The following is a 115343-nucleotide window of genomic DNA, read 5'->3' as shown; positions in this document are numbered from 1 at the left end:
CGGAGATGGCCAAACGGCTGCTCGGTATCGATCTCGTCGACGAGAGCCCGCTGACACTGCATCGTGTGGTCAACAGGCAGCAGTACTGGGTGATGACCGAGACCGCGGGCATAGTGGGGCTCGCCGAGGCATTCATCCGCGCCCATGCCGAGCAGACCGTCCCCTATACGTTCGGCCCGGATGGCGAGAGCCGGGCAGTCCGCTTCGGCGCCCGGGTCAGGATGACCGACCAGAATCTGCAGGGCCGATTCCTCACCGAGATCATGGCAGCCTTCGGATTCGAACCCGGAATTCTGGACTTGACACCGGTCGGCAACGGCGCCGAACCCCTGCCACTGTTCGGCGGGGTCGGAGAACTCGGCCGCGATCAAGGCCTGCGCGATTTTTTCGTGCACGGGCTGCGGCGCAATCAACTCGCCCATGAATTGGATGCCTGGGCGGGGATGCTCGATCTGTCCTCCCACCAGCTCACGCCACGAACCATCGATTTGTTCGTGCAGCGGCTCTTCGAGATCAACCAGAACCACGCCGTGCGGGTCACCGAATTCGCCGCGGCAGTGCGGGACCAGCTGCTCACCCTGGACAGCCACGACCCCGACGGTCCGCTGGTCGGTGACGCGGTGCGCGACCAGGTGGCGCAGATCCCGTTCGGTGACGGGCACCCTGATCTGCTGGTGATAGCCGATGGCCCGCGCCACCGCGACAACGTGCTCGCCGATGCGCTGGCGGCCGATCCCGACCTGGTCGCGCGGATTCGCGATGGATCGCTGAGGGTGGACTACCGGCAGGCGGTGATCGACTCCATGGGTCGCACCATTCTGCACCCGGTCGATACCCCGCAGGTGCGCCAGCACATCGAAACCGTGAACGGCCGGGACATACCGATCACCTTGCTGCGTGACGGCGAGAAACCGTGGCGTGCGGTCCACGGCTCGGCGGTGACGACAGGGGAGGGCGTGTCGATGCCGCGCACGCCCGAACGGATGCTGGCCGACATGGTGGTGCTGGCACGCGAACTCGGTCTCGGGCCAGGAGATCTGCACCCCAGCCACATTGCGGAAAGATTCGCCGAACTGAGGCTCGACAATGTCGTGCGAGCCGGACAGATCGAGGCGCTCGCCGACATCCTCCGCGCCGGACAACGCATCGAGGAATACCACGCGGTCAACGACGCGCGTTCCAGAATGGCTTCGACGCTCGGGCTCACCCAGGCGGAAATGACCGGTCGCGCGGTGGGGGCGCTGCTGGCCGATACCTCTCGCAACCGCGCGCTGCGCCGCCAGAACTTCGGCATGCTGGCCGAGTACATGAAGCAATTGCGCGGCATCGAGAAGGCAGACAAGGTCGTGAAAGCCGCGGTGGACAAGGCCCGCGAGCGGCTGGCGGAGGCGCTCGTCCCCGACGAGTACGTCCACCCGGCCCATCGCCACGACGCCCTGCCCGCCGATCAGCGTCCGGCGGCGTCGGACGACAAGCCCACCGCGCGACAGCGGCGCATGGCGGCGCACGCCGAGTTGGCCGAGGTCACCCCACGAGTCGCGGAACTGCTACCGCCGGGGCGGGTGCAGCGTCCGGGCGGGCGAGAAGGTGACCGCGTCTTCGCGGTCGATCCAGAGCAATTGAGCGCGCGCAATCTGTTCCACCTCGTACGGATGCACGAGAAGCAGGGCAATTCTGACGTGGTTCGCGCCGCACTCACCGAATTCGTCGATGCGCTGATGAACATCGACCCGTACTCCGACGTTGCCTCCGACGGCACCGGCGACCCCCGCATCGTGCGCGGGTTGCTGCGGATGGAAAGCCCTGACGAGATCAACGTGATGCGCCACGTCCTCCTCGACGCACTGGGCAGCATCGACGTCGCGAACTTCGTCAGGGTCGTCGCAGAGGCGGGTGGGCACGTGGACCTCACCCCGCCCGCGGACATCGACAACACGGATCGCCCGTCGGCGAGCCGGGATTGGGCGCGGCTGGTCGGCGTAGACCTCGCCGACGCCGACGCGGCCACCTACGCCAAGATCTACGAGGCGTTCCGCGACGGCAACCTCGACAACGACGAAATGCTGTCCCCCGCGGACCGGGACAAAGAGACCACCGCGCTACGCGACGAGATTCGCGCGCGGGCCGACAAGCTCAACGCCCTGGAAAAGCTCGTCCGTGAATACCTCGGCCTCGGCGAGAATGTGCGTGGGACCGATGGCGACGATCCCCTGACCCATCCCGAGCCGGAACCCACGTCGCCGCCGAGTGATCCACCCGAGACTCCGCGCGGTGAACCATCCGCCGACGGTGGTGCGGGTAAGCCACCCACCGATCCGCCACGACCTCCCGCCTCCCCGGACGAGCCGGAAGAGCCAGGGCGCGAACCGGATTCGCGTAGCGAGGCGATTCCGTTCGACGAGGCTGCCCGCCGTGAGGCCACAAAGGTGGATGCGGCCTTCGACCGTGACACCGAGGCCGCCGATGCACGCCTGAACGCGGCCATGGATCGATTGGCACAGATTCAGCGGGAGCTGGCCGATTCGCTCGCGTCACCCGATGAACCGGCTGTGCCATCGAGCGAGGAGCCCGCCGCGCGGCCGGAGCCTGCCCCCCTGCCCACCGCGGACGGCCGAATCCGGGCAGTGCTCGATGAGATCGCGCAGCTGCGGCGGGAACTGGCCGATTCGACTGCCGAGACCGACGCGGCGGCCGAGCAGTTGGCGGCGGATCTGCTGGCCAGGGCAGAAGCATTGCAGCTCGAGCAGCGGCTGGAGGCGAGTCGCCAGGAGATCGCGGCGAAGTTCGACGAACTCGAAGCGCGCGGCGATGACGACGGCCCGGACGAGGACGGTCCAGCGGTCGCCACCCCCGAACCAGGACCATCGACTCCGCCGTCGACACCGGGAGCGCCGCGAACTCCGTCGGCACCGACAACGTCGCCGGGAGCAGACCAGGGCGCAGGCGCCGCTGTCGCGACTTCGCCGTCGACTTCGCCCGCGGCTCAGCCTCGGCCGGGAGCGCTACCCCCGGACGCCGGCGCTCCCGACTCCCCGACCCCGTCGGGGCCGCCGCACGACCCAGCCAGTTCGGCAGCAAGCCGACCCGACGATCCGGCCGGGCGTACCGGTGACCCACTGCGTGATGTCGCCGAATTCTTCCGGGCGCAACGCGATCAGCCTGCCCAGCGCACCGAGGAACCGCTTTCCGACGGGGACGCCGAGCACGCGCACGCACTCGCCGAAGCGCTCGGACTCGGCGCACCTTTCACCTCCTTGCGGCAGCCGCTCGCGGCGTTGGCCGAACTCGCCGAACTCGCCGGGGCCCGCGGCTTCCTCGACAGTGCGGACGGACCGCCCATGCGGTACCCGGCCGACTTCGATCCGCTGACCGACACGCAGCGCTACGGCGACGAGCAGTACTGGTTGAGCGAGGCCGACGACTCGACGCTGCGTGAGGTCCAACAGGATCTACGGCGTGCGGGCCTGCCGGTGGACGAACCGGTCACCCCCACGCAGGCGTTGCCGTCCGCCCCCGAGGGCGCGCCGATCATCGCCTCGAATCCGGATCCCGCCTCGACCGTCCGAACACCTGCTCCCGAATCGATCGTTGACACCCGCGATCGACTGATCCGGCAGTTCGGTCTGACCGACGCCGACCTCGGTCGCCTCGGCGACACCGTCGCGAACCTGCGATACCGAAATCTGTTGCGCGCCGGCATGGTCGAAGCGCTGGCCGCGGCGACAGATCGCGCGTCCGCGATCAACGATCCGGCCTTGCGCGCCCAAGCCGAGACGGCACGGGACAACTGGGCACGACGACTGCGGATCGATCCCGACGCCCTGGCCCGCACCCCGGCTCTCGTGGTGGCCGACGCACGGGCAGCGGTCCGGCGTGAAGCCATCGATGTCCTCGACCTCGCCGACGCGGTCCGTACCGTCGAGACCCACGTCGACGGTGGCGATGATTCCCGCCGCTACAACTTCGACATCGACGGCGACCACGTCCCCGCGCGGCTCGTCGCCGACGGTGATTCGGGCTGGCGCGTCGAAACGGCCGAACGGCTCGCGCCGCCTCCGCCCACACCGCGCACCGAACCTGATCAGGCCGCGGGACGCCGCTCACTGCTGCGCCGCCTCTGGGATGCGGTGAGCTTCGGATTCGACGGCCACACACCCAAGTACCCGTCCGGTTCCAGCCTCGACGGCGCGGGCCAGTCGGTGCTCGGCTACGGCGCGGGACTTCCGCTGACCAGTCAGCGCGATCCCAGCCCAACCCCCGGTGACGAATACGACAGCCTGACCTACAAGTTCAATCCGGCCAGGATCATCAAGGAAACCGTCACGTTGTGGCGCAACCGCGAGTTGCTGCCGCTCGTCAAACACCTCACCGGGCGGATCGCCGACCGGGCCGCGCCGGACAACCGCCCGCCGACGACCCGCGACGGGGCCGAATACCGTTACGCGCTCGACGAAGCCGACCCGGATCTGGTGCGCCGGGAGCTCGGCGTCGAACTCGACGACCTGAAACGGCAGGCGGACGCCGCCGAAGAAGCGCGCGAACTCGCCGCGCGACGACCCGATCCGGAACTGACCGCCGCGCCGCATGTCGACCCCGCGCTGCCGCCGGGCGCCGAAATCGCCCGCAGTACCGCCGAGATCGACAGCTGGATGAGCGAACTCGCCGACGCGGTGCGAACCCGCGACGGTTTCGCCGACATCCTGATCGACGCGGCCGACGAGCTGGAGGTCACCCTCGGCGAGCCGACCCCGGAGAACGTGCGCCGGGCCCTCGACCAGATCCGCTATCAGCAGGCCCGGCGCATCGGTGCGCTGACCGGGCTCGCCGAGGCGTGCCGTCGATTCAACGCCGAGCACGCGCGCATTCCGTTCAGCGACGAGGTCAACTTCTTCGACGCCGACCCGATGAGCCGCTTCCTGAGCGAGGTCGTGCGCGCCAACGGCGGCAGCACCACGATGCTGCAATGGCAGGGCGTGAACAACGGTGGTGAGCCCGGCCGTGACTGGCGCGACCTCTCCTATACCGATCAGCCGGGCGTCGACCGCGGTATCCGCGAGTACTTCGAGAACGCATTGCGCCGCGACCAGATCCGGGACGAGCGGGCCGTGTGGGCGCAGCTGCTGCAGTCCGATCTGGAGGCGCTGGATGCGGCTCGACTGCACGACCTGCTGGCCGAGGAGGTGGCACTGATCCGTGAACACGATCAACTCGCGGCGGAGTTCGCCCGTGATGCCGAAGCCTTCCTGCGCGCGCACGGCGAGGCCGAGGAACTCACCGGTCTGATCGGTGACATGGCCGGTCGGGACTGGGTGTTGTCCCGGGGCGGGGCGATGCTCGACGACGGCACCGGAATCGGCCTCGTCCCCGGCGAATCCGAGGGGTCGATGCGGTTGGTCGTCTTCGATGACGGCCTCGGCCACGACCGGGTGATCGCCGACGCGCTGCGCCGCTACCCCGATCTCGCCGAGGCCGTCAACGACGGTGTGGTCGACGTGCAGTACGTGGGCGCCGAGGTCCGGCCCGGACGCACCCTGCCCGGCGGGCAGTTCGTGCCAGAGCGCATTCTCCTGCTCGACGGCGGCACGCAACAGGTGCGCCACTACAGTGGCGTGCTCGAAGGCCGGGCTGTCGACGTGACCGCGGTGAACGACGGCGGCGGTTGGCATGTGGTGCCGGACGAACCCCCGGCAGCGGTGCCGACAACAGTCGAGGCGCCCAGACGAGTACCAGCCGGCGAAGTCGACGCCGTCATCGGCGAACTCGTCGATCGCCTCGGCATCACCGACGCCGACCGGACATCGGCGGCGACACTCGCCGACAAGCTCGCGACGTTGCGTGCCGAGAACGCTGTGCGCGCCTGCCGGATCGAAGCGATCATCGATTACGCCCGCACCGCATGGGACATCGACACCTTCCATCAGGTCGAGGCCGCACGGCACCTGGTCGCGCACCGGCTGGGCGTGACCGCCGGGGAGATGACACCACGGCGGCTGGCCGAGGAGTTCACCGACCAGCGGGTCCGCAATGTGCGCAGACAGCAGCAGGCCGAAGCGCTCACGAGCTATGCCAAGCAGCTGCGCGGTATCGACTCCGAGGCGGCCAAGGCGATCGACTCGGCGTCCGATCGGCTCGTGCGGCGGCTCGATGCGATGAGCCGTCGGCCGGGCTCGGACGTGCCCGCGGTGACCGACCTGGGTCACCTGGGTGATGTGATCGCGGACCTGGTGCACCGCGGTGACATTCGGGAAGAACTCGTCGACGCCATGACCGACTACGCGGGCGAACTCGCCGACGTCGACCGTTTCGATCCGCGGGCGCATGGTGACAGCGCCGTCGACCCGCGCGTCGCTGACACGGAATTCCCGGTGCACGACAAGGCTGTCCGACATCTGCTCGATCTGCTCGGCGACGATGTCACCCACCTGGTCGACGTGCCGGAGCGCCTCGGCCTGCTCGACAGCCACACCGATATCGCGCCCGGGCCCGATCGCGGTCCGAGCAGCGACTTCGCCCGCACGCTCGGCGTGGACATGACCGAGGCCACCGCGCAGCGCTGGGCCGAGGTCTACGAGATCTACCGGGACGGCAAGGTCGACCAGCACGAGCGATTGACCCCCGACCAGCTCGCCGAGGTGCAGGCGGTGCTGCGCGCCGAAGTCGTTCAGCGCGCCGCCGACATCACCGAACTCACCGACCTGTTGCCCCGCGCGGCAGCGGCCGATGTGGCACGTTTGTCGGTCCATCGCGACGAGGCAGCCGGGGAACTCGCCGACGCCGAAGCAGCTCGAACGCAGGCGCTGCGAGGTCTTCCGATCAACGAGGCCGATCTGCTCGAGCCGAGCGAACGTGCTCGCGCGATCGAAGAGTTGCGGACCAGGACGTTGCCCGTCGACGAGCAATCGGCGTGGCAGGACCGTGTGTCGGAGCTGGAACGCGCGGCGGGACGTGTCGATGATGCGCGCACCGAACTGACTCGTATCGATGCCGAGGTCGACCGGGCGAACGGGTTCGCGGCGCCCGCAGCCCTGGACTCCGGCAGTTTCGCCCGGCCGACGCCTTCTGCGGGATCGCTGCCCGTGCCCGATGCGGCGGGCACACCGCCTGCTCGAGATGAGACCTCAGGTCCGGTACCGCCGGTTCGCCCCGACGGCCCATCGAATCCGGCGGCCCTGCCCAGCGGATCACAGGTCCGCTCCCATATCCCGCACCCGCCCAAGGACTACGAGTTCGACTTCCCGATCCCACCGACCTTCGACCCCGTGCCCCCGATCGACCCGGAAGTGGACCCCACCACCCCCACCGACCCACCGGCCCCGCCACAGCCCCCCGAGCCGTCGACACCCCCGCCGTCGACCCCCAACCCGACGCCGCCTCCGCCGGCGCCCACACCGACGCCCACACCGACGCCCACGCCTCCGCCTTCGCCTTCGCCTTCGCCCACGCCGACTCCTTCGCCGACTCCTTCACCGACGCCGACGCCGACTCCTTCACCGACGCCCACGCCTTCGCCGACACCGACTCCTTCGCCGACGCCGACGCCGACGCCGACGCCTTCGCCGACGCCCACGCCTTCACCGACACCGACGCCTTCGCCGACGCCCACGCCTTCACCGACGCCGACGCCGACGCCCACGCTGCCGCCGACGCCGACACCCACGCCGCCGATACCGCCGACCCCTGTTCCACCGTCGCCGACACTTCCGCCGTCACCGGACGTCCTGGTTTCGCCGGGGTCCTGGGATCCGCCGACTCAGCCGCGACTTCCGCTGCCGCCGACTCCGCCGGAGTTCCCGCAGCCGCCCGTATCGCCGAACCCCTATGCTCAGCACCCGCAGTCGGTCCAATACCAGCAGGCCCAGTACCCGAACGGCCAATACCCGACGACGTACCCGGTGGGGCACCCCAGCCATCCGACGTACCCGATGGGTGACGCGGGCCAGCAGATGTCCCCGGCGAGTCACGTCGGCCAGTACCCGGCGAACCCGACGAACCCGACCGGTCACCACCTGCCGCCCGGCTACTCTCCGCCGTCCGGCAACCGGGACGACTCCGCCACCGTCGGTGTCCCCGCGATGCCCATCCCGCCCGTGCCCCCGCCGCCCCAACCCGGCAGCGCGGCCAACGGGGGGTACACCGGACAGAACTACGGACGGACCACCCGCGAGCCCGGCCTGATCGTGCGCCCCTTCGCCGGATCCGGCGTGCGCACCGAGTTCGACCCGGTCACCGGAGCCCTGCAAGCGTCGTCGACGACCGGTCGGGACAGCGGTGTCTACGGTGAACTGAACGGTGTCAGGGTGGTGTTCTACCGCGCTGCCGACGGTCTCGCGGTACGGGTCGGCGGCCGAACGTACGACGTGGACGCCGATACCAGGGTCGACTGGGGTTCGGTCGCGTGGCGCACGAATCGGTTCGCGCTCGTGATCGGCGATACGGTCGTCTGTGAGCTGGTATATCGGGCGCTGCCGCTCGAGATGGACCTCGGTGCGTTCATCCGTTCGGTTGTGCACGACGATCAGCGCCGGGAGACGATCTTCGCCTGATGGGCGATGGCCGGAAACGATGTGAGGAGGCAGACGATGCGAGAGAGTGATCCGACCGAGGCAGAGCTTCGGCAGAATTTCGAGGAGATGCTGCATTCGGTGCTCACCGGGGGCGGCATCCACTCGGAGACCGGGCTGGACATGAAGACCGAGGACGCGCTGTGGGAGGTGGCACGCGCCTACCCGAATGTGCCGGACGCACTGGTCGACGCGGCCCGTACGGCGTTCGCCGGACAACTCGACGGTTCCACCGCCCGCGAACGCGAACAGGAAATGGCCCGCAGGTTCGCCGAGTTCGAGCGCAGGCGGCCCGGACGATGAGCGTCGCGGCCCGGCTCCGGACTGCTGATGTCATGGTGGTGACCTAGGGTGGGCGAGGTGGACCGTAGGCGTGCCCTGACCGACGATGGAATCACCGTGATCGCCACCCGCCTGCGCGCACTCGACGGCGCGCGCCCGGTGGACACCCTGTCGGAGCTGGCCACCGAATTCGGTTGGCGGGTGATCAGCACCTACGCCGAAGGGGCCCTGCTCGACATCGGCCTCGGCCCGGCCAGCGGCAGACTCTTCGCCCGCGACGGCCTGATCGTCGACATCACCTTGTGGATCACCAAGGGCGTCCCGCGCGACAGCGAGGGCCGATCCTGGACGCGCGACATGTTCGCGCGGACAACAGCGGCACTGAGCGCGATTTTCGGCGATCCGACCGAGCGGAACCCCGGCCAGGTCGCCTCGATCCGCTGGGCGGGACCGGCGAACACACTGGTCCTGCGCGATGTGAACGGCTCCCTGCAGCTGTCGCTGCTGGACAACACCTGGTTGGCCGAACAGGACCAGGCAACTGCCCTCGACGCGCAGGAGCAGCGGTGACCAGCTGGACGACGCTGGCGGACGGTTTGGCGCAGGAGCTGGCCGGATTGCCGGCAGGCGCGATCGTCACGATCGTCGAATCGCGCCCGGATCGCACCGCCAGGTTCGCGCAGTTCGTCCAATCCGAGGATGCCCTTGCCGCGGAGCTGGTCGACGACGACGCCCTCGATGTCCCGTTGCGAGCGGGCGACTCGGGCACGACCGTGATCCGCGCGCTCGGTTGGCATGAACGCGATCGCTACCACGAGAACTGGTGGCTCGAATTGCCGTGGCCCGCGACCTCTGCCGACTACCGCCGTCTCGCCGACATGGTCGTGCGCGGGTTCGGTGAAGGTTTCGGCCTGCCGGGGCCGGATACCTTCGTCTACGACGCGTGGAACGAGCGCACTGGCAACAGCCCGATCGAACTACCACTGCTCGGCCTGCGACAAGAGGGCTGAGCTGATCGATGAGAACCAGATGAGGGGACTTCCGAAGTCATGACAAGCGGAAGCGACCAGCTCCACCAGGAGTCCTCGGCACCGGATCCTCGAGTCGAAGACCTTGACACACAGCAAGATCCGGCACCTGAGGCAGATGTGACCGAAAGCTCGCCGGACACCGAGTCCGATGAGCCCGACGTCGGCTTCACTCTCGTCGGCCAGCTGCCGGAGCCCGAGGATCCCACCGAACGCGCCAGAAAGCTCGTGCATCAGGTCGCCCGGGACCTCGCCTCGCTGGCTCCGCAGGGTTGGCAGCGCCTGGATGCCGCCTTCGCCATGACGGTGCGCTCACAGCACTCGCTCGTCGTCTTCTCCGCCGACCAGCAGGAACCTGTGCAGGTCACGCCGCCGCCGGAGATCATCGAGTTGGTCTGGGAGCATCGGACGCTGTCGGCTCAACTCGGCGACGGACCCTGGTGGCGATTGCTGCTCACCCTCTCGCGCACCGGTGAGATCAACGCCGACTACGACTACGGTGACGAGCCGTTCCCCGCCGAGCAACTGTTCGCTGCCGAGGACTATCGCGCCGATCTCGAGACGTTCCCCCGGGATTCGGTGCCGGTGTGGTTGTCGGCCTATGCCGCGCACGCCGACAAACAGGTCCGTGCTCCGCGCACCGCGGCGGAGCAGGCTCGGGTGGATCGGCGAAACGACGTGCGCGCCCAGGTTTCCGAGGCCGGTCTTCCCGCGCTGCCGCTGATGGCGGCGCGCTGGGCGGTGTTGGCGGCGGCGTTCGTCGCGGTCGGCTCGGAGCTGGGGCCGAGGTCGCTGCCGGCGTTGAACTGGTTCGAAGGAGCAAGGGGCAGCGGCAGTTCGCTCTATCTGCTGCCCGGGGGCCGCGCGGTGTTGTCCGGCGGGGTCTGGGACGCACCGGAACTCGTCGCCGCGTACGCGGCAGGCGGCCCGCCCACCGCGCTGTATTCGGGTGCGCCGTCCTGGGTGGCGGCGCAGGTACTGAATCATCGTGCGGCAGGCGGGATGCTGTCGTTCTGCTACTGGTGGTCGGATGGCCGCTGGTACCAAGGGGATTCGCCTACCGCTGATCGCATCGCCGAGGCGGTGCCGGGCATCTGGAGCTCCGATGTCGTCGCGGAGATCGTGACCAGCCTGCTCGGTGCGCAGGCGACCGAGCATCAGCGCGCGAGCGTGGAGTCGCTGGTCGCCGCGGCCGAAGGCGGTGTCCTCACCCGCGACTCCGTCGTCGAAGTCTTCGCTGATGGTGATGTTTTCGATGTCGACAGCGCCTATTTCTCGCTCACCGTGGCCGGGGTGACCGCACAGGCACCGGAGCCGATGCGGCCCGATGACGCCATCGCCGCGGTTCGTGCCCACCTCGACGACACGGCAGCCGATACCTCCGCGTACCCGCCGGAGGAGTTGCACGCCGAACGGATCAGCGTCGGCTGGATGGTGTTCGTCCCGGTGGCACCCGGCGAGCTGGCGATCGGCCGGGCGATCTACTACGTCGCCGATGATGGTGTGCTGGAACGGTCTTCGTCGGCGGTCGCGCCGTCGGTGTTCGCCGAGGAGTTCGCCGAGAGCTTCTACGCACGGCATCGCTCGGTCATCTGGTCCTGATGCGACGTCGGGCAGGGAACCCTATAATCGTTAGCAAGATTTAAGAAGGATGTCGGCGTGCTGTAAGGCCCGGTCGCGAAGGTTGGCTGGAGCAGCCGTCGAAGTGCCGGCGATGAGGAGGGGCGTGCGCGGATGGGTACCCCGATGGACGACTGGAAAGGGCTCAAACAGCCCGGTTCGCTGAAGCTCGAGGACGACATCGCGACCAAGGCAGCGGGGCTGTGCGCGGACCTGCTCGACATCATCGCGCTCGTCGAAGGCAAAGCGGGCGAGGTCAGTTCGATGCCGGGAGCCGGCGGCGGGGCCCAGCTGTTCGGTAATCTCCCGTCCGGGCAGGCGCTCACCAGGGAATTCTTCAAGGTCGGTACAGAGTTCAAGGACGAGATTCTCCGGGACCACAAACAGGTGGTCAACGATATGGCGCTGTCGTTCCTGATCGCGGGGAACAACTACAAGAACGTGGACACCGACTCCAAGGCCGAGCTGACGAGAATCCGTGAGGCGGAGAAGGTCCCCGACGGAATCGCGCATGCCGAACAAAGTTGGGGCCCTATCTCCCGCACTCAGGACGGGTGGGCGGACGACACCAGAAAACCTCCGCAGAACCGATATGAGAAAGCCGAACAGAACAAAGGCGGCGAGTACGGTGGACTGCCACAGAACGTGAGCGGACTGCCAGAAGATATGCGGCAATCGGTTGTCATCACGGGTGAGGCCGGTACGTCGTTGGACTATCCAGCGCTGTACGAGTTCGGCAACTCGCTGCTCTGGTCGGAATGGATTCTGTACCAATCGTCGGACTGGCATCGCATGTCCACGCAGCTGGGGCGCGGATTCGGCGACTTCGACAACCAGATCAAGGGCCTCGTCGACAGTGAGCAGTGGACCGGCCACGGTGCCGGCGCCGCACGAGACGCGGTGCACCGCTACGCGGGCCGCGGGATGGCGCTCGTGCGCGCCATGACAGTGCTGAGCGACAACCTTCTCGACGCCTACAACTGGGCTTCGACCACCAAGGCGAACATGCCGACCAAACCCGCGTCCGAGGTCAAGGCCGAGGACCGTAAGTCCTGGGAGACCCATTCCCAGGGAGTCTTCAACAACTGGTGGCGGCCGGGCGTCGCGGCATCTGGCAGCCGGATCCCGATTCTTCCCGGTCCCGCCGGGATCCAGAAGGTCAACCCGAACGAAAAGGGTCCCGGCAACGGCCCCGGCGCCACCTCTCCAGGCAGTGGTCCCGGCGCAGGCGGTGGAGGCACCGGTGCCGGAGGTGGCGGCGCTGGCGGCGGTGCGCAGGACAAATCCGCAATGGCAGCCCAGCTCAAGGCCCAGCAGGACGCGGCGCACTCCCAGCAGATGGCCGCGCTTCGGCAGGCCGACGAACAGCGCAAGGCCCAGGAAGCGGCCCAGAAGCAGGCCGAGCAGCGAGCCATCCAGGCCGCGGCCCAGCAGAAACAGCAGCAGGCGCAGGAGAGCGCCACTTCCGCCCTGTCCCAGGCTGCCCAGCAGGCAGCCTCGCAGGCCCAGTCGATCGGTGAGCAGATCGCGAGCGCGGCGGAATCGGCAGCGGCCCAGGCGCAGCAGGCGGCGAGCCTGGCCGGATTGAGTGGAATACCCACTACCGGTGCGGCTTTAGACGAGGCGGCCAAGAAGCTCGGGCTCGCCGGTGCCAAGGGCGGTGGCGCCGGAGGTGGGGGCGGCGGTGTCGGCGGCCCGAAGGTCGATCCGGCCCAGAACATGGAGAAGGCCTCGAAGCTGTTCCCGCGCGCTTCCGCGGCGGCCGAGTTCGCCTCTGCGGCTGGTAGAGCCGGGCTGGCGGGTGCGGGTTCGGGTGCGGGCATGCCGATGGGCGGACCCATGGGCGGTGGCGGTGCCGGTGCGGGCGCCGGTGGTCAGCAGAAGGACCACAAGCGCGCCGACTTCCTGGATTCCGTCGAGCATTTGGAAGAGGCGATCGGTGAAGCGCAGACTGTGGTGAGGCCGGTCGTCGAGAAATGAACCGCACCTGGAACCTGACCGATCTGGAGTTCTTCTCGCTGTGGGAGTGGGCAACCTCCGAGGGGCCGCCGTGGCCGTTCTTCTGCGCGACCAGGGAGCTGGATTTCGACGAGCTCGCGCGGCAGAAGAACGCCGCTCTCGCCGGTCTGCGTCGAGACAACGCGGAGTTCGTCCACGTCGTGCTCGAGGCCCTGCTGCGCCCCGACATCCAGATCATCGTCCACGCCCACGACGGTGTGGACGACATGAAGGTCGATTCGCTGGTCCGGATCATGGCCTGCAGGCGCGGCGACAATGGCTATGTGGTGCGCCAGTTGCCGGACGAAAGTTACTGGCACAGCGGTGGTTACGTGATAACCGAGTGTGACGCGGTGAGCCTGGCGAACGTGCTCATCGAGCAGATCCCGGCCAATGAGGCAGGCCGCCATGCCGACTATGTCCTCGGCGCCGAGGACAAGTCGCACGAACTGGACTACTCGTATGCCGTGTCGGCGGTGCACGATTCCTTCGACGACCCCGCTCCGCTGCGGGCCAAGCAGTTCGAATCCGCGCCGGTGGAACGCATCGGGTCGGTGGAGATCATCCAGGGACAGTCGCGGTTCGGCCCGCGTGGGGTCACCCGGCACAAGCTGACCTGGCGTGATCTGACCGACGACGGGCGGTACGTGATCGCCGAGGAAGTCCCGCGCGTGGCGACCGGTGCCGATGCCAAGCGCTTCACCGAGATGCTCAACCGGCGCATCGCGGCCGTGGTCAGAGCGATCAAAGACGAACGAGTCCAAGGGGTTTGACATGGGTGAGAATCTGAGAGGGATGCCGACGACACCGCCGACGGCGGAATTTCCCGCCGAGTTCACCGCCACGTCATTGACCGGTTCGATTTCGGTCCGTACAACAGAGAACGGTCTGCCGCTCGGTCTCGTGGTCGACGCCGACCAATTGCGTCGTGACCCGGCAGCTCTGGCCGCCGAGATTCTACGACTGTGCAAACAGTCCGCGAACCGAGCCGGGCTGGCTCGGCGAGAACAATTGCGGCAGGCGGGGTTTACTTCGGAGATGCTCGCGCTCACCGGACTGCCCACCGAGGAGCAGGTGGCGGCCAAGGAGATCCTCGACGAGCAGGATTACGACACGGAACCGCAGAGCTGGCTGCGATCGGTCTGAGCGGTAACGGATTCGGGAGGCGACATGGTCGAAACGATGGACGAGCTCATCGCTCGGGTGCAGAGCCAGCTGTACCGGCTCACCGATCTCCAGGACGCGACGAACGGGATCCTGGTCACCGAGACCTCGCCCGACGGTGCGGTGACCGCGCAGGTGGACGGGAACGCGGCACTGGTCGGCCTGAGTTTCACCCCGGCGATCGCGAAGCTCTCGCCGGCCGAGTTCGAGCGGACGCTGGTCGATACGGCCCGCACCGCCGCGCATCGGGCATTCGCGCAACGCGGTGGGCTGATCACCGCATTCAACGAAGGAATGGATTGACATGAGCCACTTCGAAGTTGTTCCGGAAGCTCTGCGCGCGTATGGCGGGGAATCGGCGGCCATGGCGGCCGGTGTCGCCGCGACCGCCGCAGTGGACCAGGCCGTGACGATGGCGGCGGTGGTGCCGGTCTTCGGCCTCATCGGGCAGGAGTTCCTCGCTTCCTTCGCCTTCGCGCAGGCGAATCACCTGCAGTCGGTGGGGGAATTGGCCGCGGTGCACGCCGGTACCGCGTTGACCGCCGTGCAAGGCGCCGCCCACTACGAGGGTGTCGACGGTGCGTCCGGGGCGGACATCGGAACGGTTCGCACACAGTCATGACGACGCCAGGAGCCATTCCGCCGCTCGGCGCGGATCCCTTGGATTCCTCGGTTCTGGAATTGCTGCGCGGCAGTTCGCTGGCCCCCATGCTCGACATGCCGGTCAACGACGTGCTGCACTCGATGGGATTACCGAATCTCCCGGAGGTCCCGGCCTTCATCCAGTTGCCGGAACTGCCGCCGTTGCCGACGATCGATCTCAGCGCGCTGATGAGTCCGCTGACCGAATTGGCGTCGGCGTTCGGCACCGGTCAGCTCGGCACCGGTGCGGCGACAACGAACGGTGACGGCACCACCTCCCAGGCGATGGATCCGACCGAGCTGCTGTCCAATGTCGGCACGGTCATGCAGACGGTGATGCAGGTCGGCTCCTCGGCACTGCAGACGGTGATGTCGTTGTGGCAGGGCATGGCGGCGATGGAGGCCGCGCAGAAGGCGGGCGAGGCGCAGAAGGACGCGGGCGCGCTCGCGGCCCAGAGCACCCAGGAGAAGGCCGTGCTGGCCGGTGGCGCGGCCAGTGTGGCCACCGGTGCCGCGCTGATGGCGGGAGTCCTGGCGAAGTTCTCGACCACGATGGCGATGGCACCGCTGTTGCTCGCCACCCCGATGGGCGCGAGTTTCCTCGTGGCGTCGGCCGTTTCCTCGACGACCGAAGCGTTGGCGGTCACCGCCAAGACCAAGACCGAATTGCTCGGGCACAGCGGCAACATGACCGCCGCGGGCCAGAAGGTGCCGATCACCAACGCACCCGACGGTGTGCAGTCGATGGAACAGTTGTCGCAATTGATCAGCATGATCACCCCGCTGATCTCGACGGCCTCCACCGCCGCTCAGTCGCTCGGCCAACTGGCCGCGGCGAACCCGTCGCTGCTGTCGCCGCAGCCGATCGCCGAGGTCGGTGAATCCGGCGAAGCCAAGAGCGCCGACGGTGTGGGGACCGGCGGCTCGGGTGGCGGCGGTGGCGGAGCCGGGGGTCCGGTGGGAAGTTTCGGTGCGGGCGCCGCGCCGTTGAGCCCATTCCCCGGAACCCGTGCTGCCGGTGGTGCGCTCGGCTCGTTGAGCGGCCTCGCCGGCTCGAGCGGTTCGAGCGCGTCAGCGGCATCGGGCGCCGCGGTCGCGACCGGTGGCACCACCGCGACGGGCACCGGGGGCGGTCCGATGCCGATGGGTGGCATGGCAGGCGCCGCGGGCCTGGCCCGCGACGGCGAATCCGCGACCGACGACGCGGTGCGCGGTCAGCTGGTCACCGGCCACCACGGTGACGAGGTGGTCGGGCAGATCGAGGGTGTGTCGCTGCCGGTGGTCGGCGCGGCCGAAGCGGCTCCGGAGCCCCCGCCGGACAAGGAACTCACGCTATGACGCAGGTTTCGGACAGCACACAGGAGACTCCCATGGACGAGGCAACACCCGAGATGTACGACGGCGTGCAGTTCGACGCCGCGATCGCAGGTCAGGCGTCATCCGGTCTGGACGCGCTCGCCGAACGGCTGGCGGCCGACCTGCACGCGGCCGAGCAGGCGCTCACCATCGCGCCCGCCGGTGCCGACGAAGTGTCGGCCCGTTCCGCGCAGACCGCGAACGAGGTGGCGTCGTCGTATCTGACGAGCGCGCAGGCGAGCGTGGAAGAGATGCGCAAGCTGTCGGCCACGCTGCGTCTGCAGTCGAATCGATTCGGCGCCATGGAGAGCGACAACGCGGCCGGTTTCGGCGGCACGGGTGCGCAATCGGCCTGACTCGTCGGATCCGCGCAACGCGAAAGGTGTTCTACTGCAATGATCGAGCCGCCGCAGCCTGGGTTCACCGGCGTGGTGTGGTCGGCGCGCCCGCCGGAGAAGCTGGCGCGCGACCTCACCTCGGGTGCCGGTTCTGTGCCCATGGCGGAGGCGATCGGCGCGTGGACGCGACTGGCCGCGTCGTTCGGCGCCGCGGTGCTGGAATACGAGAAGGTGCTCGCCGACCTGCGTGGCGCCTGGCAGTCCGGACGCAGTGACGATGTCGTGCAACGGGTGACGGCGTTGCGTGACTGGCTGCTCGAGACCGCCACTGCCGCGGCCTCGAACGCTGCGCGGCTGCAAGCGCAGGTCGCCGCGTACGAGGTGGCGCGGTTGTCGATGCCCAATACCGCCGATATCGCAGCCATACAACAGGTCCAGCGCATGCTCGAGTCGATGACCGGCGCGCTCGGCGCACCGATCCAGGCGGTCGCCGCGGACTCCGATGCCGAGTCCGATGTCGCCAAGGCCGTCGCATCGCGGGTGATGGAGAACTACGAGAAGGCCACCGAACCATTGGCCTCGCCGTGGCAACACCAACCGCCGCCGGTCATCGCGCCCGCACAGGCACTGACGGCCGAGCGAGCGCTCGTCTCGCCGGAATCGGCCGCCGCGGCCGCACGGGGGGCGACGGGCATCGGCGCGATCCCCGGCATGCCGGTCATGCGGGCGATGCCCCGAGTGCTCACCGCCTACAACACCCCCGTGTACGCGCAGTCGGCCACGACCGCGGAGGTCACCCGGCCCACCCCCGTGGTCGCGCCGGGTGCGGGCGGTCACGCGGCGCCGATCGCACCGGGGATGATGGGCCAGAACGCGGGCGCGCAGGACGCCCCACGGTTCCCGCGCGCGAGCCTGCCCGAGGGCAGTGATCAGTTCGGTCTCGAAGGTGAGATCCGTGCGGCACCAGCTGTTTTGGGCGACACCGGCCACGCCGCGCGCGCCACCACCGAGCAGACCGGAGCGCAGTCGGGGGAGAACTCGTGACCACGCTGACCAACGATGCGCTGCTCGCGGTCGCCGACCGGCTCGGCGTGCAGACCCTGCCGCTGGCGTTGGAGGTCGGGCACCGGCAGGATTCCTACGACGCGTGGCGCCGCGCCCAGGAACAGGCGGTCGCGGGCCTGGTCGAGGACGGCCTGCTCGCCGCCGACGGCGAAGTCGACCCCGATCTCGCCGCCGCCATGTTCGTGCTGTCCCAACCGGATCGCGAACTGACCGCGCGCGTCTACACCGAGCAGGACCGGCGACGGGTGTGTGTGACCCGGCGCGGCGACGCGCACGCGGTGGCCGTCCGTTCCGGTGACAGCTTCGATGTCACGACGGTGTGGTGCGACGGTTCCGCCGAGGAACTGGTCCGGCCACTGCTGTCGGCGCTCGGCCGGCACGAGCCTGCCCAGGTGGCCGGATTCAGCGCGCCCGCGGACGAATTGGCGCAGCGACTGAACTCGCCGGGGACCTCGTCGGAGTTCGCGGACTCGCTGTACGCGATGGGCGTGGCCGATCGGGACGCCACCGTCCTCGGCCTGGCCTTCGCGTCCTGTACGGCCTATACCGAGATCGTCGCCTACACCCATCTCGACGGAGCGACGACCCGCGCGCCGGGCGCCGTCGCCGTCTACGACACGGGCCGCGGCCGTATCGTCGCCGCACCCATGGTCTCGCCGGATCGCCGGATCTGGTCGACGGTCACCACGGGTACCGATCATCGGGTGACCCAGGCGGTCGCGACGCTGATCGAGGGACTACCCGGGGGGAGGTGGATGCCTCCGTAGTTCCGTCTCGCAGTATCGGTTGCTGCTCTACCTCAGCGCGAAATCGTCCGTGATCCGCGCGTGCACACAAGTCTGATGAAAGGTTTCACTATGTCTTACACCACTCTCGGCGGCGGCTCGGGCGACACCTTCGGTGTCGACGAGGCGGGCGTCGACAATGTCGTCAGCCGCATGGAGGACTCGATCTCCACGATCAAGACCTCGATCAACCAGATCGATGAGTCCGTGCAGGCCGTTGCCGCGGGCTGGCAGGGTGAGGCGCACGGCCAGTTCAAGACGGCTGCTGCCGACTGGCATCAGGAGGTGATCGATCTCAACGAGAAGCTGGATCGGCTTTCGCAGGCAGTCACTTCCGGCAAGAAGACGATCGTCGGCTCCGATGGCGAAGGCCTGTAGATCCCCGAGACGCCATTCACGACAGCCCATTCACCAAAGACTGAGGAATAGATCATGACGATCCAGTACAACTCCCCGAAGATCACCGAAATGGTGGGCGACCTCAATCGCTACGGCTCGAACATGAAGGAGCAGATCGGCGAGCTCCATGGCGCTGCTGCCGCGTTCCGCGACAGCCTGCAGGGTCAGCAGGCGATCGACAACTTCGACAACGCGCACAAGAAGCTCACGGGCGAGCTCGAAGATACGCTGACGAAGCTGGACAACCTCGGTAAGAAGGTCGAGAACGCGCTCGGTCGCGCGATCGAGGCCGACGGCAAGGTCGGCGACGGCTTCGCCGACTTCTGATCAGCACCGCGTCGCCTACGACGAAACGGTCCGGCCGGAATCGGTGAGATTCCGGCCGGACCGTTGTCGCGTCCGGCCTACCGCGCCGCGAGCGATTCGCCGATGTAGTGCATCTCCTCTGGCGTGGTCACCATGTTCACCGTCGCGCTGGCCGCCGCGGTGCGCACCGTGATCCGGTTGGGCGCGTGCGGATCCTGGATGAGCGTGACATCGGCATCCACCGAACCGGCCGGGTCATGGGGGGCGCGCACGTGCACGATCGTCGCGCCACCGGCATGGGCAGTCGGTTCGATGCCGTCGAACACCAGCACCGTGGTGCTCGGGTACGGCGCCTTGGGCGCGGGCGGCGGTCCGGGCGGGTGATAGCTCGCACCCGCCGAGCGTGGGGCGAGCGAAAGTACCTGGGGTGAGTCGAGATTGACCACCATCGAATGCCAGGCCTCGGGCCGGGCGGTGTGCACGATGGCGTGTGCGCCCAGTGCCGTGGCCCGCAGGATCACCTGCTGGGCGAGGTCGAGGTTGCCGATCACCTCGAGGTGGCGGGTTCCCGCGCCGATCAGGGACACCGCGATGCCCTGCCCGCGTTCGTCCGCGCCGATCAGCTGTCCGCAGCCCGCCGTCGGTACCGCGATGTCGGTGAGCGCTGCCGTGGTGCCCCGATAGCCCTGTCCGCCTGCCCATTTGCCGTCGGATCCGACCGGCAGGGTGTCGAGCAGCATCCGCAGGTGTCCGCCGGGGATGTCGCGCAGGCCGCGCAGCGGTATCTCGGTGGGCTCGATGTCGGTGTCGAAGCGCACCACCGCGTTGAGCACCACGGTGCCCGCGTGATCGCTGCGCTGATCGTGCCGCTCGGCGCCGGGACGCAAGCGCAGCGTGACCGTGGTCGACAAGCTGGGCACCGCCCAGATATCGGCGAGACCGCGCGTCGCGACCAGTTCGGCACCGATCTGGAACTGGGTCAGGCAGCGACCGGTGCCGGACAGCAGTGCGGTCGGTGTTTCCTCGAGCTGGTCGATCTCGAAACCGTGCGTGAGTTGTCTTACCGCACTGTTTATTTCGGTCGAGGTGAGCACCGAGGCCGAGATGTCGCGGGCGGCCAGCCGGTTGGCCACCCGTCTGGTGGCGATGATGGCGGTGCGCAACGCGCCCTCGGCGCCGCCGCCGCGCTTTTCCACCGCCTCGGCATTGGCCAGCGGATCCATCCGCAGTACCAACCAGAGGGTGCGGTGCGCGATCGCGGGCAGCGGGCCGAGGATCCGGTCGTAGAGGTGCGAGGCGATCCCGGTGCCCGCGGTTCGCGCGCCGGTGGACAGTACATCGATGCCCGCGAGGGTGATGTCGAATTGATCGAGGCAGCGGGCGATTTCGGTGAGCGGCAGCAGTTGGTCGGTGCTGAGCGAACCACTGCGCAGCAGGGTCAGGGTGTCCGGCGGCGGGTCGATCCGCAGCATGGTCAGCAGCAGATCGCCGTCCCAGCGCACGCCGCAACTACCGCCCTCGGCGAGGGGCACATCGAAGGCGGGTGCCAGCGCCAACCGTTCGGCGGCGGCCGCCGAACTCCGGTTGCCGGCGAACCCGGCGGCCATCCGGCCCGCCGTGGTCGCGCCCCGAACCGGGACGAGGCCGATCAGACCGATGCCGACACCGGTGCCGACCGCCCCCCAGACCGAATCGGTCAGCACGAGCACGATCCAGGCGACGGCCGCGGCGAGCAGGCCGACCGCGACCACCACTCGCAGCGGAAATATCCGGAACAACCAGAACTCCGGATCGCGCAGAGTGTCATAGGGGGAGGGCCGGTCGCGGCTCTCCCCGGCACCGGTTTCCCGGCCGTTCATCGTGTTGTTCACCATCGTTGTCCCTGCTCGGTGTGCACTCGAAAGTTGGTTCAGGGCAATCCCGAATTTAAGGTACCGTGTCGGCAGAGATGGTGATGGATAGCTCGATGGAGGCCGCGTGCCAGCACAGCTGACTACCCGCGCCCAGGTCAATGGCTACCGATTCCTGTTGCGCCGCCTCGACCACGCACTGGTGCGTCGAGATGTCCGAATGCTGCACGATCCGATGCGTTCGCAGGTGCGCTCACTGTGGGTGGGGGTGGCACTGGGGTTGCTGATCGTGGCGGGTGCCGCGATTCTGGGTCTGCTTCGTCCGCAGGGTGCGATCGGCGATTCGCTGATCGTTTCCGGCAAGGACTCCGGTGCCCTGTATGTCGTGCGCCAGACCGAGGACGGCGGCAAAGTGCTGCATCCGGTCCTGAACCTCGCCTCGGCTCGGTTGATCACCCAGAGCGATGCCGCACCGCACGCGGTGAAGGACAACAAGCTCAACGATCTGCCGCGTGGTCCGATGGTCGGCATTCCCGGTGCGCCGAGTGCCCTGCCCGGTTCCGGACAGGGCGGCAGTTCCACCTGGACACTGTGCGAGACGATCCAGCTCTCGCAAGGCGGCAGCGCGGCCTCGGCCTCGGGCGCCACCACCGCCGCCGTGGCAGGCGCCCCCGCCCTGGGCGACCGCATTCGCGAAGCACACTCCAACGACGCGCTGTTGGTGCGCCGCGAGGACAAGACCTACCTCATCTACGACGGCAAACGTGCCGAAGTGGATCCGGGGAACTCGGTCATCGCGCGCTCCCTCGATCTGCCTGCGCACCGTGCCCGGCCGATCGGCACGGGGCTGCTCGGTGTCACCACCGAGGTGCCACCGCTGGCGGCACCGACCGTGCCCGGTGCCGGTGAGCCGGGCCCCGGTCCCTTGTCCAGGATTCCCGTCGGCGGCATCGTCGCGGTGGCGAGCGCGGACCGTTCGGCGCGGGCCCAGTCCTATGTCGTGCTCGCCGAGGGCGTGCAACCGGTGAGCCCCTTCGCCGCGCAGGTCATCCGCAACGCCGATTCCCATGGCATGAACGATATTCCGATGCTGCCACCGGATGTGCTCGACGATGTCGCGGTGGTGCGCACACTGCCGGTGGATGATTTCCCGGTGGAGACACCGGCGATCCTCGACGCGGAGGACGCGCCGGTCGCCTGTGTCTCCTGGTCGAAGACACCGGGAACCAGTCCCACGCAGCGCACATCGGAGGCGGGCGACGGCCCGAACGAGCGGGCCGCGGTGAAACTGCTGGCGGGTACCCGGTTGCCGATCCCCGATTCGGCCAAGGTGGTGGATCTCTCGGGCGCCGACGGCACCGGCGATCGGGTGGACGGGGTGTACGTGCCTCCCGGCACCGGCGAATTGGTTCAGGTGACCGGGATGGAACCGGGCAGTCCGCGACTGGGCAGCCTGTTCTATGTGGCCGACAACGGCGTCCGGTACGGCGTGCCCGACCTGGCGGTGGCGGCGGCCATCGGATTGGGCCAGAGCCCGCGGCTCGCGCCGTGGGCGGTCATCGGTCAACTCGTTCCCGGTCCGACATTGTCGCCCGCCGAGGCCCTTTCCGCCTACGACTCCCTGCCCACCGGGCACTGAATCCAGCACCGGCCATGGTGCGCCGGTGCTGGATTCGCGGTGGTGAGATCAGGCGGGCCAGTTCACATTCAATGTGCTGAGCAACCCGGACAGCGCGGTCCGCATATCGGGTTCCTCGATCCGCATCAGCACCGACTCGTCGACGGTGGACAGGTCGATCGAGTCATCGTTGGCGAGCCGGAATTCGCGCTCCTCCTCCGCGGCTTCGATGACATTGCGAATGAAGCGGCCGTTACCGGCGAGGTCGACCCCACGTCGCGGTTGACCGCTCTGATCGGTGCTCTCGTGCGCGTACAGGTGCGCGCAGGCCTCGACCAGCAGCGCCGCCGCGTCGTCGGACAGTTCGGAGTCCCGCTTGCTCGCGATCACCAGACCGATCTGCCCGAGTTCCTCGGGGGTGTAGGAAGGGAACTGCAGACGCTTCGAAAATCGTGATGCCAGACCGTCGTTGGCGGTGAGCAGGCGGTCTATCTCACCGTCGTATCCGGCGATGATCACCACCAGTCGATCGCGATCGTTCTCCATCCTGGCCAGCAGGGTGTCCACCGCTTCGCGACCGAAGGCGTCACCGCCGGAGAGCCCGGTCTGGATCAGGGTGTACGCCTCGTCGATGAACAGCACACCGTCCATCGCCGTATCGATCAGTTTCTCGGTCTTGATGGCGGTGCCACCGAGGTTCTGGCTGACGAAGTCGACGCGCTTGGCCTCGACCACCTTGTCGGTCTTCAGCAGTCCGACACCGCAATAGATCTTGGCCACCACCCGGGCGATGGTGGTCTTGCCGGTGCCAGGCGGTCCGGTGAAGGCCAGGTGCTGACCGCGGGCGGCGCTGGCGAGGCCCTTCTCGGCGCGGATCTTGGCCAGCTGTGCCGACGACTGCAACTTGGCCACCTGGGTCTTCACCGAGGTGAGGCCGATCTGGCTGTCGAGCTCGGCGCGCGCCTCGGCCAATACCTTCTTCGCCCGGTCCTCGGACTCGGCCTGCTCGAGTTGCTGTAGCGACGGTGCGGATTCGGGATCCCACTTGTCGGTGCGGGCGTCGATCGATTCGCGGCTGGTGACCGTGATGCGATACGTGCGATCACGCATTGCGGCGGTGTTGGCACCGAAATCCGGTGCCTGCGAATAGACCTTCTCGAACAGCGACTGCGCCTCGTCCTCGCTGCCGGTCTCGCGCAAGCACAGGCCACGACAGAACATCGCGGTGGAACGAGCCATCGGAATCGGCCCGTTCTCGGCGGCCTGCATCCGCCGGATGGCCTCGCCGAACAGGCCGAGCTGGGCGCATGCGGTGCCGACCATCACGTGCGCGCCCGCCGCGAGATACGGATCGTCCCACTCGGCCGAGCCGGCGAGCACGGTCATCACATCGGGCCAGCGCTGGGTGTTGTAGTGCAGCACTCCGCGGATGTACGCGCTGATCCGGTTGTCGGCCTCGCGGTCGGGATCCGACGCGAGTCCCGCTCGATGGGTGGCGAGCTCGTCGAGTGCGCGCTCGGCCTCGTCGTACTCCTTGTCCGCGATCAGGTGCGCGGCCCAGGCCAGTGCGATCTCGGTGTAGCCGGCCAGCGGGTAATCGATGTAGAGGCCGGGCAGGAAGCGGCCCGCCAATGCCCTTGGGGCCAAACCGAGCCGGCGTTGCTCGCGATAGAGGCTGGTCGGCGCGGTCTTGTACAGGTTGAACAAGACTTCCTTGGTCGATTCGCCCGCGGCGGCGCGGCCGAGCCACGCGTCGCACATGGTGGGATCCCACTCGGTGGCGCGTTGGAAGGCGAGTTTCGCGTACTCGACGTCGCGCGCGGATTCCTGTCCCTCGATGGACAGGCCCAGTGACAGGATTCCGGCGTCGAATGCGCGCTGAGCTTGGCGGTTGCCGGTCATTACTGTCGAGTCCCCGAAGTCTTGGTAGCGGAATGTGCAGCGTTGCGCTTGTTACCCAGACTACCGATCTGCGGGGGCCTGGTCTGTCCGTTACATTAGGTTCAGCTGCCGAGAGGTTGCAACGCAAGTGTCTTCTACGTGTGAGAGATCTGCGCTGGTGCGAGAGTTGTTCACTCAGGGGGTGTTCCGCCGAGTGCGGTATTTCGGGATCCAACGGTCGAACGGCACTTCGTGGTCGGGAGGGCGAACCTCGTGATCGAGGCACCGGCGACCAGCTCACGAATCGCCGAACCCGACCTGTGTCGGGTGTCGGTGATCGGCGGGAACACACAGGTGGACGTTGGTCTGCCCGCGACCGTGCCGATCGCTGGATTCATCGGTGACCTGGTCGAGCTGATCAATTCACGCAACCCCGCTCCCATCGAGGGCGAGGAAGATTCGGCCGCCGTGCAGGCCAGGCATTGGACCTTGGCCCGACTCGGCCGCGACGCCATCGCGCCGAGCCGCACGCTCACCGAGGCCGAGGTCTACGACGGTGAACTGCTGGTGCTGCGTTCGGTGTCGGCCAAGGAAGCGCCCGCGCTCTTCGACGACGTCATCGACGCGGTCTCGCGCCTGACCACCGAGGAATTCCACGGCTGGACCGGCAAGGCCGCCCGCTGGATGGGCCTGGTCGCCGCCACGCTCACCGTGCTGACCGTGCTCGTGTTGCTGGCGATCTCGCGTGCGCACGGTGATCCGCTCGCCCCCGCCTTCGCCCTCAGTGGCCTCGGCATGCTGGCCCTCGCGGTCGCGGGCATCTCTTCGCGCAAGTATCAGGACTTCGTGACCGCAGATTGGTTGTCACTGAACGCGCTGCTGTTGTTGTTCGGTGGTGCGGCACTGTTCGTGCCGGGTTCGCTCGGTGGACCGAACCTGCTGCTCGGCGCGGCCGTGACGGTTGTCGTCGCGGTCGTCGGATATCGGGTGACCGCGAGCGGGGCGACACTGTTCACCGCAGCGGCCGCCCTCGGCATCGTCGCCTGTGTGGTCGGCGTGGTCTACCTCATCTGGCATCCCGCGCTGCCCAAGATCTCGGCGGGACTGTTGGTGGCGGGCATCACGATTCTGTCGATGGTGCCGCGCATCGCCGCGCTGCTCGCCCGGCTGCCGGTTCCGCCGGTGCCCACCGCGGGCGCGGCGATCGATCCGGCCGATCACGAACCACGTCCGACGATCGAGGGCATCGGCGCGATCGGTGCCACGGCACTGCCCTCGGCCAGCGGCCTCGGCGAGCGTGCGCGCGCGGCCAACCAGTACCAGTCCGGGCTGATCATCGCGTGCGCGATCACCGCGGCTTTCGGTGCCTTCGGTGCCGCCGATCCACTCGGTTCGCCCCGCTGGCAGGGCATTGTGCTCGCCATCGCGACAGCCATCATCCTGTGCCTGCGCGGTCGCTCCTTCGCCGACCTCACCCAGGCGGCCACCCTGATCGCGGGCGGCTGCGTGGCGTTCGTCGCGCTGGTCGTCGGAATGGCTTCCAGTGACACCGATGCCGATATCGTCGCCATCGGCATCCTGCTCGCCTTCGCCGCGGGGACAGTGGGATTCGGTGTCATCGGCCCCCAGATCGAAGTCACCCCGGTGACCAGGCGTGCCATCGAGATCTTCGAGTACATCCTCATCATCTCCCTGATACCGCTCGTACTGTGGATCATGGGGGTGTACTCCATGGCCAGAAACATATGAGCGGCAGCGACTTCGGCCGACGGGTCATCCGCGTGGTCTGTGCCACGGCCGTGCTGGGTGCCGGAATGGGCCTTGGTGGTCCGGCCGGCGCCATCGGACCACCACAGATCGATCCGGGCGCACTCGGCACGGCGCAGGCGCTCAGCGGGCGCCCGGCCCCGCTGGAACCGACCGAGCCGTCGGCGCTGTGCGCCGAGCCGCTGCTGACCGGGTCGGCGCCCTCGGAACCGCCCATTTCCCAGCAGGTTCTCAACCTCGCCTCGGCGTGGAAGTTCAGCCGGGGCGCGGGCCAGAAGGTTGCGGTGATCGATACCGGCGTTCAACGGCATCCCCGCTTGCCCGACCTGGAAGCGGGCGGTGATTACGTCTCCGGCTCCGACGGCACCGAAGACTGTGACGGGCACGGCACGCTGGTCGCGGGCATCATCGGCGCCAAGCCGAGTCCCGACGACGCGTTCGTCGGCGTGGCGCCCGACGCGCGGATCCTGTCGATTCGACAGCTCAGCCTCACCTTCGAGGCGGTCGACAAGCAGGGCGGTCAGGAACCGGGCGAGATCAGCAACGACGGATACGGCAGTGTGCTCACCCTCGCCGCCGCCGTCGTTCGTGCGGTCGACATGGGCGCCACGGTGATCAATATTTCCGAAGTCGCCTGCAGCCCAGCGGGTTCCGGCAGTGCAGACGCATCCCTCGGCGCGGCGGTGAAGTATGCCTACGAACGCAATGTGGTGGTGGTCGCGGCGGCGGGAAATGTACAGACCGACGGTGCCTGCAAGGAACAGAACAAGGTGCCCGGATGGTCGTCGGTCAGCACGATCGCCAGTCCCGCCTGGTTCGCGCCCTATGTGCTGAGCGTCGGCTCGGTGGACGCCGACGGCAAGGTCTCCGAGCTGTCGCTGCGCGGGCCGTGGGTCAGTGTCGCTGCCATCGGCCGCAACATCGTGTCGCTGGACAGCAAACCGGGTGGCGTCGGGCTGGTCGACGGCGTGCAGACCAACGAGGGCGTGCGTCCCATCGAGGGAACGAGCTTCGCCGCGCCCTATGTGGCGGGTCTGGCGGCGCTGGTGCGTTCGCGTTTCCCCGACCTGACCGCCCAGCAGGTGATGGACCGGATCACCCGGACCGCGCACGCACCGGGTAGCGGTCACGACGACGGCATCGGACACGGTCTGATCGATCCGCTCGCCGCACTCACCGCGCAGCTACCGGATCAACCCATCGCGGTCGGCGCCGATGTCCCGCACCCGGTTGCGGCGCCGGTATTCCCACCGGGGCCCGATCCACGCGCCCGCCGAGTCGCGGTGATCGGGACGACCGTCGTGCTCGGTGGCCTGGCGATCGGGCTCGGGCTCGCCTATCCATTCCGCCGAAAACGGGCACCCGTCGACCTCGATCCGTGATCTGAACCACGCGAGGAAGATTCACCCGCTCGAAGATCGATAGAGGGAACCATGGCTACCGAAGGATTCGTCCGTCGCCCACGGATCGCGCCACCGCGTGCGCCGGGTGGCGAAGTGGCGCTCACCGCGCCGCCCGAGGTGCCACGGGCACTGCCCGCGCCGCTGATGATGAAAATCATGCCGGTGATCATGATCGTCGCCGTGGTCGGCATGATCGCGATGATGGCCACCATGGGCCGCAATCTGCTGGCGAACCCGATGTCGATGATGTTCCCGATGATGATGATCATGTCGATGGCGGGCATGATGACCGGCATGCGCGGCGGTGGCGGCAAACGCGCCGTCGAGCTCAACGAAGAGCGCAAGGACTACTTCCGCTATCTGGACCAGGTCCGAAAAGATGTGCGCCGCACGGGTGGCAAGCAGTGGGAGACCCTGGGCTGGAGTCATCCCGAACCCGCCGATCTGCCGTCGTTGATCGGTGGCCGCCGGATGTGGGAACGCAGGCCGAACGACCCCGACTTCGGGCACGTCCGCGTCGGCGTGGGCAGCCATCGCCTCGCCACCAAGCTGGCTCGCCCGGAGACCGGTCCCCTCGAAGACCTCGAACCCGTCTCGACCGTGGCGTTGCGTCGATTCGTGCGTACCCATTCCGTGGTGCACCAACTGCCGACCGCGGTCTCCTTACGGGCGTTTCCCGCCATCAACATCGCGGGTCCGCAAGAGGATTCGCGAATGCTGGTGCGCTCGATGCTGATGGAGCTGGTCACCTTTCACGGTCCCGACCACCTGGCCGTCGCCATCGTGTGCGCCGACCCCGACGGCCCGTGGGCCTGGGCGAAATGGCTTCCACACCTGCAGCATCCGAACCAGCGCGACGGCATGGGCACGGCCAGAATGCTGTACACCTCGCTCGGCGAGCTGGAGACCGCGCTGGGCGCCGAACTGATGGAACGCGGCCGCTTCATGCGCAATCCGCAGCCGACGCCGGGCAGAGTGCATCTGGTCGTGATCATCGACGACGGCTACGTCAGTGGCAGTGAACGGTTGATCAGCGAATCCGGCCTCGATTCGGTCACCGTCCTCGATCTCACCGCGCCCGAGAACGGCCTGGCCGCCCGGCGCGGTCTGCAACTGGTCGCCGCCGCCGGGGAGGTCTCGGCGCGCAGCGCCGCCGGAGTCGAGAAGTTCGCCACCGCCGACACCGTGAGCGTCGCCGAATCCGAATCCTTCGCCCGCTCGCTGGCCAGATATCGGCTGGCCACCGCGGCGCAGATCGTCAGCCTGGGGGAGGGCAGCGCCGCCGACCCCGGTCTGATGGCGTTGCTGAAGATCCCCGATGCCGCCCAGATCGATCCGTCGCGAGTGTGGCGGCCGCGGACCGCGCGCGAGCGGCTGCGGGTGCCGATCGGTATCACTCCCGACGGCAATCCGGTCGAGATCGATATCAAGGAATCGGCCGAGAACGGGATGGGACCCCACGGTCTCTGCATCGGCGCGACCGGTTCGGGCAAATCGGAATTCCTTCGCACGCTGGTACTTTCGATGGTGACCACGCATTCACCGGATGCTTTGAACCTGGTACTCGTCGACTTCAAGGGCGGCGCCACCTTCCTCGGGCTCGATTCGCTCCCGCACGTCGCGGCGGTCATCACCAACCTCGAGGACGAACTGTCGTTGGTCGATCGGATGAAGGACGCGCTGGCCGGCGAGCTGAACCGTCGTCAGGAACTGCTGCGCTCGGCGGGCAACTACGCCAATGTCAACGACTACGAAAAGGCCCGCGCCGCGGGCGTTCCGCTCGACCCACTGCCCGCGTTGTTCGTGGTGGTCGACGAGTTCTCCGAATTGCTCTCGCAGAAGCCTGATTTCGCCGAGCTGTTCGTGATGATCGGCCGGCTGGGCCGCTCGCTGCACGTGCACCTGCTGTTGGCCTCGCAGCGGTTGGAAGAGAACAAACTGCGCGGCCTGGAATCGCATCTGTCCTATCGGATCGGCTTGCGCACCTTCTCCGCCAACGAATCTCGTGCGGTCCTCGGCATCACCGATGCCTACCACCTGCCGAGCGTGCCCGGTTCCGGCTACCTCAAGAGCGATGCCTCCGAGCCCCTGCGATTCACCGCGAGCTACGTCTCCGGTCAGTACGAGGCACCCAAGGGCGGACCGGTCACCGAGGACGGAACTCCCGTGGTCGGCCAGCGCCTTGCCGTGTTCACCGCTGGTCCGGTGGAGCTGCCGGAACAGCCCGACATCGAACCCGCAGGCGATGCCGCACCCCTTGGCCTGGATCCTCGGCTCGAACTCCCGCCGCCACCGTCGGCCGCAGGCGCCGCGGCAGGTGGTGAAGAGGGAATCCCCGACAGCCTGCTCGACGTGGTGGTGAAGCGACTCACCGGACACGGCCGCCCCGCCCACGAAGTGTGGCTGCCGCCGCTGGAGGAATCGCCCACCGTCGACATGCTGCTGCCCGATCCCGACTGGCGTTCACCGGTGAATCGGCACGGTCAGCTGTGGATGCCCATCGGTGTCATCGACAAGCCCTATGAGCAGCGCCGTGACGTGCTCACCACCAATCTCGCCGGGGCACAGGGCAATATCGCTGTCGTCGGTGGTCCACAATCGGGCAAGTCGACGACGATGCGCACGATCGTGCTGGCCGCCGCCGCGACCCATACTCCCGAACAGGTGCAGTTCTACTGCCTCGACTTCGGCGGCGGCAGTATGGCCGGACTCGCCGGCGTGCCGCACGTCGGCTCGGTGGCCGGTCGACTCGACGGCGATCGCGTGCGCCGCACCATCGCCGAGCTCACCACCCTCCTGCGTCAGCGCGAAGAGCGCTTCGCCGAACTCGGCATCGAATCCATGGCCGAGTTCCGGCGTCGCAAGTTCGGCGGAGCGGGCCACGAAGGCGGTGACCCGCGACTGGCCGCGGATCGCTTCGGCGATGTGTTCCTCGTGATCGACGGTTGGCTGGTGATCCGCGAAGAGTTCGACATGCTCGAAGGGGCGATCAACGCGATCGCCGCCCAGGGGCTGTCCTTCGGCATCCACCTCATCATCGGCGCGTCCCGGTGGGCGGAGATCCGTCCCGTGGTCAAGGACCAGATCGGCACCCGCCTGGAGCTGCGCCTCGGTGACCCTTCGGACTCGGAGATGGGCAGGCGTACCGCTCACCAGGTGCCGGTCGGTAGGCCCGGTCGCGGTATGACACCGGATCAGCTGCACATGCTCATCGCCCTGCCCAGGTTGGACTCCGATTCCGATCCGCAGACCCTGGCCGACGGTGCCCACCGGGCCCGCACCGAGCTGGAAGAGCTGTACCCCGGCCGCCGCGCACCCGAGGTACGTATGCTGCCGCTGAGGTTCCCGCGCGAGCAGGTGCTCGCCGCCGCGCGCGCCGCCGACATCGAGCTCGATCACAACCGGGTGGTCGTCGGCCTCGGTGAGTCCGAATTGCAGCCGCTGGTCTTGGATTTCGCGACCGAGCCGCACTTGATGGCATTCGCCGACGTGGAGTGCGGCAAGACAACGCTGCTGCGCAATATCGTGATGGGCATCGCCGAACAGTCGACCGTCGACGAGGCGCGGATGATCCTCGTCGACTACCGGCGCACGATGCTCGGCGTGCTCGAAGGTGACCAACTCGCCGGCTACTCCACGTCATCGCAGACGTGTGGGCCGATGATCGCCGAGGTCGCGGGCTACCTGTCCAAACGATTGCCCGGCGCCGACATCACCCAGCAGCAACTCCGCGATCGCAGTTGGTGGACGGGTCCGGAGATCTATGTCGTGGTCGACGATTACGACATGGTCGTCACGGGCTCGAGCAACCCCTTCGCCCCGCTGCTGGAATACCTGCCCCAGGCCCGCGACATCGGCATGCACCTCATCATCGCCCGGCGGATCGGCGGCGCCTCCCGTGCCCTCTACGACCCGATCCTCGGCGCCATGAAGAACATGTCGGTGCAGGCGCTGATCATGAGTGGTTCGCGCGACGAGGGCAAGCTCATCGGCGAAGTACGTCCGAGCAAGATGCCGCCGGGGCGTGGCACGTTGGTCTCGCGCAGCCAGGGTACGGAGATGGTGCACATCGCGGATCTGCCTGTGTTGGTTTGAGCGCTGTGTTTGTTGGAGCGCTGGCGCGCTCGAGTTCGCGCCCCTGGAGGTCCCGACGATCAGGCACCGTGGCTTGCTCCTTCGTCGCCTACGCCACGGCGCCTGATCGTCGGGACGGGCGCGAACCGCCGACTGCGTCGGCGATCCCTCCTCGAGGTCGGGATGTGCGGGGCTGCGAGTGTGGGAAGTCTGTGGTGGAGACGGTGACTCAATCCCGTAGTAAGGCCGCGGAGACTGAGCGGTGGGTGGTGCCGGTGCGGCGGGGCGGTAGTCGCGGTGGCCAGCTGCTCGTCGGGCGTTCGAACAGGGCCCTTGACGGGCCGCTGGCGACGGGGCCCGCGATGCGGGCCAGGACGAAGCCCTCGCGGCGGTAGTAGTCGTGCAGGTCGGTGTTGGTGGTCCAGGCGTCGAGGCGGACCCAGGGGCGGTGTTTGCGGGTGGCGAGGTCGGCGGCGTGGGCGAGCATGTGGTGGCCGACCTTTCGGCCGGCGAAGCGCAGGTCGACGATCATGAAGTGGACGATGACGGATTCGGCCAGTTCCCACGGTGACCAGAGGTCGGGGTCGGCGCGGTGGTTGACGGTGATCGTGCCCGCCGGTTCGCCTTCGACCTCGGCGATCCAGGTCTCGCCACGGTCCAGTGCCCGGCCGACGGCGGCGGCGAAGGTCTCGATCGCGCGGCCGCGACCGGCGACGGTCCACTGGTCGGAGCCGCGTGCGGTCAGCCAGGAGGTGCGCTGCACGCGCAGTCGGCAGATCAGCGCCAGGTCACCCAGGGTGGCCGGACGTATGCACACCGTCATGGCAAGGCGACGGCAGGCCCGGTCGCGATGCCGAGGGTTCGGGCGATGACGTCGGTGCCCGTCGCGTCGCCGAGTTGGTAGGCCAGCCGGTTGCGGCCGGCCAGGGACCGATGCCGGGTCGCCCGGGTGACCCGTTCGTGATTGGCGCCGATGCGCAGGTGGTCGAGCAGGACGGTGCCGGTGGCGACGCCGAGGACGGCGGCTTCGGCCGCGGTGGCGGCGCGGGCCAGCACGGTGTCGCGGTGCGCGGTCTCGCCGTAGCCGCGGTCGGCCAGGCGACGGGTGGTGCCCTCGGGGATGTCGTGCGGCGAGTCGATGCCTGCCGCCTCGGCGAGATCGCGTGGGTAGAAACTCACCTCCCACGACCACGGTTCGTTGTCGAGGTGCTGCACCACGGTGCGGGCGAGCACCCAGGAGTCGACCGGCACGCCGAGCCAGTGCGCGACCTGCGCGTCGGCGGGTTCCATCTTGGTGCTGAATTCCTTGGACGGTTCCCGATTCGCCGAGCGCGCGATCTCCTCGAAGATGTCGTGCGAGGACCGGGGGCGATCGCGGCGGATGTGGTCGGTGACCACCGATTCCAGCACTTCCTGGTTTCGCACGATGGTCCCGCGGGAAGTCGCTGTGTAGACCAGGTTTTCGGCGACCAGCACCTGAATCGCGTTGCGCGCGGTGGTGATCGAGACCTGCATCTGCTCGGCCAGCTCGGAATGGCTGGGCAGCCGGTCGGCCGGTTTCCACGTGCCCGCGCGGATCTCCTCGCGGAGGAGGTTCGCGATCCGGAGGTAGGTCGGACCGTCCGCCATCATGCTCCTCGGTAGGTCGTGCAGGTAACGAAGTGTACTCGTCTGGGTTACCTACGGCCGAGTAATGCTTGACAGGAAGCTTGCGAGGTTTATTGTAATGAACGTCCTGATCCGGTGCTGTGCGGCGATGACGGCGAGGCAACGTGGCTGGTTCGGAGAGTTCAACGGTCGTAATGGCTTTCCCCGACACACTGCGGTGTGTCGATCCCGCCGGGCCACCGGCGAGCACGGGTCTGCTGCCGCTCTCCGATCTCCTCGTCCGGGCGTGTCGCGGCCACCGTGTGGTCGGCGGACCTCTGCTGTGGTTCGCGCGCGATCTGGCGGTTCTGCACGAGAAGCGGGTCGTCGGGCGCGGCGGATTCGTCGACACCGATCCCGTGGTCATGCGGGAGACCGATTGCCGCCGAAGTGAACTCGTGCTCGCGATCGACGACTGGGTACTGCGCGGAGTGCCCCAGCACCGGCTCGGCGCCACCCTGCACACCGAGACCATCGGCGCGGTCATCGACCGGCTCGCCGAGTCCTCGGTGCGCGCCCACCACGCCCTGATGACCATGCCCGCCAACGACGAGATGCTGCACTGCGCCTGGCATCACCTCGCCGAACTCGCCGACGCCTACGACGACCTGGTGCGCGACGTGGTCGCCGGGCGCAGGCGGCTCCCCGAGTGGTGAAGGGCGCCGCCGGGCCTCAGCCGAACCGGTGGTGGCGCACGCTGAATTCGTCGGCCACCGTCGCGGCCAGCTCCACGTAGGCGCGCTTGGTCGTCTTGTGCAGGCGGTGCAGGTCGATCTCGGCGCCCTCGGACAGATGCTCGTCATAGGGGATGATGTGCACGGCGCGGCAGCGCGAGAGGAAGTACTCGCGCAGCTGCTGGACGCCGACATTCGGTGAACCCTCGCGCGGCAGATTGATCACCACCACCGCATTGCGGACCAGGTGGTCGTGCCCGTGCAGCGACAGCCAGTCCAGGGTGGCCGCGGCGCTGCGCGCGCCGTCGATCGCCGCCGAGGAGATCAGCACCAGCGAATGCGCCAGGTCGAGCACGCCGCTCATCGCCGAGTGCATCAGGCCGGTGCCGCAGTCGGTGAGGATGATGTTGTAGAACCGCTGCAGGATGCGGGCCACCGCCCGGTATTCCTCGTCGTTGAACGACTCGGACGCGGCCGGATCCCGTTCGCTGGCAAGCACTTCCAGGCGGCTCGAACTCTGCGAGGTGTGCCTGCGCACATCGGAGTAGCGCTCGATCGACGGATCGAGCAGCAGGTCGCGCACGGTGGATCGGGTCTGCAGCGCCACGCGCTGGGACAGGGTGCCGAAGTCGGGGTTGGCGTCGACCGCGATCACCCGGTCGCCACGGATCGAGGCGAAGATGGAGCCCAGACCGGTGGTGGTCGTCGTCTTGCCGACACCGCCCTTGAGCGAGAGCACCGCGATCCGGTAGTCACCGCGCACGGGCTGGCGGATGCGCGCCACCAGTTCCTGCAGGCGCCGCTCCTCCGCGGACATACCCGGGTTGATCGCGCCACCCGAAACATGGTGCACCGCTTTACGCCAGCCACTGCCCGGCGTCTTCTTGGCCCGCTTGACGGGGACATTGTCGAGTGAGGGCGGCTGGTATCCCGCACCCCACTGACCTTGGTTCGCGGGCGGTTGGCCGGGAGCCTGTTGACCGGGCTGCTGGTACTGCTGCGCCGGAGCTCCGGAGTTCTGCGCCCAGGGGCCATCGGGTCGCTGGTTCGGCTGGGCGAAGGTACCGTCGGGCTGCTGGTAGGGCTGGCCCGAAGCGCCGTCGGCCTGGGGGAACTGCTGCGCGGGGCTGCCATCCGGGCGGAATTGCTGCGCTGCAGTGCCGTCCGGCCGCTGGAACGGTTGGCCTACGGCACCGTCGGGCTGCTGATAGGGCTGGCCGACGGGGCTTTCGGTCTGAGAGAACTGCTGTGCCGGGGAGCCATCCGGCCGGAATGGTTGGCCGATGGCGCCATCGGGCTGGCCCGCGGGGCCGTCGGCCGGTGGGAACAGGTGTGTCGGGGTGCCATCCGGGCGGAACTGTTGCGCTGCAGGGTTGTCCGGCTGGAACTGTTGCGGGGCGACGCCGTCCGGCCGCTGGAACGGCTGGCCGTCGTTGCGCTGATAGGGGGCGTTCGGGTCCGCCGATCCACTATCGGGTCGTTGGGTGAGGGCGTCGCCGGTCCGCTGCTGCTGCGCTGCGGCATGCTGCTGCGCCGGGTCGGTCGGCTGCGCGAATTCGCCGGAGCGATAACCGGTTTGCGCGTGCTGCCCGCTACCCGGCCGGGACGGATCGAAGCCGACCGGTCCGTTCGCGGGGCCGGGATCGCTCGCGGGCGCCCGGTGCTGAGCGGCCTGGACGCGCGGATCATCCGACCGGAACACCTCGGTCCGGCCCTCGGCGGGGTCGCCCGGGATCGCGTCGTACCGCGGCGTCGCCGGATACGCGGGCGTCTGAGCGCTGTCACCAGAGGCGTACGGCGATGCGCTGCTCGGCGCCCGCTGCCCCTGCGGAGCAGCCCCGGACCCGTAGGGCGAAGCGTGCTCCGGCGCGAATCCTCCCGCGCCGTGCGGGGATCGAGGATCGGCCGACGGCTGGGGTCGCGTGCCGCGTGCGTCCGCCGATCCCGCGGAGGGGTCGATGCTCTGCGCGTCGGCGGTGTTGTTCTGCCCCGGAACGGAGGGTGCGCCGCTCGCGGACGCACCCGGACGACCAGAACCTTGGCCGCCGTGGCTCGCGGGAGTACCGGGCGCGTTGGCCCCGCTCAGTGCGGAGCTGCCGGTATCCGGTCGGGGCGTCTGAGCTCCGATGGCAGAAGCGGTTGCCTGGTGGCCGGTGCCCAGGGCGGACTGATCCGCGGCACCGGGTTGACCGTGCGCGCTTCCCGCTGGGGTCGACTCCTCGGCGTTGGACCTGGCTGCCCGGCGGCCCGTGCTGTGGGCGGGGTCGCCTGTCGAGGTGGAGTGCTCCCGCGGTGTGGAGGTGCCGGTGGTGGATGCGCCATCGGCGTCCGACAGTGCGGAGGTAGCGGAGGCGTCTGCGGAAGGTGAGTGTTGCTGGGGCGTGGGGGCGGTGCGGGGTGTCCCGGTCTGGGCAGTTGCCGTGGGGGCGGTCCCGCTGTTCGTGTCCGGCGTACCGGATTGCGGTGCCGCAGTGTCCGGGCGGCCGTTGATGGCGGATGTCGTTGTGCCGGGGACTGTCCCACGGGGGGCCGAGTCGGTGGCGGGAGCGCTGACTTCGGAGTCAGCGGGTGCCGCGGCGGTGGGGGCGTTCGGCGCACCGGTGGATTCGGCGGTTGCCGGATCGGTGCCCAGCTGTGCTGACGTTGCGGCCTGTGCGGGCGAGGAGCTCGGGCTCGACGCGTCGGCGGGGGCGTTCGCATCGGGGGTCGGCTGCTCTGGGGCTGAGTGGCGGGGGCCTGGAGTCGACGGGCGGGCGGTCTCGCTCGAGGGAGCGGAGATCGGGGTCGACGGGTGGGCAGTCTCGCTCGGGGGAGCGGAGATCGGCTCGGGGGCAGCGGTTTCGGGGCGCTCCGGTGTGGGGCGCGGAGAAACCTGCTGTGGGGGAGCAGCAGTGGGGTCGGCTGGTGCCGTCAGGCGGGGTGGGGCCTGGCGTTGTGGCTCGGGGGACTGTGCGGGCTCGCTCGGGGTGGGCGGGTCCGGGAGGGGCGGTGGGGGTGGCAGGTCGGGGCGGCGGGTTGGGCCGAGGGGAGTGAAGCCGGTCGAGGGCGGGCCCGGCCTGCGGGTGGGCAGGCCGGTGCCTGCGGATGCCTCGGCCGCCGGTGCGCCGGACTGCGGCGGCACCTGGCCGCCGGCCGCGGGACCGAGCTGTGCGGGCGGCATCGTGCCGGGGCCGACGGGAGCCGGACCACGCTGAGCGGGCGACGGCGTACCGGTCGGAGGCTGACCGGGCGCGCCGATCTGACCGCTCTCCCACGGTGTACCGGGCTGTCCCGGTGTGGGCGCGCCCTGTCGAGGTGCGTGCTCGCCCGCGGTGGGACCGGACGCAGTCGCGCCGCCTTCCCAAGGTGCGTGGCCGCCGATGCTCGACTGCGGGGTCGCATGGGTGTCCCGCAGTGCGTGATCGCCGGTGGTCGGGGCGGGGCCGGTCCGTGCGGGGGTCGCGCCGCTTTCCCATGGGGCCTGGCCGCTGGTGCTCGACTGCGGGGTCGCATGGGTGTCCCGCAGTGCGTGATCGCCGGTGGTCGGGGCAGGACTGGTCCGTGCGGGGGGCGCACCGCTTTCCCAAGGTGTCTGGCCGGGGGCCGGGGCTGGCCCCGTCTGCGGGTTCGCGTGAGTGTTCTGCAGTGGCTGATCGCCGGTGGTCGGCGTGGGATGCGGGTTGACGCCGCTCTGCCACGGGCCGCCCTGTGATGCGGGCGAGCCCTGCGGTGGGGTCGGGCCGCCTTCTCGTGGCAGGTGGTCGTTCGCTGTCGGCGCGGGACCTGGCTGTGGCGGGAGGCTGTTGTCCCAGGGAGCGCGGTCGTTCGCCGACGGGCCGCCCTGCCAAGGTGCGGGGCTGCCGGAGTTGGCGCCGCCTTCCCAAGGTGCGGGGCTGCCGGAGTTGGCGCCGCCTTCCCAAGGTGCGGGGCCGTTCGCCGAGGTGCCGCCGCCCTGCCAAGGTGCGGCGTCGTTCGCCGGAGTGCTGCCGCTCTGCCAAGGTGCGGCGTCGTTCGCCGCGGTGCTGCCGCCTTGCCACGGCGCGGCATCGTTCGCCGGAGTGCCCGTGTTCGGGCCCGACTGCTGCCAACCGGGACCCTGCGGACCAGGGCGAGGGGCGGCTTCGGGTGTACCGGTCGACCAGTCGCCGCCGGACTGCGCGGGGGCGCTCTCGGCCGCGGCCTCGTCGGCCTGCTTGTCCTTGCGCTTGCCCCGGCGCTTGTCCTTACGACCATCGTCACCACCGCCACGGCCCATGAAGCGGCGGCGTTTGGGTGCCTCGTCGATCTCGTCGTCCTGGGGCAGGTTCTCGACCGGAGCCTCGTAACCGACCTGAGTGACTTCGCTCTCCGACAGCCACGGCGGCAACATGGGAAGGCTCTCGTTGCTGCGGCTCACCGGTGCGCTCCGCTCACCAGGGTCCCCCGATCTGCTCGACCCACTTCTGGACGCCGGTGAGTTTACGCGACAACCCCGGGGTCGTGGCGGGTGGTCCGGGCGGGCGAGACGGCCGGTCCGGGTGTACGGTTCGGGGCATTTTTGCCTCTGGACACCCGGCCCGGTAAGCTTGAGCGGCGGTGCACCTATGCGCCGACTGTTCGCATGCATACCGACGAGTCCGTCGGGCCTGCGAGTGAGCAGCTATGAGGTAATCCACTTCAAGGTTGAGCATAACCGGGATCGCGGAGGATATGGCGAAGAAAGACGGGGCCATCGAGGTCGAGGGTCGAGTTGTCGAGCCGCTGCCCAATGCGATGTTCCGGATCGAGCTCGAGAACGGTCACAAGGTTCTCGCGCACATCAGCGGAAAGATGCGGCAGCACTACATTCGCATCCTTCCGGAAGACCGTGTGGTCGTCGAGCTGTCGCCCTACGACCTCTCCCGCGGCCGGATCGTCTACCGCTACAAGTGAGACCTGCCTGACGTCGCGAGCCCGAGGGCACGCGACGTCGCATGGTGTTCCGGGTCCGCCCGGAACGCGCAACAAGACTTCCCCAGTCGTCGGCTGGGGAAAAACTGTGTTCACGAGACCTTCGTGAACCAAGAAAAGATTGGACGGACGTGAAGGTTCAGCCGAGCGTCAAGAAGATCTGCGAGAAGTGCAAGGTGATCCGCCGTCACGGTCGGGTCATGGTGATCTGCGACAACCTGCGCCACAAGCAGCGTCAGGGCTGAGCAAGCCTCACCACCGGGCACCGATCGTCTGATCGGACTGACCGAAAAAGAAGAACTCCCAGCTCCAGCACGCACGTACTTGTGCGCGCCAACCACCGGCACGGAGGCCGGTGCCCCCACCAGAAAGACGGGGGGACGGACAGGGAGCAGACCTCCGCAACCATTAAGGAACCTGCCACATGGCACGTCTGATGGGCGTCGATCTCCCGCGCGAAAAGCGCATGGAGATCGCGCTGACCTACATTTTCGGAATCGGGCGCACCCGCGCCACCCAGATCCTGGCCGAGACGGGCGTGAGCCCCGATCTGCGCTCGAAGGATCTGAGCGACGACGACCTGTCGAAGCTTCGCGATTACATCGAGGCCTCGGACTACAAGGTCGAAGGTGACCTGCGCCGCGAGGTTCAGGCCGATATTCGCCGCAAGATCGAGATCGGCTGCTACCAGGGCATCCGCCACCGTCGTGGCCTGCCCGTTCGTGGTCAGCGCACCAAGACCAACGCGCGTACGCGCAAGGGTCCGAAGAAGACCGTCGCCGGCAAGAAGAAGTAGGGATAGCGTATGCCTCCGAAGAGCCGGGCCGCTGGCCCGAAGAAGACTCAGAAGTCGCGTCGCCGGGATAAGAAGAACATCCCGCACGGCCACGCGCACATCAAGAGCACGTTCAACAACACCATCGTCTCGATCACCGACCCCGAGGGCAATGTCATCTCGTGGGCGTCGTCGGGCCACGTCGGCTTCAAGGGTTCGCGTAAGAGCACCCCGTTCGCCGCGCAGCTCGCCGCCGAGAACGCTGCCCGCAAGGCGCAGGAGAACGGTGTCAAGAAGGTCGACGTGTTCGTGAAGGGCCCGGGTTCGGGCCGCGAGACCGCGATCCGTTCGCTGCAGGCCGCAGGCCTGGAAGTGGGCTCGATCTCCGATGTCACCCCGCAGCCGCACAACGGCTGCCGTCCGCCCAAGCGGCGTCGCGTCTAAGCGGGAAAGGAACAGATAACAAATGGCACGTTATACAGGCCCCATCACCCGCAAGTCGCGTCGTCTGCGCGTCGACCTCGTCGGAGGCGACCAGGCGTTCGAGCGTCGTCCTTACCCGCCCGGCCAGCACGGCCGCGCGCGGATCAAGGAATCCGAGTACCTGATGCAGCTGCAGGAGAAGCAGAAGGCTCGCTTCTCCTACGGCGTCATGGAGAAGCAGTTCCGTCGCTACTACGAAGAGGCCAACCGCCTCAAGGGTAAGACCGGCGACAACCTGCTCCGCCTGCTCGAGGCTCGTCTGGACAACGTCGTGTACCGCGCCGGTCTGGCTCGTACCCGTCGTCAGGCCCGTCAGCTGGTCAGCCACGGTCACTTCATCGTCAACGGTGTCAAGGTGGACGTCCCCAGCTACCAGGTCTCCCAGTACGACATCATCGATGTCAAGGAGAAGTCGCTGCCGACGCTGCCGTTCCAGGTGGCGCGCGAGACCGTCGGCGACCGTCCGGTCCCCGGTTGGCTGCAGGTCGTCCCCGGCCGCCTGCGCATCCTGGTGCACCAGCTGCCCGAGCGCGCGCAGATCGATGTGCCGCTGCAGGAACAGCTCATCGTCGAGTACTACTCGAAGTAATCGCTTTTGGTGGGGGTCGTTCACACGACGGCCCCCGCAATCACTGACCAGGCGTCAAATAGCGGACGCCCTGAACAGGAAGTAGATCCTCATGCTGATTTCCCAGCGTCCGACACTGACCGAAGAGGTCGTTGCCGAGAACCGCTCGAAGTTCACCATCGAACCGCTCGAGCCGGGCTTCGGTTACACCCTCGGCAACTCGCTGCGTCGTACCCTGCTGTCCTCGATCCCGGGGGCCGCGGTCACGAGCATCCGCATCGACGGCGTCCTGCACGAGTTCACCACCGTTCCCGGCGTGAAGGAGGATGTCACCGACATCATCCTGAATCTCAAGGGTCTGGTCGTGTCCTCCGAAGAGGACGAGCCGGTCACCATGTACGTGCGCAAGCAGGGCCCCGGCACCGTCACCGCTGGTGACATCGTGCCGCCTGCCGGTGTCATCGTGCACAACCCGGACATGCACATCGCCACCCTGAACGACAAGGGCAAGCTCGAGATCGAGCTCGTCGTCGAGCGGGGCCGCGGTTACGTGCCCGCCGTGCAGAACAAGGCGACCGGTGCGGAAATCGGCCGGATCCCGGTGGATTCGATCTACTCCCCGGTGCTCAAGGTGACCTACAAGGTCGAGGCCACCCGTGTCGAGCAGCGCACCGACTTCGACCGTCTCATCCTCGACGTGGAGACCAAGAACTCCATCACGGCCCGGGACGCGCTGGCTTCGGCCGGTAAGACCCTGGTCGAGCTCTTCGGGCTGGCCCGTGAGCTCAACGTCGAAGCCGAGGGCATCGAGATCGGCCCCAGCCCGGCCGAGGCGGATCACATCGCCTCCTTCGGGCTGCCGATCGAGGATCTGGACCTCACCGTCCGGTCCTACAACTGCCTCAAGCGCGAGGGTGTGCACACGGTGGGCGAGCTCGTCGCCCGTACCGAGTCGGATCTGCTCGACATCCGCAACTTCGGCCAGAAGTCCATCGACGAGGTGAAGGTCAAGCTCCACGCGCTCGGCCTCTCGCTCAAGGACAGCCCGGCGTCGTTCGACCCGTCCTCCGTGGTGGGTTACGACGCGAGCACCGGAACGTGGAGCGACAGCGGCACGTTCAGTGATACCGACGGTGGCGAGCAGGACTACGCCGAGACCGAACAGCTCTAGGCCGCAGGGGGGCACCCCGGCGCAGCCTTTCACAAGGAGAATCCAATGCCCAAGCCCAAGAAGGGTGCCCGCTTCGGCGGGTCGGCGTCGCACCAGAAGGCGATCTTCGCCAATCTGGCCACGGCGCTCTTCGAGCACGGTCGTATCACGACCACCGAGTCCAAGGCCAAGGCGGTTCGCCCCTACGCCGAGAAGATCATCACCAAGGCGAAGGGCGGCACCCTCGCCGACCGTCGCGAGGTGCTGAAGGTCATCCGCAACAAGGACGTCGTGCACGCCCTGTTCGCGGAGATCGGCCCCTCCTTCGAGGGTCGCGATGGCGGCTACACCCGCATCACCAAGGCGCTGCCGCGCAAGGGTGACAACGCGCCGATGGCCGTCATCGAGCTCGTCCGCGAGAAGACCGTGACCAACGAGGCCGATCGGGCTCGTCGCGTCGCCGCTTCGCAGAAGACCGAAGAGGCCGCTCCGGCCGCCGAGGTCGTCGAGGAGAAGACCGAAGAGGTCGTCGCCGAGGCTCCGGCCGCCGACGAGACCGCCGAGGTCACCGAGGACAAGAAGGACGCCTGATCTCAGGAGTTCGGCCGAGCCCGTCACCCCGTGTGGGTGGCGGGCTCGGTTCATTCATCCGGGAGGAATCGATGGACGAGATCGGCACCGAGCGAGAGTCGATCCGGGTGCGGCTCGGGATCAGCTATGACGGCACCGATTTCACCGGCTGGGCGCGTCAGCCGGGGTTGCGCACCGTGCAGGGGGTGCTGGAGGAGTCGCTGTCGAAGGTGTTCCGCGCGCCCATCGTGCTGACCGTCGCCGGGCGCACCGATGCGGGCGTGCACGCGGAGGGCCAGGTCGCGCACTTCGACACCACCGCCGAACTCGACCCGGCCAGGCTGCTGCATCGGATGGCCAGGTTCCTGCCCAAGGATGTGCGGATCACCGATATCCGCCCGGTTCCCGCCGACTTCGACGCGCGCTTCTCGGCGATGCGCCGCCACTACGCCTACCGGCTCACCACCGCCCCCTACGGCGCTGACCCGCTGCGGGCGCGCAGCGTGGTGGCCTGCAAGCCGGGCGTCGACCTCGACGCCATGCGCGCGGCCTCGCGAAACCTGTTGGGGCTGCACGACTTCGCCGCGTTCTGCCGCCGCCGCGAGGGCGCGACCACGGTGCGCGAATTGCAGCGTTTCGACTGGGAGCGCGAGGGCGATCTGCTCACTGCCCATGTCAGCGCCGACGCGTTCTGCTGGTCGATGGTGCGCAGCCTGGTCGGCGCGGTGCTCGCCGTCGGCGAGGGCAGGCGGTCACCGGAGTGGGTGGCGAGCCTGCTCACCGAGACCCAGCGGTCGAGCTCGGTGACCGTCGCGCCCGCGCACGGCCTGAGCCTGATCGCGGTCGACTATCCCGCCGACGCCGATCTGGCGGCGCGCAACGCGCAGACCCGAGAGGTTCGGACCGTCCCCGCGTCCGAGGGCTGCTGCGGCGAGTGAATACCGCGTTGTTGCTCGCGGCGGAAGCGGCTGCGGCGTAGAGTCTCCCCCACGGTAAGCAGAAGTGATGTGCATCACATTATGTTTACCGACGCGTGTGGGTACCTGGCGGTCAATACCGTGATCGCCGGTGCTAGTTGAAGAATTGATGAAGGTGGACCATTCCACTTGGAAGCATTAGGTGGAAACGAATCGGGGAATCTGGCAGGCTCGGCGGCCAGGCGCGCCCAATGATTCGTGCGACGCCCGTTGTTTGCTGATCGGTTCGTATGGGGAGCGAGGTGGTTGGTGTGGGGGAAAGTGAATCCTTGGCACGCTGGGAGTCATTCCTGTCGGAGAGCTATGTCCCGCTGGTGGTTGACCCGGATCGGGGGCGGCCGTGTCACGGCGAGATCCAGCGCGAGCGACTGCCCGGCTTCGACCTGTCGACCATCAGCGTGAGTTCCCAGCGCATTCGGCGCACCAGAAGTGGCATCGCCAGAACCGATGGCGAGTTCTGGGTGGCCTCCGTCCTCACCGAGGGCTTCGGCGTCCTCCGCCAGGATGACCGGATCGCGGCCGTGCGACCGGGTGAGATGGTCTTCTACGACACCACGCGGCCCTACCAGTGGGACATCGACGATTCCTGCACGCAGGTGATCGTGATGGCGCCACTGGACGCGGTTCGTGAGCAATTGGGTGGCGAGAACACCACCTTGCCGACCGCCGTCACCGTGGCGGCCGACAGCGCGGGCGGGGTGGTCGCCGGGTTCTTCCGTGATCTGGCCAGGGTCACCCAAGCGGCACCGACACGGGCGAGCGTGCTGGCCGACAGCGGGGTCGCCCTGTTCGCCTCCGCGGTGAAGCTGGCCGCGGGCGAACTCCCGGTCGGCCAACCCGCGCAGACTCTCACGCGGGAACAGGTGCTCACCTTCATGCGGGCCCGATGTACCGATCCGGCGCTCACGGTCGACGAGATCGCCCGGGCGTGCCTGGTCTCGCGGCGCAGCCTCTATCGCCTGTTCGACGAGGTGGGCGAGGGCCTGAGCACCGTGCTGCGCCGGATGCGGGTCGAACGCGCGCAATCGATGCTGGTCGGCGACCCCACCCGCTCGACGGCATCGATCGGGGTCGCGGCGGGATTTTCCTCCGAACGGCACTTCTTCCGTGCCTTCCGGGTGGAAACGGGTATGACCCCCGGTGAGTACCGGCAGGGCGCGGCGCCCGCCGGGGAGTTCCGCCGATTCAGTGCCTGATCTGGCACAGACGGTCAGTCGGCTGGCACGGTTTGACAGTTTGAGTCGCCGCTTTCTGCGAGAGAGTGAACTGAACACATTTCACGGATATGAGCGACAAGGGGACACGATGAGTCGGGTACGCGTTGCCGCGGTACAGGCCGAGCCCAAGTGGCTGAACCTGTCGGCCGGAGTCGAGCAGACCATTGGATTCATCGAGGACGCGGCGGCCGGTGGCGCGGAGCTGGTGGCATTCCCGGAGACCTTCCTGCCAGGGTTTCCGTGGTGGATGTGGCTGAATTCGGTGGACTGGGGTGAGGAGTTCCTGGCCAGGTACCTGGCCAACGCGATGACCACCGACGGTGCCGAGCTCAGGGCGATCGTCTACGCCGCCCGGCGCAAGGGAGTGCACGTCTCGCTCGGTTTCGCCGAGCGCGCGGGGCGCGAGGTGTTCATGTCCCAGGCCCTGATCGACCCGGCGGGCTCGATCGTGACCGCCCGCAAGGCCGAACCGACCGGCCTCGAGCAGACGGTGTTCAGCACCGCCGAGGGCACCGCCCTGGTGCGCGACACCGCGCTCGGCCGGATCGGCGTCCTCGGCGGTGCTGACCATCTGCGCCCCGCCGAACGGGGACGACTGCAGGAGGAACGCGAGCAGATCCACATCGCGGCCTGGTCGGGGTTCACCGTGTCCTACGGCGAGGACAAGGACTCCGGCCTCGAACTCACCACCGCGGCGAGCGTGCGCTACGCGATGGACAGCGCCGCCCACGTCCTCGCCCCGGTCGCCGTGGTGCCGGTGGCGGGCTGGGAAGTGGTCGACGCCAGGGTGCCCGACCGCAGGCTCCTGCGCAGCGGCGGCGGCGTCTCCCGGATCTTCGGCCCCAGCGGCCTCGAACTCGCCACACCACTGCCCGAAGGCGCCGAGGGCCTGCTGTTCGCCGACCTCGAGATCACCCCCGCCCGCCCCACCTCCCGGCTCGACCGCTCGCCCGCGTTCCGGGTACCCGCCGGCCGCATCGCTCGCCGAGAACCGGTGCGCGCCACCTATTCCGAGGCCTGAGCGCCTGCGCGACCCGGCCTTTCAGCGCTATTCTCGGCTGATGCCGTAGAGACGGCTATGCCTGATGTCGCTGTTTCGGAGGTTGGCCGCGCATGGCACACGAACCGACCACGGTCGAGTTCTCTTCGAAGACTGCCCGCAGTGAGGAGTGGGAGCAGTGGGAAGCGCTGATGTCGCAGACCTATGTTCCGCTCACGATCGATTCCTTTCATCCCGAGCGGCCGTTCTATGGTCGGGTCACCACGACGCCGCTGGCGGCGCCGGAGGAATTCAGTCTGACGACGGTCGCGGGCAGCAATCAGGAATTCCGGCGCTCCAAGACCCAGGTCGCGCGGACCAGCGACGAGTTTCTGCTGGCCAGCATCCACTTCGGGGGAGAGGCCTGTCTGACGCAGGGTGGTAGGTCGGCGCACCTCGCCCCGGGTGACATGGTCTTCTACGACACGTCCAAGCCCTACAACTGGGCGAGTAGCTCGGAATTCGAGCAGGTGGTCGTGCAGGTGCCGATCCGGCTGCTGCGCGAGCGTCCCGGTCTGGGCCGGCTCGAGTTGCCGACCGCGGTGACCGTGCCCGCGGCCAGTGCGGCGGGGGTGGTCGCCGGGTTCTTCTGCAATCTCGCGAGAATTCACCAGGAGTCGCCCGACCAGGCGGATGTGCTGGCGCGCAACGCGCTCGACCTGTTCGGTTCCGCGGTTCTGCTCACCGCACGGGAGCGTCCGATCGATACGCCCGCCGACTCGCTCAGCCGCGAACACGTCATGACCTACCTGCGTGATCACTACACCGATCCCGACCTGACCGTCGACGAGGTCGCCCATGCCTGTCACATCTCACGGCGCACGCTGTTCCGGATCTTCGACGACACCAGCGGCAGTCTCAACACCACCGTGCGCCGAATGCGGGTGCGGCACGCGAAGATTCTGCTCGCCCGCGACCGTGCGCGTCCGCCGGCCGTCGTCGCCTTCGATGCGGGTTTCGCCTCCGAACGCCACTTCTACCGTGTGTTCCACCAGGAGACCGGAATGACGCCCGGCGAGTACCGCCAGACCCACATAGGCTGACCGCGCATGGCAAACGAACCGATGACCCTGGAGCTCTCCTCGGCGACAGGTCGGAGCGAGGCCTGCGAACAGTGGGAAGACCGGATGGTGCAGACCTATGTTCCGCTCTCCGTCGACATCGACGCCGAGCAGGCCTTCTACGGCCGGGTCACCACCAGTTCGCTGGCCGGGACGGAGGATTTCCGGCTGACGGTCCTCGCCGGCCGGAATCAGGAATTCCGCCGCTCCAAGAGCCATATCGCCCGGTCCGACGAGCACTATCTGCTGGCGGGCATCCAGACCCAGGGCCGTGCGCGGCTGCACCAGGACGGTCGTTCGGCTCTGATCCTGCCCGGCGAGATGACCTTCTTCGACACCTCACGGCCCTACAACTGGACCGAGGGCGCGAGTTTCGGCATGGTCCTGGTACAGGTGCCGATCCGCCTGCTGCGCGAACAACCGGGACTCGAACAGGTCGAGTTCCCGACGGCGATCACGGTGCCCGCCGCCAGCGCGGCAGGTGTGGTCGCTGGGTTCTTCCGCAATCTCGCCAGGATCCGGGATGTCTCGCCCGAGCAGGCGGATGTGTTGTCGGGCAGCGCGCTCGATCTCATCGGCAGTGCGGTCACACTGGCGGCCGGGGATCGTCCGGTCGACGTTCCCGCCGACACGCTCAATCGCGAGCGCGTACTGGCGTTCCTGCGCGACCACTACACCGATCCGGAGCTGACCGTCGACGAGGTAGCGCACGCCTGCCACATCTCCCGGCGCACGCTGTTCCGGATCTTCGACGGCACCGGCGAAACCCTCAACACCACCCTGCGCCGAATGCGCGTGCGGCACGCAAAGATCCTGCTGTCCCGCGATCGCTCGAACCTCCCCGCGGCGGTGGCCTTCGATTCGGGCTTCGCCTCGGAACGCAATTTCTATCGGGTGTTCCATGAGGAGACGGGAATGACGCCGGGGGAGTACCGGCAGGCACACCTCGGCTGACAGTGAACAGCTGCAGTGCTCGAAAAGTGTTTCGCACAGCGAGTATTCGCTGGTAGTCGGATTGAGCAGGGTTCCAGGCGCCGCTATTCTGGACGATGCCGGAGGGGCTACGGTGGCGGAATCTGACGGAGGTCGGCTGCGATGGCACACGCTCTGACGACGTGGGCGTTCCCCTCGGCGACTCCGGGGAGCGAGGCGTTCGAGGAATGGGAAGCTCGGATGCAGCAGTCGTACTTTCCGCTCGCCGTCATGCCCCATCACGACGCCGCGGTCTCGGGGCGACTCACCTTCGGCTCGCTCCCGGGCCCGGTCGGTCTCGGCCTCACCGACATCTATGTCGCCAATCAGGAGATCCGGCGCTCCAAGGGGCACGTCGCGGCGGCCGACGACGAGTACCTACTGGTGAGCATGCAGACCGTGGGCCGAGCCCGCCTGGATCAGAACGGCCGATCGGTCCTCCTCGCGCCTGGCGAGATGACATTCCTCGACAGCAGTCGGCCCTCGTGCTGGACCGTCGAGGGGGAGTGCGAGCAGGTGCTCGTTCAAGTGCCGATCCGCCGGTTGCGTGAGCTGCCCGGGCTGGGTCGGCTGAGGATGCCGACAGCGATCGCGATGCCTGCCGACAGCGCGGCGGCGGTGGTGTCGAACTTCTTCCACGGTCTGTCTCGCGTCCGGCGGGAATCGCCTGAACAGGCCGACATCCTGGCACACAACGCCCTCGATCTACTCGCCTCCGCGGTCCTGCTGGCCGCGGGCGAACGGCCGGTCGACACCTCCGCCGACGCACTCCGCCGCGAACAGGTCATCACCCACCTCCGTCGGCGCTGTGCGGACCCGGACCTGACCTTCGACGAGGTCGCGCGCGCCTGCCACATCTCCCGGCGGACCCTGTTCCGGATCTTCGGTGGCACCGGCGAAAGCCTCAACACCACCCTGCGCCGAATGCGCGTGCGCCGCGCGAAGGACCTGCTGGCCCGCGACCACGCCCGCCCTCCCACGGCGGTGGCGTTCGATTCTGGTTTCGCCACGGAACGTAATTTCTATCGGGCGTTCCATCAGGAGACCGGGATGACCCCCGGCGAATACCGCCAGACACACCTCGGCTGAGGATCAGGGTTCCCGTGGAAATCGAACCGTCCGGGTGCCCATCGGCAGCGCGGCGGGGGTGGTGGGCGAGTTCTTCCGCAACCTTGTCAGGATTCAGCGCGAATCACGCGAGCAAGCCGATGTGCTGGCCGGCAGCGCGCTCGACCTGATCGGATCGGCTGTCGTGCTGGCATCGGGCCGGCGGCCGGTCGACACCGGCACCGTCCAGGGCTACAACGCCACCCCGCGCGGACTGCGCCCGGCGAGTATCGGCAGGCGCAGTTGCGCTGAGGTGGCACTGATTGTCACCGATCGTGGCGCTGGACGACTGTGACCGCCGGTCGGGCTGTTCGACACTGGGTTTCAGTGATCGAGGGAGTACGAGGGGTGGCCGGGATGTCGATTCGGGTTCGGGCGGCGGCGGTGCAGGCCGAGCCGATGTGGCTGGATCTGGCCGCCGGTGTCGAGCAGACGATCGGCCTGATCGAGGACGCGGCGGCGGGTGGGGCGGAGCTGGTGGCGTTTCCGGAGACTTTTCTGCCGGGTTATCCCTGGTGGTTGTGGCTGGAATCGGTCGACTGGGGTACGGAGTTCCGTAGTCGCTATCTGGCCAACGCCATGAGCCGGGACAGTGCCGAACTGTCGGCCATCGCGCGGACCGCCCGGCGGGTCGGGATCCGGGTGGTGCTCGGATTCGCCGAGCGGGCCGAGCGGAACCTGTACATGGCGCAGGCGATGGTGAGTCCGGATGGGCAGGTGGACATCTCGCGGAAGGCCTGGCCGACGCCGCTCGAACGCGCCGTCTTCGCCGCCGGTGCGCGGACCCCGACCGTGTACTACACCGAACTGGGCCGGATCGGGATGCTCGGGGGAGCCGACCATCTGTGCCCGCAGCGGCGCATGGACCTGTGGCGGGAGCAAATCCATGTCGCCGCGTGGTCGGGATTCACCATCTACCACGAGGTCAGCGAGGAGATCGTCATGGCGGTGAACAGCGATGTCAGCGAGCAGTACGCCAGAGCCGCGGGCGTGGTGGTGATCGCGCCGACGGCACTGGTCCCGATGATCGGCTGGCACGCCGTCGACGCGCGCACGCCGGGACAGCGGCTGCTCGGCGTCGGTGGCCTCGCGCGGATCCTCGGGCCCGACGGCCGCGATCTCGCGCCGCCGCTGCCGCCGGGCAGCACGGGCCTGCTGTTCGCCGATGTCGTTCTCGGCGGATCGGCTCGGCCGGACGCGGACGAGCACCCGTCCGCGCGCTGGGTCGGCTAGGAGCGGACCAGCCGCGCGATGGCGTCGGTGGCCTCCTTGATCTTGGCCTCGGCCTCGGGTCCACCGGCCACGGCGGCGTCGACCACGCAGTGGCTGATGTGGTCCTCGAGCAGGCCCATCGCGACGGCCTGCAGTGCCTTGGTCATCGCCGAGACCTGGGTGAGGATGTCGATGCAGTATTTTTCCTCTTCGACCATGCGCTGCAGGCCGCGCGACTGGCCCTCGATGCGGCGCAGGCGCTTGAGGTAGTCGTCCTTGGCGGTGATGTAGCCGTGGCCATGGCCTTCGTGGCCCGCGTGCTCGCCGCCGGTCGCGGTGTCGGGGGTGGGTGCTGTCACCGAAGGTCTCCTCGCCTACCTGGATGCTCGTGTTGACGAGCTGATACCCCCCTAGGGTACAGTTTCCGGTCGGAATTGTCAGATGGGGCGCGCTGCCAGGTCCCGGATGTGCGCGAGACCTGCTCGGACGGGACAATCACCGGTATGAGTTCGCTTCCCCGGCCCGCACTCGCCGTCATCGGCGGCAGCGGTTTCTACGACTTCTTCGATGCCGACGCCACCCACGTCGAGGTCGACACACCGTACGGCGCGCCGAGTGCCCCGATCGCGATCGGCGAGGTCGACGGGCGTCCCGTCGCCTTCCTGCCGCGCCACGGCAAACAGCACGAGTTCGCCCCGCACACCCTGCCCTACCAGGCCAATCTGTGGGCGCTGCGCTCGCTGGGCGTGCGCCGGGTGTTCGCGCCGTGCGCGGTCGGCAGCCTGCGCGCCGACTGGGGGCCGGGCACCGTCGCGGTGCCCGATCAGCTCGTCGACCGGACCTCGGGCCGTCCGCAGACCTACTTCGACGGCGGCGGCATCCATGTCTCCTTCGCCGACCCCTACTGCGATGACCTGCGAACCGCCGCGGTCAAGTCCGCGGGCGAGGATCTGCGGGTCGAAGACTCCGGCACGATGGTCGTCGTGCAGGGCCCGCGCTTCTCCACCAGGGCCGAGAGCCGCTGGTTCGCGGGGCAGGGCTGGGACCTGGTCAACATGACCGGTCATCCCGAAGCGGTCCTCGCCCGGGAACTCGAAATGTGCTACGCCGCCGTCGCGCTCGTCACCGACCTCGACGCGGGCCTGGAAGAGGGCGACGGCGTGCACGCGGTGGACGTGTTCGCCGAGTTCAAGAAGAATCTCGGCCCGTTCAAGGAACTCATGCGCCGCGCGGTCTCGGCGGTCGACGGCACCGACACCTGCGAACGCTGCCGCGTGCACGCCGGGGTGTCGCTGCCCTTCGAACTGCCCTGATCACTCCGGCGCGCCGGAAACCGGTGCGGTGACCTGCAATTGGGCCAGGACGAACGCGGGCGCGCCGAGCGCGGCACCACCGGGCAGCGGCGACACCTCGACATCGGCGACGAGCCAGCCACCCGACTCGGCCGCCAGCCGCAGTCCGGTCAGCCCGGCGCGGGCGGCGCCGGCCAGGATCTGCGCGCGCGCCGCGACGATCCTGGCCCGGTCCTCGGGATGCGGGATGGTCCGATCGTCGATGCCGCGCCAGCGCAGTCCCGGCACCGGCTCGGTCACCCAGCGCACCGCCCGCACCTGTGCGGTGTCGAGGATGACCAGGTAGAGGCCGGGCCGGGAGTCGCGCAGCAGGTCGAGTGTGGTCGCCTCGAACGACTTGGGTTGCGGGGCAACGCTGTCGGTGACGTCGACGGCGAGACCGCGCCAGGCGAACCGTCGCGGGTGCGGTCCGTTGCGGGCGGCCAGCAGCAGCGAACGCGGGCCCGTCGCCGCGCGGACGGTCGCGACGCCGGACCAGCGGCCCGCGGGTTCCGAACGGGTGAGGGCGGCGACGATCTCGAGCGCCCGGTCGAAGCGCTCGATCCGGCGGAACGTCTCGGCACCCACGTATTCGGCGGGGGCCGAACCGAACTGGGCCCCGAGTCCGGCGGGCCTGGTGTGCACCACCCTGGTGCGCGCGTCGATCTCGAACGGCGCGACACCGAGCTCATGGTCGGGATCGCCGCCCACCCACACCTTCACCCCGTGCGTCCCCACGCCGGGCCAGACCACGGGGACGGCCCGGAATCGCCGCTGCGACCACGGATTCCGCGATTTCGGCAGAATGAGGTCGACCGGTTCACCGGTGTCGTGGGCGGCCGCGATCATCGGTTGCAGCCGGGTCGGGATCGCCCGCTGATACGACGCCCACTCCCGCGGGCTCGTCCCCGCGGTCAGCATCGACCACGTCTCCGGTGCGCCGAGCGTCTCCACCAGCTGCCATCGCCCGATGATCAAGTGCTACCCCCTTCACCCCACGCCGACGAACCCGATGCCGATCATCGTGCCTGATCAGTTCCACCGCGCCGGTGCCGGGGAGCCCGGACAGCCGCGACGGCGTCGGTGACCGGGGATAGGCTCGGCGCATGGACACACCGTTGCGGTTGGAGGTCATCGTCGCCAGTCCCCGTCCCGAGCGGTTCGCGCCGGTGGTGGCGGACTGGTTTCTCGCGGCGGTGGCCCAGCGGCCGGAATTCGCGGTGGGCGTGCTGGATCTGCGCGATCTCGCCCTGCCGGTCGAGCTCACCGAGTCACCGGCGGTCGACGAATTCCGCGCCCGGATCGCGGCCGCCGACGCGTTCGTCGCCGTCACCTCGGAGTACAACCACGGCTACCCGGCCTCGCTGAAGATCGCGTTGGACAGCGCCAAACGGGAATGGCGGGCCAAACCGATCGGGTTCGTGTCCTATGGCGGACTGTCCGGCGGCCTGCGCGCGGTCGAACAACTGCGACAGGTGGTCGCCGAGCTGCACATGGTCTCGGTGCGCGAATCGGTGAGTTTCGCCCAGGCCAAGCGCCGCTTCGACGCGACGGGCGCGACCGATGACCGGGCCGCGGTCGACGCCTCGGCGCGGATGATCGACCAATTGGCCTGGTGGGGACGGACTTTGCGCGCCGCCCGCGGCGCCGACCCCTATCCCGGCTGACCGGTCAGGCGTTGGCCATCTGGCGCTGTCCGCGCGGCTGACCGATGTAGGTCGATTCGCGCGGGATGGACACCAGGGTCAGGTTCACCCTCGTCGTCCCGGTGCGCAGCACGACCCGGTTGCCGATCGCGCCCGGCTGGAAGATCTCCAGATCGGGACGGGAGGCGGGCCAGCCGTTCGGGTCGCCGGTGAGATAGATCGTGGTGACACCGGCGTGCGGGGCCGGGGCGAGCACACCGTCGACGACGGTGGCGGTGAAACCCGCGTCGGACTGGTGGGTCTCGACCGCGATGGTCAACCGCTCCGGGTTGCCGACGGTGGTCACCAGCTGCTCCCAGGCGTGCGCCCGGTCGGTGCGCACGAGCACGCGCTCACCGACGGCCAGCGCCCGGAACACCAACTGCTGGGCCAGATACAGCTCACCGGCCACATAGACCGAGGAGATACCGGAACCGATGATCCTGGTGGCGACGCCGTTGCCCTCGTCGTCGGAGCCGAGCAGCTGACCGCAGCCCGCCGAGGGCAGGTGCAGCGCCCCGATGACATCGATCGGGTACTCGGTGGTCGGCACGGTGTCGTCCACGCCGGGCACCGCGATCGGCAGGTGCGCCAGCAGGGCGTCGCGGTGGCGGCCGTTCATCGACACCATGCCCTTGGTCTTGGCCTTCTCCGGCAGCTCACGGGCGGTCAGGCGCCACGCGGCGCCGACGCTCACCGACTCGGCATCGCTGCCGGGACGCAGCCGCACCGCGACCGTGGTGCCGCGCGAGGGCGCGACCCACAGCTGCGCGAGCAGATCGGAGCCGAGTTGCTTGGGATCGACCGCGCTGCCGATGTTCACCGCGTTGCCGATCTCGGCGTACTTCCACTTCTGGCTGAGTGTGCGCGGATCCAGCCCGGCGGTGATCTGCTGGACGGCCTTGCGGATCTCGGGCGCGGTGAGGATGCGGGCGTTGCAGTCGGCGTCCTCGAGCGTGCGCATGATCCGCTGGGTGGCGATGGTGACCGCGCGCGAGGCGCCGTCGGTGCCGCCACCGCGGCGGGCGGTCGCGTCGGGGCAGCGGACCGCGTCGAAGCTGATCGCCAGCCAGACCGTGCGGTGCGCGGTGGCGGGCAGCGGGCCGAGCAGCGATTCGTAGATCGCGCCCGCAGGCGTGCCGGAGCGGCTGCGGTGGCCGTGGCTGATGATGTCGATACCGCTGAGCAGGATGTCGTGCTGGTTGAGGCAGGCGGCCAGCTCGGGCAGCGGGAGCAGGTGCGAGGCGTGCACGGTGGTGCGCGCGATCCTGGTCAGCCCGCCCTTGGGCGGCAGCACCTCGACCACGGTGACCACGCGACTGCCGTCCCAGTACAGGCCGAGCGAGCGGCCGTCGGTGTCGCGGAAGTCGACGGTGTCGCCGAGGGTGTACTCGCGCTTGCCGAAAGACCGGCGGATGGTGACGATCCAGTCGAGCAGCGTGCGCTTGCCGATCGGGATCAGCGGCACCAGCGCCACCACGAGGGCGATGCCGAGCGCAGGCAGCGGATCGAGTCCGGCCACCAGCGCGACGACCCCGGCGAGCAGGCCCATGACCTGCACGATGAGCAGCTGCGGCAGTGAGATCCGGCCGAAGAGTGGACGCGGACCCGCACCGGTGAACTCGGCCATTCGTTTCCTCCCCCAGGTACCCGTTTTGTCGATCGGCCGTGGCCGAATGCGAGCAAGTCTTGCGGGGAACTGTACTGTGTTGCCCGGACAAGAGCACTGTTCGGGGGAGGAACCATGCCTTCAAAACCCACTACTCGCTGGCAGGTCAGCGGCTACCGCTTCCTGGTGCGGCGGATGGAGCACGCCCTGGTACGCCGGGACGTGCGCATGTTGCACGATCCGATGCGCGCCCAGACCCGTGCCTACGTGGTCGGTCTCGTGCTCGGCATCGTCGTGCTGGCAGGCTGTGGCGTTCTCGCGCTGCTCAAGCCGCAGGACAAGATCGGTGACAGCAAGATCCTGATCGCCAAGGAATCGGGCGGCGTCTACGTGGTGATCGACAATGTCGTGCACCCCGCGCTCAACCTCGCCTCGGCCCGGCTGGCCGCCGGTGAGGCGGCGAAGGCGGGCATCGTCAAGGAATCCGAGCTGGGCAAGCGGCCACGCGGCCAGCTCATCGGCATTCCCGGCGCCCCGTCCTCGCTGATCTACGACAAGGACGGCAAGGGTCGTCCGTGGTCGGTGTGCGACCAGCTCAAGTCCGACGGCAGCACCGACCACACCACCTCGGTGCTGGCGGGTTCGCCCGAACTCGGAACCAAGGCCGAGAAGCTGGACGGCGACAAGGCACTGCTGGTGCAGGGCAAGGACTCCGCCTACCTGGTCTACGACAACAAGCGGGCCAGGGTCAACATGGACGACCCCGCGGTGACCCAGGCGCTCGGCATCATCGGCGAGACCCCGCGCCCGATCAGCGAGGGACTGCTCAACGCGATTCCCGAAGTGCTGCCGATCATCTCGCCGGTGATCGCGAATCCGGGTGGCGAGCCGTCCTACAAGGTCAGCGGCCATCGCATCGGTGACATCGTCCAGGTGTTCAACGAGCCGAACCAGAACTATGTGGTGCTGCAGGACGGCCTGCAGTCGGTCTCGCCGCTGACCGCCCAGATCGTGCGCAACTCCAACGACACGACCATGCAGGGCACCACGATTCAGGCCACCGAGCGTGCCTACGGCGGTGTCTCGAACGCGCTGCAGGTGCACTCCTACCCGCAGCACGCGCCGCAGCTGATCACCGCCAAGAACCAGCCGGTCAGCTGCATCAACTGGCGCCCCATCGAGGGTGCCGCCGATGCCGCCGACGGGACTGCGCGGGCGGAACTGTCGCTGCTGACCGGCATCGCGCTGCCGATCCCCGACGACGCCAAGCTGGTCGCGCTCGCCCAGGCCGACGCGTCGGGCCCCAATGCCGACTCGGTCTACATTCCGCCGGCCAGTGGCGCGTACGTGCAGTCCACCGGGATCGAGCCCGACAGCCGCCGCAAGGGCAGCCTGTTCTACGTCGCCGACACCGGCGTCCGCTTCGGGATCAAGAACGCCGACGCGGTGAAGGCGCTGGGGCTGGAAGAGGCGAAGGCCGAACCGGCACCGTGGCCGATCGTCGGGCTGCTCGCGGGTGGTCCCAGCCTCGGACGTGAGGACGCGATGGTCGCCCATGACGGCATCGCGCCGGATCCGTCACCGGCCAAGCAGCTGGTCGCGGATGTGAAGTAGCTCGACCCGAACCGAAGAACCCTGCCGCCCTGGATATTTCGATCCGGGGTGGCAGGGTTCTTTTCGTCGCAGGGGGCTCAGATGTCGTCGTCGCGCATGCCGAAGCGACGGCGGATCGGGAACGAGGCGAGCAGGCCGAGCACGAACAGTAGACCGACCGTGGAGCCACCGATCAGCGCCACATTGCGGGCCGTGTTGTCCGGGGCGGGTTCGGGCGCCGGAACGGCGAGCTGGACCTGCTTGGCCGGTGACGGGCGCTTGGGCGGCAGCGGTCCGGTGACCTCGGCGGTGAGCGCGGCGATCGGGTCGACCGCGCCGTAGCCGATGTACTGGTTCCAGCCCTCGGCGGGCGCGTGCGCCGTCGCCTGGATGCGCTTCATCACGTCCTTGGCGCTGAGCTCGGGGAACCGCGCGCGCACCAGTGCGACCACGCCGGACACCAGCGGTGTCGCGAAACTGGTTCCGCTGATCGGACTGTCGTTGCCCTGCTGATCGACCGAGGACGTCGCGGTCCCCGGCGCACGCGGATTCAGCGACACCATGTTCTCGCCGGGCGCCGCGACGCTGAGCCACGGGCCCGCCACGGTGAACGTCGACGGTGCGCCGTTGGTGTCGATCGAGCCGACCGCGAGCACGTACTCGTCCCAGCGCGCCGGCGCCACGTTCATCGTCGTCTTCGACCACGGATCCGCGGTGGGATCGAGCGGATCGATCACCGTGTTGGTGGTCTTGCAGGTGTCGGTATTGCCCGCCGCCACAACGGGAACCGCGTTCTTGACCTCCACGGCGTACTGCAGCGCCGCGCCGATCGCCCCGTCGACGGTGTTGGACGTACCGCACCACACTTCGGAGACATTGATCACAGTCGCGCCCATGTCGGCGGCCCGGCGGATCGCCGAGGCCATCGTGCGCACATCGCCGTAGGCGTCGGGCATCTCCTCCGGCGCCTTCTCCTGCGACCTGCCCTCTTTCTGATAGAAGCGGCTGGTCTGGCGGATGGTGAGAATGCGCGCCTCGGGCGCGACGCCGGAGAAGCCCTGGCCCGGTACCTGGGAGGCCGCGATCAGGCCGGCGACGAAGGTGCCGTGCGCGTCGCAGTCCTCGGTGCCGTCGCCGGTGTTGCCGACGAAATCACCGCCCGCGATCAGGTCAGGCAGGCGTTCGTGCCTGGTCACGCCCGTATCGATCACCGCGACGGTCTGGCCCGCGCCGCGCGAGAACTGCCAGGCGCGTTCCAGATCGAGCGAGCGCTGCGCGGTCGGGATCGTCGGTCCCTCGCCACCGGAGCGCACCGCGGCGCAGACGGTGTTCGGCGGGACCTCGGTCTTCTCCGGCGGTGCGGCCGGGTCGCCCGCGGGTAGGAGTCCCGGGTCGACCACGGGCGGACGCTCGGCAGAGGCGGGTGGTGCCCCGACGCCGAAGGACGCGCCGACACCGAGCGCCACGGCCGCGGCCATGACGCGCAGGTTCGTGTTCACAGCCCGCGGACGAGGCTGTAGAGATCGGCGACCCAGAACACCAGCGGCAGCACCGCGGCGACGAAGGCGTATTCGAGCAGTTCGACCGCCCGGCGCATCGGCGGGGTGGCCGACTGGTTCGGCACGATCAGGCCGATGACCAGCGCGGACACCAGGATCACCAGCGCGGCACCGAAGACCACCAGCGGCTGGCGCATCTCGACCGCGACACCGATCAGCATGATCAGCACGATCGCCGCGCCGCCCGCGATGAGCACGATGGCCTGCTCGGCGCCCGCGTAGGTGCGGCTGCGGAACATCAGCACCGCGGCGCACACCAGCGCCAGCGCGATGCCGGGCCAGTAGGCGCCCTCGGCGGTCGCGTTCACCGACAGCAGCGCGCCGACGACGGTGACCAGCGTGGTCGCGGTGACCAGGCCGGCGAGGTAGTTGCGGGCCCGCTCCGACCTGGCGCGCAGCGCGTCGAGCGTGGGCAGCGCGCGATGGTCGTCGGGATCGTCCTCGGTGGGATCGATCGGGGTGCCGGGGGAGGGGACCGGCGGCAGCGGCAGCTTGGCCAGCAGCATCGAGATCCGCGGCGAGAGCGAAAGACCCGCGAGTCCGGCCGCGGCGGCGATCGCGCCGATGGCCTTGACCGGCTGATCGGTGAGCAGGCCCACCAGCGCGGCCGGAACGGTGAACACCGAGATCGTCGCCGCGCCGATGAACAGCGCGAGGCCGACACCGGTGACCCGCCAGGCCAGCACCGCGACGGCGCCGAACAGCGCCGAGCCGAGCAGCAGATGGGCCCAGCCGTAGTGATCGGGGACGATCAGCATGCCGCCGGTGAAGGCGGCGGGCAGCGCGCAGCCACCGAGGACGAGCGCCGCGGAGGTGTCGCCGTACATCCGGCTCAGCACGGTGCCGGCGACCACGCACAGGATCGCGACGAACAGCGCGAGCGACCCGGTCGCCCAGAACGGCAGCGCGTCGGGCGCGGTGAGCAGACCGAAGCAGCCGACCAGCATGGTGAGCGCGGCGAGCACCGAACCGGTGATGCGCGCGGTCTTGGGCGTCCAGCTGCGGTAGTGCTCGGCGTCGGCGATCGCGACGTTGTACATGATGTCGTCGAACAGCGGGGTCGGCGCGGTGTGCGAGGCACTCTCGAGCATCAACAGCTCGCCGTCGCGGACACCGTGCTCACCCAGGCTCAACGAGTTCGAGAACGGCGGGTGGCCGATCCGCGCGAGCACCCATTCGGCAGGCTCGTAGCGTTCCCCGTCGTTGTCGAACTCATTGGACCGACTGTGCTGTGCGACCATGTCGACCACACTCGGAATGACCAGGGCCACCGGCACATCGACCGGGATCGCCATGTCCACCTGGGTGTGCTTGGCCAGGATCGTCACCCGGGCAAGATCCGGTGCGCGAACGATGCCGCGCGCGGAATCCTCTTCCACATGATCGAGTCGCGCGTGCGTCAAAACTCCCCCAACTCCGTCTCTACCTCGTGTTTCCGCTCGACCGCGCGGGCGATCGACAGTTTGCGGAACTCACCGTTCGGACAGCAGAATGCTCGACGAACCATACGACATGTCGGCCGCGACCTCTACACTGAGCCCGTCGCGAGGCCAGACAGCGAGTAGTCAAGCAGGGGGAGTCTTCGACCATGAGCACAGTCCGGTTCCAGCGCCGTGCCCGGCGCGAGATGCCGCGTACGCCCGGTGGCGAGGTCACCCTGCAGCCGCCGCCCGAGATCCCGCGGATCACCCCGGCCAACCTGCTGATGAAGCTGATGCCCGTCGTGATGGTGGTCGGCATGGTCGGCATGATGGCGCTGATGTTCACCACCGGTGGGCGCAACCTCACATCGAATCCGATGATGATGATGTTCCCGATGATGATGATCATGTCGATGGTCACCATGTTCGCCGGTCAGGGCGGGGGCAAGGGCGCCAAGGCCGCCGAGGCCAACGAGGACCGCAAGGACTACCTGCGCTACCTCGACCAGGTGCGCAAGGACGTCGACGAGACCGCCACCCAGCAGCGCGCCGCCGTCGAGTGGAGCCACCCCGAACCCGGCCTGATCTGGATGCTCGCGGGCACCAGCCGGATGTGGGAGCGCCGCTCCGGCGACAAGGACTTCTGCCACGCCCGCATCGGCCTGGGCGGTCAGCGGCTGGCGACCAGGCTGGTCGCCCCGGAGACCGGTCCGGTCGAGGAGCTGGAGCCGATCGCCGCGGTCTCGCTGCGCCGCTTCGTGCGCGCGCATTCCACGGTGCCCGATCTGCCGACCGCGATCGCGGTGAAGGGCTTCGGCACCGTCGCCCTCGACGGCGACCGCGTCCAGGCCCGCGACATGACGCGCGCGATGCTGTTGCAGCTGTGCATGTTCCAGGCGCCCGACCAGGTGCTCGTCGCCGTGGTCTGTGGCCCGGACACCGCCCGCGAATGGGAGTGGACCAAGTGGCTCCCGCACACCCAGCACCCCGATTCCCAGGACGGCATCGGCACCCAGCGCATGTTCTACGGCTCGATTCGCGAGGCGATGACCGGCCTGCATCCGCTGCTCGGCAACCGGGTGCGCTACTCGCGTAACCAGCCGAACAACCCGAACATGGTGCACGTGGTGATCGTGGTCGACGGCGGCCTGCTCGAGGCCGAGGACGACCAGCTGCGTGAGTCCGGTTTCGAGGGCGTCACCATCATCGACCTGTGCAATTACGCACCGCGCCTTGCTGTTTCGCGTGGCATCAAGATGGTCGTCGAGGACGGCGAGTGCCTCGGTCGCGGCGCCACCGGCAACCAGGAACGCTTCGCCACCATCGACCGGGTCAGCGTCGAGCAGGCCCAGCAGGCCGCGCGCAGGCTCGCGCCCTACCGCGCGGCGACCCAGCGCAGCAGCGATGTGGAGACCGACGAGACCGAGACCATCACCAGCTGGGCGCAGATGATGCACCTCGGCGACATCGGCAACTTCAACCCCGCCAGCGCCTGGCGCCCCCGCTACGGCCGCGAACGGCTGCGCGTGGCCTTCGGTCTCGGCGCCGACGGTGCCCCGGTGGAACTCGACATCAAGGAAGCCGCCGAGAACGGCATGGGCCCGCACGGCCTGTGCATCGGCGCGACCGGTTCCGGTAAGTCGGAATTCCTGCGCACCCTGGTGCTCAGCCTGCTCGCCACCCACTCGCCCGACCAGCTCAACCTGGTCCTGGTCGACTTCAAGGGTGGCGCGACCTTCCTCGGCCTCGACAACGTCCCGCACGTCGCCGCGGTCATCACCAACCTCGAGGACGAGGCCGACCTCGTCGACCGTATGAAGGACGCCCTGGCCGGTGAGATGAACCGCCGCCAGGAAGTCCTGCGGCAGGCGGGCAACTTCGCCAACGTCTCCGAGTACGAGAAGGCGCGCGCCGCCGGCGCCGACCTCGACCCGCTGCCCGCGCTGTTCGTGGTGCTCGACGAGTTCTCCGAACTGCTCACCCAGCACCCTGATTTCGCGGAACTGTTCGTGATGATCGGCCGCCTCGGCCGCTCGCTGCACGTACACCTGCTGCTGGCCTCGCAGCGCCTGGAAGAGGGCAAGCTCAAGGGCCTGGAATCGCACCTGTCCTACCGGATCGGCCTGAAGACCTTCTCCGCCAACGAATCCCGCCAGGTCCTCGGCGTCCCCGACGCCTACAACCTGCCGAACACCCCCGGTGGCGGCTACCTGAAGGCCGACTCCGGCGAGATCCAGCGTTTCCAGGCCTCCTACGTCTCCGGCACCTACGTCGGTGGCGGCTCCCAGCGCGAGGTCACCAGCGCGGGCATCGTCGGTGGCGAGATTGACGTGAACGCCCGCCCGTTCAACGCCACCCACATCGGCTTCCGCACCTCCGACCGGGTTCCGGTGGCCGCCGAGCCCACCTTCGAGCCCGAGCCGACCAGCGATGGCGACGGCGAGCAGACCTCCAACCTCGACATGCTGGTCTCCCGGATCGCCGGGCACGGCCGCCCCGCGCACGCGATCTGGCTGCCGCCGCTCGACGAGGCACCCACCCTCGATCAGCTGGTGCCGCGCTCGATCCTCACCGGCGAGTACCCGGCGGTCGCCACGCTGCGCGCGCCGATGGGCATCGTCGACCGCCCCTACGATCAGCGCCGCGATCCGTTCGTCGTCGACCTGTCGGGTTCGCGCGGCAACGTGGCCGTGGTCGGTGGTCCGCAGTCGGGCAAGTCGACCGCGCTGCGCACCATGATCATGGCGATGGCGCTGAGCCACACCGCCGAGCAGGTGCAGTTCTACTGCCTCGACTTCGGTGGCGGCACGCTGACCGGTCTGCAGGGCCTGCCGCACGTCGGTTCGGTGGCCAGCCGTCTCGACGAGGATCAGGTGCGCCGCACCATCTCCGAGATGACCACCATCGTGCGCACGCGTGAGGCGCGCTTCCGTCAGCTCGGCATCGAGTCGATGACCGAGTTCCGGCGGCTGCGGTCGACGGACCCGGCGTCGAGCCCGGCCGCCCAGGGCGCCCACGAGGACCCCTTCGGTGACGTGTTCCTGGTGATCGACGGCTTCGGCTCGATCCGCCAGGATTTCGACGTGCTCGAGCAGACCATCATGAACCTGGCTGTGCAGGGTCTGTCCTACGGCGTGCACGTGGTGATCGCGCTCAACCGCTGGGCCGAGGCGCGGCCCGCGCTCAAGGATCAGATCGGTACCCGCATCGAGCTGCGTCTCGGCGATCCGATGGACTCCGACCTGGGTCGCAAGTTCGCCACGCTGGTGCCGCAGGGCCGTCCGGGCCGCGGCATGACGCCCGAGTGCCTGCACATGCTCACCGGCCTGCCCCGCGTCGACGGTTCCTCGGATCCGTCGAATCTCGGTCAGGCGGTGGCCGCGGCGGTCGAGGCGATCGCGCAGGCGACCCCGGGACGCCCGGCGCCGCAGGTCCGGATGCTGCCCGATCAGCTGCCGCGTGAGCAGCTGCTGTACCTGGCGGGCAACTGGCCGTCCCGGCTCGACCCGGCGGCGGCCAGGTGCACCCGCATCCCGATCGGCATCAACGAGGCCGAACTCGCGCCGGTCTACATCGATTTCGCGGAGAGCCCGCACTTCATCATCATCGGTGACGCCGAGTCCGGTAAGACGACGCTGCTGCGCTCGATCATCGACGGCATCGCGGCGTCGAACACGCCGAACCAGGCGAGGTTCATCGTCGGTGACTACCGCCGCACCATGCTCGGCCTCATCCCCGAGGGGTACCAGGCCGGATACGGTTCCACCGCACCGCAGTTCACCAAGAACATGAACGATCTCGCGGCCTATGTCGCCCAACGGACCCCCGGTCCGGACGTGACACCGCAGCAGCTGCGCGAGCGGTCCTGGTGGCAGGGTCCCGAGCTGTATGTGATCGTCGACGACTACGACCTGGTCGCCACCTCGTCGGGTAACCCGGTCGCCGCGCTGGTCGAACATCTGCCGCACGCCCGCGATCTCGGTTTCCACCTCATCATCGCCCGCCGCTCCGGTGGCGCCAGCCGCGCCATGTACGAGGCGACGCTGGCGCGGATGAAGGACCTCGGAACAGCCGCGCTGGTGATGAGCTGCAGCAAGGACGAGGGCGTGATGGTCGGTACCACCCGGCCCGGCCCCAAGCCCCCGGGCCGCGGTACCTACGTCACCCGCAACACCGAGGGCCTCATCCAGACCGCCTGGATGCCGCAGCCGGAATGACCGTCGTCGAGCTGGTCGTCAGCGAAGCCAAGATCTGGGCGCGTGGCACCACCACGCACTGGGACGTCCCGCCGTCGATCGTGCTCGGCAGCAACGGTTCCGATCTCGTCGTGGGCGAACCGCTGACCCCACCCACCCAGGTGGTGTCGGCGGTCCAGTACCTCGCCGGTGACCGGATCGCGTTGCCGCCGCGCATGCCGACGCTGGGCCAGGCACTGTCCGCGGTGCTGGGCGCGATCATGGACACCCTTCGGGTCGCCGTGCCGTGTGAGCGGCTCGTCGTGGTCCATCCGACCGCGTGGGGTCCCCGCGCGCTGGACCTGTTCGCCACCGCGGCAGCGCGATTCACCCACGAGATCGTGTTCGAGACGTGCGCGGTGCGTGCCTCCGATGTCGACGAGGCGACTCGCCGCAGCCGTCGCACCGCCGTGGTCGAGTTCGGCATGCTCTCCACCACGGTGTCCTCGGTCGGCTACGACGCCGACGGCACCCATGTCGAAGCCGTCGAGGCCGAACCCACCCTGGCCGCGGCGGAACTCGACACCGAGGACGGCTGGCGGCAGTTCGAGGCGCTGCTCACGCGATTGCTCGCCGACCGGCCCGCCGATGTGGTGCAGGTCTTCGGCGCCACCGATCCGAAGGTGCTGGAGGCGGTCACCGCCGCGGTGGAGAACATCTGTGGCGCAGCGGTTCCGGTGAGCCCGCTGACCGGAACCGACCTGGCGCGCCCCGCCACACACGCGCCCGCCTACACCCCGTCCATCCCACCGCCCGCCGCCGAGTGGATGCAGCCGCTGCGCGAGCGCGCCGCGGCGACCAAGCCGGTCGACCACCGCCCGCTCTACTTCGGCGCCGCCGCGCTGGCCGCCGTCATCGCGGCCGCGGCGGTCGGCGGGTTCTTCTTCCTCGGCGGATCGGGCGACCAGCAGGCCGCGGCCACCGTCGAAACCACCACGGTCGCCGGAACTTCGGCCACCGCACCGTCCACGTCGAAACCCGCGCCGCGCCCCGGCACCGAGGCCGTCGGCCGGGTCGCCGTCGAGGTCCCCGTCGGCTGGCACCGCTCGTCCACCACCGACCCGACCACCCGCGCCGACCTCGTCCCCGACGACGCCACCCGCCACCGCATCACCATCACCCAGAAACCGGTCAGCCCCGGCGCGGGCTACGACGAGGTCGCCGCCGACCTCGCCGCCCAGATCGCCACCAAGCCCGCCGGAACCGTCACCGAGGTCCGCCGCGACGTCGTCTTCGCCGGCCGCCCCGGCCTGTCCTACGAAGAACACCCCGCCGACGGCTCCACCGTCCGCTGGCAGGTCCTCGTCGAACGAGGAGTCCAGGTCAGCGTCGGCTGCCAGTACCTCGAGGGCGGCTGGCCCGCCCTCACCCCTTCCTGCGAACAGGTCGTGGGCGCGGTTCAGGTGAGCCAGTAGCCCGCCGGTCCGCACCGCCGACCACCCGCGGACCCCGACACTCGCCCTCACCACACAAACAAGTCAGGCCCCAGCGTGAGCCGGGGCCTGACTTGTGTACTTCTGCGATCGGTACGAGAGCGGGCAGCTGCCCGCTGGTCGCCCGGCCCCGAGGGGGAGCGAGGTACGGATCGTGAAGTGGGTTCCGAAACCTGTTCCGGGTCTCAGCGAAGCGCTGAGACCCGGCATCCAGCCGTTCGGAGCGGCTCAGAACAGGCCGGCGAGGCCGGTGTCGGTCGCCTTCAGCTCGTCGTTGCCGGAGCGCACGGTGGTCGCGGCCTTCTCGAGCGTGGTCGCCAGCTCCTGGGAGCTGGTGTGCCACAGGTTCTGCATCTCTGTGAAGGAGTCGTTCGCCGCACCTTCCCAGTTGTTGGTGACGAAGTCCGTCACGTACTTGTGAAAGTCTTCGAGCAACGTGTTGATCTGGCGGGCATTGGCCAGGATGGCCGCAGCTCCATCGTCAACGCTGCCGAAGTTCGACGAAATCGTTCCAGGATTGGTCACAGGAATCTCCTCGATATAGTTCGTTTGTGCGACGTGTCAGTTAGGGAAGATCGAGGCTCGAGGCCTGGGCCTGGACCTTGGACGCGAACTCCTGATCCTGGCTCTCGTAGTTCGTGCCGACCTTGGCCAGCTTCTCGGCGGTGTCGCCCAGCTTGTCGTTCATCTTGTGCGCCTGGACGTAGTACGCCTCCATGAAGGTGTCGAACGCCGCGCGTGCCTGGCCGCCCCACGTGGCGGTCGTCGCATCCTCCTGAGCCTTCAGCGCGACGATCCGGTCCCGCAGGTCCTGCTCCTTGGACTCGGTCTCCTTCGCGAACGTCGCGATCTCTTCGGGGCTCGCCTTCAACTGACCTGACATGAAAGCTCCTATCGTTTCTCAGTCACTTGTTTCGTGATCTGGCTGGATCTAGGTCCGTACATATTCTTTGACGCACTGCGGATGCCATCGGTTCCATCGAATCTCGATGTCTTTTCGCGGCCGCCGCGGATACTGATCGAGCTGGTCGTGGGATGCATCGCGCGGACACTCGCGCCACCCCCGTCCACGGCGCGAAGATCGCGCCGACCCCCTCGTTCGATCACCGCGCATCGCGGCTGGCTGTTGACTCCCCCCTTCCCCTGCTCGCTGTCGTAGCCGCGCGTCGCTCGACACCTTACCTGCCGGTCGCCGTCGAGGCTATTGGCTGTTGGCCATCACCCCGTACGCAGCGGCGGCGCGCTGGTGCGCGTCACCGATCTGATGGGCATGCACGACCGTGACGTATCGGCGGTACTGGACGGCACAGGAGAACCGCTTGGTGTAGAAATCCGCACCCTCGTTCTCGACGCACTGCGCGGAAGGAACAGCACTCGGCGGCGCCTCGGCCGGCTGGGTCCCCGGCCAGTCCAGGACGGTCGTTCGCAGGGTCTCGGCAGCCTCGGCATCGCGGGCACGGAAGATCTGACTGCCCCAGACGATGCCGATTCGATCGACCCCGGCTTGCTCGTACGCGGCTCGCCGGGAGGCGTGGTCACGATGCGTGTGTACGTAACCCTGGAGTCCGTAGGTGGCGTAGTGCTCGGCGCTCGGACTGTTGAACTGGTCGGGATTCAGCACGCGGCGAAGGATCTGATCCGGATCATTGCTGAGTCGCAGCACCTCCTCCGGCGACTTGGGGGTGAGCCGCTCGAGGCGGGGTATCTGCGCGTCGAGCACCTTCTCGGTGAGCGCGATCAGTTCAGGTAGCTCGGGTTTCGGCACACCGACCTGGAGGTTGATCACATAGCTGCCGGTGGCGACGGTGGTGAGCATCGACGCGACGCCGGGCCGCCAGTGCGCATGGGCATTGGCGTACTTGTCGAGCTGGACCTTTTGGTTCAGGTCCGGAGCGACGTCGAAGTCGGCCTGCTCGAGTTCGGTGGCGGCCCGGCTCGCGGCGTCGGCACCGGGGAACTGGAAGACGGTCACGCCGAAATAGGTCGGCTCGAGTTCACGCTGAAGATCGGCGAGCGTATGGTCGCCGGCGGAGAGCGCCAGGCTCGAGAACTGTCGCTGGTCGGTGCTGGACGATCCGAAACCGTAGATCATGCGGTTGGTTTCGAGTACCGGGCGCACCTGTTCGCTGACACTCGTCGCGACGTTCGGCCGTTTGATCGTCATCCAGTAGCCTTCGGCCAACTTCTCGTCGATCTCCGGGCCGAGGACGAGGTGCTCCGCGAGCAGTATCGCCGCGAGCTCTCTGCCGAGGTCGTAGGTGGGTGCGTACTCGCCGGTGAAGTCCACCGGCAAGATCGGATACGTGCCGGCATCGAGTTCCCGGACATCGATCTCGCCCGCGATGCCAGAGCCGGACATCACCGAACCGCACCCGGTGGCCAACAAGGCGAGTATCGCGACCGACGCGGCTGTCACGGTGCGGGCGGCACGCCGCCGCGCGAAGGCAATCTTCTTCATGCGCCTGTCTCCTACTTGCTGTTGATCAGCATTGCGTACTGGGAGGAGATTCGTTGGTGGGCGTCCGCGAGCTGTTCGGCCGAGATATCCGCGGTGAATCGCCCGGCAGCCACGGTGCACCTGAATCGAGCTCCGGATTGGTACTTTCCGCGAGCCTCGTTGCAGTGCGCTATGGGCAAGCCCTCGGGTGCCGGTGCGGGCTTGAACAGCTTTCCGAGCTGCGCGCGAGCCACCGCCAGCCCTTCGGCGGCCTTCTCGTCGCGTGCTCGATACAGCGCGCCGCCGTTGAACGCGGCCTGATCGACGCCGAACTCGTCGAGGTATTCGCCGTCCTTACCGGAGTTCCGTGAACCGTGCAGCGTCGCTCGGCCCGAGTACGCGATCGGCGTGATGTCCTCGGGGCTCAGGTTGTTCGCAGAGGTGACGGTCTTGCCGATCATGCCGTCGACGTCGCGCTGCAGGGTGGACCACTGCTCGCGCGGCGTCGGGGTGAACTTGTCCAGCGACCCCGAGACTTTCGTCAGCGACTGCTCGACGGTCCGCACGAGTGCGGGAAGATCGTTCGTCTCCAGTTCGTTGGAGAGGTGATCGGTGGACGCCGTGTGAATGACGAATCGTCCGTGTGCGTACCAGGAAACAAGTTTTGCCCACTCCGGATGCCAATACGAACGTGCTGTCAGGAAGTTCGGCAGCTCGGCGTTCTGGTATTCGTCGGCATAGTACTGTCGGTGCTGGTCGCCGAGTGCGATGGATGCTGCCTGTGCCGACGATTCGTTGTCGAAAAGGAGGACGTAATTCTCCAGCGTATGAGACAGTCGGAAATTGTCGTCCGATTGGGCATTGGAATAGAATCCGGCGATGAATCCGGCGGCTTTCGAATCGAAATCGGCCGGCTGCATGGACATGACCCGTGTGACGATGACGCTGTCACCGGTGATGAAAGTCCTGGTGGTGTTGTTGTTCCGGGTGAACTGGAGCGCCGGATCGATATCGGAGGGCAGCGGAACGAACTCGGCGAGACGCATCGCTTCGGCGGTACGTGCTTCGTCGTCATTGTTCGCGGTACCCAGAATCGTCGGTTCCGAGGGGTAGTTGCCCACCTGGAGCGTGCTCACGTCCACCGGGGGCGGAGGTGGTGCCGAGGACTCCGGCGGATCGTCGGACCCGCACGCCCCGACACTTGCCACCAGTAGTGCGGCAGACAGTGCCGCGATGGTCCGAAAAGCGGCGCGAGACGACGCGCGTCGGCGCAGTGCCATCTAGAGAATTCCCCCCTTGAAACAGTGACAGATGTCTAACGGATTCGGGCCTTGAGTGTCGGGATCAACTTCTCCAACAAGACCGCCTCCGAATTGTCGGACCAGTTCCGGAGGGCCGATACGGTTTCCGGATCGTCCACGGGAATGACGATCGCCCTGGTGCCGGTGATCCCGTACGGCAAACCGAGAAGTCCGCCGCCGCCGGCCTTCTCATCACTGCGGAAGACGATGACGTAGCTGTCATCGGGCACCTTCAGCGCTGCCGCGCTGTCGTTGACCTGTTTGGGTGAGGGGATTCCCTCGGTATTGGTGTACTCGTAGTTGTAGACGAAGCCGAGCTTGTCCATGAACTGGGTTTGGGGGCTGCCGGTCAGATAGATCCCGAACTTGCTCGGCTGGCTGACGTCGAGCAGCGTGACGGTCTTGCCCGCGAACGCCGGGTTGTCCTTGCGTGCCTGCTCGAGCGGGGACGCCGCCGATGCCGATGTCGATGTCGTCGCGCCACCACCCTCGGAAGCCTCGGATCCGCTGGTGGCCCAGATGCCGATACCCGCGCCGAGTCCGACGACGAGCACTGCCGCGCCGACGATCGCCGCGACGCGCTTGGTCTTCTTGGGTGCGGCGGGCGCCATGGCGTGCGGCATCGAGGCGGTGAGCCTCGGGTCGGTGTGCTCGCGCGGCGCCATCACCTGGATCGGATACGTCGGCGAGGTGTTGTGCCCGGTGGGGTTGAAACCCGGGACGAGCGCGTTCGCGGCGGCGTCGGTGAACTCCCGGCAGGTCGCGAACCGTTCGGCGGGGTTCTTGGCCATGGCGCGGGCGAAGACGTGGTCGATCGCGTAGGGCAGGCCCGGGTTGATCTTGGTGGCCAGGGGCGGTGGTTCGTGCAGGTGACCCATCATGACCATGGCGGGTTGTGCTGCGGGATAGGGGTTCTGGCCGGTGAGGAGCTTGAAGAAGGCGCAGGCGAGGCTGTAGATGTCGGCGCGGTGGTCGAGCGCGGCGCCGCTGAGCTGCTCGGGCGGGGCGTAGGCGATGGTGGCGAGGAAGCTACCGGTCTGGGTGAGTTCGGTGGCGTCGTCGGTGGACTTCGCGACACCGAAGTCGGTGAGGAAGATGCGCTCGTCCTCGCCGGGGTCCTCGGCCTTGGCGAGCAGGAAGTTCGCGGGTTTCACGTCGCGGTGCAGCAGACCGCGCCGGTGCGCGTAGTCCAAGCCCTTGCCGACCTCGGTGGTGATGCGCAGCGCGCGCAGCGGTGGCATGGCGTGGCGGTCACGGGCGAGTTCCGCGGCGGCGTCGGTGCCGTCCACGTACTGCATGGCGATCCACAGCTGACCGTGCTCTTCACCCCGGTTGTAGACCGAGACGATATTGGGGTGATCGAGCCCGGCGGCGAGATTGGCCTCGCGCTCGAAGCGAGCACGGAACTCGGGGTCGCGGCTGAGTTCGGCGCTGAGGATCTTCAGCGCGTCCATTCGCGGCAGACTCGGGTGTTTGGCCAGGTAGACAGTGCCCATTCCGCCAGCACCGAGTTGCCGCTCCACGCGGTACCCGCCGACGATGGTGCCGGGGCTCATCGCCATCTTTCACGATCTCCTGATTCGGTGCCGCACTGCCTGGTTCCCGGCAGGAGCATATCGGACCCGGCGATTGCGGGCTGGTCTGGGATTATCGGCTGTTGGCGAAGATCGCATACTGCGCGGCCGCACGTTGTTGGGCGTCGAGGAGCTGGTCGCTGCTGACGATTCCGACGTATTCGTTGTAGGCGACGACGCAGCTGAAGCGTTTCGGCGCGTCTTGTCCCCGGTTTTCCACACAGGCCGAATCAGGGAGATTCTGTGGCGCGGCGGCCTCGGATTCGAATCGCCAGGGGAACAGTTTCTCGGTGACCGCGCGGCGGGCGGCGGCGGGGCCGGCGGTGCGGATGCCGATCGAACCCTCCGACTGGGCGACCTGTTGGGCGTCCATCTTGGTCAGCTGTTCGGCGATGTAGTTGCGATCCGTGGACAGAAGATTGCCGGAGTAGTGCAGGATGCCGACCTTGCCAGTGAGCACGTAGGACCCGTCGCCTGAGGGTATGTGGAACTGCGGCGGGTTCAGTGTGCGCATCAAGAGGTGGTCTGGGTCCCAGGGCAGGGTCATGACCTCTTCGTCGGAGAGTGGTGTCGTCTTGTCCAGTGCCTCGATCTGTTTGGCGTAGGCGGTCTGGGCCATGGTGACGAGTGCCTGCTGGTCGGGGGTGTTCACCGAGAGCAGGAAGGCGATCACGTAGGGGCCGTGGGGGAGCAGGGTGCGCAGGAACGGGGAGTCGGGTCGCCAATGTGATTTGGCCGCAGGGTAATCGGGCAGATCGACCGGCTGGTTGCGGCCCTCCTGCTCTGCCAGGTCGGCATCGTGGAACTCCTGTGCTGCAGCGGTGGCCTGTTCGGTGGTGGGGAACTGGAAGACCATCGTGCTGGCGGTGAGTTCGTTGGTGTCATCCTTTATCGGCCATTTGGTGTAGGTGATGAGGCTGTTGTTCTGTGACGCGCCGCTGGACTCGAAACCATAGAGCAGTTTGTGTTTCTCGGCGATCGCCGGTATTTCGGTGCCGATGCTGAGTGCTCGCGGCATCGTGGTGCCAGCGTATGTGCCCGCACGTTGGCCGAACTTCATCTGCGGATCGATGTCGCCAGAGTTGATTACATGGTCGGCAATACGCATCGCCGCGACCACGTGCATCGAGTGGAGGCCCGGGACTGGATCTTCGTCGTGGGCGTTGAGTGGCTTGGTGGGGTAGGAGCCGACGTCGAGGGCGCTGATGTCGGTCTCGCCGGGCTGGGCCGTGCCGGAGAGGGTGGCGCCGCAGGCCGTCAGTACGGTGGTCATGGTGACCGCGAGCAGGATGGTCGCGGTGGATGTGGACAGTCTCATCGGGCGTTCACCAGCAATGCGTATTGGGCGGAGATGCGTTGTTGTGCGTCGAGTAGCTGGTGTGACCACACGTAGGCGGCGTAGCGGTCGAAGGAGACCGAGCAGTAGAAGCGGATCGCGATGGTCTTCCTGCCTATGTACTCCTTGCACTTGGCGGTCGGTAGGTTTCTCGGCGCGTCGGATGCCGTGAAACTGCGGGTCAGGCCACCGAGTTCGTCGCGGATCAGCTGGGCGCCGGCAATGTCGCGGGCACGGTAGACCTCGCCACCGTCATTGGAGTACAGGTCAACTCCGGCGTCATCGATGAATTTCGCCGTGTCCACCGGGTCCGATACGAAATGCGGGGCGGTACGCGCCGCGTATACGCCGGGAGGATTGAGCCAAGAGTCTTCACGCGGGCGCGGCAGAGTACGGCCCAGCATTCCCTCGCGGTCGCGCTGCAGCGTGGTCAGCTGGTCGACAGGTGTCGGCGTGAACTTCTCGACGGACGGGACGATCGTGTCGAGGCTCTTGCGAGTCAGATCGAGCAGTGCTTGTCGGTCAACCTTGCCCAGGTGGATCTTGAGGTAGTCGTAGATCCAGGTGTAGATGACAAGGTGTCCGGTGGCGTACCAGGAGCCGATCGACTGCTCCTGTGGTTGCCAGTGTGCCTTGGCCTCGGGGTAGCCGGGGATCTCGATCGGTTCGTTGCGGTCGACGTACTCGAAATCGGTGCGTTCCAGCGCGGCCGCGGCGGCGGTGGCCTTGTCCGCGTCGGGGAAGATCATGACGGCGTTGACCATATCGATGCCCCGGCTGTTCGCGTCATTTTCGGCCGAGCTGACGAAGCCGCCGATGAAATCGGGCACCGTCTCGGTGAACCGGTCGATGGCCATGATCTTGCCGAGGGAAGCCTCTGGGAAGACGAACACCGAGGCGATCCCGGGATTTTGGTGAACGAACCGTGGATCGATATCCGAAGGCAGCGGCACGAAGTCGCCCAGCCGTTCCGCCTCGATGAACCGCGCCTGATCGTAGCTGGAAACCAGCCCGATCTCGCGTGGTTGCGTCGGGTAACCGCCCACATCGAGCGTCGCCAGGTCCACCGGCACGTCGACGGGCGCGGGCGGATCATCAGACCCGCAGGCGGCCGTCGCCAGCAGCGCCGTCGCCACCAGCACACCGCCGACCCTCGTCGATACCTTCACAGCGATCTCCCTCCCCAATTACAGCTGGCCGAACTCTAGCCGGTGGCGGCCCGGCGATGCCGACTACCTCGTGTTGGCGAAGAGCGCGTACTGCGCGGCCGCGCGTTGCTGGGCGTCGAGAAGCTGGTTACCGCTGACGATTCCGACGTATTCGTTGTAGGCGAGGATGCAGCTGAAGCGTTTCGGTGCGGCCAGGCGTCTGTTCTCCACGCAGGACGAATCGGGGAGATTCGGTGGGGCGTCGGCGTCGGCTTCTACTTTCCAGGGGAACAGTTGTTCGGTGACCGCGCGGCGGGCGGTGGCGGCGTCGGGGGTGCGGATGCCGATCGAGCCCCAGGACAGGGCGACCTGCTGGGCGTCCATCTTGGTGAGTTGTTCGGTGATGTAGCCGCGGTCGGTGGGCAGGGGGTCGCCGGAGTAGTGCAGGACGCCGTGCGGGCCGGTCACCAGGTAGAAGCCGGAGCCCTCGGGCGAGGCCAGGTCGTCCGGGTTCAGGGTGCGCATGGCCAGGTGGTCGGGGTCCCAGGGCAGGGTCATCACCTCCTTGTCCGACAGTGGTGTCGTCCTGTCCAGTGCCTCGATCTGTTTGGCGTAGGCGGTCTGGGCCATGGTGACGAGTGCCTGCTGGTCGGGGGTGTTCACCGAGAGCAGGAAGGCGATCACGTAGGGGCCGTGGGGGAGCAGGGTGCGCAGGAACGGGGAGTCGGGTCGCCAATGTGATTTGGCCGCAGGGTAATCGGGCAGATCGACCGGCTGGTTGGTGGCCTCGCGCGGGACGAAGTCGGCGTCGTGGAACTCCTGCGCCGCGGCGGCGGCCTGCTCCTCGGTGGGGAACTGGAACACCATCGTCGAGGCGGTGAGTTCGTTGCCGTCGCGCTTGCTCGGCCAGTCGCCGAGGGTGTTGACGCTGGTGTCCTGCGACGCGCCGTTGGACTCGAAACCGTAGAGCAGCTTGTGCTGCTTGGCGATCGGCGACATCACGCCGTCGTCGCCGAGTGCCCACGGCATCACCCCGGCGGATACCGTGCGCGCTCGTTTGCCGTACTTCATCGCCGGATCGATGTCACCGGAGTGGATCACGAAGTCGGCCAGGCGCAGCGCCGCGACCTCGTACATCTCGTAGAAGGGCGGGACCGGATCGTCGTCGTGGGCGTTGAGCGGCTCGGTGGGGTAGGAGCCGACGTCGAGGGTGCTGATGTCGGTCTCGCCGGGGAGCGGGGCGCCGGAGAGCGTCGAGCCGCAGGCGGTGAGCACGGTGGTCAGGGTGGCCGCGAGCAGGATGCGCGTCGTGAGTCTCATCGGGCGTTCACCAACAGGGCGTATTGGGCGGAGATGCGTTGTTGTGCGTCGAGTAGCTGGTGTGACCACACGTAGGCGGCGTAGCGGTCGAAGGAGACGGCGCAGTAGAAGCGGATCGCCAGGCGCTGGCGGCCGATGTATTCCTTGCACTTCGCGCTCGGCAGATTCCGCGGTGCCTCGGAGCCGGTGAACTTGCGGGTCAGGCCGCCGAGTTCGTCGCGGATCAGCTGGGCGCCGGCGATGTCGCGGGCGCGGTAGACCTCGGCGCCGTCATTGGCGTACAGATCGGCTCCCGACGCCTCGATGAACTCCGCGGTGCTGACCGGGTCGGAGGTGAAGTGGCGGGCGGTACTCGCGCTGTAGACACCGGGCGGATTGATCCAGGAGTCCTCGAGCGGGCGCGGTGCGGTGCGGCCGAGCATTCCCTCGCGGTCGCGTTGCAGGGTCATCAGCTGGTCGACGGGCGTCGGTGTGAACTGCTGCAACGCCGGGACGATGGTGTCGAGGCTCTTGCGGGTCAGGTCGAGCAGGGCGTCGCGATCGACCGTCTCCAGCCAGATGTTGAGGTAGTCGTAGATCCAGGTGTAGATGACGAGATGCCCGGTGGCGTACCAGGAGCCGATCGACTGCTCCTGCGGTTGCCAGTGTGCCTTGGCCTCGGGATAGCCGGGGATCTCGATCGGTTCGTTGCGGTCGACGTACTCGAAATCGGTGCGTTCCAGCGCGGCCGCGGCGGCGGTGGCCTTGTCCGCGTCGGGGAAGATCATGACGGCGTTGACCAGGTCGATGCCGCGATTGTTCGGTTCGGTCTGGGCCGAGCTGACGAAGCCGCCGATGAAATCGGGCGCGGTCTCGGCGAACCGGTCGACGGCCATGATCTTGCCAAGCGACGCCTCGGGATCGAGGAACACCGAGGCGATCGAGGGGTTGGTGTGGATGAAGCGCGCGTCGATGTCGGCGGGCGTCGGCACCACATCGCCGAGCCGCTCGGCCTCGATGAACCGTGCCTGATCCATGTTGGCGACCACGCCCACCTCGCGGGGCTGGGTCGGATAATTGCCGACATCGAGCGAGGCCAGGTCCACCGGTATCTCGACGACGATCGGCGGATCGTCGGACCCGCAGGCCGCTGTCGACAGCAGCACGGCGGCCAGCAGCGCACCGGTCACCCTCGTTGACGCTTTCACGGCGATGTCCCTCCCGGAAACGACTCGCGACCCTCCCCGGCCGATCATGATCGGCCGAAGCTTACGTCATCGAACGATCCAGGTGTAGGGCTGCCGAGCTACCGAATCGGTCCGGCAGGGCTCACAAACTGTTGGCCAGCAGGGCGTACTGGGCGGAGATCTTCTGGCGCACATCGGGTTCCTGGTCGGAGCTGACGATGCCGAGGTAGCGCTTGTAGGGGATGTAGCAGCGGTACTTGTATTCCTGCTCGGCGTTGCCCTGGTCGTTGAGTTGCAGGCATTTCGCGCCGGGGACGTCGGTGGGCGCGGGCAGGGTGTCGTAGGTGCCCGCGCTGTCGACGAGGCCGGTCAGCAGGGCCTCGGCGGCGGCCTGATCCCGGACGAGGGTGATGGAGCCGCCGTCGACCATGGCGATCCGCTCGGCGCCGGTGGCGTCGATAAGTGCCTGGCGGGTGGTCTGGTCGGCGGTGTTGTTGACCAGGTGCGCGGTGGAGTAGACGGAGAAGGAATGCTGGTCGGGGCCGAGGACGTCGCGGTTCTCCACCACGGCGCGCGCGAGCAAGCGGTCGGGGTCGACCGGCAGGTCGGCCAGCTTGTCGTACGGGGTGGCGGTGAAGGTGTCGAGCACGGGGAGTTCGGCGTCGAGGGCCTGCTCCACCCAGGCGGTGAGGTCGGCGGAATCGGCGCGCGGACGCTGGATGAACAGCGAGATCACGAAATCCTTGTGCGCGAGGAACGCGCCGATCGTCGGCACGCCGGGACGCCAGTGCAGGTAGGCCTGGGGATATTCGGTGGAGGCGAGCTTGCGGTTCTCGGGGGAGACCGCCAGGTCGACGTCTTCGAGTTCGCGGGCGGCGAGGGTGGCCGCGGTGGCGTCGGGGAAGCGGAGCAGGACCGTGGTGACGGCCGTCGTGTCGGGTGATGGCCTGGTCCGGCCCTCGGGATCGGGACGGTCGGCGCCGAGCGCGGCGTATCCGACGACGAACCCGCGGTTCTCCAGCACCGGCCGGGAGACATTGGCGACGAAGTCCAGCGCCCTGCTCACATCGGTGATCACCGTGCCGCCGCGGCCGTGCGACAGCGACGGATCGATCCGCATCGCCGGGACGACGGCCGCCGACATCCTGGTGCCCTCGACGAGAGCGCCGTCCTCGCCCGCGGTGTCGTCGTAGCGGTGGTGGTCGGTGGCGTAGGCGCCCGTCTCCAGGCCGCGCACGTCGGGTTCGGCGGGGACGGGCGTCCCGCTGACCGCGCACCCGGTGACGGTCGCGAGCGCGATGGCAGAGCAGATCGCGGACGCGATCCGGATCCTGGTCGACGAGATCATCACATGCCCCTCGGTGTTCCCCGCTGTCGCACTGAAGTTACCGGACCAACGGCGGCCAGGGGGACCTAAGTCGGCGGGTTTGCCATAGTCTGGATGACATGGCGACGACCCTGCTGCGCAGTTCCGGTGGAGGCCGATACCGGTGAGGGATCGGCAGGTCGAAGTTGTGCTCGGTACCCATGCGGTCGCGCGCGTCGCGGGCGCGGTGATCGTGGTGGCCCATCGTGGGCCCGGCAGGCTCGCGCCCGACGACACCGCCGCGATCGCCCTCGAGTCGCTGGCCGAGCTGGTGCGTGCCGCCGCCGAGGAACAACCGAACGGGCCGGGCGCGCTGGTGGCGCGGGAGGCCACGCGCTGGCTGATGAAATACGCCGAGCAGATCTCGCCCGGTACGCCGATCGATTTCGGGGTGCTCTCGGCCGCCGACAACGGTGGCGTCGCGATCTTCCTGCACGGCGCGGTGACCGCGGCGCTCGCCGGTGACGGCAGCGTGGAGTACTACCGGGGCAGCGATGCGGCGTTCACCGTCGACCGGGTGGCCTCGGAACCGGCGAAGGCGGTCGCGCTGTTCGCCGACGACGCCAAGGGCCGCATCCCCGATCTGCCGCCGGAACGCGGAATCGGCTGGCTGGTCGAGGGAATCGCGCAGGCCGGTGGCGCCGTCATGTGGTCCAACGACGTCCGCAGCCGGGTCCGCACCGCCGATCCCGCCGGGCACGGCCGCAGGCCACCGCCGCCCACCGCGCGCATCGATCGGGAACCGCCGCCCGCGCAGCCGGATTCACGCCCGGCCGAGCCGCCCGCGACCGGGATGCAGCCCGCCACGTCGTTGATGGACGCCGTCACCAGCTCCACCGGCCCGGCACACGCCGCGGTCGACCCCTACACCGCCGACCCGCACCATGCCGAAACCCGGCTCGCCGGAACCAATCCGGCGCCCGAACCCGATCCCGACCTGCAGCGCAGGCTCGAATCCACCGCCAAGGCGACGGTGCTCACCGTGAAGGTGATGGGATTCAAGTGCGCGCGTGCGCATCCCAGTGATCCGCGCGCGGCCTTCTGCACGGTGTGCGGCATGCCGGTCGATCAGACCCAGGCGCTCGCCGAGGTCATCCGTCCGCCGCTGGGGATGCTCGTCCTCGACGACGGGATGACCTACCTGCTGGCGGCCGACGCGGTGATCGGCCGCGATCCGGAGCACTCCGAGGCGGCCCAGCGCGGACTCGTCCCGTTGCGCATCGACGACACCTCCGGCGGTATGTCACGCGCGCACGCCGAAGTGCACCTGGTGAATTGGGATGTCCAGCTCATCGACCGCGGCTCCACCAACGGCACCCGCAGCCGCCTGCCCGGCTACCGCGACTGGATCCGCCTCACCCCGAACCAGCCGATGGTGCTCGTGCCCGGCACCGAGGTGATGATCGGCAACCGCGTCCTGCGCTACGAACCCGCCGCCCCGCCGCCGTTCGGTTAGGAATACCGGGACAGGCAGGTGGTCTCGCCGTAGAGGACGCCCGCGCGGAAGGCGTCGACCCGGGAGAAGCCGCTCGGCACGGTGTTGCCCTCGGCGTCGCTGGCGGCGAGACCGTCGGTGAGCAGGCCCGAGACCGCCTCGTCGAGATCGCCCGCCGACAGCTGGATGTCGCCCTGCTCGACCGGGCGGCCGGATTCGGCGAGCTTGCCGGTGACCACACCGGACAGGCAGGCCGCGCGCAGGCCGGTCTTGGCGCCGGTCAGTTCCTGGCCGTGGCTGCGCTGCACGGCCAGGGTGTAGCGGGAGATGAACACGACGTAGCCGTTGTAGTCGCCGCTGACCTTCACCGGCAGCGGGCCGTCGTCGTCGTTGTCGACGGCGCCGCGTTCGGCCAGGCCCGGGACGTTGGTGGCGATGACGTTCTTGTCGGGGCAGTAGGTGACCGGGTCGGTGACCGCGCCGTCGGCACAGTCGATGCCGGCGCCGGTGTAGTCGTAGGCCGGAGCCTGCCGCACGGGCAGGATCGCCTCGAGTGCCTTGCTCAGTTCGACGAGATTGTCCTGGGTGATGGGGTACTCGCCGCGGCCGTAGTCGCCGGAGAAGCTCTGCGGCAGGCTGCCGCGCCGCTGGTCGATCTCGTCGGAGTCGATGACCTTGCAGCCGCGCGGGCCGTCGGTGAAACCGATCTGCACGGCGGTGACGCGCTCGAAGGCCGAACCGTGCACGCTCTCGGGGTCGTCCGGGTCGGAGTCGCGAATCGAAACCGTCGCCGCCAGCACGGAATTCAGGCCGTCGGAAGTGTTGATCGTGAAGTGCTTCGACTTGCCCTCGGCGACATGGCGGATGAACGCGCCCGCGAAGCAGTCGGCCTGCTGTTCCTTGACCAGGACCGGGGTCTTCTTGGGGGCGATGCCCGCCATGGTCTGGATGGCGTGGCCGTACTCGTGGGCGAGCACCATCACCACCGACATCTTGCCGAAGGTCTCGCTCATGGTCGGCAACAGCATCGCCCGGTCCCAGCCGATCGAGTTGTCGGTGCGGCAGTACGCGGCGTTGACCAGGTGATAGGTGGTCTCCTTGCAGAACTCGACCGCCTGGCTGCGCGCCGCGCGCGCGTTCCAGGAGATCAGTTTCACCACCGGATCGAACTCCTGGCCGGGGAATTCGGCGGGAAACGCGCTCTGCCAGTAGCTCTGGATGTCCTCGATCGCGTTGAGCGCCAGCGCGTCGACCTCGCCGCCGTCGCCATTGGTCGCGGTCAGCTCCGAATCGGCCACCCCCGGCCGCGGCCCGTTCGGCCCGCCGGTGGTCGGCAGCCCGGCCACCTGGAACGGGTCGTCGTAGATCGAGACCCCGTGGCCGTCGATCGCCCGCGTGCAGGCCGCGAGCGACAGCGCGACCGCGAGTGCGATGAGAAGCGCCCGAACCGTTTTCGCGCGCGGCGAACGGTCGCTGGCTGGCACTGGCACGTTGATCCCCCTCGGTCGTGGCCGTGACACCGGTTGTCGTCCCTGGTCGCGCGGGTGGGCAGTGGGTTCGCGCGCCGCGGCGACCGGGTGCGGATCGGTCGCCGGATCGGGACAACGGCCATCTCGGGGCAGCGCCGATGTCCGAGCGATGGCATAGTATCCGCTCCATGTCTTCACCGGGGGCGCAGACCATCACCGTGCGCCATGATGGAACCGAACGAGTCTTCGAAGCGAGCCAGCAGATCACCATGGGCCGTGCGCCCGAGGTGACGCTGTTCGTGGACAGCCCGCTGGTCTCGCGCGTGCACGCCACCCTGCGCTTCCAGAACGGCGCCTGGATACTCGCCGACAATGGTAGTACCAATGGCGTCTTCGTCGACGCGCGCAGGCTGAACCAGCCCGTGTCGATCGACCGGCCCACCCAGGTGCGCCTCGGCGACGCCGTCACCGGGCCGCTGCTGCACCTGGTGCCGGCCGCGCCGTCGGCCCGGCACGCCGCGACCATGCTCGCGCCGCCGTCGCAGCCGCAACAGCCGCAGCACCGCCCGCCGCAACGGCCGCAGTTCCCGCCGCCGTCCCGCTCGCAACCGCACGTCCAGCAGCCGCAATACGTCCCGACCTCGCAGCAGCCCGCGCAGCCCGTGGCGCCGCAGGACAACATCAACATGACCCGCCGCGCCGACTCCTCGATGCTGCCGCCGGTGCGCAAGGCGGCCTCGACCGAACCGGTCGCCCGTGGCGATCGCATCCCGCCCGGCGGGCTGAGCATCGGCCGTACCTCCGACAACCAGATCGTGGTCAACGATCCGCTGGCCTCGCGCCGGCACGCCCAGCTGATCTCGACCGCGGAGGGGCTGGTCGTCGAGGATCTCGGCTCGGCCAACGGCACCTTCGTCAACGGTCACCGCCAGCAGCGCACGGTGCTGCGCGAGCGCGACATCGTCACCATCGGCAACATCGACTTCGTCGTCGCCCAGGGCACGCTGGCGCATCGGCAGAAGCCGGTCGCCGAGCTGGGCCTGTCGGTGCACGGGGTCGGGTTCACCGTCGAGAACAACAAGCAGCTGCTCGTCGATGTCAACGTGCAGGCCGGTCGCGGCACGCTGACCGCGCTGATCGGCCCCTCCGGCGCGGGCAAGTCGACGCTGGCGAAACTGGTGGCGGGCAGTACCCACCCCTCGGCCGGTGTGGTCACCTTCGAGGGCCACAACCTGCACGCCGAGTACGAGGCGCTGCGCTCCCGCATCGGCATGGTCCCGCAGGACGACGTGCTGCACCGCCAGCTCACCGTCCGCCAGGCACTCGGCTTCGCCGCCGAACTGCGCCTGCCCCCCGACAGCACCAAGGCCGATCGGCAGCAGGTGATCGACGGTGTGCTGAAGGAACTCTCGCTCACCGCGCACGCCGACACCAGGGTCGACCGGCTCTCCGGTGGTCAGCGCAAGCGCGCGTCGGTGGCGATGGAGCTGCTCACCGGCCCGTCGCTGCTGATCCTGGACGAACCGACCTCGGGTCTCGACCCGGCGCTGGACCGGCAGGTCATGCAGATGCTGCGCGAACTGGCCGATGCCGGTCGCGTGGTGATCGTGGTGACCCACTCGGTGGCCTGCCTGGACATGTGTGACCAGGTGGTGCTGCTCGCGCCCGGCGGCAAGACCGCTTTCGCGGGCAACCCCGGCGGCGTCGGCGCCGCGATGGGCACCGCGGACTGGGCCGAGATCTTCGCCCAGGTCGCGGCCGAACCCGACAAGGCCTTCGCGGCCTACCGGTCCAGACAGGCGTTCGTGCCACCGCCGCCACCGCCCGCGCCGCGGCGCAACGGCAGCAGCGGCGCGCCACCGCAATCGAACGCGACGCGCCAGTTCAGCACGCTGGTGCGCAGGCAGCTGCGGCTGATCCTCGCCGACCGCGGCTATCTGGTGTTCCTGGTGGTGCTGCCGTTCATCCTCGGCGCGTTGTCGCTGGTGGTGCCGGGCAGCGACGGTTTCACCGAGGGGCCGCTGATCGCCCAGCCCGACGGCTCGTTCATGCGTGCCAGCGGTGGTGAGGCCCAACAGCTGCTGGTGGTGCTCATTCTCGGCGCCTGCTTCATGGGTGCCACGCTCACCGTGCGTGACCTGGTCGGCGAGCGCTCGATCTTCCATCGGGAACGCGCGGTCGGCCTGCTGCCCTCGGCGTATCTGCTGGCCAAGATCGCCGTGTTCAGCGTGACCGCGTTCCTGCAGTCGGCGGTGCTGGTCGGCATCACCTTCCTGGGCAAGAAGGCACCGGCCGAGGGTGCGCTGATCCCCAACGGCGGCGTCGAGCTGTATTTCGACATCGCGATGACCGCGGTGTGCTGTGTGGTGTTCGGCCTGCTGATGTCGAGCCTGGCCAAGTCCAACGAGCAGGTCATGCCGATGCTCGTGGTGATGATCATGGTGCAGCTGGTGATGGCGGGCGGCCTGATCCCGGTCACCGACCGCGTCGGCCTCGAACAGATCTCGTACCTGTTCCCCTCCCGCTGGGGTTATGCGGCGGGCGCCTCGACGGTGGACCTGCGCGAGCTGGTCCTCGGTGCGCAGGAGGACGCGCTGTGGGTGCATTCGCCGGGGATCTGGATCTTCAACATCGTGATGGTCATCGTGATCACCTCGATCCTCGCCGTGATCACCTGGACCCGCCTGCGTCTGAAGAAGGCGCAGGCATGATGAATCGGCAGGTCAGGGCCATATCGGTGGGCAAGATGCGCGTGTCGCCCATCGACCGGGCACACTTGAGCCTGTGACCGTTCGAGTTGGGGCCCTGCATCTGGGGTGGGACGTGGTGTCCGTTGCCGCGGGGGGCGATGGCACCCCGATCCGCCCGGTCCAGGTCGAGGGCACCTATACCCCGCCCGCCTACCTGCTCGCCGACGCGGCGGGCAGGCTGCACACCGCCGGTGTCGACCGGCAGCGACCGGACCTGGGGATGGCGATCGCCGATGTGCGCGACATCCTCGGGCACCCGCAGATCGTGATCGCCGGGGCGACCTGGCCCGCCGAACTGGTGTTCCGGGCCCGGCTCTACAACCCGCTGGCCGCCGTCGGCAAGTACCTGCGCGGCAAGCCGCGATTGGTGGCGCTGCCGTATCCGGACAGCTGGCCCGACGACAAGGTGGAGGTGTACGCGGCGCTGGTCGAGCAGCTCGACGTGGTGGTCGAACCGCTGCCGGAGTCCGTCGCGCTCTCGGGTTACGTGCGCGCGCTCGGACTGGTGTCACCGCCGAGCGAGCGGCATCGCACCGGCATCGGCGCCACCGGCGTTTACTCCGACGGCCGGATGCTGCTGGTGGTCGCGGTGCACGGGGACGACGAGCAGCCGACCGAGTCGGTCGAGGTGCCGGTGAGCGCCGAGTCGCTGCGCGATGCCCGCTCGGCCGACAATGTGGTGATCGAGGCGATGGCGGCGGCCCGTTCGATCGGCGCCGACACCTCGACGGTGCTGCTCGCGGGCAATGTCTGTTTCAACGACGCCCTGCGGCTGGCCTTCCAGAACCACCTCGGTCAGCGCCTGCACGTGGCCGACCACCCCATGCACGCACTCGTGCTCGGCGCCTCGCACCTGCTGGTCAACGATCCCGGCCTCGACGACGAGGACTACGCCGAGCCGCAGCATCCCGGACAGGCCTACGCCGCCCAGGTCGGCTGGGGTGCGCCGCCGCAGGCGCCGCCGGGCGCGCAACCACCCGGCCCGTCCGGGTTCGTCGCCGGACCGGCCACGCAGTCCTCGGGTCCGCCCGCGCAGTCCGGCGGATCGCCGCGGCACGCGCTCGCCGACGACGACGAGGAGGACGACGAGCGCCGGGGCAAACTGCTCGGCAAGGTGAAGAAGGGCTTCTTCGGCGCACCGGCCGTGGTCGGCGCGCTCGCGCTGGCCGCGACCGCCTGGTCCGCCGAGCCCGCCGTCGCGCTGGCCGACGATCGCGGCAGCTGCGCGTTCACCCCGTACGCGAACACGGTCCCGCCCGAGGGCATCGCCAGTGTGCGCGGTGGCCTGGTCGTCGACGATCGCACCTGTGTCACTCCCGGCATCGAAACCCTGCGCTACCGCATCCCCGGAACGACGGGTACGACCGACCCCGGTCCGCCGGTGGTGATCTAGCGCCCGATTGCGGGTCGGTGATACCCGGCTGGTATCGTGGCTCGCTGGCGTGTGGAACGTCGAACCGTTCGCGGATCGGCGTCTCCTCGAAGTCCCGGGTCTCCACCAGCCGCCGGGACAGTGTCGATCCACACCCGTGGCTGGCAACACCGACGACAGACAGGGAACGACTGTGCCTACGTACAGCCCCAAGGCGGGTGACGTCACCCGTAAGTGGTACGTCATCGACGCCACTGACGTAGTCCTCGGCCGTCTCGCCGTGCAGGCCGCTGGCCTGCTGCGCGGCAAGGGCAAGCCGACCTACGCACCGCACGTCGATGGTGGCGACTTCGTCATCATCATCAACGCGGACAAGGTTGCCATCTCCGGCAACAAGAAGCAGGACAAGCTCATCCACCACCACAGCGGACACCCGGGCGGCCTCAAGTCGCGCACTGTCGGCGAGGTGTTGGCGACCCGTCCCGATCGTCTCGTGGAGAAGGCCGTCAAGGGCATGATCCCGAAGAACAAGCTGGGTAACGCGATCGCGGGCAAGCTGAAGGTCTACGCAGGCCCGAACCACCCCCACGCCGCGCAGCAGCCGGTTCCGTTCGAGATCAAGCAGGTGGCCCAGTGACCGCTCCTGAAGAGTTCACCAACGAAGAGTTCGAGGCGACCGAAGAGGCCGTCGTCGAGATCGTCGAAGACGGCGAAGGCTACGAGGCCGAGTACGTCGAAGAGACCGAGTTCGCGCCGATCGTGATCGATCGCCCGGTGCAGACCGTCGGCCGCCGTAAGGAAGCCGTCGTCCGCGTGCGCCTGGTTCCCGGTTCGGGCAACTTCGAGCTCAACGGCCGCACCATCGAGGATTACTTCCCGAACAAGGTGCACCAGCAGCTCGTGAAGTCCCCGCTGGTCACCGTCGAGCGGGTCGAGAACTTCGACATCTACGCTCGCCTGGTCGGTGGCGGCCCGTCGGGTCAGGCAGGCGCCCTGCGTCTGGCCATCGCCCGCGCGCTGATCGAGGTCACCCCGGAGGATCGCCCCGCGCTCAAGCGTGCCGGCTTCCTGACGCGTGACCCGCGTGCCACCGAGCGCAAGAAGTACGGCCTGAAGAAGGCCCGTAAGGCGCCTCAGTACTCGAAGCGCTGATTTACGCACTGTCGACCACAGTCTTTCGCATACGCTATGTATGCTCCCCGCGACAGCGGGGATGAGCCCGGTCGGCGGAGCACGTGTGCGAGAGCAGGCTTCCAGCACGGCTGGTCGCCTGCTCTCGTGCTGTATTCGGGGACCTACGACAAGTAGAGGGTTTTATGGGACGGCTGTTCGGCACCGACGGTGTTCGAGGACTCGCCAACGAGTCGTTGAGCCCGGAACTGGCGATGCGCGTGGCGGGTGCGGCCGCACAGGTGCTCTCGCGTGGCAAGAAGCGCCCGGTCGCGGTGCTCGGCCGTGATCCGCGCGCCAGCGGCGAGATGCTGGAAGCGGCGGTGACCGCCGGCCTCACCTCGGCCGGTGTCGATGTCCTCTCGGTGGGCGTGCTGCCCACCCCGGCCGTGGCGTATCTGACCGGCCTCTACGACGCGTGCTTCGGCGTGATGATCTCCGCCTCGCACAACCCCATGCCCGACAACGGCATCAAGATCTTCGCGGCCGGCGGGCACAAGCTCGACGACGCCGTGGAACAGCGGATCGAAGCCCTGATCGCCGACGGCGTCACCGTGCGCCCGACCGGCGCCGGCATCGGCCGGGTGCGCGGCGACTACACCGTCGAGGGCACCCACGAACGCTATGTCGAGCACCTGCTCGAATCCACCGGCCAGGACCTGTCCGGGCTGACCGTCGTCGTCGACTGCGCGCACGGCGCGGCCGCCGAGGTGGCCCCGCAGGTGTACCGGGAGGCGGGCGCGACGGTGATCGCGATCAACGCCGACCCCAACGGCCTCAATATCAACGACGGGTGCGGCTCGACCCATCTGGACGCGGTGCGCAGCGCCGTCCTCGACCATCACGCCGACCTGGGTATCGCCCTCGACGGCGACGCCGATCGCTGCCTGGCGGTGGATGCCAAGGGCAACACCGTCGACGGTGACGCGATCATGGCGGTCCTCGCGCTGGCCATGCGCGATGCGGGCGAACTCGTCGACGACACCCTGGTCGCCACCGTGATGAGCAATCTCGGCCTGCACATCGCCATGCGCGCCGCCCGGATCACCGTGCTCACCGCCGCCGTCGGCGACCGCTACGTGCTCGAGGAACTGCGTCGCGGTGGCTACAGCCTCGGTGGCGAGCAGTCCGGGCACGTGGTGTTCCCGCGCTTCGGCACCACCGGTGACGGCGTGCTGACCGGCCTGCGGCTGATGGCGCGGATGGCGCAGACCGGGCGCTCACTGGGCGAGCTGGCCGCGGTGATGTCGACCGTGCCGCAGGTGCTGGTGAACGTCGCGGTCAGCGACAAGGCCGCCGTGGCCGCCGCGCCCGAGGTGCGCGAGGCCGTCGCCGAGGCGGAGCGGATTCTCGGCGAGACCGGGCGGGTGCTGTTGCGGCCCAGTGGAACCGAGCAGCTGGTGCGGGTGATGGTGGAGGCCACCGACCCCGCGCAGGCGCGTCAGCTCGCCGACGATCTGGCCAAGCGGGTCGCGGCGGTCTGAGTCCGCGGGTCAACGCCGGATCGTCCCTGTGGCGTGTCAGGCCGGGTCCATCTACTATCGGCATACGCCATCAGGACCTGTGTGCCCGTGGCGCGTGTGCTGCTCGGCGCACCGGATGATTTGGCGCGCAGCACGATTCGAAGGGGGCCGCTCATGGTGTCGCCGCTGCCTGCGCACAATTATCGCGATCAGAACCAGTATCCGTACGAATACGGCGAGCAGCATCCGCCGCATCGCTGTGGCGGAGCCTGCGGTCGCCCGGGTTGCCGTGATGTGCCGCAGGGGTATTCGCACACCGTCCCGATCCGCGACGAGGGCTACGGCCAGCCCGTCGACGCCTACGAGCCGATCGCCGAACCGGCCTCGTCGTTCGGACCGCCGCGGACCCGGCGGGGGCGCTCGCTGGTCGCGGTACTGCTCGTCCTCGGTGTCACCGGGGCGGCCGGGCTGATCGGGGCCAAACTCGGCTCCGACATCGACCTGTTCGGTGCGCCGCGAACGGCCGTCGTGCAGTCGTACTGATCAGAACTGGCCGACGACGAAACCGCTGAACAGGACGAGGAAACCGCCGACCTCTCCGGCGATCAACCCGTACATCGACAGGCGCAGCGAGCCGGGGATCTTGCCGCGGAACTGGTTGGTGGTGTCGCGGCGCGCGCCGTGCAGGACATAGCTGGCGATCGCGCCGACGAAGAACGCGAGGATCACCAGATCGGCGATCAGATTGACCGCCGTCGGCCACGCGCTGAGTTCGGTGAACACCGCGAGCAGTACCCCGGCGAAGGCGTACAGCAGCGCGGCGCGGTGGGCGATGTCGACGTAGACGTGCGCGGCGCCCCTGGGCGAGGTGCGGATGCCGTGGTATTTCCACGCGCCGAGCAGCAGGGCGCTCAGGAAGATCAGGCCCGTGCCGAGCAGGGTGATCCGCGTATCGATGCCCAGGGTGAAGTCCATGGTGTCCTAGCTCTCGGTGAGTAGCCCGGCCGCCATGTGCCAGCGGCGCGTCGCCCGGACAGAATCCAGCATCCGGCGGTCATGTGTGACCAGAATCAATGTGCCGGTGAAGGATTCGACCGCCTGCTCGAGCTGTTCGATGGCGGGCAGGTCGAGGTGGTTGGTCGGCTCGTCGAGCACGAGCAGGTTCACCCCGCGGGCTTGCAGCAGGGCCAGCGCTGCGCGGGTGCGCTCGCCGGGGGACAGGGTGTCGCAGGCACGGTTCACGTGCGGGCCGCGCAGGCCGAATTTGGCCAGGAGCGTGCGGATCTCGGCGTCGGGCCAGTCGGGCATCGCCGCGCCGAAGGTGTCGGCCAGCGGGGCGGCACCGCGGAACAGTCCGCGCGCCTGGTCGACCTCGCCGATGTGCACGCCCGAACCCAGTGCGGCCGAACCGGAATCGGGTGCGATCTTGCCGAGCAGCAGCCCGAGCAGGGTGGACTTGCCCGAGCCGTTGGCGCCGGTGAGCACGATCCGGTCGGCCCAGTCGATCTGGGTGGTGACCGGGCCCAGGGTGAACTCGCCGCGGCGCACCGTCGCGTTCACCGCCGTCGCCACCACCGCGCCGCTGCGCGGGGCGGTGGCGATCTGCATCCGCAGCTCCCACTCCTTGCGCGGTTCCTCGACCACGTCGAGGCGTTCGATGCGCCGCTGGGTCTGGCGGGCCTTGGCCGCCTGCTTCTCGGTGGATTCGGCGCGGGTCTTGCGGCCCATCTTGTCGGAATCGTTCTTGCCCTTGCGGCGGGCATTGCGCACGCCGTGCTCGAGCCAGTTGCGCTGCATCTGTGCGCGCGCCTCCAAACCCGCCTTGGTGTCGGCGAATTCGTCGTAGGCCTCGCGGGCGTGCCTGCGCGCGATCTCGCGTTCGGCCAGGTACGCCTCGTACCCGCCGTCGTAGAGACCCACCTGCTGCTGGGCCAGATCCAGTTCCAGGATCCGGTTCACGGTGCGCGCCAGGAACTCCCGGTCGTGGCTGATCACCATCAGCGGCACCCTGATGCCGGTGACGAAGCGTTCCAGCCGGTCGAGGCCGTCGAGGTCGAGATCGTTGGTCGGCTCGTCGAGCAGCAGGATGTCGAAGCGGGACAGCAGCACCGAGGCCAGCCCCGCGCGGGCGGCCTGGCCGCCGGACAGGCCGGTCATCGGCGTGTCGAGGCCGCCGGGCAGGCCGTCGGTGAGCCCGAGATCGGCGGCCACCTCCTCGGCGCGCTGGTCCAGATCGGCGCCGCCGAGGGCGAGCCAGTGTTCGAGCGCGGGGGAGTAGTCGTCGTCACCGCCCTCGCCGAGGCGCTCGGCCGCGGCGTCCATCACCTGCTGCGCGTGCGCGACTCCCGTTCGCCGGGTGAGGAATTCGAGCACCGTCTCACCCTCGATGCGCTCGGGTTCCTGTGCGAGGTAGCCCACGGTGGCGTCCGGCGGGCTCAGCGTGATCGTGCCCTCGCCCGGCGCGCGCTCGGCCAGCATCCGCAACAGCGTCGACTTGCCCGCGCCGTTCACCCCGACCAGCCCGATCACGTCGCCGGGGGCGAGGGTGAAGTCGAGGTCGGCGAACAGGGTCCGTTCGGCGTGCCCGGCGGACAGACCGGTCGCTTGCAATGTCGTGCTCACCTCGAAGAGTCTGCCCTTCTCGGGGTCCGACCCTGAGGCCGGGCCCTGGCGAAATCAGGGTGCGGATGGGTCTGTCGACCGATGCGGGCCGGGTGCCCGGACCGGCACAGTGGAGATATCACCGCCCGACAGGAAGGCACCCAACCATGACTGCCCCCGCTCGCCGCCTCACCCGTTCGACCAGCGACAAGTGGATCGCCGGCGTCTGCGGCGGCCTGGCCGAGTACTTCGGCTGGAACGCCAACATCGTCCGCCTGGTCTTCGTCGCCTCCTGCCTGCTGCCCGGCCCCCAGTTCCTGGTCTACCTGGTGCTCTGGCTGGTCATCCCGAAGAAGTAACGCCCGAGGGCCCCGACGATCACTCGCGGATGACAAGATGGTGGAGACCGCCGCCGTCATCCGCGAGTTTCCGTTTCAGGAGGAGCCATGGTCACCTCGGGCGACATCCCCGGCCTCGGCCTGCCCGACATCGACGCCAACACCCCGCTCGGCGGCCTCGGCCCGGTCGAACTGCACCATCCGTCCCAGGACATCGACGGTGACGGCATCCTCGACACCATCACCAGCAGTGACGCCGAGGGCACCAGCATCTGGACCGACTACGACAACGACGGCCTGGCCGATCACGTGACCGTGGTCGAGGAGGACGGGGACTACGCGGCGTGGGAGTACCGCCGTCATCCCGACGGGACCTCGGAGTGGGTCCGGACCGACAAGGGCTCGCTGGGAAAGTAGCGAACGGGACTGTCGCTGTGATCGAATCCGATCGCGGCGATATTCGTCGTGTGGCCGGTGGAACCGATTCGGCGTCGCGCGCGTCCAAACAGACAGGCGGTCTTCCGGGCGGTGGAGGGCGGCAGGATCCGGAACGGAGGGGACGGACATGGGGTACTCGAACACGCTGGGCGTGCAGACGGGTGAGCTCGGGCAACTGGGCAACGACTTGAAGATCTCGGGCGCCACGGTGGGGAACACGGTGAAGCGGATCACCGACAACTCGTTCGGTGGTGGGGATGCGGGGCGCAACTACGAGATGGAGGGGAAGAGCATCGCGGCGGGGCTCGAGATCGCGGTCGCGTGGCTGAACAACTGGAGCTCGGCGACCAAGGCGATCGGGGACGGGGTCGGGGCGTCGTCGCTGGCGTACTCCAACACCGACGCCGAGAACAAGAAGCAGACCGACAATGTCGCGGCGGCCGTGAAGTGAGCGAGCGTATGCACAACGTGATCGGAGTCCGCTGATGGCCGGGACAACGTCGCCGACTCTGCACGGTACGAACGCCGATGCTCTTCTGGACGAGGGGGCTACGGGGCTGCAGTACTTCATTCAGTTGCTTCCCCGCTACGAGAAGCTCTTCAAAGGTTGCGGGGAGACCGAGAGTTCCATCTGCTTCAAGTACGACGAGCAGCGTGGGATGAATCTGGACAAGCTGGCCAGTACCACCGAGGCGCTCTACGCCGCGCTCCAGACGACTGATGCCGAACTGGCTGTCCAGCAGGGTCTTTCGCAGCGGATGTCGCAGGTCTGGAGCAGTGGTGCCGGCGCTGACGCGGCATCCAAGATGCTCGGGCAGCAGTTGGCCCTGGCTGCGGAGGACCGCACGAAGCTGCACACCGCGGTGACGGCATTCGCCACTGCGACAGTGCATCTGCGTGATGCGGTGTCGAAGAAGGCCGACCACGTCAAGGCGCTGGTCAGCGGTGCGCAGGTGAAGGTCGGCGGAAAGACCGTCGAGGAAATCGACGAGATGATCGACGCGTGCGACCTGATGACCGTGGAGAACGGCGTGAAGTACGCACTGTCGTCGGTCATTCCCGGTGGTGGCGGCCTCTTCGGCGCTTATACCGTGTACCAGAAGCAGCAGGCCGAGGCGTGGCTCAACGGGACCTTCAAGCCCGATTTCGACGCCAAACTCAACAACTTCAGGTCGATGTGCACGAACACCGACACCACCGCCAAGCAGGCTTACGCGGCACTGAAGACGGCGGTCATGGCCCTCGACCGCGACCCCTACCCGCGGCCCGCCGGTGTCGTCACCACCGACAACAAGGGCAACGGCAACAACGGCGACGGCAACAATGGGAGCAATGGAAATACCGGCGGCAGCACCGGGGGCACGCCGGCCACGACCACACCGGCCGCGACGACTCCGGCCGCCACCACGCCGGCGGCCACGACCCCGACCACCAATACCGACGACACCCTGAGCAAGGCGATCAGCGCCGCCACCACCGCCGCCTCATCGCTGCTGACCACCGCCGCCAGCACGCTCAGCGAGAACATGGACACGATCACGTCCGCGATCAACGACGGGATCGAGAACGCGGTCGAGCAGGCGGAGTCGCTGCTCGACGCCGATGGTGACGGTCAGCTCGACGCACTGCAGGCCGTGCAGAACGCCTCGGCGGAGTTCGATCTCGCGGGCAACAACGTCAAGTTCGAGATGGGTGAGGACGGCACTCTGAAGATGGTCGTCACCGGAGCCGACGGCCAATCGCAGGAGTACGGCGTGACCATCGGTGAGGACGGCAAGCCGGTGATCCAGTCCGATGGCGCCGACGAGCCGGCGGAGGCCGAGGAGCCCGACAAGCCCGAGGAGCCCGCCGCGGCCACCGGTGACGGGGCGTCGACGGGTGGCGGCACCGGCGGCGGTGCGCCTGCCACCGGTGGCGAGACGCCGCAGGGCACCGGGGGAACGGGTGTGCCGTCCGTGCCGGGTGGCGGCAAGCGCGCCGAGGACGGCGAGCACACGCCGCAGCCGCTGCCGACCGACGGCCCCGAGGAGCCGGTCGTCGACACCGGTGCCGAGCTGGCCGAGGCGGGCCCGCTGTGATCGACCGTTCACCTGTTGAGGAGTTGTGCCGATGAGTGTCCTGCGCGATCTCGAGCAGATCTTCCACGAACACGATCGCCGTGCGTCGTTGCTGCGCTACGAACTCGACGAGATCAATCACGCCACCGCCGAACGCGACCGCTTACACGACGAGGAGACCGGTCCGCGCCTGGAGGAACTGCGGCTGGCGGCCGAGGCGGAAGCCGAGCGCGAACGTTTGGCCGCCGAACAGGCGCAGGCCGAACGCGACCGCCTGGCGGCCGAGGCACAGGAACAGCGCGACGCCATCGCCCGCGCCGCGGCGGCCCGGCGCGCGCAGAACGTCGTCTCGGCGTACGACGACGATGACGACGACCCGGAGTCGGAGTACTACCGCCGCAAGAGCTGGCTGGTCTGAGTCAGCCCTTGATCAGCTTGGCGACCGTGCCGATCGAGAGTTTCGGGGTTTCGACCCCGACCTCGGCGGTGGGGTCGACCACGGTGGACTGGGGGATTTCGGCCTCGGGGTCGGCGAAGGGGGCGTAGGTCTTGTCGCCGAGGAGGGTGTTGAGCAGGTAGCCGGTGAGCAGGGCTCGGGTGGCGCGCTCGGTTTTGTGTTCGTAGCGGCCGGCGCCGAGGGCGGCGAAGAGGCGGCGACCTTCGATGATGCCGTTGTTGGAGGCGCCGTCGACGCGGCGCAGGATCGACGGGCCAGCCCAGGCGGTCGCGAGGTCGCGGGCGTTGGAGTTGGCGGAGTCGAGTTCGGAGCCGGTCAGGATCAGGGCGGGGATGTCGAGTTGCGGGGCGATGTTCTCCGCGGCGGGCGCGGTGGGGGCCGGGTAGAGCGCGGCGACCGCGCCGACTCGGCGTTGCGCGGCCGCGATGACGGCCGCACCGGCGCCCATACCGTGCCCGGCCAGCGCCAGCCGGTCGGGATGCACGCTGATCGTGCCGTCCCCGAGCCGGACCTTACTGACGATGTCGAGCGTGGTGAGCAGATCCGCGGCGAGGTCCAGATGTGACGGAATCGGACCCCGCTCGGTATCCGGCGCAGCCACCACGAACCCCCACGACGCCACGTGCTCGAGCAGGCTCTTGTAGTTCTCGGCGCTGGTCAGCCAGCCGTGCGCGAACGCGACAGCGGGCAGGTTCAGCCCGGATTCGGGCGTGTACACCACACCTGGCTGCCCTGCGATCCCCAGATTTCCCCGTAGGACCCGATGGGGTCCGCGCGCGGACAGGGTGCTCACGAGCGACTTCACCGACACCGACACGGGGAGAAGAGTATCCGATCCGCGAGACCGACGAAGAAGCCCTGGCTCAGTTGCGGGACACGATCCTGGGTGCCGGGTAGCTGAACCCGATCGGTAAAGCCGTCGGCATCGGTGATTCGAGCGTTGCGTTCGGAACAGACCTCGCGGACGATCTCCACAGGCCTCGTATAGTCGTCGCTATGGGGGAGGTGGTGCGGTACAACTTCCGATTGCGGCCGGGCAAAGCCGCTGAACGTGCTCTGATGGCTGAATGGCACCGCTGTCGATTCCTGTGGAATGAAGCCGTGCACCAGCAGCGTGTGGGGCGTAAACCCACCAGGACGAAGCTCGGGAAGCTGCTGACCGCGGCGCGGGCGGCAAACGCTTGGCTGCGGGCAGGATCGCAGAATGCGCAATCCGGCGTTCTGAACACCTACGCGGTTTCACTCGAACAGTCGTTCAAGGTCAAAGATCGCGGCAAACCTGGCCTGAAGAAGCGCAGCAAGGCGCAACCGTCATTGGAGTACAGCCGCAATGGGTTCCGGATCGTCGACACGCGATTGCAACTGGCAAAAGGGATAACGGTCCCTGTTGTCTGGTCTCGTGAGCTGCCTTCCGATCCGACCTCTGTTCGTGTCTATCTGGACAGCCTCGGGCATTGGTATGCGTCGTTCGTTGTGCGTCGCGACGTCGGACATCATTCCACCGCGAACGGCCGGATCGGCATCGACTGGGGTGTTGCGACGACGGCGACGGCAACGGACCCCGTGCACGATCTGCCGTACGGCGGGCACCGGCGTCGCTGCGCGGGCGAGCTTGCGAAGCAACAGCGCCGCTTGTCCCGACGGCGTCGTCCTCGGGGCACGGCGCCGTCGAAAGGTTATCGACGCACGCGCCGTGATGTTGCGAAGCTGCACAAGAAGGCGGCCCGGCAGAACGCTCACTGCGCACGTGTGTGGGCCAAGCAGGTCGTGGCCGAAAACCAGCTGATCGCCATCGAGGACTTCAAGCCGAAGTTCCTGGCCACGTCGACGATGGCACGTAGGGCTGCGGACGCCGCGATCGGTGTGGCCAAGCGGGAACTGATCGAACGTGCCGAGCGGGCCGGACGAACGGTGGTGATCGTCGTGCCCGCCTACACGACGATGACGTGCCACCGTTGTTTCGCAAGAACCACGCAACGACTGGGGCTCGCCGAAAGGACCTTCTCGTGTCGATCCTGCGGCTTGATCTGCGGACGAGACCTGAACGCTGCCAGGACGATCCTGGCTGTGGCAGAACGAGGCCACACCAGTGTTGACGATGTAAGACGCGATTCCGCGCCTCCTTCGGGTGATGCGGTCTCCGTGCGGTCTGAGCTGGAGATCTCTCGGCTCGAAGCCTAGAGAGTCGTTAAAGACACCGACACGGCGATGAGGGCCTCCTATCGCCTAAGGTGGGGGACCATGTGCGGAATCGTGGGCTACGTGGGGTATCGGGATGCGCTCGGCGTTGTCGTCGACGCGTTGCGTCGCATGGAGTATCGCGGTTACGACTCGGCGGGGGTGGCGATTCTCGACGGGAACGGGGCGGTGGCGGTCGAGCGCAAGGCTGGGCGACTGGCCAATCTGGAGGCCGAGCTGGCGGAGGCGGGGGCCGAGCGTTTCGCCGGGACCAGTGGCATGGGGCACACGCGGTGGGCCACCCACGGTGCGCCGACCGATCGCAACGCGCATCCGCATCGGGATGTCTCCGGCAAGTTCGCCGTCGTGCACAACGGGATCATCGAGAACTTCGCGCCGCTGCGGCATGAGCTGGAGGCCGCGGGGGTCGAGTTGCTCAGCGACACCGATACCGAGGTCGCGGTGCATCTGGTCGCGCGCGCGTACGCCGACGGGCCGACGGCGGGCGATTTCACCGCGAGCGCGCTGGCGGTGCTGCGGCGGCTGGAGGGCGCGTTCACGCTGGTCTTCACCCATGCCGATCATCCGGGCACGATCGTGGCGGCGCGGCAGTCGACGCCGCTGGTGGTCGGGGTGGGCCAGGGGGAGATGTTCATCGCCTCCGATGTCACCGCGTTCATCGAGCACACCCGCGAGGCGGTCGAGCTCGGGCAGAACCAGGCCGTGGTGATCACCGCCGACGGGTACACCGTCACCGATTTCGCGGGCGATACCGAGGGCGTGGTCAGCAGGCCGTTCACCATCGACTGGGATCTGGCCGCCGCCGAGAAGGGCGGCCACGACTACTTCATGCTCAAGGAGATCGAGGAGCAGCCGACCGCCGTCGCCGATACGCTGATAGGCCATTTCGTCGTCGACGAGAAGGGCGGGCACATCGTCCTCGACGAGCAGCGCCTCACCGATCAGGAACTGCGCGAGTTCGACAAGGTCTTCGTCGTCGCCTGCGGCAGTTCCTACCACGCGGGCCTGCTGGCCAAGTACGCGATCGAGCACTGGACCAGGGTGCCGGTGGAGGTCGAGCTGGCCAGCGAGTTCCGCTACCGCGACCCGGTGCTGGACCGGTCGACGCTGGTCGTGGCGATCTCGCAGTCCGGCGAAACCGCAGACACGCTCGAGGCGGTGCGCCACGCCAAGGAGCAGAAGGCGCGCGTGCTCGCCATCTGCAACACCAACGGTGCGCAGATCCCGCGTGAGTCCGACGCCGTCATCTACACGCGCACCGGTCCCGAGATCGGTGTCGCCTCGACCAAGGCGTTCCTGGCGCAGGTCGCGGCCAACTACCTGGTCGGCCTGGCGCTGGCGCAGGCGCGCGGCACCAAGTACCCCGACGAGGTCGCGCGCGAGTTCGCCCAGCTCGAGCAGATGCCGAAGCTGATCGCCCAGGTGCTCGAAACCGCGCCGCAGGTCCGGGCCATCGCGCGCGAGCTCGCGCACGTGCCGACCGTGCTGTTCCTCGGTCGCCACGTCGGCTACCCGGTGGCGCTCGAGGGCGCGCTCAAGCTCAAGGAACTCGCCTACATGCACGCCGAGGGCTTCGCCGCCGGTGAGCTCAAGCACGGCCCGATCGCCCTGATCGAAGAGGGCCTGCCGGTGATCGTGGTGATGCCGTCCCCCAAGGGCCGCGCGGTCCTGCACTCCAAGCTGCTCAGCAACATTCGCGAGATCCAGGCCCGCGGCGCCCGCACCATCGTGATCGCCGAGGAGGGCGACGACACCGTCCGCCCCTTCGCCGACGACCTCATCGAAATCCCCGCCGCCCCCACCCTCTTCCAGCCCCTGCTCTCGACCGTGCCGCTCCAGGTCTTCGCCGCCGAGATCGCCCAGGCCCGAGGCTACGACGTAGACAAGCCCCGCAACCTGGCCAAGTCCGTCACGGTCGAGTAGGCCTACCCGCCGCGAATCGTCTGGTGTGAGGGGAATCGCCATGAGCCGTCACGAATTCACCCTGGTGCTCGATCGCACGCCGACCGGGGACGAACTGGACTCGCTGTACGAGGCTGGGTTCGATGACTCGACACCCGAATTCGGACCGTGCACTGCCCCGGTGCTGCATCTGCGCCGCGACGATGACTCCTTGGCCTCAGCCATCATCAGTGCGGTTGGCCAGGCTGAGGATGCGGGATTCTCTGTCGTCGGTGTACGTACTGAGAACTAGTGACGTTGAAGAAGATCGCGGCCAGAACTCCCCGAGGCTACGACGTGGACAAGCCCCGCAACCTGGCCAAGCTCACCGTCGAGTAGCCGAATTTCCCGACGCTGACCGCCCAACCCAGCCCCGCACGACCCGACCTCGAGGAGGGTCCGCCGACGCAGTCGGCGGTTCGCGCCCGTCCCGACGATCAGGCGCCGTGGCGTAGGCGACGAAGGAGCAAGCCACGGCGCCTGATCGTCGGGACCTCCAGGGGCGCGAACTCGAGCGCGCCAGCGCTCAATCCAACACAGTGATGGTGCCGCGCATGTCGGGGTGGAGGGTGCACATGTAGCGGTAGGTGCCGGGTTGGGTGAAGGTGTAGGACCATTCGCCGCGGTCGATGATGGGGCTGTTGAGGCCCATGGCCTTGTCGCCGATGCCCTGGACGTTGTGGGGGGCCTTGTCGGAGAACTTCCAGGTGACGGTGTCGCCGACCTTGACGGTGGCGTCGGCGGGGGAGTACTTCATGTTGCTGACGTCGACGGTCAGGGCGATGGGGCCGGTGTGGGTCTGGGTGGTCGTGGTGGTGACCGGGCGGGGCGTGCGGGTGGTGGACGCGGAGTCGCCGGAGTCGCCGGAGCAACCGGCGGTGAACAGGGTGGCGGCCACGACGAATCCGGTGAGGACCCGGGCGGAAGCGGCGCGGTGACGAACCATCGACATGGGTGTGCAGCGTAGTCTGCGAACGATCGCGGACCGGTCGTGGCCCGCGCGGGCGGCCGGGAGGCGACGATGTCGGATCGGCGTGGCTATTTCACCGCCGACGAGGTGCGGGCGGCGGAGGCGGAGCTGTTCACCCGCGTGCCTGCGGGGATGCCGATGCGGCGGGCCGCGTATGGGCTGGCCACGATCGTTGCCGAGGAATTGCGGGAGCTGACCGGGGGTGTGGCGGGCCGGACGGTGGGGTTGCTGGTCGGGTCGGGTGACAACGGGGGTGACGCGCTGTGGGCGGGGGCGTTCCTGCGACGTCGCGGGGTGGCTGTGCATGCCGTGCTGCTGAATCCTGAACGCGCGCACCGGGAAGGGCTCGCCGCTTTGCGTGCGGCCGGTGGTCGTGTGGTCGACCGGCTCGACAACCCGGATCTGGTGATCGACGGGATCGTCGGTATCTCCGGGCGGGGTCCGTTGCGGCCCAAGGCTGCAGAAATAGTTGCGGCGCTGGATGTTCCGATCATCGCTGCCGACCTGCCCAGCGGCGTCGATCCCGACACCGGCGCCGTCGACGGACCCGCGGTACACGCGACGGTGACAGTGGCCTTCGGCGCCTACAAACCGGTACACGCGCTCGCCGTACCGCACTGCGGACGAATCGTGTTGGTACCGATCGGATTGGCTCTACCGGAGCCGAGGTTGGCGCAGCTCGATCCGGCGGGGATCGGCGCGCGCTGGCCGGTGCCGGAACCCGATGACGACAAGTACAGCCAGGGCGTGACGGGCGTGTGCGCGGGCAGCGCGAAGTATCCGGGAGCGGGAGTGCTGTGCGCGGGGGCCGCGGTGGCGGCGACCTCGGGAATGGTGCGATATGTCGGCAGCGACACCGAGGTCGTCGAGAAGTTCCCGGAAGTGATTGCCAGCCAGGATCTTTCGGAAGCCGGACGGGTGCAGGCCTGGGTGTTCGGGCCGGGGGCCGGTACCGATGCCGACGCCAGGGATCGGCTCGCGCAGGTACTGGCCACTGATCTGCCGGTGCTCGTCGACGCCGACGGACTCACCCTGCTGGCCGCCGAGCCCGCGCTGGTGCGCGACCGGTCGGCCGCGACGGTGCTGACCCCCCACGCCGGAGAGTTCGCCCGTCTCACCGGCGCCGCGCCAGGCGAGGACCGGGTGGCCTCGGTGCGGGCACTCGCCGAGCAGTGGGGGGTGACGGTGCTGCTCAAGGGCCGCGCGACGATCATCGCCGCACCGGGTGAGGCGACGCTGGTCAACGACGCGGGCGGATCATGGGCGTCGACCGCCGGAGCGGGGGACGTGCTCTCCGGGATCCTCGGGGCACTGCTCGCCGCCGGGCGACCAGCGGCATGGTCGGCCGCGGCCGCGGCCAGAGTGCACGCGCTGGCGGCGAACCTCGCCGCACACGCCGATGAGCCCGCGGCCGCGCCCATCTCGGCGTCGCCATTGTTGAGGCATGTTCGCCCCGCCGTGCGGGTACTCCGTGCGCTGGGGGACGAAGGCTGACTCCGGTGCCAGGCCGGGGGATCGCTTCGAGACAGATCCGGGCGTCGGAGCCGCCGCCCCCCGGTGCCGTGAACAGGTCGAGTCCTGGCAGGATCGGGAGCGTGAATGCGCAAGTGGAGACTGTCATCGATCTGGATGCCATCGCCCACAACGTGCGCGTGCTGCGTGAGTACGCGCAGGGCGCTGCCGTGATGGTGGTGGTGAAAGCCGACGGTTACAACCACGGTGCGGTCGAGGTGGCGCGGGCCGCACTGGGCGCCGGGGCCGCCGAGCTGGGCGTCACCACCGTCGCCGAGGCACTGACCCTGCGGGCGGCGGGGATCACCGCGCCGATCCTGTGCTGGCTCAACACCCTCGACGCCGACTACGCGGCCGCCATCGCCGCCGACATCGAGATCGGCGTGTCCTCGCTGGCGCAGCTGCGGGCGGTGGAGCGCGCGGCGACGGTGACCAGGAGCACCGCGACGGTGACGCTCAAGGTCGACACCGGCCTCAACCGCAACGGTGTGTCGACCGCGGAGTATCCGCAGGTCCTCACGGCCCTGCGGGCCCTCGTCGACGCGCGCGTGGTGCGATTCCGCGCCATCTTCTCCCACCTCGCGCACGCCGACGAACCAGGCCATCCGATGCTGGACCGGCAGCGCGAGCGCTTCGTCGAGGCGATCGCGCAGGCCAAGGAGCACGGACTCGAACCCGAGCAGGTGCATCTGGCGAACTCGGCGGCCACGCTGACCAGGCCCGATCTGCATTTCGACCTCGTCCGCCCCGGCATCTCGGTCTACGGGCTCTCGCCGATCCCCGAGCTCGGCGATTTCGGGCTGCGGCCCGCGATGACGCTGCAGGCCGAGGTGACCCTGGTGAAGCGGGTGGCCGCGGGCGAGGGCGTGTCCTACGGGCATCGCTGGATCGCCCCGCGCGACACCACGGTCGCGCTGATCCCGGCGGGCTACGCCGATGGCGTATTCCGTTCGCTGAGCGGGCGTTTCGATGTCTGGTTGGGCGGGGGCAGGCACCGTAACGTCGGCCGGGTGTGCATGGACCAGTTCATGGTCGACCTCGGCGACAACCCGGGCGGCGTGCGAGCGGGCGATCGGGCGGTGCTGTTCGGCGGCGGCGCCGGACACCCGCACGCCCTCGACTGGGCCAGACTGCTCGACACGATCGACTACGAGATCGTGTGCTCGCCGCGCGGCCGGGCCTCGCGCCGCTACGTGGGTACCGGCCGATGACCCGGCGCACGGTGATCCGGCGCGGCGGGCTGGCGACCGCGGGAGTGCTCGGCGCGCTGGCCGTGGCGCACACGCTGCGCCGCATCGGCGCGCGCGTGCTGTGGCCCGCCGAACGCGACGAGTTCCGCGACGAGAACTTCGCCCTGATCGATGAGGACGAACCCGGCGTCGTGCTCGCCGACGACGGAGTGTCGCTGGCCACCAGGACCTTCGGCGACGACACCGCCGAGGTCACCGTCATCTTCGTGCACGGCTTCTGCAACAGCATGGAGTCGTTCCACTTCCAGCGCCGCGACCTGGCCCAGCAGTGGGGCACCAGGGTGCGGATGGTGTTCTTCGATCTGCGCGGGCACGGCCGCTCCGGCACGCCGAGCACCGACAGCTGCACCATCGACCAGCTCGGCCGTGATGTGGCCGCCGTGCTGCGCGAGTGCGCGCCGAGCGGTCCGGTGGTGCTGGTCGGGCATTCGCTGGGCGGGATGGCGGTGCTTGCGGCGGCCGCGCAGTTCCCCGATCTGTTCGCCACCAGGGTGGTCGGGGTCGGGCTGCTGTGTACGGCCGCGGCCGAGGTGACCGCGACGGGCCTGCCGCAGCTGCTGCGCCATCCCGCGATCGACGGGTTCCGGGTGGCGGTGCGGACCGCGCCCGCCCTCGTACAGCTCAGCCGCAGCGCGAGCAAGCAGCTGGTGACGCCGGTGCTGCACGTCACATCGTTCCACGGTCAGGTGAGCCCGACACTGTCGCGGTTCACCACGATGATGATCGACCGCACGCCGGTCGGGACCATCGAGAAGTTCCTCAAAGCGATTGAACTGCACGACGAGTCGGCCGCGCTGCCGGTGCTGGCCGAGCTGCCGGTCCTGGTCCTCGGCGGCGCGCACGACGCGGTGATCCCGTTCGGCAACTCCCGTGCGCTGGCCGGGGAACTGCCCGGCGCCGAGCTGGTCCGGGTCGGCCCCGGCGCGCACATGCCACACCTGCAATTCCCCGAGGTGACTCTCGCGGCCCTCGACCGGCTGCTGGCCGCCGCGGGTATCACCGCCGTCAGCGACGAGGAGGCCGTCGGTGGCTGACCCACAGCAGCGCACCCTCGACACCGTCGAGGACACCGAGGCCTTCGGCCGCGAGCTGGCCGCCACCCTCCGCCCGGGCGACCTGGTGGTCCTCGACGGGCCGCTCGGCGCCGGGAAGACCGCGCTGACCAGGGGAATCGCCGCGGGACTCGGAGTCGTCGGCCGGGTCAGCTCGCCGACCTTCATCATCGCGCGGGCGCACCGGGCGGGCACGCGCCCGGACGGCACACCCGGCGTGGCGATGGTGCACGTCGACGCCTATCGGCTCGCCGGGGATCTCGACGAACTGGATTCGCTCGATCTCGACACCGACCTGCATCACGCGGTCGTCGTCGTGGAGTGGGGCAAGGGTGTCGTCGAACACCTCGCCGAGCGGCACCTGCGCGTGCAACTCGCCCGGGAACCGGAATCCGATGTGCGCACGGCGATCTGGGAATGGATCGAATAACCGGCCCTCGACCGTGTACAGCTGCGCGCCGGGCGCCGATACCACCCGGTATTGTTGAGACAATCATGCTCGTACTAGCAGTCGACACCGCGACACCCGCCGTTACAGCGGGATTGGTGCACCTGTCACCTGCCGCCGACGCCGGCGCCCGGCCCGCCGTGGCGACGCTCGCTGCCCGCGTGAAGGTCGACGCCCGCGCCCACGCCGAAGTCCTCACCCCGCAGATCCTGGAATGCCTGACCGAAGCCGGGGTGAGCCGCGACGAACTGGACGCGGTCGTGGTCGGGATCGGACCCGGCCCGTTCACCGGCCTGCGCGTCGGGATGGCCACCGCCGCCGCCTTCGGTGACGCGCTCGGCCTGCCGGTGCACGGGGTGTGCAGTCTGGACGCCATCGCCGCCGACACCGTGGGTGAGCAGCGCGATCCCGGCGAACTGCTGGTCGTCACCGACGCGCGCAGGCGCGAGGTGTACTGGGCGAAGTACCTCAACGGCGCGCGGGTGGCCGGGCCCGAGGTGAACGCCCCGGTCGACGTGCCGGTGGGCGATGCCGCCGCGATCGCAGGCTCGGCCGCGCACGTGGACTACTTCGATCTGCCGGTCCTGCCCAGCGAGACGCCCTCGCCCGCCGGACTGGTGACCGTCGCCGCGCCCGCGCTGCTGGCCGGGACCGTGCCCGAGGCGCTGGTGCCGCTGTATCTGCGCAGGCCCGATGCCGTCGAGAACAGCTTCCGCACCCTCGACCGGACCGGGGCGTGAGCACCGTGGCCGACTACCGGATCGAACCGATGACCCCGCCCGACATCGACCGCTGCGTCGAACTCGAGCACCTGCTGTTCCCCGAGGACGATCCGTGGCAGGCGGTCTCGTTCCGCTCGGAGCTGGCAGGCGCGCACAACCGCTACATCACCGCGCGCGACGAGCACGGCGTCATGGTCGGCTACGCGGGTATCGCGCTGCTCGGCGACGCCGCCCATCCCGAGGCCGAGGTGCACACGATCGGCGTCGACCCGGACTGCCATCGTGGCGGGATCGGCACCCTGCTGCTGGAGGCGCTGCTGGCGACCGCGGCCGAACGCGGCGGGCCGGTGTTCCTCGAGGTCCGCACCGACAACGCGCCCGCCATCGCGCTCTACGCCAAGCACGGCTTCCACATCATCGGGCTGCGCAAGAACTACTACCACCCCAGTGGCGCCGACGCGTACACCATGCGCCGCCCCGAACTCACCGCCGCGGCCGACGAATGGGCGGCGCGCGGGCGAACCGACGAGGTGTTGTCGTGACCGTGGGCATCGACTGCGCCGCGTGCGGAAGCTGGAACGAGGCATCGCTGTGATCGTCATGGGCATCGAAAGCTCCTGCGACGAAACCGGAGTCGGCATCGTGCGCAGGCACGAGGACGGTTCGGTCGAGTTGCTCGCCGACGAGGTGGCCTCGAGCGTCGACCAGCACGCGCGCTTCGGCGGCGTGGTCCCCGAGATCGCCTCGCGCGCGCATCTCGAGGCGATCGTGCCCGCCATGCGCCGGGCCCTGGCCACGGCCGGGATCAGCAAGCCCGACGCGCTCGCCGTCACCATCGGTCCCGGCCTGGCCGGTGCGCTGCTGGTCGGTGTGGCCGCGGCGAAGGCGTACGCGGCGGCCTGGGACGTGCCGTTCTACGCGCTCAACCATCTCGGTGGGCACGTCGCGGTCGACACGCTCGAACACGGGCCGATGCCGCCCGCGGTGGCGCTGCTGGTCTCCGGCGGACACACCCACCTGTTGCAGGTCACCGACCTGGGCGAACCGATCACCGAACTCGGCTCCACCGTCGACGACGCCGCGGGCGAGGCCTTCGACAAGGTCGCCCGGCTGCTCGGCCTCGGCTACCCCGGCGGACCCGCCCTCGACGCCGCGGCGACCGAGGGCGATCCGCGCGCGATCGCGTTCCCGCGCGGCATGACCGGCCCCCGCGACGCCCGCTACGACTTCTCCTTCTCCGGCCTCAAGACCGCCGTCGCCCGCCACGTCGAGGCCGCGCAGCGTCAGGGCATCACGCCCGATCAGCTGCCCATCCCCGATATCGCCGCGTCCTTCCAGGAGGCGGTGGCCGACGTGCTCACCATGAAGGCGGTGCGCGCGGCCACCGACATCGGCGTCGACACGATCGTCCTCGGCGGCGGCGCCACGGCCAACTCCCGCATCCGCTCCCTCGCCGAAGAACGCTGCGCGACAGCGGGCTTGACCCTGCGCGTGCCCAAGCCGCGACTGTGCACCGACAACGGCGTGATGATCGCGGCCCTCGGCGCGCACGTCATCGCGGCGGGCGCGCAACCGGCGGAGCTCACGGTGGCCACCGATCCCGGGCTGCCGGTGTCGGTGAGCGCGCTGCGCGGCTAGCGCGGGCCGCCGGCGAGGTGCTAGTCGGCCGGGGGGAGTGGTGTCGCGTCCGGCGTGCTCGCCGCGGGCGGGACCGGGAGAACACCCTGCGCGGGGCGCTGGGTGGGGGTGGTGGTGTTCGGGGTGGACGGGCGCTGCTGCTGGCCGCCGGAGGAGCCGCTGTTGAGCGGGCCGAGCGGCGATTCCGGGTAGGGGATCGCCGGCAGGTTCGGGTCGGGGCGGAGCGAGGGGGCCGTCGGGCCGGGCGGGCTGGTCGGCGGTGCCGTGGTCGGCTGCTGGGTGGTGGTCGGGTCGACCGTGGTCGGGGCGGGCGCCTCGGTGACCGGCGGCACGTTGCTCACGCCGGGACGGTCGTTGCTCTCGCGGTTCTCGGGAGACGGTGCCTGCGGCGGCACCACGGGTAACGAGGGCTGGCGCACGGTGCTGCTGGTGCCCGCCGGGGTCACGTCCGGGGTGTCGGGGGAGATGGCCTGCACGCCGTAGCCGATCACCAGGCCCACCACCACGACCGCGCCCGCCAGCGTGCCCGCCACCTTGGTGAACGTGCCGCTCGGCGAATCGGCCAGCGCGGCGGCCTGCAGCGCCGAGGGCGCGGCGGCGTCGGCGACCAGCGCGGCGCCCTTGGCGATCACGGCCTCCGGATCGGGCACGGTGAGCACCGCGACGTCGAGCCGGGACCGGAGGGTGTCGATGACGCACGGGATGTTGGCGCAGCCGCCGATCACCGCGACCGCCTCCGGGTACTTCGGCGCCCGGGTGAACACCGAGGAGGAGAACAGCGCGATGTTGCGCAGCAGCCCGCCGATGAGCTCCTCGAAATCGGAGCGGGTGAGCTTGAGCGGCTGCCCGGCCACGTGATCGATGGTGACCGCGGGTGCGATCGACAGGTGTTCCTTGGCGGCGCGGCCGCGATTGGTCAGCGTGCTGCGATTGGGCCTGGTGCCGCGGCGGGCGTAGTGCAGGTCGACGAGATGGTGATAGATCAGCTCGTCGATGGCGTTGCCGCTCAGGCTCGGCGTGCGTTCGCTGTGCAGCACGGTGCCGTCGGCGTGGTCGGCCACGGTGACGCTGAGTCCGGTCGCGCCGAGGTCGATCACGGCGACGGTGGCGTATCGGGCGAGCAGTCCGGTCTCGCGTAAGTAGGCCAGGGCCGCGGTGCCCTCGGAGACCAGTTGCAGATCACGGTGGCGGGTGGTGGCCGCGCGAATGGCCTGCGCCTGTTCCTTGTCGCGGTAGGCGACGGCGACGCTGGTCGGTGGCCGTGACCGGATCGACTCGGCACGGCGGTGCGCCGAGGAGTACCGGCCGAGGGGTTCGCCGCCGAAACCGGCGGCCTGGGAGACGGGCAGCTGGGTGGTCATCAACTCGATCGAGGACGACACGAGATCGCCCAGATCCGAATGGGCGGCATCGGCGGACACGACCCGGTAGTCGAAGGCCCGCTCCCCGGCGGGACCGGTGGTGACCAGCGCTGAGCACACCACCTCGTTCCCGGCGGAGATGCCGAGGGATGTTCGCATGTTCACCTCCCTTCGAGCGGATGGTTCCACGACGGCCGACCATCTCGAATGGAACGATATGCAAATAGTGTCACAGCCTGTTATGCGAACGTTACAGATTGTGGCAAGGGATGTGAAGATCACTGGCCAGTGTGGGCGTGTCGAAAACGCGACATTGGCAGAGCCCGCCCTTGAGCGCTGGCACTCTCGCGTATAGAGTGCTAGTCGGCACGGTGCAGCTGTGCTCGTGCCAAGTCGACTACTGAGCTCGGAGTCCGGCACCCGCGACGACGGGGTCTGTGCGCAGAGTCGCAAGCTGACCGAAAACCGGTCCGGGACAACAGTTCCGGACGACCGAATTTTCCCGAAAGTGGAGGGCTCAACGTGGCGAGCGTGAACATCAAGCCGCTCGAGGACAAGATCCTCGTCCAGGCCAACGAGGCCGAGACGACGACGGCCTCCGGCCTGGTCATCCCGGACACTGCCAAGGAGAAGCCGCAGGAAGGCACCGTTGTCGCGGTCGGCCCCGGCCGCTGGGACGAAGACGGCGACAAGCGGATCCCGCTGGATGTCCAGGAAGGCGACGTCGTCATCTACAGCAAGTACGGCGGCACCGAGATCAAGTACCAGGGTGGGGAATACCTCATCCTCTCGGCGCGCGACATCCTGGCCGTCGTCACCAAGTAAGGCCAAACGCCGCACCAGCGTTCCGCCCCGGCGTCGTTCACCGACCCGGGGCGGAGTGCGTTCACACACAGGAGCGAATCCTCTATGCCCAAGCAGATCGAGTTCGACGAGAAGGCTCGCCGGGCTCTGGAACGCGGTGTCGACAAGCTGGCCGACGCCGTCAAGGTGACCCTCGGCCCCCGTGGCCGCCACGTGGTGCTGGCCAAGGCCTTCGGTGGCCCGACCGTGACCAACGACGGTGTCACCATCGCGCGTGACATCGACCTCGAGGACCCCTTCGAGAACCTCGGCGCCCAGCTCGTCAAGAGCGTCGCCACCAAGACCAACGACGTCGCCGGTGACGGCACCACCACCGCCACCGTGCTGGCCCAGGCCTTCGTGCGCGGCGGCCTGAAGAACGTCGCCGCGGGTGCCAACCCGATCTCGCTCGGCCAGGGCATCGCGCTGGCCGCCGAGAAGGTGTCGGAGGCGCTGCTCGCCGCGGCCACCCCCGTCTCCGGCGACAAGGCCATCGCCCAGGTCGCCACCGTCTCCTCGCGTGACTCCGAAATCGGTGAGATGGTCGGCAAGGCGCTCACCACCGTCGGCAAGGACGGCGTCGTGACCGTCGAGGAGTCCTCGACCACGCAGACCGAACTCGTCATCACCGAGGGCGTGCAGTTCGACAAGGGCTACCTCTCGCCCTACTTCGTCAGCGACCCCGAGACCCAGCAGGCCGTGCTCGAGGATGCCTACATCCTGCTGCACCGCGACAAGATCAGCTCGCTGCCCGATCTGCTGCCGCTGCTGGAGAAGATCGCCGAGTCCGGCAAGGCCGTGCTGATCATCGCCGAGGACGTCGAGGGCGAGGCACTGTCCACCCTGGTGGTCAACTCCATCCGCAAGACGATCAAGGCCGTCGCGGTCAAGGCGCCGTTCTTCGGTGACCGCCGCAAGGCGTTCCTCGACGACCTGGCCGTCGTCACCGGTGGCACCGTGATCAACCCCGATCTCGGTGTGACCCTGCGCGAGGCCACCGTCGAGCAGCTCGGGCAGGCGCGGCGCGTCGTCGTCACCAAGGACGAGACCGTCCTGATCGACGGTGCGGGCACCGAGGCCGACATCGCCGCCCGTGGCGCGCAGCTGCGTCGCGAGATCGAGGCCACCGACTCCGACTGGGATCGCGAGAAGCTCGAGGAGCGCCTGGCGAAGCTGGCCGGTGGCGTCGCGGTGATCAAGGTCGGCGCGGCCACCGAGACCGCGCTCAAGGAGCGCAAGTACCGCGTCGACGACGCGGTGGCGGCGGCCAAGGCCGCGGTCGAGGAGGGCATCGTCCCCGGCGGCGGTTCGGCGCTGGTGCAGGCCGCGCGCGAGCTCGTCGAGCTGCGTGACTCGCTGACCGGTGACAAGGCCGTCGGTGTCGAGGTGGTTCGCAAGGGCCTCGAGGCGCCGCTGTTCTGGATCGCCACCAACGCCGGCCTCGACGGGGCCGTCGTGGTCAGCAAGGTCTCCGAGGGCAAGGAGGGCTTCAACGCCGCCACCCTCACCTACGGTGACCTGCTCACCGACGGTGTCGTCGACCCGGTCAAGGTGACCCGCTCCGCCGTGGTGAACGCCGCCTCGGTCGCGCGGATGATCCTCACCACCGAGAGCGCCATCGTGGAGAAGCCGGTCGAGGAAGAAGACGACCACGGCCACCACGGTCACGCGCACTGAGTGACGCACGACGAAGGCCCCCGGATCCGGTTGGATCTGGGGGCCTTTCGTTGTGCCTAGCTGGCGACCGGGGGCTCTTCGGCGGCCACGGCGGCCAGCAGTCGAGTGCGCAGGGACGGCGGCGGTGCGGTGGCGGTGATCTCCGAGAGCAGCGCGAGAGTGCCGCGGGTGTCGCGGATCTCTCGCAGGAACTCGGTACAGAGGGTCGGGTCTTCGGTATCGATGATGGTCTGGATCGCGTGATGGTCTTCGTCGTCGATCAATCCGAGCGCGACGGTGTGCGCGAGATCGATCTGGGCTTCGTTCATCTCACGTCACCCCCAAACTTTTCTTCAGTCGTGTCAGTCCGTCCCGAATCCGGGACTTGACGGTCGGTAAACCGATGCCGAGGTGCTGAGCTACCTCCGCGTAGGTGCGCCCGCCGTAGTAGGCGAGCGAGATGGCCTCGCGTTGGGTCTCGGTCAATGTCGAGAGCCCGCGCTGGACGGCCTGCTGTTCGAGTCTGCGTTCCACCTCCTCGGTGACCTCGTCGAACTCGTTGCCGAGAACCCGGATCCCGTAGGCGACTTCGCGCTGGGTGTGGGCCTGTTCGGCACGAACCCGGTCGACCGCTCGCCGGTGCGCCAACGTCATCAGCCAGGTCACCGCCGACCCCTTGGCGGGGTCGAAACTCGTTGCGGTGCGCCAGATCTGGAGATAGACCTCTTGCGTGGTCTCCTCCGCGTACCCGGGGTCGTGGAGCACCCGCAGGACCAGGCCGAAGACGCGCGCCGACGTCCGGTCGTACAGTTCGGCAAAGGCTTGTTGATCGGACTCGCCACATCGTTCGAGTAATGCGGCGAGCTCGGCTCCTTCGGCCGCGCGTGCGGTAACCGCAGAATCCACGCTCGGTGGGAAGGCTTCGCTTCGGAACCCATTCTGTGTCATCGGTCACGAATGTAGCCCGCGGCTATGACCTCCCTCCGCCGGGGGTGCCTTATTTCGCGTGCCAGCTGTTTGCTAGAGATTCGGCACGCCACGCCGGGCGGATGGGAACGGATTTGCCGAGCAGGTCAGACGGCCATGCGCCGCCGGTTGCGGCGGGCGTGCATCTCGCGCTCGGTCTCGGACATGCCACCCCAGATGCCGTAGGGCTCACTGACCTTGAGGGCGTGGGTGCGGCACTGCATGAGCACGGGGCAGGCCCGGCAGATCTCCTTGGCGCGCATCTCGCGTGCGGTGCGGGCGCGGCCACGCTCGCCGTCGGGATGGAAGAAGACGGCGGAGTCCTGACCGCGGCACGAGCCACGCATCTGCCAATCCCAGACGTCGGCGTTCGGACCGGGGAGGTGGGTGGGCATGGGCATGGTGAACTCCTAGTGGTGCGAGCTCGTCAGCGTTGTCGAGCGACGTGGTGCGGCAGGTCTTCGCGTCACCTCGCTGAGGTGACCGGCTCGACGGTGCCTGACTGTGCCGTGCGGATGGTCGCTGCAATTTCGCGCGGCGCCGACCGTGGCGATGAGCTACGTTAGGTGCACGCGGGAATTTCCGTCAATAGTTCGGCGCATGGGTTCCGCAAATCTGCAACGCTGAAATTTAACCTGCGCACTGTTTACATTTCACGCCCGATCCGTTCATACTATCCGGTTGGCTATGGATCGGGTTCGCTCCGCTGTCCCGAGCATCCGGTGTTTTCCCAGGTCGCGCCATCGGTCGCCGCATTCGGCCTGGTCGGCTCGCGCGTCGCGCAGTGTGCTGGATCACAACGACCGCCGCGAGCGGACGGTGCCGAGATGGCGGAATCGGGGCGCGAAGGTTAATTGCGCGAAACGCATGTGAATTCGAGAGTTTGCCCCCGGCGCATCCCCGGTCGGAGATTTACCTGATGGCAACATCGGCGCCCGAAAGAAAAGCTGCCCGGTTGCTGACGCGGGGGTCGCCGGCATATATCACGGGAACCGCGGGGGCCGGTGACGGCTAGAGTCTCGCCGTGCAGACAACGGCTTCACCCGCGGATATCGGTTCCGAAATACTCGTTTCGACAGCGTTCGGCGCCACGCCCGGCCTGGCCGCTGCGGAGTTGCCCGAGCCGACCGGTCCGTTGGCACGGTGGCATCGCGCGGTCGCCCTCGGCGGCCAGGGCCGCTACGCCGCCGCACGGGCGGACCTGGACGTACTCGCCCGAACCCGGATCGATCCCGCCCTGCGCTCGCTGGTCGAGAGCACGCGCGGATCGCTGTTGCGCCAACTCGGCGGCCACACCGCCGCCGCGGCCTTCGACGGTCGCGCCGCGGCGACCGCGCTCGCGGCCACCGGCCCGGCACGCGCCGAGGCACTCGCCGACGCGTTAACGGGGCTTGCCGCCGACGCGCTCGGCACCGGCCGCCTCGCCCTGGCCCACCGGCTGCTCGCCAGGGTCGAACCACTGCTGTCCGAAGCGCCTCCCCGCGCCGAGGTGCGCTGGCACTGGGTGCGCGCCGAGACCGCGCTCGCCGGCGGCGCCGCGACCGCCGCGCTGCGCGACGCGCGTAGCGCCGTCGAGCTCGCCGCGGCCCTGCCGTCGGTGCGCCATCAGGTGAAGTCGGCTCTGCTCGTCGCGGCCGCCACCGCGGCCACCGGCGACACCGCCGCCTCGGCCGAACTCGCTAGTCAGGTCGATTCCGACTGCCGCGAGCACGCGCTGCTCCCACTGCGCTGGGCCACCGCGATGCTGCGCGCCGGCGTCGCCACGCCCGCCGAGGCGGCGGCCGCCGGCGGGGAAGCGGCTGATCATGCCGCGCGAATCCAGGCGTGGGGCGGGGATTTCCTCGGCCCCCGTGCGTGACTCGTCGCGGGTGATCTTCCTGAGAGCTCGCACAGAAGGGTGCAGGGTCGCTGGCGGTCGTTCGACGGGTCGCTATTGTTAGTGCCGTTCCGCCACATCGGTGGAAGCTCGGTCACATCTGACCGCGCCACTCGTAACGCCAGGAAAATCTCTGACGATGACGCATATGGGCGAAGAGTTGGACCTCGCCGTCGCTGCGGCTGCGCAGGGCGACAGGACCGCTTTAGCCCGGGTACTGGAACTGATCCGGCCGTTGGTAGTCCGCTACTGCCGAGCCAGGATCGGGGCCGCGGAGCGCGGGCAGCTCTCCGCGGACGACGTTGCGCAAGAGGTCTGTTTGGCTGTGATGACCGCCCTGCCCCGCTATCAGGATCAGGGTCGGCCCTTCATGGCCTTCGTCTACGGGATCGCTTCGCACAAGGTCGCCGACGCCCATCGCAACGCCGCCCGTAACAAGGCGGAGGCGATGGCCGAAGTACCAGATGTCATATCCACCGACCAGGGACCGGAGCAGCGAGCTCTCGACTCGGAGACGAGCAGGCAGATGAACACTCTGCTGGCCACGCTCCCCGAGAAACATCGGGAAATCCTGATCCTGCGTCTGGTCATGGGTCTGTCAGCAGAGGAAACCGCAGTCGCCGTGGGCAGCACGGCGGGGGCGATACGAGTAGCCCAGCACAGGGCACTCGCGAAACTGAAGTCACAAGTGGCGAGGGCAGGTGAAATGTATGGCTAGGGATGGCGAGCGCGGTCGAGGCGACCGGAAGGTTTGGCGTGGGTCGCACGACAGCGGTCCCTCAGCCGCCGAGGATGCCGGTGATTCCGGTCCGGTCGACATTGCGGCGGTGCGCAGAGATGACGCGCTGATCGACGCGATCGCGAGCGACGGACCGGTGCGTACCGACAGCCCCGAGGAGTTCCAGCTGGCGTCGCTGCTCGCGGATTGGCGGGCCGACCTGTTGGCCGAGCCGATGCCCGCGGGTCCTGATCTGGACACCGTGTTCGCGGCGGTCAATCAGGAGATCGGCGCCCGGCAGGTTCGCGTCGGCGCTTCCTCGCGCGGACGTCTCCGGCTGGTCCGCCCCATTCTCGGGGCCGCCGCGGCATTGGCCGTGGTGTTCGGCGGTATCACGGCGTTCTCCTACAGTGCGGCACCCGGCGATCCGCTGTGGCGGGTCAAGGAGGTCGTGTTCAGCGAACAGGCCCAGTCGACGGTCGTGCAGCATGCCGACGACGATCTGGTCGCCGCGCAGAACCTGATCGCCGCCGGCGACAACGAGCAGGCACGGATCCGGCTGGAGAAGGCCTCGGCCACCGCCAGCCAGGTCAACGACTCGGACAAGCGGGAAGACCTGGTCGCACGCTGGAACCTGCTGCGTGACGAGCTGGTCCGGGTCGCGCCCGAACTGGGCACGCATCTGCCGTCGCCCAGCCCGGAGCCGGGCAAGCCCACCGAGCCCAAGCCCGATCCGGCCGCGCCCTCGCAGGCGCCGGTTCCCGGACCGGACCCGCGGACCTCCGATCCCACCGCGCCGACCTCCCCGGACGGCTCGACCTCGGAACCGCCGGTGATCATGCAGACGCCGGGCCCGGAGACCAAGCCGGTCGTGCCGCCGACCGAGGAACCGACCGGTCCGCCGGTCACCCCCGCGCCGACGACACCGCCGCCGGTCACAGTGAAGCCGACCGCGCCGGCGCCGACGACCATCGTCGAGCCGCCGCCGGTCGTCACTGTGCCGACGGTGGTGCCGACGTCGCAGCAGCTGCCGACGGTGCCCCCGACCCTGCCCGTACCGCCGACCCTCCTGCCCGCCCCCGGCGTGCCGACCCCCTGATCTTTCGAAGCAACGACGAAGGCCCCGAACCGGATCGGTTCGGGGCCTTCGTCGTTGCTGCTCGGTAGTGCTCGGGTTTTTCGGCCGTGCGATCTCACCCGCGCATGCGTGACGTGGCGGGTGGAGCGCACCGAGCCGGTGGGCTCAGCTGTCGAAGCCGTCGAATCCGTCGCCGTGGAACGCCTCGTTCATCGAGGCGTCCGCGTAGCCGCGGCAGTAGTCCCAGGTGACGTACGCCTCGGGCGTCGGATCGTAGGCGGGCTCGTGCGGACGGACGGTGCCGTCGACGAGTAGCTGGAGCAGGTTCGCTCGTAGCATGTCCCAGTCGTGGTAGTGATCTTGCCGACAATCCTCACAGCTGACGACGAGCCCGCGGATCCCGCGATGGGCCAGCAGGGCTTCGTAGACGGCGAGGTCGGCGAGATCTTCCTCGACCGCGAGGCGCTCATGAGGATCCAGCGGCTCACCGGGCTCGATCGCATCGAGCGCGGCAGACGGGTCGGAGGGGTCTCCGGCGAAGGGATCCGGCGGCAGGCCAGGTGGTAGATGGTCACGCACATCCCCACGGTACGCAGTACTAGGTGGTCTGCGCCAGCGATGCACCGGGCAAGTTTTGCCGAAGGGCTCACTTCACAGGCCCGCATCGCCGCCGGATACCATGGAATGCAGGCGTCGGCGAGCTTGTTCTCACCGACCATCAATCTTTTCCGCTCAGCACCGTCGCGCTGCATCTTTCGGCGTCGGTTGCTACCGACGACCAGGAGGGGTCGATCCGAATGAGTAATCCCGTGTCGGGCGAACGAATCGCGGTGCGCCCTCCTACGGGTGGCGACGATCCGACCAAGATCGCCATGCTCGGCCTCACGTTCGACGACGTGCTGTTGCTGCCTGCCGCCTCGGATCTCATCCCCAGTTCCGTCGAGACCTCGAGCAGGCTCACCAGGGAGATCACCCTGCGCACGCCGCTGGTGAGTTCGGCCATGGACACCGTCACCGAGGCGCGCATGGCCATCGCCATGGCGCGGGCGGGCGGCATGGGCGTGCTGCATCGCAACCTCGCCGCCGCCGATCAGGCCGCCCAGGTGGAGACCGTGAAGCGCTCGGAGGCGGGCATGGTGACCGACCCGGTCACCTGTCGTCCCACCGATACCCTCGCCGAGGTCGACGCGATGTGCGCCCGCTTCCGGATCTCGGGTCTGCCGGTAGTGGACGAGACCGGTTCGCTGGTGGGCATCATCACCAACCGCGACATGCGCTTCGAGGTCGACCAGGACCGTCGCGTCGACGAGGTGATGACCAAGGCACCGCTGATCACCGCGCGTGAGGGCGTCACCGCCGAGGCCGCGCTGGGCCTGCTGCGTCGGCACAAGATCGAGAAGCTGCCGATCGTGGACGGCAACGGCAGGCTGCGCGGCCTGATCACGGTCAAGGACTTCGTCAAGACCGATCAGTACCCCAATGCCACCAAGGACCGCGACGGCCGCCTGCTGGTCGGTGCCGCGATCGGTGTCGGCGAGGATTCGTGGTCGCGGGCGATGACGCTGGCCGACGCCGGGGTCGACGTGCTGATCGTCGACACCGCGCACGGGCATCAGTCGCAGGTGCTGCAGATGGTCGCCAAGGTCAAGGCCGAGGTGGGCGACCGCATCCAGATCGTCGGCGGCAATGTCGCCACCCGCGCGGGCGCCGCGGCGCTCGTCGAGGCGGGCGTGGACGCTGTCAAGGTGGGTGTCGGTCCCGGCTCCATCTGTACCACCCGCGTGGTCGCCGGTGTCGGCGCGCCGCAGATCACCGCGATCCTCGAGGCCGTCGCCGCGTGCCACCCCGCCGGGGTGCCGGTGATCGCCGACGGTGGCGTGCAGTACTCCGGTGACGTCGCCAAGGCCATCGCCGCGGGCGCCTCCACCGTGATGCTCGGCTCGCTGCTCGCGGGCACCGCCGAGGCACCCGGTGACCTGATCCTGGTCAACGGCAAGCAGTTCAAGAGCTACCGCGGCATGGGCTCGCTCGGTGCCATGCAGGGCCGCGGCCAGGCCAAGTCCTACTCCAAGGACCGCTACTTCCAGGACGACGTGCTCGCCGAGGACAAGCTCGTCCCCGAGGGGATCGAGGGCCGCGTCCCGTTCCGCGGTCCGGTCAACCAGGTGATCCACCAGCTCGTCGGCGGCCTGCGCGCCGCGATGGGCTACACGGGTTCGCAGAACATCGAGCACCTCCAGGGCGCCCAGTTCGTGCAGATCACCGCGGCGGGCCTCAAGGAGAGCCACCCGCACGACATCACCATGACGGTCGAGGCCCCGAACTACACCGGACGCGGCTGAGTACAATAGATGCGTTTGTGCGCCGGGAGGTACGCTCCCGGCGCACATGGGCAATGCAGGCAGGCTCCGAGTCCGCCGCCTACCGCACTCCCAGCCACGCACGCCCCGACCTCGAGGAGGGGCCCGCCGCGCAGCGGCGGTTCGCGGCCGGGTCGCCGGTCAGGCGCCGCGGCGTAGGCGACGGAGGAGCAAGCCGCGGTGCCTGACCGG

99 protein-coding genes (1 of these 99 running past the window's edge) are annotated in these 115343 nt (G+C 68.6%); 69 read left to right on the top strand and 30 right to left on the bottom strand.

All coding sequences use genetic code 11. From position 1 onward, the window contains the following. The 16 genes from ACFVVM_RS28705 to ACFVVM_RS28630 form a co-directional block, all read left to right on the top strand. Positions 1-8543, top strand: the 3' portion of a protein-coding gene (locus ACFVVM_RS28705) for a hypothetical protein (protein ID WP_387624596.1). Its footprint begins 12079 nt before the window's first position; only the last 8543 of its 20622 coding nucleotides appear in the window; its start codon lies beyond the left edge, outside the window; the stop codon is at positions 8541-8543. A gap of 36 nt (positions 8544-8579) precedes the next feature. Beyond that, the gene (locus ACFVVM_RS28700) at positions 8580-8864 is read left to right on the top strand and encodes a hypothetical protein (protein WP_387624593.1); all 285 of its coding nucleotides are present in this window, start codon (positions 8580-8582) and stop codon (positions 8862-8864) included. 57 nt (positions 8865-8921) lie between these two features. Then, positions 8922-9413, top strand: a complete 492-nt coding sequence (locus ACFVVM_RS28695) for a DUF6301 family protein (protein WP_387624590.1) — start codon at positions 8922-8924, stop codon at positions 9411-9413. Beyond that, a complete protein-coding gene (locus tag ACFVVM_RS28690; RefSeq protein WP_387624588.1) occupies positions 9410-9853 on the top strand; it encodes a hypothetical protein in 444 nt (147 codons plus the stop codon). The genes ACFVVM_RS28695 and ACFVVM_RS28690 overlap by 4 nt, the downstream gene beginning before the upstream one ends. A 138-nt stretch (positions 9854-9991) precedes the next feature. After that, positions 9992-11473 carry a hypothetical protein gene (locus tag ACFVVM_RS28685; RefSeq protein WP_387624586.1) on the top strand — a complete coding sequence of 494 codons (1482 nt, stop codon included), beginning with the start codon at positions 9992-9994 and terminating at the stop codon, positions 11471-11473. 132 nt (positions 11474-11605) lie between these two features. Next, positions 11606-13471 carry a hypothetical protein gene (locus tag ACFVVM_RS28680; RefSeq protein WP_387624583.1) on the top strand — a complete coding sequence of 622 codons (1866 nt, stop codon included), beginning with the start codon at positions 11606-11608 and terminating at the stop codon, positions 13469-13471. Beyond that, positions 13468-14262 (top strand): ESX secretion-associated protein EspG, encoded by a 795-nt coding sequence (locus ACFVVM_RS28675; protein ID WP_387624581.1) that lies wholly within the window; start codon positions 13468-13470, stop codon positions 14260-14262. Before ACFVVM_RS28680 ends, ACFVVM_RS28675 begins: the two co-directional genes overlap by 4 nt. Position 14263: 1 nt before the next feature. Next, positions 14264-14635: a hypothetical protein gene (locus ACFVVM_RS28670; RefSeq protein ID WP_387624578.1), complete on the top strand. Its 372-nt coding sequence runs from the start codon at positions 14264-14266 to the stop codon at positions 14633-14635. 24 nt (positions 14636-14659) lie between these two features. After that, on the top strand, positions 14660-14956 hold the full coding sequence (locus tag ACFVVM_RS28665; protein WP_387624575.1) for a YbaB/EbfC family nucleoid-associated protein: 297 nt from the start codon (positions 14660-14662) through the stop codon (positions 14954-14956). Between the two features lies 1 nt (position 14957). Further along, complete coding sequence (locus ACFVVM_RS28660) at positions 14958-15275, top strand: type VII secretion target (RefSeq protein WP_387624572.1); 318 nt, start codon at positions 14958-14960, stop codon at positions 15273-15275. Further along, positions 15272-16633, top strand: coding sequence for a hypothetical protein (locus tag ACFVVM_RS28655; protein ID WP_387624569.1), 1362 nt, complete (start codon positions 15272-15274; stop codon positions 16631-16633). Before ACFVVM_RS28660 ends, ACFVVM_RS28655 begins: the two co-directional genes overlap by 4 nt. Before the next feature lie 32 nt (positions 16634-16665). Next, positions 16666-17007 (top strand): PE family protein, encoded by a 342-nt coding sequence (locus ACFVVM_RS28650; RefSeq protein ID WP_387624567.1) that lies wholly within the window; start codon positions 16666-16668, stop codon positions 17005-17007. A gap of 39 nt (positions 17008-17046) precedes the next feature. After that, positions 17047-18033: a PPE domain-containing protein gene (locus ACFVVM_RS28645; protein WP_387624563.1), complete on the top strand. Its 987-nt coding sequence runs from the start codon at positions 17047-17049 to the stop codon at positions 18031-18033. Continuing rightward, positions 18030-18821, top strand: coding sequence for an ESX secretion-associated protein EspG (locus ACFVVM_RS28640; RefSeq protein WP_387624560.1), 792 nt, complete (start codon positions 18030-18032; stop codon positions 18819-18821). The genes ACFVVM_RS28645 and ACFVVM_RS28640 overlap by 4 nt, the downstream gene beginning before the upstream one ends. Before the next feature lie 90 nt (positions 18822-18911). After that, a complete protein-coding gene (locus ACFVVM_RS28635; RefSeq protein ID WP_387624558.1) occupies positions 18912-19217 on the top strand; it encodes a WXG100 family type VII secretion target in 306 nt (101 codons plus the stop codon). A gap of 54 nt (positions 19218-19271) precedes the next feature. Next, positions 19272-19565 (top strand): WXG100 family type VII secretion target, encoded by a 294-nt coding sequence (locus ACFVVM_RS28630; RefSeq protein WP_387624555.1) that lies wholly within the window; start codon positions 19272-19274, stop codon positions 19563-19565. A gap of 77 nt (positions 19566-19642) precedes the next feature. On the opposite strand, the gene eccE (ACFVVM_RS28625) is transcribed toward ACFVVM_RS28630, so the two are convergent. Further along, a complete protein-coding gene (gene eccE / locus ACFVVM_RS28625) occupies positions 19643-21418 on the bottom strand; it encodes a type VII secretion protein EccE (protein WP_387624553.1) in 1776 nt (591 codons plus the stop codon). A gap of 103 nt (positions 21419-21521) precedes the next feature. Between eccE (ACFVVM_RS28625) and eccB (ACFVVM_RS28620) the strand changes: the two genes are divergently transcribed. Continuing rightward, the gene (gene eccB, locus ACFVVM_RS28620) at positions 21522-23033 is read left to right on the top strand and encodes a type VII secretion protein EccB (RefSeq protein WP_387624550.1); all 1512 of its coding nucleotides are present in this window, start codon (positions 21522-21524) and stop codon (positions 23031-23033) included. Between the two features lie 48 nt (positions 23034-23081). On the opposite strand, the gene eccA is transcribed toward eccB (ACFVVM_RS28620), so the two are convergent. Continuing rightward, entirely contained in the window at positions 23082-24914 is a 1833-nt protein-coding gene (gene eccA, locus ACFVVM_RS28615; protein ID WP_387624547.1) for a type VII secretion AAA-ATPase EccA, read from the bottom strand. Between the two features lie 231 nt (positions 24915-25145). Between eccA and eccD (ACFVVM_RS28610) the strand changes: the two genes are divergently transcribed. From eccD (ACFVVM_RS28610) to eccCa (ACFVVM_RS28600), 3 genes are read left to right on the top strand one after another with little or no spacing between them, the layout of a single operon-like run. Beyond that, positions 25146-26642 carry a type VII secretion integral membrane protein EccD gene (gene eccD, locus ACFVVM_RS28610; RefSeq protein WP_387624544.1) on the top strand — a complete coding sequence of 499 codons (1497 nt, stop codon included), beginning with the start codon at positions 25146-25148 and terminating at the stop codon, positions 26640-26642. Beyond that, positions 26639-28042, top strand: a complete 1404-nt coding sequence (gene mycP / locus ACFVVM_RS28605) for a type VII secretion-associated serine protease mycosin (protein WP_387624542.1) — start codon at positions 26639-26641, stop codon at positions 28040-28042. The genes eccD (ACFVVM_RS28610) and mycP (ACFVVM_RS28605) overlap by 4 nt, the downstream gene beginning before the upstream one ends. Before the next feature lie 51 nt (positions 28043-28093). Then, positions 28094-32158 (top strand): type VII secretion protein EccCa, encoded by a 4065-nt coding sequence (eccCa, locus tag ACFVVM_RS28600; RefSeq protein ID WP_387624540.1) that lies wholly within the window; start codon positions 28094-28096, stop codon positions 32156-32158. A gap of 208 nt (positions 32159-32366) precedes the next feature. On the opposite strand, the gene ACFVVM_RS28595 is transcribed toward eccCa (ACFVVM_RS28600), so the two are convergent. Both ACFVVM_RS28595 and ACFVVM_RS28590 read right to left on the bottom strand, forming a co-directional pair. Beyond that, positions 32367-32960 (bottom strand): GNAT family N-acetyltransferase, encoded by a 594-nt coding sequence (locus tag ACFVVM_RS28595; RefSeq protein ID WP_387624537.1) that lies wholly within the window; start codon positions 32958-32960, stop codon positions 32367-32369. Beyond that, positions 32957-33766, bottom strand: coding sequence for a GntR family transcriptional regulator (locus ACFVVM_RS28590; protein WP_387624535.1), 810 nt, complete (start codon positions 33764-33766; stop codon positions 32957-32959). The genes ACFVVM_RS28595 and ACFVVM_RS28590 overlap by 4 nt, the downstream gene beginning before the upstream one ends. Before the next feature lie 173 nt (positions 33767-33939). Between ACFVVM_RS28590 and ACFVVM_RS28585 the strand changes: the two genes are divergently transcribed. After that, positions 33940-34440, top strand: coding sequence for a DUF4254 domain-containing protein (locus ACFVVM_RS28585; protein WP_387624532.1), 501 nt, complete (start codon positions 33940-33942; stop codon positions 34438-34440). 16 nt (positions 34441-34456) lie between these two features. Here ACFVVM_RS28585 and ACFVVM_RS28580 read toward each other — a convergent pair whose 3' ends face one another. Further along, positions 34457-38833: an AAA family ATPase gene (locus ACFVVM_RS28580; protein WP_387624529.1), complete on the bottom strand. Its 4377-nt coding sequence runs from the start codon at positions 38831-38833 to the stop codon at positions 34457-34459. Positions 38834-39126: 293 nt separating this feature from the next. Between ACFVVM_RS28580 and infA the strand changes: the two genes are divergently transcribed. From infA to ACFVVM_RS28505, 15 genes are all read left to right on the top strand, one after another. Then, positions 39127-39348, top strand: a complete 222-nt coding sequence (gene infA / locus ACFVVM_RS28575) for a translation initiation factor IF-1 (RefSeq protein WP_003418601.1) — start codon at positions 39127-39129, stop codon at positions 39346-39348. A gap of 149 nt (positions 39349-39497) precedes the next feature. Beyond that, on the top strand, positions 39498-39611 hold the full coding sequence (rpmJ, locus tag ACFVVM_RS28570) for a 50S ribosomal protein L36 (protein ID WP_011207363.1): 114 nt from the start codon (positions 39498-39500) through the stop codon (positions 39609-39611). Positions 39612-39790: 179 nt separating this feature from the next. After that, a complete protein-coding gene (gene rpsM, locus ACFVVM_RS28565) occupies positions 39791-40162 on the top strand; it encodes a 30S ribosomal protein S13 (protein WP_378598303.1) in 372 nt (123 codons plus the stop codon). A gap of 9 nt (positions 40163-40171) precedes the next feature. Beyond that, a complete protein-coding gene (gene rpsK, locus ACFVVM_RS28560) occupies positions 40172-40585 on the top strand; it encodes a 30S ribosomal protein S11 (RefSeq protein WP_019045110.1) in 414 nt (137 codons plus the stop codon). A gap of 22 nt (positions 40586-40607) precedes the next feature. Next, entirely contained in the window at positions 40608-41213 is a 606-nt protein-coding gene (gene rpsD / locus ACFVVM_RS28555) for a 30S ribosomal protein S4 (protein WP_387624525.1), read from the top strand. 91 nt (positions 41214-41304) lie between these two features. Then, positions 41305-42363: a DNA-directed RNA polymerase subunit alpha gene (locus ACFVVM_RS28550; RefSeq protein ID WP_387624522.1), complete on the top strand. Its 1059-nt coding sequence runs from the start codon at positions 41305-41307 to the stop codon at positions 42361-42363. A 45-nt stretch (positions 42364-42408) separates the two neighbouring features. Beyond that, on the top strand, positions 42409-42933 hold the full coding sequence (rplQ, locus tag ACFVVM_RS28545; RefSeq protein ID WP_387624519.1) for a 50S ribosomal protein L17: 525 nt from the start codon (positions 42409-42411) through the stop codon (positions 42931-42933). A 71-nt stretch (positions 42934-43004) separates the two neighbouring features. Continuing rightward, positions 43005-43850 (top strand): tRNA pseudouridine(38-40) synthase TruA, encoded by an 846-nt coding sequence (gene truA, locus ACFVVM_RS28540; protein WP_387624516.1) that lies wholly within the window; start codon positions 43005-43007, stop codon positions 43848-43850. A 290-nt stretch (positions 43851-44140) separates the two neighbouring features. Next, the gene (locus ACFVVM_RS28535) at positions 44141-45085 is read left to right on the top strand and encodes a helix-turn-helix domain-containing protein (protein WP_387624513.1); all 945 of its coding nucleotides are present in this window, start codon (positions 44141-44143) and stop codon (positions 45083-45085) included. 109 nt (positions 45086-45194) lie between these two features. Further along, positions 45195-46127, top strand: coding sequence for a nitrilase-related carbon-nitrogen hydrolase (locus ACFVVM_RS28530; RefSeq protein ID WP_387624511.1), 933 nt, complete (start codon positions 45195-45197; stop codon positions 46125-46127). A gap of 92 nt (positions 46128-46219) precedes the next feature. Beyond that, positions 46220-47188, top strand: a complete 969-nt coding sequence (locus ACFVVM_RS28525; RefSeq protein WP_387624509.1) for an AraC family transcriptional regulator — start codon at positions 46220-46222, stop codon at positions 47186-47188. Between the two features lie 6 nt (positions 47189-47194). Continuing rightward, entirely contained in the window at positions 47195-48160 is a 966-nt protein-coding gene (locus tag ACFVVM_RS28520; protein WP_387624507.1) for a helix-turn-helix domain-containing protein, read from the top strand. A 141-nt stretch (positions 48161-48301) separates the two neighbouring features. Next, positions 48302-49267, top strand: a complete 966-nt coding sequence (locus ACFVVM_RS28515) for a helix-turn-helix domain-containing protein (RefSeq protein ID WP_387624504.1) — start codon at positions 48302-48304, stop codon at positions 49265-49267. A gap of 61 nt (positions 49268-49328) precedes the next feature. After that, a complete protein-coding gene (locus ACFVVM_RS28510; RefSeq protein WP_387624502.1) occupies positions 49329-49580 on the top strand; it encodes a hypothetical protein in 252 nt (83 codons plus the stop codon). Positions 49581-49642: 62 nt separating this feature from the next. Further along, on the top strand, positions 49643-50518 hold the full coding sequence (locus tag ACFVVM_RS28505) for a nitrilase-related carbon-nitrogen hydrolase (RefSeq protein ID WP_387624499.1): 876 nt from the start codon (positions 49643-49645) through the stop codon (positions 50516-50518). Here the strand turns inward: ACFVVM_RS28505 and ACFVVM_RS28500 are convergent. Then, positions 50515-50856, bottom strand: a complete 342-nt coding sequence (locus tag ACFVVM_RS28500) for a metal-sensitive transcriptional regulator (RefSeq protein ID WP_387624496.1) — start codon at positions 50854-50856, stop codon at positions 50515-50517. The genes ACFVVM_RS28505 and ACFVVM_RS28500 overlap by 4 nt on opposite strands. A 144-nt stretch (positions 50857-51000) precedes the next feature. On the opposite strand from ACFVVM_RS28500, the gene ACFVVM_RS28495 reads away from it, so the two are divergent. After that, on the top strand, positions 51001-51810 hold the full coding sequence (locus ACFVVM_RS28495) for an S-methyl-5'-thioadenosine phosphorylase (RefSeq protein ID WP_387624494.1): 810 nt from the start codon (positions 51001-51003) through the stop codon (positions 51808-51810). On the opposite strand, the gene ACFVVM_RS28490 is transcribed toward ACFVVM_RS28495, so the two are convergent. Continuing rightward, entirely contained in the window at positions 51811-52806 is a 996-nt protein-coding gene (locus tag ACFVVM_RS28490; RefSeq protein ID WP_387624491.1) for a GAF domain-containing protein, read from the bottom strand. It lies immediately after the preceding gene. 128 nt (positions 52807-52934) lie between these two features. On the opposite strand from ACFVVM_RS28490, the gene ACFVVM_RS28485 reads away from it, so the two are divergent. Continuing rightward, positions 52935-53495: an NADPH-dependent FMN reductase gene (locus tag ACFVVM_RS28485; RefSeq protein WP_387624489.1), complete on the top strand. Its 561-nt coding sequence runs from the start codon at positions 52935-52937 to the stop codon at positions 53493-53495. A gap of 4 nt (positions 53496-53499) precedes the next feature. Here ACFVVM_RS28485 and eccE (ACFVVM_RS28480) read toward each other — a convergent pair whose 3' ends face one another. Continuing rightward, entirely contained in the window at positions 53500-55143 is a 1644-nt protein-coding gene (gene eccE / locus ACFVVM_RS28480; RefSeq protein WP_387624486.1) for a type VII secretion protein EccE, read from the bottom strand. Positions 55144-55257: 114 nt separating this feature from the next. On the opposite strand from eccE (ACFVVM_RS28480), the gene eccB (ACFVVM_RS28475) reads away from it, so the two are divergent. After that, positions 55258-56736, top strand: coding sequence for a type VII secretion protein EccB (eccB, locus tag ACFVVM_RS28475; RefSeq protein WP_387624483.1), 1479 nt, complete (start codon positions 55258-55260; stop codon positions 56734-56736). 77 nt (positions 56737-56813) lie between these two features. On the opposite strand, the gene mycP (ACFVVM_RS28470) is transcribed toward eccB (ACFVVM_RS28475), so the two are convergent. Together mycP (ACFVVM_RS28470) and eccD (ACFVVM_RS28465) are read right to left on the bottom strand one after the other, a co-directional pair. Further along, positions 56814-58193, bottom strand: coding sequence for a type VII secretion-associated serine protease mycosin (mycP, locus tag ACFVVM_RS28470; protein ID WP_387624481.1), 1380 nt, complete (start codon positions 58191-58193; stop codon positions 56814-56816). Between the two features lie 17 nt (positions 58194-58210). Beyond that, positions 58211-59677: a type VII secretion integral membrane protein EccD gene (gene eccD, locus ACFVVM_RS28465; protein WP_387624479.1), complete on the bottom strand. Its 1467-nt coding sequence runs from the start codon at positions 59675-59677 to the stop codon at positions 58211-58213. 185 nt (positions 59678-59862) lie between these two features. On the opposite strand from eccD (ACFVVM_RS28465), the gene eccCa (ACFVVM_RS28460) reads away from it, so the two are divergent. Both eccCa (ACFVVM_RS28460) and ACFVVM_RS28455 read left to right on the top strand, forming a co-directional pair. After that, on the top strand, positions 59863-63912 hold the full coding sequence (gene eccCa / locus ACFVVM_RS28460; protein WP_387624477.1) for a type VII secretion protein EccCa: 4050 nt from the start codon (positions 59863-59865) through the stop codon (positions 63910-63912). Continuing rightward, positions 63909-65345 (top strand): type VII secretion-associated protein, encoded by a 1437-nt coding sequence (locus ACFVVM_RS28455; protein ID WP_387624474.1) that lies wholly within the window; start codon positions 63909-63911, stop codon positions 65343-65345. Before eccCa (ACFVVM_RS28460) ends, ACFVVM_RS28455 begins: the two co-directional genes overlap by 4 nt. A 246-nt stretch (positions 65346-65591) precedes the next feature. Here ACFVVM_RS28455 and ACFVVM_RS28450 read toward each other — a convergent pair whose 3' ends face one another. The 10 genes from ACFVVM_RS28450 to ACFVVM_RS28405 all read right to left on the bottom strand — a co-directional run bounded on the left by ACFVVM_RS28450 (position 65592) and on the right by ACFVVM_RS28405 (position 76993). Further along, on the bottom strand, positions 65592-65888 hold the full coding sequence (locus ACFVVM_RS28450; protein ID WP_387624471.1) for a WXG100 family type VII secretion target: 297 nt from the start codon (positions 65886-65888) through the stop codon (positions 65592-65594). 40 nt (positions 65889-65928) lie between these two features. Beyond that, positions 65929-66246 (bottom strand): WXG100 family type VII secretion target, encoded by a 318-nt coding sequence (locus ACFVVM_RS28445; protein WP_387624469.1) that lies wholly within the window; start codon positions 66244-66246, stop codon positions 65929-65931. A gap of 318 nt (positions 66247-66564) precedes the next feature. Then, positions 66565-67821 (bottom strand): hypothetical protein, encoded by a 1257-nt coding sequence (locus ACFVVM_RS28440; RefSeq protein WP_387624466.1) that lies wholly within the window; start codon positions 67819-67821, stop codon positions 66565-66567. Positions 67822-67832: 11 nt separating this feature from the next. After that, positions 67833-68936, bottom strand: coding sequence for a hypothetical protein (locus ACFVVM_RS28435; protein ID WP_387624463.1), 1104 nt, complete (start codon positions 68934-68936; stop codon positions 67833-67835). A 179-nt stretch (positions 68937-69115) separates the two neighbouring features. Beyond that, complete coding sequence (locus ACFVVM_RS28430; RefSeq protein WP_387624461.1) at positions 69116-70663, bottom strand: serine/threonine-protein kinase; 1548 nt, start codon at positions 70661-70663, stop codon at positions 69116-69118. Between the two features lie 85 nt (positions 70664-70748). Next, positions 70749-71948, bottom strand: coding sequence for a hypothetical protein (locus ACFVVM_RS28425; RefSeq protein WP_387624458.1), 1200 nt, complete (start codon positions 71946-71948; stop codon positions 70749-70751). Between the two features lie 41 nt (positions 71949-71989). After that, on the bottom strand, positions 71990-73180 hold the full coding sequence (locus tag ACFVVM_RS28420) for a hypothetical protein (protein ID WP_387624455.1): 1191 nt from the start codon (positions 73178-73180) through the stop codon (positions 71990-71992). 63 nt (positions 73181-73243) lie between these two features. Then, the gene (locus ACFVVM_RS28415) at positions 73244-74479 is read right to left on the bottom strand and encodes a hypothetical protein (protein ID WP_387624453.1); all 1236 of its coding nucleotides are present in this window, start codon (positions 74477-74479) and stop codon (positions 73244-73246) included. After that, positions 74476-75666 carry a hypothetical protein gene (locus ACFVVM_RS28410; RefSeq protein ID WP_387624451.1) on the bottom strand — a complete coding sequence of 397 codons (1191 nt, stop codon included), beginning with the start codon at positions 75664-75666 and terminating at the stop codon, positions 74476-74478. Before ACFVVM_RS28410 ends, ACFVVM_RS28415 begins: the two co-directional genes overlap by 4 nt. A gap of 121 nt (positions 75667-75787) precedes the next feature. Continuing rightward, positions 75788-76993 (bottom strand): hypothetical protein, encoded by a 1206-nt coding sequence (locus ACFVVM_RS28405; protein ID WP_387624449.1) that lies wholly within the window; start codon positions 76991-76993, stop codon positions 75788-75790. Between the two features lie 142 nt (positions 76994-77135). Between ACFVVM_RS28405 and ACFVVM_RS28400 the strand changes: the two genes are divergently transcribed. After that, positions 77136-78467: an FHA domain-containing protein gene (locus tag ACFVVM_RS28400; RefSeq protein WP_387624446.1), complete on the top strand. Its 1332-nt coding sequence runs from the start codon at positions 77136-77138 to the stop codon at positions 78465-78467. Here the strand turns inward: ACFVVM_RS28400 and ACFVVM_RS28395 are convergent. After that, complete coding sequence (locus ACFVVM_RS28395; RefSeq protein WP_387625053.1) at positions 78464-79879, bottom strand: metallopeptidase; 1416 nt, start codon at positions 79877-79879, stop codon at positions 78464-78466. The genes ACFVVM_RS28400 and ACFVVM_RS28395 overlap by 4 nt on opposite strands. Before the next feature lie 224 nt (positions 79880-80103). On the opposite strand from ACFVVM_RS28395, the gene ACFVVM_RS28390 reads away from it, so the two are divergent. The 6 genes from ACFVVM_RS28390 (at position 80104) to ACFVVM_RS28365 (ending at position 87213) form a co-directional block, all read left to right on the top strand. Next, positions 80104-82626: an FHA domain-containing protein gene (locus ACFVVM_RS28390; protein ID WP_387624444.1), complete on the top strand. Its 2523-nt coding sequence runs from the start codon at positions 80104-80106 to the stop codon at positions 82624-82626. A 73-nt stretch (positions 82627-82699) separates the two neighbouring features. Then, positions 82700-84058: a hypothetical protein gene (locus tag ACFVVM_RS28385; RefSeq protein WP_387624441.1), complete on the top strand. Its 1359-nt coding sequence runs from the start codon at positions 82700-82702 to the stop codon at positions 84056-84058. Between the two features lie 172 nt (positions 84059-84230). Next, on the top strand, positions 84231-84674 hold the full coding sequence (rplM, locus tag ACFVVM_RS28380) for a 50S ribosomal protein L13 (protein ID WP_022567307.1): 444 nt from the start codon (positions 84231-84233) through the stop codon (positions 84672-84674). Further along, positions 84671-85189 (top strand): 30S ribosomal protein S9, encoded by a 519-nt coding sequence (gene rpsI, locus ACFVVM_RS28375; RefSeq protein ID WP_387624439.1) that lies wholly within the window; start codon positions 84671-84673, stop codon positions 85187-85189. Before rplM ends, rpsI begins: the two co-directional genes overlap by 4 nt. Before the next feature lie 164 nt (positions 85190-85353). Further along, positions 85354-86691 carry a phosphoglucosamine mutase gene (gene glmM / locus ACFVVM_RS28370; protein WP_387624436.1) on the top strand — a complete coding sequence of 446 codons (1338 nt, stop codon included), beginning with the start codon at positions 85354-85356 and terminating at the stop codon, positions 86689-86691. A 153-nt stretch (positions 86692-86844) separates the two neighbouring features. Continuing rightward, entirely contained in the window at positions 86845-87213 is a 369-nt protein-coding gene (locus ACFVVM_RS28365; protein ID WP_387624434.1) for a hypothetical protein, read from the top strand. Here the strand turns inward: ACFVVM_RS28365 and ACFVVM_RS28360 are convergent, their stop codons facing one another. After that, on the bottom strand, positions 87214-87645 hold the full coding sequence (locus ACFVVM_RS28360) for a hypothetical protein (protein ID WP_387624431.1): 432 nt from the start codon (positions 87643-87645) through the stop codon (positions 87214-87216). A 6-nt stretch (positions 87646-87651) separates the two neighbouring features. After that, entirely contained in the window at positions 87652-89292 is a 1641-nt protein-coding gene (locus ACFVVM_RS28355) for an ABC-F family ATP-binding cassette domain-containing protein (protein WP_387624428.1), read from the bottom strand. A 146-nt stretch (positions 89293-89438) separates the two neighbouring features. Between ACFVVM_RS28355 and ACFVVM_RS28350 the strand changes: the two genes are divergently transcribed. From ACFVVM_RS28350 to ACFVVM_RS28330, 5 genes are all read left to right on the top strand, one after another. After that, positions 89439-89630, top strand: coding sequence for a PspC domain-containing protein (locus tag ACFVVM_RS28350; RefSeq protein WP_387624425.1), 192 nt, complete (start codon positions 89439-89441; stop codon positions 89628-89630). A gap of 87 nt (positions 89631-89717) precedes the next feature. Then, complete coding sequence (locus ACFVVM_RS28345) at positions 89718-90026, top strand: DUF6802 family protein (protein WP_387624423.1); 309 nt, start codon at positions 89718-89720, stop codon at positions 90024-90026. Between the two features lie 148 nt (positions 90027-90174). Next, positions 90175-90498 carry a hypothetical protein gene (locus tag ACFVVM_RS28340; protein WP_387624421.1) on the top strand — a complete coding sequence of 108 codons (324 nt, stop codon included), beginning with the start codon at positions 90175-90177 and terminating at the stop codon, positions 90496-90498. A gap of 34 nt (positions 90499-90532) precedes the next feature. After that, a complete protein-coding gene (locus ACFVVM_RS28335; protein WP_387624418.1) occupies positions 90533-92125 on the top strand; it encodes a hypothetical protein in 1593 nt (530 codons plus the stop codon). A gap of 31 nt (positions 92126-92156) precedes the next feature. Beyond that, positions 92157-92522 carry a hypothetical protein gene (locus tag ACFVVM_RS28330; protein WP_387624416.1) on the top strand — a complete coding sequence of 122 codons (366 nt, stop codon included), beginning with the start codon at positions 92157-92159 and terminating at the stop codon, positions 92520-92522. A gap of 1 nt (position 92523) precedes the next feature. Here the strand turns inward: ACFVVM_RS28330 and ACFVVM_RS28325 are convergent, their stop codons facing one another. Then, positions 92524-93378: a dienelactone hydrolase family protein gene (locus ACFVVM_RS28325; protein WP_387624413.1), complete on the bottom strand. Its 855-nt coding sequence runs from the start codon at positions 93376-93378 to the stop codon at positions 92524-92526. Positions 93379-93557: 179 nt separating this feature from the next. On the opposite strand from ACFVVM_RS28325, the gene ACFVVM_RS28320 reads away from it, so the two are divergent. From ACFVVM_RS28320 to ACFVVM_RS28310, 3 genes are read left to right on the top strand one after another with little or no spacing between them, the layout of a single operon-like run. Next, positions 93558-94742: an RNA-guided endonuclease InsQ/TnpB family protein gene (locus ACFVVM_RS28320; RefSeq protein WP_387624410.1), complete on the top strand. Its 1185-nt coding sequence runs from the start codon at positions 93558-93560 to the stop codon at positions 94740-94742. A 60-nt stretch (positions 94743-94802) separates the two neighbouring features. Beyond that, the gene (gene glmS / locus ACFVVM_RS28315; protein ID WP_387624408.1) at positions 94803-96683 is read left to right on the top strand and encodes a glutamine--fructose-6-phosphate transaminase (isomerizing); all 1881 of its coding nucleotides are present in this window, start codon (positions 94803-94805) and stop codon (positions 96681-96683) included. Positions 96684-96723: 40 nt separating this feature from the next. Then, the gene (locus ACFVVM_RS28310) at positions 96724-96954 is read left to right on the top strand and encodes a hypothetical protein (protein ID WP_387624405.1); all 231 of its coding nucleotides are present in this window, start codon (positions 96724-96726) and stop codon (positions 96952-96954) included. Between the two features lie 273 nt (positions 96955-97227). Here the strand turns inward: ACFVVM_RS28310 and ACFVVM_RS28305 are convergent, their stop codons facing one another. Continuing rightward, positions 97228-97653: a cupredoxin family copper-binding protein gene (locus ACFVVM_RS28305; RefSeq protein ID WP_387624402.1), complete on the bottom strand. Its 426-nt coding sequence runs from the start codon at positions 97651-97653 to the stop codon at positions 97228-97230. 69 nt (positions 97654-97722) lie between these two features. On the opposite strand from ACFVVM_RS28305, the gene ACFVVM_RS28300 reads away from it, so the two are divergent. From ACFVVM_RS28300 to tsaD, 7 genes are all read left to right on the top strand, one after another. Further along, positions 97723-99165 carry an NAD(P)H-hydrate dehydratase gene (locus ACFVVM_RS28300; RefSeq protein WP_387624399.1) on the top strand — a complete coding sequence of 481 codons (1443 nt, stop codon included), beginning with the start codon at positions 97723-97725 and terminating at the stop codon, positions 99163-99165. A 68-nt stretch (positions 99166-99233) separates the two neighbouring features. Then, entirely contained in the window at positions 99234-100394 is a 1161-nt protein-coding gene (gene alr, locus ACFVVM_RS28295; RefSeq protein WP_387624397.1) for an alanine racemase, read from the top strand. Next, entirely contained in the window at positions 100391-101467 is a 1077-nt protein-coding gene (locus tag ACFVVM_RS28290) for an alpha/beta fold hydrolase (protein ID WP_387624394.1), read from the top strand. Before alr ends, ACFVVM_RS28290 begins: the two co-directional genes overlap by 4 nt. Beyond that, the gene (gene tsaE, locus ACFVVM_RS28285; protein ID WP_387624391.1) at positions 101460-101915 is read left to right on the top strand and encodes a tRNA (adenosine(37)-N6)-threonylcarbamoyltransferase complex ATPase subunit type 1 TsaE; all 456 of its coding nucleotides are present in this window, start codon (positions 101460-101462) and stop codon (positions 101913-101915) included. The genes ACFVVM_RS28290 and tsaE overlap by 8 nt, the downstream gene beginning before the upstream one ends. A 65-nt stretch (positions 101916-101980) precedes the next feature. Next, positions 101981-102673, top strand: a complete 693-nt coding sequence (gene tsaB / locus ACFVVM_RS28280) for a tRNA (adenosine(37)-N6)-threonylcarbamoyltransferase complex dimerization subunit type 1 TsaB (RefSeq protein ID WP_387624388.1) — start codon at positions 101981-101983, stop codon at positions 102671-102673. Between the two features lie 29 nt (positions 102674-102702). Next, positions 102703-103197 (top strand): ribosomal protein S18-alanine N-acetyltransferase, encoded by a 495-nt coding sequence (rimI, locus tag ACFVVM_RS28275; RefSeq protein WP_387625048.1) that lies wholly within the window; start codon positions 102703-102705, stop codon positions 103195-103197. Positions 103198-103246: 49 nt separating this feature from the next. After that, the gene (gene tsaD / locus ACFVVM_RS28270) at positions 103247-104293 is read left to right on the top strand and encodes a tRNA (adenosine(37)-N6)-threonylcarbamoyltransferase complex transferase subunit TsaD (protein WP_387625046.1); all 1047 of its coding nucleotides are present in this window, start codon (positions 103247-103249) and stop codon (positions 104291-104293) included. Positions 104294-104313: 20 nt separating this feature from the next. On the opposite strand, the gene ACFVVM_RS28265 is transcribed toward tsaD, so the two are convergent. Further along, on the bottom strand, positions 104314-105813 hold the full coding sequence (locus ACFVVM_RS28265) for an Hsp70 family protein (RefSeq protein ID WP_387624386.1): 1500 nt from the start codon (positions 105811-105813) through the stop codon (positions 104314-104316). 363 nt (positions 105814-106176) lie between these two features. Here ACFVVM_RS28265 and groES point away from each other — a divergent pair, with 363 nt between their 5' ends. Further along, positions 106177-106479, top strand: a complete 303-nt coding sequence (gene groES, locus ACFVVM_RS28260; protein WP_336085243.1) for a co-chaperone GroES — start codon at positions 106177-106179, stop codon at positions 106477-106479. Between the two features lie 84 nt (positions 106480-106563). Then, positions 106564-108174 (top strand): chaperonin GroEL, encoded by a 1611-nt coding sequence (gene groL / locus ACFVVM_RS28255; protein WP_387624383.1) that lies wholly within the window; start codon positions 106564-106566, stop codon positions 108172-108174. A 56-nt stretch (positions 108175-108230) separates the two neighbouring features. Here the strand turns inward: groL and ACFVVM_RS28250 are convergent, their stop codons facing one another. From ACFVVM_RS28250 to ACFVVM_RS28240, 3 genes are all read right to left on the bottom strand, one after another. Next, entirely contained in the window at positions 108231-108482 is a 252-nt protein-coding gene (locus tag ACFVVM_RS28250) for a hypothetical protein (protein WP_387624381.1), read from the bottom strand. A gap of 1 nt (position 108483) precedes the next feature. Then, positions 108484-109101, bottom strand: coding sequence for a sigma-70 family RNA polymerase sigma factor (locus ACFVVM_RS28245; RefSeq protein ID WP_387624378.1), 618 nt, complete (start codon positions 109099-109101; stop codon positions 108484-108486). A gap of 125 nt (positions 109102-109226) precedes the next feature. Continuing rightward, positions 109227-109520 carry a WhiB family transcriptional regulator gene (locus tag ACFVVM_RS28240; RefSeq protein ID WP_022567299.1) on the bottom strand — a complete coding sequence of 98 codons (294 nt, stop codon included), beginning with the start codon at positions 109518-109520 and terminating at the stop codon, positions 109227-109229. A 623-nt stretch (positions 109521-110143) separates the two neighbouring features. Between ACFVVM_RS28240 and ACFVVM_RS28235 the strand changes: the two genes are divergently transcribed. The 3 genes from ACFVVM_RS28235 to ACFVVM_RS28225 all read left to right on the top strand — a co-directional run bounded on the left by ACFVVM_RS28235 (position 110144) and on the right by ACFVVM_RS28225 (position 112812). Continuing rightward, positions 110144-110977 carry a hypothetical protein gene (locus ACFVVM_RS28235; protein ID WP_387624375.1) on the top strand — a complete coding sequence of 278 codons (834 nt, stop codon included), beginning with the start codon at positions 110144-110146 and terminating at the stop codon, positions 110975-110977. 157 nt (positions 110978-111134) lie between these two features. Continuing rightward, the gene (locus ACFVVM_RS28230; RefSeq protein ID WP_071926515.1) at positions 111135-111713 is read left to right on the top strand and encodes a sigma-70 family RNA polymerase sigma factor; all 579 of its coding nucleotides are present in this window, start codon (positions 111135-111137) and stop codon (positions 111711-111713) included. Positions 111714-111822: 109 nt separating this feature from the next. Further along, positions 111823-112812, top strand: a complete 990-nt coding sequence (locus ACFVVM_RS28225) for an anti-sigma-D factor RsdA (RefSeq protein WP_387624372.1) — start codon at positions 111823-111825, stop codon at positions 112810-112812. A gap of 144 nt (positions 112813-112956) precedes the next feature. Here the strand turns inward: ACFVVM_RS28225 and ACFVVM_RS28220 are convergent, their stop codons facing one another. Continuing rightward, positions 112957-113370: a DUF5319 domain-containing protein gene (locus ACFVVM_RS28220; RefSeq protein WP_011207424.1), complete on the bottom strand. Its 414-nt coding sequence runs from the start codon at positions 113368-113370 to the stop codon at positions 112957-112959. 218 nt (positions 113371-113588) lie between these two features. Here ACFVVM_RS28220 and guaB point away from each other — a divergent pair, with 218 nt between their 5' ends. After that, positions 113589-115133, top strand: a complete 1545-nt coding sequence (guaB, locus tag ACFVVM_RS28215; protein ID WP_387624370.1) for an IMP dehydrogenase — start codon at positions 113589-113591, stop codon at positions 115131-115133. Positions 115134-115343 lie beyond the last annotated feature (210 nt).

The organism is Nocardia sp. NPDC058176, from assembly GCF_042883805.1.
Lineage (GTDB): Bacteria > Actinomycetota > Actinomycetes > Mycobacteriales > Mycobacteriaceae > Nocardia.
Note: the sequence above shows the minus strand (reverse complement) of the source record. Positions and strands in the feature narration are given on the sequence as shown.

Coding starts and splice junctions, on each gene's coding strand:
- ACFVVM_RS28455 (WP_387624474.1), top strand. CDS start 63,909: ATGACCGTCGTCGAGCTGGTCGTCAGCGAAGCCAAGATCTGGGCGCGT.
- eccCa (WP_387624477.1), top strand. CDS start 59,863: ATGAGCACAGTCCGGTTCCAGCGCCGTGCCCGGCGCGAGATGCCGCGT.
- ACFVVM_RS28520 (WP_387624507.1), top strand. CDS start 47,195: ATGGCAAACGAACCGATGACCCTGGAGCTCTCCTCGGCGACAGGTCGG.
- ACFVVM_RS28505 (WP_387624499.1), top strand. CDS start 49,643: ATGTCGATTCGGGTTCGGGCGGCGGCGGTGCAGGCCGAGCCGATGTGG.
- ACFVVM_RS28585 (WP_387624532.1), top strand. CDS start 33,940: ATGGCTTTCCCCGACACACTGCGGTGTGTCGATCCCGCCGGGCCACCG.
- ACFVVM_RS28525 (WP_387624509.1), top strand. CDS start 46,220: ATGGCACACGAACCGACCACGGTCGAGTTCTCTTCGAAGACTGCCCGC.
- ACFVVM_RS28635 (WP_387624558.1), top strand. CDS start 18,912: ATGTCTTACACCACTCTCGGCGGCGGCTCGGGCGACACCTTCGGTGTC.
- ACFVVM_RS28245 (WP_387624378.1), bottom strand. CDS start 109,101: ATGACACAGAATGGGTTCCGAAGCGAAGCCTTCCCACCGAGCGTGGAT.
- mycP (WP_387624481.1), bottom strand. CDS start 58,193: ATGGCCGCGGCCGTGGCGCTCGGTGTCGGCGCGTCCTTCGGCGTCGGG.
- ACFVVM_RS28485 (WP_387624489.1), top strand. CDS start 52,935: ATGGACACACCGTTGCGGTTGGAGGTCATCGTCGCCAGTCCCCGTCCC.
- ACFVVM_RS28250 (WP_387624381.1), bottom strand. CDS start 108,482: ATGAACGAAGCCCAGATCGATCTCGCGCACACCGTCGCGCTCGGATTG.
- ACFVVM_RS28340 (WP_387624421.1), top strand. CDS start 90,175: ATGGGGTACTCGAACACGCTGGGCGTGCAGACGGGTGAGCTCGGGCAA.
- eccB (WP_387624483.1), top strand. CDS start 55,258: ATGCCTTCAAAACCCACTACTCGCTGGCAGGTCAGCGGCTACCGCTTC.
- ACFVVM_RS28515 (WP_387624504.1), top strand. CDS start 48,302: ATGGCACACGCTCTGACGACGTGGGCGTTCCCCTCGGCGACTCCGGGG.
- ACFVVM_RS28425 (WP_387624458.1), bottom strand. CDS start 71,948: ATGACCACCGTACTGACGGCCTGCGGCGCCACCCTCTCCGGCACGGCC.
- guaB (WP_387624370.1), top strand. CDS start 113,589: ATGAGTAATCCCGTGTCGGGCGAACGAATCGCGGTGCGCCCTCCTACG.
- glmM (WP_387624436.1), top strand. CDS start 85,354: ATGGGACGGCTGTTCGGCACCGACGGTGTTCGAGGACTCGCCAACGAG.
- ACFVVM_RS28630 (WP_387624555.1), top strand. CDS start 19,272: ATGACGATCCAGTACAACTCCCCGAAGATCACCGAAATGGTGGGCGAC.
- infA (WP_003418601.1), top strand. CDS start 39,127: ATGGCGAAGAAAGACGGGGCCATCGAGGTCGAGGGTCGAGTTGTCGAG.
- ACFVVM_RS28530 (WP_387624511.1), top strand. CDS start 45,195: ATGAGTCGGGTACGCGTTGCCGCGGTACAGGCCGAGCCCAAGTGGCTG.
- ACFVVM_RS28595 (WP_387624537.1), bottom strand. CDS start 32,960: ATGACGGTGTGCATACGTCCGGCCACCCTGGGTGACCTGGCGCTGATC.
- rpsK (WP_019045110.1), top strand. CDS start 40,172: ATGCCTCCGAAGAGCCGGGCCGCTGGCCCGAAGAAGACTCAGAAGTCG.
- ACFVVM_RS28290 (WP_387624394.1), top strand. CDS start 100,391: ATGACCCGGCGCACGGTGATCCGGCGCGGCGGGCTGGCGACCGCGGGA.
- ACFVVM_RS28330 (WP_387624416.1), top strand. CDS start 92,157: ATGAGTGTCCTGCGCGATCTCGAGCAGATCTTCCACGAACACGATCGC.
- tsaB (WP_387624388.1), top strand. CDS start 101,981: ATGCTCGTACTAGCAGTCGACACCGCGACACCCGCCGTTACAGCGGGA.
- ACFVVM_RS28390 (WP_387624444.1), top strand. CDS start 80,104: ATGTCTTCACCGGGGGCGCAGACCATCACCGTGCGCCATGATGGAACC.
- ACFVVM_RS28550 (WP_387624522.1), top strand. CDS start 41,305: ATGCTGATTTCCCAGCGTCCGACACTGACCGAAGAGGTCGTTGCCGAG.
- ACFVVM_RS28265 (WP_387624386.1), bottom strand. CDS start 105,813: ATGCGAACATCCCTCGGCATCTCCGCCGGGAACGAGGTGGTGTGCTCA.
- groL (WP_387624383.1), top strand. CDS start 106,564: ATGCCCAAGCAGATCGAGTTCGACGAGAAGGCTCGCCGGGCTCTGGAA.
- ACFVVM_RS28350 (WP_387624425.1), top strand. CDS start 89,439: ATGACTGCCCCCGCTCGCCGCCTCACCCGTTCGACCAGCGACAAGTGG.
- ACFVVM_RS28305 (WP_387624402.1), bottom strand. CDS start 97,653: ATGTCGATGGTTCGTCACCGCGCCGCTTCCGCCCGGGTCCTCACCGGA.
- ACFVVM_RS28495 (WP_387624494.1), top strand. CDS start 51,001: ATGAGTTCGCTTCCCCGGCCCGCACTCGCCGTCATCGGCGGCAGCGGT.
- ACFVVM_RS28300 (WP_387624399.1), top strand. CDS start 97,723: ATGTCGGATCGGCGTGGCTATTTCACCGCCGACGAGGTGCGGGCGGCG.
- ACFVVM_RS28675 (WP_387624581.1), top strand. CDS start 13,468: ATGAACCGCACCTGGAACCTGACCGATCTGGAGTTCTTCTCGCTGTGG.
- ACFVVM_RS28445 (WP_387624469.1), bottom strand. CDS start 66,246: ATGTCAGGTCAGTTGAAGGCGAGCCCCGAAGAGATCGCGACGTTCGCG.
- rimI (WP_387625048.1), top strand. CDS start 102,703: ATGACCCCGCCCGACATCGACCGCTGCGTCGAACTCGAGCACCTGCTG.
- rpsM (WP_378598303.1), top strand. CDS start 39,791: ATGGCACGTCTGATGGGCGTCGATCTCCCGCGCGAAAAGCGCATGGAG.
- eccE (WP_387624553.1), bottom strand. CDS start 21,418: ATGGTGAACAACACGATGAACGGCCGGGAAACCGGTGCCGGGGAGAGC.
- ACFVVM_RS28365 (WP_387624434.1), top strand. CDS start 86,845: ATGGTGTCGCCGCTGCCTGCGCACAATTATCGCGATCAGAACCAGTAT.
- ACFVVM_RS28430 (WP_387624461.1), bottom strand. CDS start 70,663: ATGGCGATGAGCCCCGGCACCATCGTCGGCGGGTACCGCGTGGAGCGG.
- ACFVVM_RS28320 (WP_387624410.1), top strand. CDS start 93,558: ATGGGGGAGGTGGTGCGGTACAACTTCCGATTGCGGCCGGGCAAAGCC.
- ACFVVM_RS28660 (WP_387624572.1), top strand. CDS start 14,958: ATGAGCCACTTCGAAGTTGTTCCGGAAGCTCTGCGCGCGTATGGCGGG.
- ACFVVM_RS28440 (WP_387624466.1), bottom strand. CDS start 67,821: ATGAAGAAGATTGCCTTCGCGCGGCGGCGTGCCGCCCGCACCGTGACA.
- ACFVVM_RS28335 (WP_387624418.1), top strand. CDS start 90,533: ATGGCCGGGACAACGTCGCCGACTCTGCACGGTACGAACGCCGATGCT.
- rpsD (WP_387624525.1), top strand. CDS start 40,608: ATGGCACGTTATACAGGCCCCATCACCCGCAAGTCGCGTCGTCTGCGC.
- truA (WP_387624516.1), top strand. CDS start 43,005: ATGGACGAGATCGGCACCGAGCGAGAGTCGATCCGGGTGCGGCTCGGG.
- ACFVVM_RS28310 (WP_387624405.1), top strand. CDS start 96,724: ATGAGCCGTCACGAATTCACCCTGGTGCTCGATCGCACGCCGACCGGG.
- ACFVVM_RS28360 (WP_387624431.1), bottom strand. CDS start 87,645: ATGGACTTCACCCTGGGCATCGATACGCGGATCACCCTGCTCGGCACG.
- mycP (WP_387624542.1), top strand. CDS start 26,639: ATGAGCGGCAGCGACTTCGGCCGACGGGTCATCCGCGTGGTCTGTGCC.
- ACFVVM_RS28415 (WP_387624453.1), bottom strand. CDS start 74,479: ATGAGACTCACGACGCGCATCCTGCTCGCGGCCACCCTGACCACCGTG.
- ACFVVM_RS28665 (WP_387624575.1), top strand. CDS start 14,660: ATGGTCGAAACGATGGACGAGCTCATCGCTCGGGTGCAGAGCCAGCTG.
- ACFVVM_RS28650 (WP_387624567.1), top strand. CDS start 16,666: ATGGACGAGGCAACACCCGAGATGTACGACGGCGTGCAGTTCGACGCC.
- ACFVVM_RS28645 (WP_387624563.1), top strand. CDS start 17,047: ATGATCGAGCCGCCGCAGCCTGGGTTCACCGGCGTGGTGTGGTCGGCG.
- glmS (WP_387624408.1), top strand. CDS start 94,803: ATGTGCGGAATCGTGGGCTACGTGGGGTATCGGGATGCGCTCGGCGTT.
- rplQ (WP_387624519.1), top strand. CDS start 42,409: ATGCCCAAGCCCAAGAAGGGTGCCCGCTTCGGCGGGTCGGCGTCGCAC.
- ACFVVM_RS28700 (WP_387624593.1), top strand. CDS start 8,580: ATGCGAGAGAGTGATCCGACCGAGGCAGAGCTTCGGCAGAATTTCGAG.
- eccCa (WP_387624540.1), top strand. CDS start 28,094: ATGGCTACCGAAGGATTCGTCCGTCGCCCACGGATCGCGCCACCGCGT.
- ACFVVM_RS28680 (WP_387624583.1), top strand. CDS start 11,606: ATGGGTACCCCGATGGACGACTGGAAAGGGCTCAAACAGCCCGGTTCG.
- ACFVVM_RS28405 (WP_387624449.1), bottom strand. CDS start 76,993: ATGATCTCGTCGACCAGGATCCGGATCGCGTCCGCGATCTGCTCTGCC.
- ACFVVM_RS28670 (WP_387624578.1), top strand. CDS start 14,264: ATGGGTGAGAATCTGAGAGGGATGCCGACGACACCGCCGACGGCGGAA.
- ACFVVM_RS28590 (WP_387624535.1), bottom strand. CDS start 33,766: ATGGCGGACGGTCCGACCTACCTCCGGATCGCGAACCTCCTCCGCGAG.
- ACFVVM_RS28240 (WP_022567299.1), bottom strand. CDS start 109,520: ATGCCCATGCCCACCCACCTCCCCGGTCCGAACGCCGACGTCTGGGAT.
- eccA (WP_387624547.1), bottom strand. CDS start 24,914: ATGACCGGCAACCGCCAAGCTCAGCGCGCATTCGACGCCGGAATCCTG.
- eccE (WP_387624486.1), bottom strand. CDS start 55,143: ATGGCCGAGTTCACCGGTGCGGGTCCGCGTCCACTCTTCGGCCGGATC.
- ACFVVM_RS28345 (WP_387624423.1), top strand. CDS start 89,718: ATGGTCACCTCGGGCGACATCCCCGGCCTCGGCCTGCCCGACATCGAC.
- ACFVVM_RS28230 (WP_071926515.1), top strand. CDS start 111,135: ATGACGCATATGGGCGAAGAGTTGGACCTCGCCGTCGCTGCGGCTGCG.
- ACFVVM_RS28655 (WP_387624569.1), top strand. CDS start 15,272: ATGACGACGCCAGGAGCCATTCCGCCGCTCGGCGCGGATCCCTTGGAT.